This window comes from Nocardia sp. CY41 (assembly GCF_009829325.1).
Lineage (GTDB): Bacteria > Actinomycetota > Actinomycetes > Mycobacteriales > Mycobacteriaceae > Nocardia.
On record NZ_VUOS01000007.1, the window covers coordinates 1 to 105,553 of the forward strand.

Here is a 105,553-nt window from a genome sequence, read left to right on the forward strand (position 1 = left end):
CTTTCAACCCGTCGAGGCCCTCGTCCTCGTAGCGGCGTTTCCAGCGATAGAAGACGTTGCGGCTGATGCCGTAGTAGCGGCATGTCGCAGCGACATTGCCGCTGACCTCCTCGGCATGCCGGAGAACTGAGGTTCACCCCGAGTAGTGGACACCGAGTTAGCAGGATCGAAGATTCTGCTGGTAAGGATGTCCACTATGCCTCCTCGCAAGCGTCGGTCGTTCACGGCCGAGTACAAGGTCGAGGCTGCCCATCGGGTGATCGATTCCGATCGCTCGATCGCCGAGGTCGCGCGTGAGCTCGGTATCCCCGAGACCGTGTTGAGTACCCGGGTCAAGGACGAGCGGCGTAGGATCGCCGCGGCCGAGGTCCACGGCGAGAAACCTCTGGATTCGGCTGAGCGGGCGGAGTTGCTGCGATTGCGCAGGCAGTTGTCCGAACTGGAGAAGGACAACGCGTTCTTGGTAGAAGCTTCGGCGTACTTTGCCGCGATGCAGAAGAACCGACCCGGTTCGATCTGATGGCCGAGTACGCCGGCCCCGATGACATCGCCGAGACCGCTGGCACCGACAAGCCCGAGGGGCAACGATTCTCGATCCGACGCATGGCGCGACTGCTGAAGGTGTCCACCTCGGGTTACTACGCGCATGTGAAGCGCAAGGCAGCAACGGTTTTGACGCCTCGGCAGCAGCGCCGTAGCAGCGCCGTGCCGATCTGACGGTGCAGATCCTGGACGTGCACGCCGAATCCGAGGGCACCTACGGTTCTCCGCGGATCACCGCCGAGTTGCGTGAACGCGGCGAGACGGTCAATGCCAAGACCGTGGCGGCGATCATGGCCGAGATCGGGATCGAAGGCATCAGTCCACGCACCTTCAAGGTGAGAACGACCGTGGTCGATCCGGCGGCGTCGTTCCCGCCGGATCTGGTGCGCCGTGACTTCGACCAGGGGCGCTTGGATGCGGTCTGGACGACCGATTTCACGTATCTGACCTGCGGTGAAGGCGACATGTACTTGTGTGCGATCCGGGACGGGCATTCCCGCCGTGTGCTCGCCCACGTCATAGCCGATCACATCGGTTCCGATGTGGTGTGCCAGGCGATCGAGCAGGCCGTAGCAGTGCGTGGGCGTCCGGTGGCCGGGACCGTGGCCTGTCCCCGGTGAATGAGACCATCTGGAACTAGAGTCCCGTTGGCCCCGGTGAGGGGCTGGAAGGGGACACTGAGGACCATGGCTGGACGGAAACGGCATTCCGCGGAAGAGATCGTGCGGAAGCTGCGTCGTGCCGACGAGTTGGCCGCCGCGGGTGCTTCGGGTGAGGAAATCGCTGCTGACCTGCGAGTATCGGCTGCCACGTTGTATAACTGGCGGCGCCAGTACGGTGGGATGGACACCGACGCCGCCAAAGAGCTCAAGGAACTGCGCGAGCAGAACGCCAGGCTCAAGCGGCTGCTGGCCGATGCCGAGCTGGAGAAGGACGCGTTGCGGGAGATCGCTCGGGGAAACTTCTAGGCCCGGCGGCCAAGCGGCGGGCGGTGGGCATGCTTGTGCAGGTCAAGGGCATGTCGGAGCGGTTCGCTTGCAAGGTCGTCGGGGTCCATCGGTCCACCTTCCGGCGACTGCCACTCGATCAAACCCCGGACGATCCCGACGCCGGTGCCAGGGCCTGGCTGCGCGAATACGCTCGAAAGAACCCTTGTCACGGGTTCCGTCGGGCGTGGGCGGCGTTGCGGTTCGACGAGGGGCATCGGGTCAACCGCAAACGGGTGCATCGGTTGTGGAAGCAGGAGGGCTTGCAGGTGCGGGCGCATCACCGACGCAAACGCCTCGGGTCCTCGTCGGTGCCGACGGTCGCCGCGGATGCGGCGAAGACGGTGTGGGCGTTGGACTTCCAGTTCGACTCCATGTCGATGGGCGGGCGGTGAAGATCGCGTCGATGGTCGATGAACACACCCGCGAGTCGCTGCTGCATCTGGTGGAACGCTCCATCACCGGCGAGAAACTCGTCGCCGAACTCGCCCGGGTGTTCGCCACCCGGGGTGTGCCGATGGTGCTGCGGTGCGACAACGGCCCAGAAATGATATCCACAGCGCTGCAACGCTTTTGCACCAACAGGATTGGGATCACCTACATTCCGCCCGGCACGCCGTGGAACAACGGCTACATCGAGTCGTTCAACCGCCGGTTGCGCACCGAGTGCCTCAACCGCAACCACTGGACCTGGCTGCTCGAGGCCCGCGTGGTCATCGGTGACTTCAAGACCGACCATAGCCTGCGGCACCGGCATTCAGCGCTGGGGTATCGGACACCGGCCGAGTACGCTGCAGCCTGCACCCACACCCACCATCCGGTGGGCTGTGGGATCGATTGAAACCGACGAAACAACCCGGGCACTACTTCCGGGTGGTCGCGTTATCGGGGACTGGCCAACCGTGCTGCACTCCGATCGCGGGGGCGAGTTCACTGCGGGATTGACGGTGCAAGCCTGCCACCGTCACGGTTGAAACGGTCGATGGGCGGCACCGGGATCTGTTGGGACAACAGCCCCGCCGAATCATTCTGGTCGACCTACAAACACGAATCGTATTACCGGCACGTCTACGCTACGAAGGTTGAACTTGTTGCCTCGGTTGACAATTGGATCCGAAGATACAACCATGATCGGCGGCACTTCGCCCTCGGGATGCTCGACCCCGTACGCTACGAGCACTCCCTGGCAGACGCAGCCAAGGCTGCTTGAAACCCTGTCCACCATTCGAGGTGAACCTCAAACGGCCAAACGCCGATTCGCACGCCTGGCCAGGTCCTTCTCACTCCAAACTCGTTCGGCCATAAGGACCCCTCTTCATATCAGGAGCCCAAACTGTCAACAACCTCTGTCAGTTTTAGACCTAGCCGGGCCGGTGCCCGGCTCAGGCAGTGACGCCGAGCCGCGCCGCAAGCGCCCGCGATTCGCGCTCGTTCAGCCGACCGCCGTGCGTGACCAGTTCGGCCACCAGCCCACCAGCGACCGCTCCAACGGATGGCACCTCATCGACTCTTCGCTTACGGCGGTGCCGGTGCGCAGCGCTCCGAGCGTGCCGAGCGAATCTCGCTGTTGCGCGTATGCGCGGGACAGCTCGAGCCACAGCCGCGACCGTCGGTCCACCGATGGCACCGCATCGGGGTCTACGGCGCTTGCTGCGTCCAAGGCCCTGCTGGACTTGCGTAGGTCGACCTGCACCGACACCGCGCTGATTTCGGTGTTCGCAACGCCGAACAAGGTCCAGGAGTGCGCCGATCCAGCGGGCAGTGCGCGCGCCATCCCCATGGCCTGATCTATGCCGCGTAGCGCGTCACCTTCGCGGCCGATGCGGGCGGCTGTGATCGCACCGTGCAGTTGGCAGGTGCCCCAGAGCGCTTGTGCGTCCTGGTCGCCGTCCAGGTACGGTTCCAGTAGTGCCACAGCACCGGACGCAAGATGGTAGGCGTCTTCCTCGCGGCCCGTCGAGCGCCAGACGTTGCCGAGTACCCAGGATGCCGACGCGAGCGTTACCGGGTCGTCGGCGACCTCGGCGGCCGACATGCACCGATCGGCAGCGAGCCACAACAGCGGCGCGTCGGGCGACCCAGGCAAGGACTTGTTCGCACAGCGCATAGGCACCCGACAGTGCAGCGGCGGCGGCGCGGCGTTCCTGTCCGTCGAGAGTGCGCAGCGCGCGGCGGCCATCGCGGATCAGTTCGGGCAGCATCGCGCCCGCGTCGGCGCGCGGTGTCGCCGAGGTGTGCCACAACCGCCAGGCGCGGTCGACCCGCGCGGCGAGTTCGGCGGGGTCGATCGGCGACGGTGCCGGGGCGAGGTCGACGCCCTCTATCGCTTCGCGGATGGCTGGCACGACGGGATGCCCGGCGCGGCGCGAGATGCCGACCAGCAACTCATGGTCGCCAGTTATCTCGGTGAGGTCCCGCACGCCGAGCGCCTGCCCGATCCGTAGCAACATGTCCAGCCCCGGCGGGTTCTGGAGACGGCCTTTCTCGACGTCACGTAGCCAGGTCCTCGGACCGGCCGACCAGACCGGCGACAACGGCGCGGGTGCGGCCGGTGCGTGTGCGGATGTTCTGGATGCGCTCGCCGATCGCGCGTGCGGCGAGTTCGTCAGGGGTCGGCATAGCGGCCTGCCTTCTTCGCGGGGTGGGTCCGCTTCGCGGGTACCCCCGGCCCGTCGGCAGGGGGGAGATGTCCTCCGCGAAGAGGTAACCCCAGGATAGGGCCGCTGGTGGGACGCCACCACGTCACGAGTAGGGGGAATCTCCCTACGTTGCAGAGTGGTTCGCGCCCACCGGCGTGGTCGATACGCGGCGCGCACGATTCACTTACGCCCCGCCGCTGGGCGATCGAGTCCCCGGCGGCGGGTGACCGCAGGTGACACAGGGACAGGGGCACCCGATGCGCAACCGGCCGACCGCACTCGGATATGTAGATCAGGACGTCAGCGCTTCGCTGGCATGGGACCGGGCGCAGGTTCAGCGTCTGGCGCGCCATCTCGGCTACCTGGTGATCTGGCCCGACGTGGCATCGGTACTCCCGCTGTTCGACCAGGTACGCGCGGCCGACGTGGACGCCGTCGTGATGCCCGGCCCGGAACACCTCGGCCCGCTGGAGTTGAACCGGGTAATGGACGTGGCCGACGTGGAAACGGTGCTACCCCGCTTGTCGTTCGCGCGCTGGTCGGCAGTGCGTGCCGGGCGTTGATCGTGCTCGGGTTCGTGGTCGCGGTCGGCCTGCCGCTGGCCGTGCTGGTCTGGGCGATCGTGTGGCCCGAATCGACGGGTCGGCACGCCGAGGCCGAGCGAGAACCGGACGGCGGCGGCCCTGGTTGTGCTACTGACGATGACGGCTCGAAATCGATTGCGCCTCGAGCAGGGCGTGGAACCATGATCGCCGGCGTTGGTCCTGGTAGGGATGGCGGGGTTCGCGGGGGAGAATCGCGGCGCGGCAAGGCCATTGCGCGGCTGGGGGACTGGACTACACGGGGCGGGGCCACGGACGGTTGTGCTGTCTGCGCTCCTGCGTGCCCTCCGATCGCTTTTCATTTCATGGCGTGCATCCGCTCTGCGTGCACGCCCTTTTTCTGATCGAAAAGAAGAAGGAGAACCATGAAAATCCGCAATTTGCTATCGTCCGGACGAGGTGCCACGGTCGCGGCAGCGATGGCAGCCGTTGCCGTCGCTCTGGTCGTCCAAGCGCCCTCGGCACAGGCGGGTGAGACGGCCGAAGCTCTGTCCTGCATAGCTCACTTCAATCACGATCCGATGCAGATCAAAGGTGGTATTGGGGTCGGTGGGTTCGTGTCATGCGACGAGAAGCCCACGCGCTTCCATGTGATCCTTTCACTGGAATACCGGGCTCGAGACGGCAAATGGGTCAGTCGGGCTGCGGATAACAACAGTGACAGCCCGAACCCGTGGTACAACATCCTCGCCTACAACACCCACTGCGAGGACGGGGCCTGGAGCGACACTTAGAATCGACGTGGAATCCAGCGGCGAACAGGCCAGCGACTCTGCGGAGACGCCGCCGACCATCATCAACTGCAACCAATGAGGACCGTCATGGATGTACCGCATACGTCGAGGGGGCGCACCGTGTGGTCGGGTCGCTGGTTTCGGCTGCGTCAGCAAGTAGCCCTGCTACTGCCCGCTCCTGCGGGCTCCGGGAAGGCGTATGCGCTCAGGCGTGAGTACGGCGGGTGGGCTGGGCGGCCGGTGCGGGGCGTGCGTCGCCTGCGGTGGGTGACTCCGCCCAGGTACTACACGCGCAAGGTTCCAGCCAATGACGTGGAGGCCGCTACGGATTGGCTGTTGGAACGCCGGGGACTGTAGGCCCCGATAGACGCAAGAACCCCCTCGGATTCGACGCTGAGGGGGTTCTATTGTACTCGGGCTGAGAAACTTCCGCTTCGCTCGTGCCGACCTTCGCGGCACCGAACGGGGTGAGGCTTCCGCCCGTTCGAGCCTCGCCCGTCCCGAAGTACTCCTGAGCTAGAAAATTCGGGAAAGATCGCTGTCGGCGGCGGGGTCTCGGTGAACGGGTGGGGCGAGAGACAGCGCGATCCCTAGTGGACGACGTCGAAGAGGAATCCCTCGATCGTGACTCCTGGTGCGAAGGAGAACGCGACGCCCGTCGAGGTCGGGTTGTTCGCTTCGGTTCGACCGGCGATCCGTTCGAGCACGAAGATCAGGGAGACGCTCGACATGTTCCCGTATTCGCCGAGAACCTGCCAGCTCGTCGCCGCGGCTTCGGGCGGGAGGCCGAGCGATCGCGCGGATTCGAGCAGGATCTTCGGGCCGCCCGGGTGGATCGCCCACGCATCGATGTCGGACTGTCGCAAGTTGTTGCGTCGCAACATTTCTCCGACGACGGGAGCGACGCCGTCGTAGATGTACCTGGGCACGTTCTCCGACAGCTCGCAGGTGATGCCGTCGTGGTTGACGCCGACCGCGATGCCGTCCTCGGTGGCCTCGAACAGGTGGGTGAATTTGTCCCGGATGACGATCGTCCCTGGTTCGGCTTGCTTCGCCTCGGGATTCGCTCCGATGACGACCGCGCCGCACCCGTCGCCGAACAAGCTGTGGGTCACCGCGTCATCGATGTCTTCGACGGGGACGGCGTGCACCGAGTTGAGCTCGATGCACAGGACCATCGCCTTCTTGCCGGGGTTGGCCCGGACGAAGTCCGAGGCGGTGCGGATTCCGTTCATCGCCGCCGCGCAGCCCATGAAGTTGACCACCAGGCGAGCGACCGAACGAGGCAGGCCGAGGTCTTCGACGACCGCGACGTCGACGCCGGGCGCGATCACGCCGGTGCTCGTGGCGAACACGAGAAGTCCGAGGTCGTCGGGGTCGATACCCGCCAGTGCGCGCCGCGCCACATCGACCGCCAGCGGAACGGCATGGCGGTAGAACAAGTGCATTCGATCTTGGATCAGCGCTGATCTGCGGCTGGGCGCGGGAAGCGGAGAATCCAGCGGGTCGACCGCGAAGTGCCGGGTGTTGATCATGGTTTTGCGGAAGAGGCGTCTGATCCGGTTCTGCTGCTCCGGGTCGGTGAATCGCTCAGCTATCCAGTCCGCTGCGACGGATTGGTCGAGGGCCAGACCGGGCGCACCGGTCGCAATCGCTTCGATGACGGGCACGGTCGTCGGCGCTGTCGCCGGAATCGGGTGCTCGGCGGTGCGGGTGAGAAGCGTCCGGTCGATGGCGATTGACATAGAATCCGTTCTTCCTAGATCGTGCGATGGGGGAACGCGCACCTCCAATCCTCGAATAGCAAATGATCAGCAACTAGACACCCTAGGGGGTCTAGTTCCCACCCCCGGTGTCCGAAAGTTCCGGATCGCATGCCGCGGCGGCTACGATCACGCCGACGCTCTGAGAGGAAATGATGATCAAGTCGACGTCCTTCGCCGCTGCGCTGTCCGCGGCCGCTCTGCTCTTCCTGCCGGCCGCGCCCGCGCACGCTCAGTCCCCCCAATGCGCCAGGGCCATCGAGCTGATCAACGTCGCGATCGACACGAGCGGTGGCAGCCTGGACCAGGCGACGGCGACCGCGCTGTCCGGCAGGCTGAGCGGCCTGGCCGATCTGGCGCAGGGCGCGGAGCGGGATGCCATCACCGCTTACGCCGCCGCGCTGGTGGATGACAATGTTGCCGACCTCAACCCCTACACCGACGAGCTCAATCGCGTCTGCGCCTGACCGCGGCAACGCGCACTCCGGCGCGATGCTCGGAAACGATCGTGCCGGGTGGCTGTGCCTGCCCGGCACGTCGGAGTGATCGGTGCCGGTCCCGCTCGGTGGACGCTTCCGGGGTCCGCCCGGGTCAATTGCCGAGCGTCGTTTTTCTATGCGCTGCGCGACGATGATCGAGCTGTGTGAACGAACGCATGGGATACGCGATCGCCGGTGCCCGACGTACCCTGTCTGCGACCATGTGAGCGGGTTGGTCGACGGTCGGTTGGCTGTTACGCCCGATGCCCCGACCGTCCGAAGTCCCGGTGGTCAGGTTGATTCGGCCGAGCGCATCATGTACCGCTCATGTCCGGGTCGATTCGGCGTAACGCGGAGGCCAACCAATCGCTCTCACGGTGCTCGGGCGGCATCGCAGCCAGCCCGTATGTCGCCTCCGCGACTGCTTCGGTCGTGCGCCCCAGCAGAGCCAGCACACCTCCGCGTTGTACTGCCCCGAATCCGGTGCTCCACCAATACATCGACGCGGGGGGTTCGATGCCGTCCGCCGCTTCCGTCGCTGCGTCGGCCATGGTCAGCGCGCGCTGTGCTCCGCGCCGCTCCCCATGTGCCGCCAGCAACTCCGCTCGCCGCATTCGCCCGTAGGCGCTGACGATGGGGTGTGCGTCCCGGATCGCCAGAGCGGCGTCCGATAGGGCGACCACCTCGCTGTAATTCCCGGCGCTAACAGTCACGTAGCCGAGAAAGCCCAGGCTGTGCGCAAGCCGGTCCGGGTCTCGGGACTCCTTTGCCAGGCTTACCGCCGTGCCGACGCTACGCCGCGCGGCAACATCGGCTCCGATCGCGTGCTCGGGCCATCCCCGGTACTGCGTGACCTCCGACGCGAGAGACGTCGCCTCGGCCTTCGCTGTGCGCGCTTCGCGGGCGAATGCTTCGGTCATGGCAGCCAGGCCCCGAACTGTGGGAAGCACCGCCACAGCCCCGGCCGCATCCTCGACGCGCCGCGTAGCCGCCAACATGACTGCCACGTCGGACAGGGCGGTGGGGTCGACACTTGCCGGCGTCCGCGCCACTGCCGTGAGTCGCTCCACGTCCGCGCCCAGCACTCTTTCGTAGGCGGCGGACACTCCGGCAGGCACCGGACGCCGGCCGGTCTCGATCAACGACAAGTAAGCCTTGCTGTAGTAACTCCGCGCGGCCATCGCGCGCAGCGAGATTCCCGCCGCCTCCCGAGCGGCACGCAGGAGCGCACCCGGTTCCATAACTCCAGCCTAAGGGCATTGATGGTGCTGTGGACGCGTTGTAAACAGCGAAATCGTATGTGCCCCAGCACTGGTATCACGCCATGCTCGCGGCCGCCGCCGAGTCGGTGCCAACCAGTGCGTCCCAGGACTCATGACGATGTCGAATCAGTCGGCTCGGGTTGAGGGGTCGGCCGAAGTGATAGAGGTGTCCGACCCTCCGGCTGGGGACCGCTCGCCGGGATGACACCTCGCGGACGATGCCGGATCGGGGGCGTCAGCGATGGCGGCGTCGGTAGTCGAGGCAGGCGCGGCCGTCGGTGGGTGGGGTGGTGGACGTGATGGCTTCCGTGTAGGCGCGCAACCCTTCGGCCAATCTTCCGGCCATGTTCTCCAATTGCTCAGGGCGCAGGTGCTTTCCGAAGGCGGCGGCGTCGAGCAGCTGCCTGCGAACGGCGTTTATCTGCATCTGAGCGAACTGGATGGGCTCGAGTTCCGGCATGCTCCGGCACCCTACCTCGAGTCGAACATATTTTCGATGCGGGCGCGGTACGGCGGCCGGACGGCGTGTCAGCGGACATGTCAGGCCGGTGTCAGGCCGGTATCAGCCCGGTTGGCGACAGTGCTCGTGTGAACAACACAGCAATTGCAGCTTCCGGGCTGCGGAAGGCATACGGGGACAGAACGATCCTCGATGGCATTGATCTGACCATCGGTGCCGGGACGATTTTCGCTCTGCTCGGTCCGAACGGGGCAGGTAAGACGACGACGGTGAACGTGCTGACCACGCTACTGAAGGTGGATGGCGGCACGGCGCGCGTGGCCGGGCACGATATCGCGACCGAGCCCGACGCGGTCCGCGCGGCGATCGGGGTCACCGGCCAGTTCGCGGCGGTGGACGACCTGCTGACCGGGGAAGAGAACCTGCGGTTGATGGCGGATCTGCACCATCTGCGGGCCGACGAGAGCAAGCGGGTGATCGCCGATTTGCTGGACCGGTTCGATCTGGTCGACGCGGCGCGAAAGCAGGCGTCGTCCTATTCCGGGGGCATGCGCCGGAAACTGGATCTGGCGATGACACTGGTCACCAAACCGGAGATCATCTTCCTGGACGAGCCGACCACCGGACTGGATCCGCGCAGCCGCCGCACCATGTGGGAAATCGTGCGGGAACTGACGGCAGGCGGTGTGACGATCTTCCTCACCACCCAATACCTCGAAGAAGCCGATCAGCTCGCCGACCGGATCGCGGTGCTCGACCAGGGCCGCATCGTCGGCGAAGGCACGCCCGACGACCTCAAGCGCCGAGTACCCGGCAGCCACATCCGGCTCCGGTTCGCGGGCATCACGGAACTGGACGCGGCGGCGCGCATCCTGGCCGCCGCCACCCGCGACGACGAGGCCCTGACCCTGCGGGTCCCGGGCGACGGCGGGACGAAATCACTGCGGGACCTGCTGAATCGGCTCGCCGAGCACTCGGTGGACGCCGACGAGGTGTCCGTCCACACACCCGACCTCGATGATGTCTTCTTCGCCCTGACCGGTCACGCCACCACGGAGGCTGTCGCACAATGAGCACCATTCCCGCACCGCTGGCCGATTCGTCGATCATGCTGCGGCGCAACTTCAAGCACATCGCCCGGACGCCGGTCACGATCTTCAACGCGGCGCTGATGCCGGTGGTGATGATGTTGATCTTCGTGTACGTCTTCGGGAACGCGTTCGATGTCGGCGAACAGTACATCGATTACGCGACGCCGGGCATGATCCTGCTGGCCATCAGCTATGGATTGTCGGGCACCGCGGTCTCGGTGAGCTCCGACATGGCGAAGGGCGTCATCAACCGGTTCAAGGTCATGAGCGTCTCCCGCGGCGCGGTGCTGACCGGCCACGTCGCCGCCACCGTAGTGACCAACGTGGTGGCCATCGCGGCCGTGCTCGGTGTGGCCTTCGCGCTGGGATTCCGATCGCCCGCGACCGCGCTGCACTGGCTCGGCGCGATCGGCGTCATGGCGGCGACCTCGTTCGCGGCCGCCTGGCTCACGGTCGCGCTGGGCATGGCCGCGAAGACTCCGGAATCCGCGGGTATGACCGTGGTGCCGCTGATCATGCTGCCGTTCGTCAGCAGCGCGATCGTGCCCGCCGACCAGATGGGACCGGGTATCCGGCAGTTCGCGCAGTATCAGCCGTTCACGCCGATCATCGAAGCCTTGCGCGGGTTTCTCGGTGGCCACCCGTCCGGCGGCTACACCGCCGCCGCGCTCGCCTGGTGCGCCGGATTCGCCCTCGTCGGATACCTGTGGTCGAGAGCCACGTTCGACAAGCGCGTGTAGTCACGCGCATCGCATCCATTTACCGAAGGAGACAGCCATGCCCACATTCGAGACACCGGACCCGATCACCGTCGCCGTCGACGTGCTCTCCGGAAGCGTCACCGTGATCGCCTCGGACCGTGCCGACACCGTCGTCGAAGTCCGGCCTGCCGATGCGGCCAAACGGGGTGACGTGCGCGCCGCCGAGCAGACCCGGGTCGATTTCCGCGAAGGCACGCTGACCGTGCGAACGTCCAAGGACTGGCGCACCTATACCCCGTTCGGCGGTAACCCGTCCATCGAGGTGACCATCGAGGTGCCCACCGGCTCCCGGCTGAAGGGCACCGCCGCCGTTGGCCGGTTGCTGGGCTCGGGCGAACTCGGCGAGTGTGATCTGCGGATGTCCGCCGGGGACATCACCGTCGAGCGCCCGCGCGGCTCGGTGACCGCGAAAACCGCCAAAGGCGACATCCACATCGGCGAAGCATCCCGGGGCGTGCTCCGGCTGGAAACCTCCATGGGCGAGCTGCGGGTCGGGATCAGCCCGGGCAGCGCGGCATGGCTGGAGACCAACGCCCAGCACGGCACCGTGCAGAACCAGGTGCGACCGATCGGCCGGACGGAGGACAACGAGGACGTCGTGCGGGTCTACGCGCGCAACTCCTACGGCAACATCATCATCCGGCACGCCACCGCCGCCTAGCGCACCCAGCCGCCGGCACATTCCCAACGGCGTCGTGCACCGCAGTGTGGCCGGCTTCCGCCACGATCAAGAAAGGAGCGTCGTCTCGACCAGTTCACGCCAGCTCGCCTGCGCACCCTCCCTCGTCGCCTCGGTGAATCGTGCCTCACCGAGGCGACGTCGTGCTGTCTGCTCGATCCGGCCCACATCCGGTTGGGCACGATCGGGCAGTCCGCGCACTCGGGCACTCGCCGCGAGCAGACGCGCCGCCTGCTCGTCCTGGTCGTCGCGCAGCGCCAGATCCGCGACCCCGACGAGCACCTGGGCGACCAGGGGCGAATACCCCGTGGCGGATGCCGCCCGGAAGGCCGCGGCTCGTTGTTCGCGGGCTTCGTCGAGATCGTCCGCGAGGTAGCCGAGCAGGTCGTGTGTCACCGCTTGGATGTAACTCTGCTCCGCATCACCGCCGAGCAGGGTTGTCGCGAGGTCGATCTGCCGGTACGCCTGCTCGGTGTCGCCGCTCCACCGGGCCAGCTCCGCTTTCGTCAGGGCGAGTGTGGCCAGTGCGTTCGGCCAGGCGGACCGGTCCGCGTACCGCTGCGCCTCGGCCATGGCGGCCGCGCTCGCTTCGGCATCACCGAGCAGCCAGTACAGCTGAGCCTGCCGCGCCCGGATCAGGAAGACGTCCTCGATCGCACCGACCTCGGTGACCACCCCGATCGCCTGGTCGAGATGTTCGCACGCGCCGGCGAACGCACCGCGCATGGCGATTCGATTCGCCACCTCGGTGAGCGCGAACGAAATCCCCCAGCGCTCGCCGATCGCCCGGAACTCGGCGAGCGCCGTCTCGAGATACTCGTCCGCCTCCCGTCCCTCTTGGCCGAGCGCGATCCGTGCCTTGCCCAGTTGGAGCCGGGCCAGCGCCCGCACCCAGGGGTCGTCGTCGGTGAGCAGTGGCTCGAAGGCGGGCAGCAACGCGTCCGGACCCTCCAGCATGCGTTCCATCGCGACGACGAACCCCAGCAGGGGGTACCGGCTTTCACTGCGCCGGCTCAACCGGTATGCCTTGTGGATCCATTCCGCGACTTGCTGTTCGTCATTCGGCCCCGAGACCAGGAAATGCACGACCAGCCCGTACACCCTGGCCCGGATCTCGTCGTCCACTTCGCCGGGCAGGTCGGCGGCCGCGGTGATCAGCTCCATGCCCTCGGCCTTGTGCCCGCTGAGCCACCAGTACCAGCCCGCGGCCGCCGCCAGCCGCGTCGCCCCGGGCGCGTCGCCGGCCGTAAGGGCGCCGCGCATCGCGACAGCGATGTTGTCGTGTTCGGCCTCGAGCGTGGCCAGCCACTCCAACTGGTCGGCGCGGCGCAGGCGCGGCTCCGCGGCGTCGGCGAGTTCGGTGAAATAGGCGAGATGCGCCCGGCGCGCCTGCTCGGATTCCCCCGCTTCCACGAGCCGGTCCAGGGCGTACTGCTTGATCGTGTCGAGCATCCGGAAGCGCGGCCCGCTGGCCCCGGCGGTGAGCAGCAGCGATTTCTCGGTCAGCGCGGTCAGCAGCTCGAGCACTTCCCACTGCTCTACCGCCGCGTTCTTTCCGTCCCCTTCGGGTCCGATCCCCACGCAGACCTGCTCGGCCGCGTCCAGGCTCGCGCCGCCGGAAAACACCGCGAGCCTGCGCAGGACCATCCGTTCCGCGTCGGTGAGCAGCTCCCAGCTCCAGTCGACGACCGCGCGCAATGTCCGGTGCTGCGGGATCGCGGTACGGCTGCCGCCGGTCAGCAAACGGAAACGATCGTCGAGGCGGTTGGCGAGCTGATCGAGGGACATGGTGCGCAGCCTGGCCGCGGCCAGTTCGATCGCCAGCGGGATTCCGTCGAGCGCCCGGCAGACGCGAGCCATGGTCGACAGTGTGCGGGCATCGGCCGCGAGATCCTTGCGCACCGCGCCGGCCCGGTCCCGCAACAGCTGAACCGCCGGAGAGGACTCGATCTCGCCGGGACTCGCGTCCTCCGTGGGCAACGCCAGTGGCTCGACCTGCCATAACGCCTCACCCGTGATGCCGAGCGGTTCCCTGCTCGTCGCGAGGATCCGCAGCCGCCGGCATTCCCCGAGCACCCGGTGGGCGAATGCCGCGGCGGCCTCGATCACGTGCTCGCAGTTGTCCAGGATCAGCAGGGTTTCGCGCTCGCGGATCGCGGCGACGAGGCGGTCCATCGGTTCGGCGTTCGGCGCGCCGCCGAGCAGCGCGTCCCGGAGGCCGAGCGCGGCGAGCGCCGATTGCGCCACGTCGCCAGTCGCGCCGACCGACGCCAGTTCCACCAGCCAGGCCCCGTCCGGGAGGTCGTCGAGCATGGTGCGCGCGGTTTCCAGGGCCAGCCTGGTTTTTCCCGAGCCACCGGGCCCGGTCAGCGTGGTGAGCCGATGGTCGGCGATGAGTTCGCGTACCGCGGCGATGTCGGCGTATTTGCCCACATATCTGGTCAACTCGGCCCGCAGGTTCGTCTTCGGGTCGGTCTTCTCCGCTCGCACTTCGCCGCGTAGCAGCGCGACGTGCAGAGCGGACAGTTCGGGGGAGGGATCCACGCCCAGCGTGTCGGCGAGTGCCTCCCGTGCGCGCTGGTACGCGACCAGCGCCTCGGCGCCACGACCTGCGGCGGCGAGCGCGCGCATCAGCGCGGCGACGAGCCGTTCCCGCACCGGATGCCGGGCCACCAGTTCGGTCAGCTCGGCGACCAGCTCCGTGCCCCGGCCGAGACGGATCTCCGCTTCGTACAGATCTTCCATGGCGGCCAGGCGCAGCCCCTCGAGCCGGGTGATCACCGCGTCGAACGCCGCGCTGTCGGACAGGCCGATGTCCTGCATCGGCGCCCCGCGCCACAGGTCGAGAGCTTCGCGCAGCAGTGCGGCCCGATGCGCGTCGTCACCGCCGCGGGCCTGGTCGAGAAGCTGTTCGAAACGCACGGCGTCGACGGCGCGGGGTTGCACCGCCAGCCGGTACCCGCCCGCCTGCCCGTCCAGCGACCCATCGGGCAGCACTCTTCGCAGGCGGGAGACCAGTGCCTGCAGGGCGTTCGCCGTGTCGGCGGGCGGCTGTTCGCCCCAAATCCGATCGACCAGCGTCATTTTCGGGACCGCGCGATCGGGTTCGAGCGCGAGGGCGATCAACAGTGCCCGTAGCCGAGCGCCTGGCACCTCGATCGATCCGCCGTCATCCAGTCGGATCTCGAGCGGTCCAAGCATCCCGATCAGCACCGGACCATTCTGCCGTGGACGATCGGCGGTCGGCGTCGCCACCCGTCCCCCCGGTGACAACCGCTTCGACGGGCCCGTGTCAGTGGACGTGTCAGGCCGGTGTCAGTCCGGTATCAGCCTGGCCGGCGACAGTGTTCGGGTGAACAGTTCAGCAATCGCCTCGGACCGGCGAAAGGCGTACGCGGACAGGATGATCCTCGCGCCGCACGCGGACGCACTCGGATACGCCGCGCGTTCCCACCCGGTCGCCTGGGCGGAGGGGTAACCGATGGAACTCAGGATGGATCGGGAGCGCTGCATCGGCGCCGGTATGTGCGTGCTGACCGCCCCCGGAGTATTCGACCAGGACACCGAGGACGGCCGGTGGTGCCGCTGGACTCAACACCCGCGCCGGAGTGGGCGGCGGCCGTCCGTGCGGCCGTCCAGGTGTGCCCGTCCGGCGCGATCACCATCGTCGAGCAATCACCACGAGAGGAAAACCGATGAGCCGACCAGTTCCGATCCCGCACGGCCTTCCCCTGGAGCGCGACGCGGGTCCGTTCGACCCGCCCCGCGAGATCACTCGGCTGCGCGAGGCTCGCCCGGTCAGTCCGATGATCTTCCCCGACGGGCACGAGGGCTGGCTCGTCACCGGCTACGACGCGGTCCGCAGGCTCATGGCCGACACCCGGTTCAGTTCCCGCCAGGACATCGGCATCGTCCACGTGCCGTACGAGACGCCCGGCATGCCCGTCGCCACCGAGCCGTCCCCGCAGACGCCCGGCTTGTTCATCGCCATGGACCCGCCCGACCACACGCGGCTGCGGCGCAAGCTCATCGGCGCCTTCACCGTCAAGCGCATGAAGCAGCTCGAAGAGCACATCATCGACATCACCGAGCGGCAACTGGACGAGATGGCGCGCCTGGCCCCGCCGGTCGACCTGGTCCAGGAGTTCGCCCTGCCGGTGCCCTCGCTGGTGATCTGCGAACTGCTCGGTGTTCCCTACGCGGACCGGGCCACGTTCCAGATCAACACCGCCAAGTTCTTGGTCAAGGATCAGTCGCTCGACGAGAAGATGGCCGCGTACGGCGCTATGACCACCTACCTGGCCCAACTGGTCACGGCCAAGCGCGCCGAACCCGGCGAGGACATCCTGTCCGACCTGGCTCGCCACGAAGACCTCACCATCGAGGAGCTGACCGGCATCGCCTTCCTGCTGCTGCTCGCCGGCCACGAGACCACCGCCAACATGCTCGCACTGGGCACGTTCGCGCTCTTGGAGCATCCCGAGCAATCGGCCGAACTGCGCGCCGACCCGGGGCTGATCCCCGACGCCGTCGAGGAGCTCATGCGCTACCTGTCCGTGGCCGACATCTTCTACCGCTACGCCACGGACGACATCGAACTCGGCGGTGAAACGATCGGCAAGGGGTCGACCGTCGTCGTCTCGTTGCTGGCCGCCAACCACGACCCCCAGCGCTTCGACGACCCCGACACCCTGGATATCCATCGCAAGGCACGTGGTCATCTGTCCTTCGGCCACGGCGTCCACCAATGCCTCGGCCAGCAACTGGCCCGCATCGAGATGCGCGCCGGTTTCGCCGGACTGCTGCGCCGCTTCCCCACCCTCGAGCTCGCCATCCCCGCCGGTGAGGTGAGGCTCAGGACCGACATGAATATCTACGGCGTCCACGAATTGCCGGTCACCTGGACGGAATCCGGCGGGTAAAAGCTCTGCCCGATGTCGTCGGGCAGGTGCCGAGTGGGTTGCGAGCCGGCGAATGGGCAGGGAGACGGGCGCCTGTGCCGGACCTGGCCGCTCGGCACTGCCGCGGCGTATTCCCGGCTATCGCCGAACGGCTGTCGCGGTGGTCGGCATATCGCTGCCGCGGTGGCGGCGGCGAAAGTCTGGGATCGTACTTTTATACTCGCCGGTAACTATTCTACCTACCAATAGCCTGTGGGTAGCTGTCTACCTATTTTCAGCGATGGGGAGCTTCTGACATCGGCCTTCGCGCATAGCCGGTGATTGCTGCTTAAGAGCGGGTTGACGGAGACGAACCGCCCCGGGCAGAATCGGCCGGGTTGGAACCGGGGGTGGAGGAGTTATGCGCGTTAAAACGGATATACATTTCACCGTCGCCGCCGATCCCGGCCAGGTCTTCGATGCGGTCGCCGCGATCGAAATGCTCCCCGAATGGTCGACGTATTCGGATGCGCGCGTGGCCACCCGAGACGAATCCGGGCGGCCGCAGCGGGTTTACGTGACCGCCGAGACGCTGCTGGGCCGGTCCGACCTGCAGGTGCTCGAATACGACTGGACCGATGACCGTGTGTCCTGGCAGGTCATGGACAGCTGTGTCGGTCTCGGCGGCGGCGGGTGGTTCGAAGTGTCCGACGATCGCGCGGGATCGCAGGTGTGGTACCACACCGAGCTGCACTCCTCCCTGCTGCTGCCGGGGCTTCTCCTCAAGCGCAGCGTCCGCCGGGAGAGCGAAACCGTCGTGCAGAACTTCATCGAATTCGCCGAAGGATTCACCGCGCCCCCGCAATCGCGCGCGGTATAGCGGTCACCTATCGAACCGGTACGGGCTCACCACTGGATGTCCGCGGCCGTGTTCAACGGAGCGGCGACTTCTTCCGGCGCCAATTGCAGATCGGCGTCCCGTAGCGCTTGCGGGAAATGGAAGCGGGCGCGCTGCTCGATCTCGGTCAACGGGACTTGGAAGACGCGGAACTCGTCGAGATCGAGTGCCTCCAGCTGATCCAGGTTCTGGCTCAGCAGGAAGCCGCGGGCTTTCAGTTCGCCGTTGTCCTCGAACGCGATGACCTTCCAGAACTCGCGCGGGATCCGGACCTGCCGGAATTCCCGGTCGTCCGCGGTGAAGACCGGGCCGCCGAACGCGCTGACCTTGAGGTCGTCGACGGTGGCGTCGGCGAAGACGGCGTCTTCGAGCCGTCCCCAGAGCCCGTCGCGCATGCTCTGGTTGAAGTCGTCCATCTGCGGGGTGATGTTGGTGTAGAAGAACGAGTCCTTGTTGGCTTTCGCCGCCTCGGGCATACTGCCCCAGAGCAGATCCGCGCGGCGCGCGAGGTGGCCGCGATCGAGCCGGTTGTCGCGGTACAGCTCGTTGCCGACCTGGGCGTCCGCGTCGAGCCGCGGATCCTTGACGAAGTCGATCTTCTTCCGCGAGAGCTTCTTGATCGAGGCTCCGTCGATGTTCCAGGCCACCCAGATGGCGAAGCGGCGCGAGCGGCGCATCGCGAGGGAGAAGTGCGTGTAGTGCAGGACGTCCGCGCCGTCGAGTGCGGTCGCCACGTCGGGGCGGACCTCGGCGTCCACCTCGGGCAGCGGAATCGGCGACGCGAGGAAATGCGGATCGTATCCGGCGACGACCGCGACTTCTTCCGGGGCGGGCGGGGTCAACGTGATGCCGAGCTTCTCGAACACCGATTGCGGCAGGCAGGCCAGCGCGTGCTCGTCGGTGTCCGAGCCCGTTTCCCCGGCGAAATGCAATCCGGCCAGGACGGTGCTCGTGGTGCCGTCGGGGAGCGTGAACAACCACGCCGATCCGGAATCGCCGCCGCTGCTGATCTCGCCGTCGGATGGCGGATGGCCGGGATCCGGTCCGATCTCGAAGCCGCCGATGCTCTTGCTGCCCACGCCGCGGTAGTCGATCTTGGCGACCACGTCGACGCGCCGCACGATGCCGTGGGTGACCGCGGTGGTCCGGCCGCTCTTGATCACCTTGTCGCCCAGTTCGGGGTCACCGAGGCGGTCCGGGACGACGCCGAGCCCGCTGACTTCGCCACTGAAATGGCGGTTCTCGATAACGGCGACGGCGCAGTCGCCCGCCGCGCCGAGATGGGACCTGACGAGCTTGCCGAGCCGATTGCGGTCGATGCGATTGTCGTCGCGCGGCCCCGGCTGCACGACGTCGTCGCCGAGCCTGCCCGCCGAGGTGTGCAGGACGTGCCAATTGCTCAGTACGTACGGGGTCCCGTCGTCCCGGTCGTAGACCACGCAACCGATCGTTCCGGCTGTGCCGGAGGGGTGGGCGACGCTGATTCCGGGAACGATCGGATCCAGGCGCGTCTTGCGCTCCGGCGCCGCCGCTTCGTCGACCAGCCGGAAGGCGGGCTCGAATTTGCGCTGCAGGACATCGGTCGGCACCTCGATCCCGTCGACGGTGACGGTCTCCGGAATCGTGGACGTGCCGAGCGCTTCGAGTTCCTCCGGCTCGGACACCTTCTCGTTCACGGTGAACTGCACCGCGATCTCACCGGTCGGCTTTCCGTCGACTTGCTTGTAGCCGACGCCGATCGAGGAGATATTGGGATCTTCGAGGAAATTCTCCCCTTTGCTGCGGATGAATTTGCGCAGTGCGGCGCGAAGATCGTCTTTCCGGGTAGGCGTCCGGCGGGCGGGTGAGCTCTTTTTCGCAGGCATGGGTGACTCCGTGTTCGAGGTTCGCTGTGGTGAGACGTCGTCGTCGCACCTGCTTTCGCCATCGTCGGGTCACGGCGTCGTCCGCACACGAGTAGCGAACTACTCGAAAAAGAAGGTGTGGTAAAAGTCCGCTGTCGCCCTTACCGACGTTCGGCGAGAGCTGTCGCCGTCGCCGGAGGATGCGCCGCCGGGACGAGCACGATCAGCCAGGCGCGGTGATCGACCGGCGCCCGAAACGGCCCGCGGCGGCGTACAGCGCCTCCGCTTCGGGTGCCGCGAGGGCGATCGAGGACTCAGTACGACAGGCGCGTCATGCGGATTTCGGAGATCGACATGCCGCGTCGGCGGCGGAACAAACCGCGCAGGGTCCCGGCGTTGAGATAGCCCACCTTGGCGGCCACCGCGTCCACCGTGAGCGAAGTGGTGCGCAGCAGATGCACGGCGCGTTCCAGGCGGATGTCGTGCACGAATTCGGTGGGGGACATACCGAGTTCGGCGTGTGTGGCCCGCTGCAGGCTGCGTTCGGTGACGCCGATGGCGCGGGCGGCCTGGGCGATCCGGAAATTGTCGCCGAGGTGCGCGCGGACCCAGCGTTCGAAGGCGGCGGTGACCGAATCGCCCCGGGCGATGATCTCGGGAACGATGAACTCGCGTTGCGGTCGTCCCGCGCCGACGGCGAGGTAGCGCATGGCGCGCTCGGCCAGCGCCGGGCTCTTCGTGGCGATCAGCGACAGGGCCAGGTCCATGTGCGACAGCGCCGCGCCCGCGGTGCTGACGCCACGGCCGCGGCACAGCGTGCGGCCCTCATCGAGGTCGACCCGCGGATAACGGCGCCGGAAGCTGGGGCCGAGCCACCAGCTCGTGGTGGCGGGGGAGCCGTCCAGCACGCCCGCCTCGGCCAGGAAGAACGTTCCGGTGCACGCGCCGGCGAGATGAGCTCCCCGGTCGCGGGCCGCGATCAGCCGGTCCAGTACGGGACGGCTGGCCGGGGCGGAGACGAGGTCGACCAGCGCCGCGGCCTCCAGGACGTTCACCGCGGGCACGATCATCAGCTCGAAGTCGTCGCCGAGCTCGTCGAGCGGGATGGTCGGCACGGTGTTGCCGTGGCCCGACCGCACCGTGGCGCCGAACGACGCGCTGCGCACTCGCCACGGCTCCGGTGAGCCGGGGAGTTCGGCGCGCACGGCATTGGCGGTGTTGAAGGTCTCGAGCAGAGCGGCGTAACCGAAGTCGGCTACGCCGTCCACGACGAAGACGACGACGTCCATGTCGGAAACGGTACCGAAGATGTCGTTCACGACACTCGGTTCCGGCGCGATTCTGTCCTACCGTCATCGCCAGACGGCTCGCGACCGGCAGTACCGCCCGGCGAGCCGATCGAGCCCGCCGTACCTTGTCTGCTGGGAGTTCGCGTGACCATGATCGAAACGACCGGAACCCACCACATCCGGTTGACGGTGACCGACATCGCTCGGTCTCGTGCCTTCTACCGAGACGTACTCGGTTTCCCGATCGCCGCCGAATCCCCCGGCAGCCCGGACGATCCGGCGGTGCGCACCGATCCGATGCGGCTGTTCGGTGGCGTGGTGTTCCAGGCCAACGGCATGCTGCTGGGCCTGCGGCCGGTGGCCGACCCGACCGACCGATTCGATTCGGAACGGGTGGGTCTGGACCATCTCAGCTTCACCGTTCCCGCGCGGGACGATCTGGTGGCCGCCGCCGCTCGCCTGTCCGAGGCAGGCATCGAACACGGCGAGATCACCGAGATGGCGGATTTCGGGATCGCGATCCTGTCGTTCTCCGACCCCGACGGCATCCATCTCGAACTGACTGCGCCCCTGTGAGTTTGCGCGCGCCGACAGCGGGCATGCCGGATCCGGAATGAACGCTGTCCTGATGAAGGCTTGGACGACCGGCCGCGCGATCGGTGCGGTCGTGCCGGGGAGGTAGGCCGATGCTGGTCCAGCGTGCTCGACCGCGGAAGCTGTCCGAGAACGCGGCGTTGCCGAGTCCGAGCGCTCTGCTGTGCGCGCTGGGCGGGCAGCACGTGCAGGGCCCGGTCGGCCGGTGGGCGCGCGAGTTGACCGAACTGCACCGCCAGTGCCGCGACGACGCGCGCGACGAGGTCGAGATCCGGCGACGCCGTGCCGAGTTGGTCGACCGGATCGACACGTGGGCGACGTTGCACCTGCCGCGCGCCGCGCCGGGCGTCCGGCTGCACGACGCCAGCCTGGGCGAGGTGATCGACGGGATGGCGGCGGTCGCGGAAGAAGCGTTCTATCTGCTGATGAACGACGACCCGAGCGGCGAGCGCATGCATGCGGCCTGGACCCGGCTGGCCGAACTGGAGATCGCGTACACCGATCTGGTGCGTGCGGTCGAGGACGGCCGCCGTCGTCTCCCGGCGAAACGGACAACGGGGACGGAATGATCTTCGAACGAATCGTCGGCGGCGCGGCGGGCATCCGTGCCGCGCTGCGCAGGACGTGGCCACCGAGTCGGTCGAACGCGCTGGTCATCGTCGTCGACGGTGGTCGGGCGACCCGCGGGTTCTGGCGCGGCGGGCCTGCTCGGCGCGCCGCCGCTGGTGACGACGCGCGTGTTGTGCCGTGGTCGATCGAAGCCCGTGGACGAGAGGGCGTAGGCTTGGCGCTCCGACGGACGGCGCGACTTCTGGGAGCTGTGCATGAGCAAGGGTGAGGGGACTCCTCCCGCGACGACGCGGACCGGCACGATCAGCGTGCGGGTGCCCGCGACGTCCGAACAGCTGGCGATGTTGCGTGCCTTGGCCGAGACGGTCATGCTCATGGCCGATTTCGGCATCGATGAGGTGACCGACATCCGGCTGGCGCTCGACGAGGTGGCCAGCGCGCTGGTGCTGGACGCGGTGGACGGGGCGGAACTGGAGTGCGCCTTCGGTTTCGAGGACGACGCGGTGGACGTGCGGGTCTCCACCGTCACTGTGTCGGACACCAGCCCGGACGAGTCCGGCTTCGGCTGGCACATCGTGGCGACGCTGACGGATTCGGTCTCGGCGTCGCGCGGCGCGCACGACTCCGCCGCGGGCGGCTACCCCACTGTCGTCGACTTCCGTTGGGTGCGCGGCGGCTCGAATAATGAGTAGCGAGCCGAATCAGGTCGATGCCAAGCGCAAGTCGCGGGGCGACAGCTACGACAACATCGAGCCGCTCTTCGCCGCGCTGGCCGCGCTGGCTCCCGACGATCCGCGCCGCGAGGCAGTGCGCGCCGAGTTGATCGAGCGCTGTCTCCCGCTGGCCGAACACATCGCCCGCAAGTTCAGCGGGCGCGGCGAGAGCTTCGAGGACCTGCTGCAGATCGCCCGGGTGGGTATGCTCGCCGCCGTCGACCGTTTCGATCCGGGACACGGCGCGACCTTCCTCTCGTTCGCCGTGCCGACGATCATGGGCGAAGTGCGCAGGCATTTCCGCGATTACGCGTGGTCGGTGCGAGTGCCACGGCGGCTCAAGGAGATTCAGTCCACCATCGGCCCGACCGTGGAGATCCTCTCGCAACGGCTCGGCCGGATGCCGCGGGCGCGGGAGATCGCCGAGGAACTGGGCGCGGACCTCAACGAGGTGACCCAGGCGCTCATCGCCCGCAACGCCTACCAGACCTCTTCCATCGACGCCGCCTCCGACACCGACGACGCGGAATCCGGCGGTCCCTCGCTGCTGGACTCGCTGGGCGCCGAGGACCCGGACTTCAGCACCGTGGAGAACTATCTGGCGGTGAAGCCGCTGCTGGCCGCGCTGCCCGAACGTGAGAAGCAGGTGCTGGTGATGCGCTTCTTCGACTCGATGTCCCAGGAGCAGATCGCCCAGCGGATCGGCTGTTCGCAGATGCAGGTCTCGCGGATTCTGTCGAAGACCTTGAAATCGCTGCGCGAGCAGGCCCTGCGGGACTGAGCCGCGGGCCGGGGTTCACTCGGCGGTCAGCTCGTCGTGGTACTCGCGCATCGCCTGGACGACCGCGACCAGGACGCGGTGCGCGCCGCGTAGGTCCGCGTCGGCCAGATCGGCCATCGCGGCGCGGGTCCGTCGCCCGAGCGGTGTGAAGAAGCCGCGTGCCACGTCCATGCCGTGCTCGTCGTAGTGCAGGATGACCCGCCTGCGATCGGCCGGGTCGGCGGCGCGGCGCAGGTGGCCTGATTCGATCATGCGCTCGACCAGATAGGTCACCGCGGACGACGAGATCCCCATCAGTTTGCCGAGGCCGCCCGCGGTCAGCGGCGCACCCTCCAACTCGGCGGTCGCGACGTGCATCAGTGCGCGGAAATCGTTGGCGCGCAGGTCGTTGGTGCGCGCGAATACCTGCCCGATCTGCTCGGAGATCGCGGTGAGGGCGCGGATGTCGGCGGCGATGTCGGTTTCCAGTCCGTCACGCTCCGGCCCGTCGGCGTTCGGCTCCTCGGTCAACGGCGCATCCTTTTCCACACGGGGGATCAGCGTAGTTCAGCAGGTGTCTCAATTGCTTAATATTTCAATTTCTGAGAGAGTTGCGGTGTGAGCGCTTGGGATCGCTATGCGTCGGTGGTGACCGCCCGGACCTCGTGGGTGCTGCTGCTGGTCCTCGCCGCGGCCTCGATAGGCCTGATCGGTGCGGTGGGTGAGAACGAGTCCGCCGGGCAGGCCCCGACCGCGCTGCCGTCTTCGGCGGAGTCGGCGAGGGTCGAACAGGCGCTGGAAGAGTTCCCCGACGCGGGGACGGCCGCGGCCATCGTCGTCGTCACGCGCGCCGATGGCGGCGACCTGACCGACGACGACCGGAACGCCACCGCCGAAGCTGTGGCCCGTGCGGCGGGCCGAGCGCCGGGGCCGGGCGACCTGATCGCGGCGCCGGACCGGAAGGCGGCGATCGGGCAGGTGCCCGTGAACGCCGATCTGAGCGGATTCGCGCTCACCGACCGCATCGGAGACATCCGCGCCGCCGCGCGCGACGGCTTGCCCGCCGCACTCGTCCTGCAGGTCACCGGCGGCCCGGCCTTCGGGGCCGACATCGCCGACTCGTTCTCCGGCGCCAATGTCACGCTGCTCGCGGTGACCGCGGTGGTCGTCGCGGTGCTGCTGATCGCGACGTACCGGTCCCCGGTGCTGTGGCTGGTGCCGCTCGCGGTGGTCGGCGCGGCCGACCGGGTGGCCACCAGTGCCGGAACCGCGCTGGCGCGCGTGACCGAACTCAGCTTCGACGGATCCACCTCCGGCGTCACGAGCGTGCTCGTGTTCGGCGCGGGCACCAACTACGCGCTGCTGCTGGTGTCGCGCTACCGCGACGAACTGCACCGGGAACCGGACCACCGCGCGGCGTTGCGGCAGGCGGTGCGGCGCGCCGGCCCCGCGATCCTGGCCAGCAACGTGACGGTGGTTGCCGCGCTGCTCGTGTTGCTGCTCGCCTCGGTGCCGAGCACGCGCAGCCTGGGGGTGATGGCCGCGCTCGGCTTGCTGGTGGCGGTGGTGTTCGTCCTGCTCGCGCTGCCCGCCGCGCTCGCGTTGTGCGGGCGCAAGGTGTTCTGGCCCTTCGTGCCGCAGGCCGACGACCGTGACACGGCCGACGAGGGGATCTGGCACGCGATCGCCGCGCGGGTGGTGCGCAGGCCCGCCCTGGTGGCGGGAAGCGCGATCGCGGTGCTGGCGGTCTGCGCGACCGGCTTGTTGACGACGCAGGTCGGGCTGTCGCAGACCGAGCAGTTCCGGGTCCGCGCGGAATCGGTGGAGGGATTCGACGCTCTGGCTCAGCATTTCCCGTCCGGCGCTTCCGATCCCGCGATCATCCTCGCACGCAGCGAGGCGGCGGCGGGCGTCGAGGAGGCGTTCCGGCGCACCGAGGGTGTGGTGCTGACCTCGCGGACGGGCACCTCGCCGACCGGGCTGACCCGGTGGTCGGTGGTGATCGACGCACCGCCCTCCTCCGCGCGCGCCTTCGACACCATCGAGGCGCTGCGGGCGGCGGTCGCGCCGGTGCCGGGAGCCGACGCGATGGTGGGCGGGACCGATGCCCAGGCGCTGGACGTCCAGACCGCCGCGAGCCGGGACCGCAAGGTGGTCATCCCGCTCATCCTCGTCGTCGTGCTGGTAGTGCTGCTCGCACTGCTGCGCGCGGTGCCCGCCGCGCTGCTGCTGGTGGCGGTCACGGTGTTGAGCGCGCTGGCCGCGCTGGGGCTGGGCAGCTGGATGAGCGAGCACGTCTTCGGCTTCCCTGCGCTGGACATCAGCGTGCCGCTGTTCGCCTTCCTGTTCCTCGTCGCACTCGGCGTGGACTACACGATCTTCCTCGTCACCAGGGCTCGCGAGGAGACGCCGCGGCACGGCACCACGCACGGCATGGCGCGGGCGGTCTCGGTGACCGGCGCGGTGATCACCAGCGCGGGCATCGTGCTGGCGGCGGTGTTCTGCGTGCTCGGCGTGCTTCCGCTGATCACCCTCACCCAGGTCGGCATCGTGGTCGGCCTCGGCATCCTGCTCGACACCTTCGTGGTGCGCACGGTGGTGATCCCGGCGCTGTTCAGCCTGATCGGGCGCGGGATCTGGTGGCCGAGCGAACTGCGGCTGGTCGAGGAGGACGGCGCTGCTCCGGGCGCGGATCAGTCGGTCGGCGACCAGCCGGGGCCGCGGAACAAGTAGCCGCCCTTGGCGCGCCAGGAGGTCGCGCCGCGCAGGTCGCGCCAGATCGAGATCCACTCGTGGGTGGCGACCCTGGCCGGGTTGAACGTCGCGATGTTCTTGGTGAGCCCGTAGCGGACGCGTTCGGTCTCCGGCTCGAACGTGCCGAACAGCCGATCCCAGACGATCAGGATGCCGCCGTAGTTCTTGTCCAGGTAACGATCGTTGGAGCCGTGGTGCACCCGGTGATGGGAGGGCGTGTTGAACACGAATTCCACCGGTCGCCAGAGTGTCCCCACCCGTTCGGTGTGGATGAAGAACTGGTAGAGCAGGCTTACGGACTGCTGCAGCAGGATCATCCAGGGCGGGAAGCCTGCCAGTGCCAACGGCAGCCAGTAGGGCAGCGAGCTGAACGGGGTCCACGGTTGGCGCAGGGCCGTGGAGAGGTTGTAGAACTCGCTGGAATGGTGCACCACGTGGCTGGCCCAGAACACGCGCACGGTGTGGTGGGTGCGGTGATACCAGTAATAGGCGATCTCGTCGGCGAAGAACAGCGCGATCCAGGTGAGCGGCTGGTCGGCCGGGAGATGGACCGGCGCGGCCAGATACGCCGCGGCGTACACCGCGACGACGACGAGTTTCCAGCCGAGGTTCACCACCACATTGCCCAGCCCCATGAGCACGCTGGTGCGGGCGTCACGGAACTGGTAGCCGAGCTGGTCGTCGTCGGGCAGCAAGTGGAAGGAGGCGGCTTCCAGTGCCAGGCAGAGCACGAAAACCGGTATGGCATGGGCGATCAGGTCGAACAAAGGTCAATCTTCCGGTACTGCTTGGGCATCGACCAGGCGGGTGAGCAGGGCATAGGCGGTGTCGTAGGCCGCGGCGGCGTCGCGGCGGGCGATGCACGCCGCCAGGGTGCGGTGCGCGCCCGGATCGATGTACTCCTTGTTCAGGCCCAGTTCGGCGATGACCTCCATGCCGATCCCGAAATAGCCTGCGACCAGCGTGTTCAACGCCAGCCGGTAGGCGAGGTTGCCCGAGCCGTCGAGAATGGCCACCCAAAAGGCCAAGTCGGCCTCCACCACGGCGCCGAACGGCGCGGTCGCGTCCGGATAGGCCGCGGCGGCGCGCCGCACCGCCGCCAGTTGCTCGGCGTCGGCGTGCTCGGCGCACAACCGGGCCGCGTCGGCGGCGACGGACCTCCGCATCACCGCGATGTCGCGCAGAATCCGTTGCGCAGGTACCGCGCCCGAACGAGTGACCGCGGTCAGGATGTCCAAGCCCGCGTGTGAGCGCCAGTCGAGCACCCGGGTCTTGCCGCCCGGCGTGACGCGCACCAGCCCGCTCTGTTGCACCCGCTTGAGCGCCTCGCGCACGGCGTGGCGGTTCACCTGGAACATCTCGGCCAGTTCTCGCTCCGAGGGGAGCGTCGCCTCGGGGGCGATCCGTCCGCTCAGGATCGCGTCGATGATCTGGCCGAAGACGACATCGGAGACGGCGGTGCGGGCGACCGCGGCGAATTCCATGCGACCGAGTGTGACGCACCGAGGTCAACAGGTCAACTGGTTGGACCAGTTGGTCGCAAGAAGCGGCGGATGACCGCTCGGTGCGGCCATCCGCCCTGCTCGAGCCGTCGCTACGGCCGTGGGGGACGCTTACGTCGGGTGGCGCCCGCTTTCATGTAGTCCACGACCGCGCCCGCCGGACGGTGGTCAGTGCCGGAAGGCGTCCTTGACCTTCTCGCCGGCGTCCTTCAGGTCGGACTTGACCTTGTCGGTGCGGCCCTCGTCGCGCTTCCCCCGGTCGCCCGCGGCCTCGCCGAACTTCTCTTTGGCCTGTCCGGCGACCTTTTCGGCCTTGTTCTTCGCCTTGTCGACTGTGCTCATGTCACAACCTCCTTGTGAAGAGACCGGCCGACCATCTTCAGCCGGTCTTCTACGCGATAGCCCGTTATCGGGAGGCCAAACGTCCCGCATTTCCGAACAAAGCAGAAGACCCGGCCGAAACCGGGTCTTCGCGAAATTCGTGCGTATCGAAAACGACGAGTTCACGCGGTGTCTTCCACCGCGGAACCCACCGGGAAAGCGGATTACGAGGCAGGAACCGTGGGCGGCGTGAGAAGGCCCTGAAGCACACCGACACCCGCGCCGACAGCCGCGCCGACGGCGATGGCAGGGGAGGCCACGAACCCGTAACCGATGGCGGCACCGAGAGCCATGACGGCCACCGTCCCGGTCGGGAACATCGGCAGGCCCGCGATGGCGCCGCAGACCGCGCCGATGACGGCTCCGATGGAGGCGACCGGCGAGGCCACCATACTGCCCACCGAGGCGCCGATGGCGGTGGAACCGAGGAGGTCGGCGGCGATCCGGTCGGAGCGCGAGGGCTCGAAGCCCGCCGAATCCAAGGTCTGCGCGAGACTCGCTTCCGGACCCGCGATCGCGTCGTTGAAGATCTTGCCCTGCTCGGGCGTCAGGAAGTCCGGCCTGCCGATCACCACCGAACCCACGCGCAGCGTGCCGGGCGGCGCCTCGATCGGCGCGACCCCGGGAGCCGGGGCGGCGGGGTTGGGCAGATGCAGCCGCTGCGGGACGATGGGGGCGAGCACGTTCGAGTCCGGCATCGGCCGGTTGGTGCTCAAGTCGTTGCGGCCTGCGGAGACCGGAGGCGGCGCGACCTCGGGCGGAACGATGTCGTCCACGGGATCGGCCGCCGGAGCGAGGACGCCGACGGCGGGCGTCGGGGCGAACGGGATCTGGACGGAGATCTCCGGCAGCAGCGGGTCGGCGGTGGCGGTCGCGGCGCCGACCACGGACAACGGGATGGCGCTCGCGACGACCAGAGTGGCGGCGCGGCGTAAGAAGGGGTGTGCTGGAGTTTCGGGTACCGCTATGTCCATGGACTTACCCACCTCATTCTGAAGAGGACATATACCTACCTTTCTAGTTCGGTTCAAAAAGCCTTACGGATGCGCGAAACTTCGATTTCTTTTCCGATTGTGAGGAACCGCGCGCGTGCCAGTCGAATCCACGCCGCAGGGGCGAATAGTCGTGCGCCGGTGGGTAACCGATGACCACCGTCGGCGCGTCCCTATTTGCCAACGGAAATCATGGAAAACCGCTTCGAAACGGGTTGTCGCTCTGCTGGGCCGCGCTCGATCCGGATCGCGGACAGGCAAAACGCCCCGGGGCACACCGCCCCGGGGCGCGCAGCGTCAGGAAGCCGCCGCGAAACCCGCGCGCAGATCGGCGAGGATGTCGTCGATGCCTTCGATGCCGACGGCGAGCCGGACCAGGCCGGGCGTGACGCCCGCGGCCAGTTGCTCTTCCGGTGTCAGCTGCGAATGGGTGGTGGATGCCGGGTGGATCACCAGCGAGCGCACGTCGCCGATGTTGGCGACATGACTGTGCAGCCGCAGCGCCTCGACGAACCGCTTGCCCGCGTCCACGCCACCGGCCAGCTCGAAGCCGATCACCGCGCCGGTGCCCTTCGGCGCGAGGGCGCGGCCCCGCTCGTACCACGGCGAGGACGGCAGGCCCGCGTAGGACACCGAGGTGACTTCCGAACGCGTGGTGAGGAATTCGGCCACCGCCTGCGCGTTCTGCACATGCCGCTCGACCCGCAGGCTCAGCGTCTCCAGGCCCTGGCTGATCAGGAACGCGTTGAACGGCGAGACCGCAGAGCCGAGATCGCGCAGCAGTTGCACGCGCGCCTTGAGCGCGTAGGCGGGCGCGCCGAGTTCGGCGTACACGACACCGTGGTAGCTCGGGTCGGGTTCGGTGAAGCCAGGGAACCGGCCGCCGGTCCAGTCGAACTTGCCGCCGTCCACGATCACGCCCGCGATGGCCGCGCCGTGTCCGCCGAGGTACTTGGTGGCCGAGTGCACGACGATGTCGGCGCCGTGGGCCAGCGGCTGGATCAGGTACGGCGTGGCGACGGTGTTGTCCACGATCAGCGGAACACCGTGGTCGTGCGCGACGCCCGCGATCCCCGGGATGTCGAGGATGTGGTTCTGCGGGTTGGAGACCGTTTCACCGTAGAGCGCCTTGGTGTTCGGGCGGATGGCCGCCTTCCACTGCTCGAGGTCGTCGGGGTCCTCGACGAAGGAGACCTCGATGCCGAGCTTGGGCAGCGAGTAGTGGAAGAGGTTGTAGGTGCCGCCGTAGAGCCGGGGGCTGGAGACGATGTGGTCGCCGGCGCCTGCGATGTTGAGGATCGCGAAGGTCTCCGCGGCCTGCCCGGAGGCGAGCAGCAGAGCGGCGACGCCGCCTTCCAGCGCGGCGATGCGCTGCTCCACCGCGTCCTGGGTCGGGTTCATGATCCGGGTGTAGATGTTGCCGGGCTCGGCCAGACCGAACAGCGCCGCCGCGTGCGCGGTGTCGCGGAAGGTGTAGGAGGTGGTCTGGTAGATCGGCAGCGCGCGGGCGTTGGTGGTGCCGTCCGGAATCTGTCCGACGTGGATCTGCTTCGTCTCGAAGCTCCAGTCCTGGGACAGGTCGGGTTCGGTCATCGGGGTGGTCCTCCTTGGGCGATGGGTCGATCGGGTTGCGACGGCGGCTATTCGGTGATCAGGGTGGTCTCGACCGGAGTACGCCCGGTGGTGAGATCGAGCACGGGGCAGTGCGCGTCGACGGCCTGCTGCAATTCGGCATAGCGCTGTTCGGTGTCGGGTCCGCCGATGCGAACGGTCACCCGCACCGCCTGGAAACCGGCGCGGACGTTGTCATCCAAGCCGAAGAACCCGCGCACGTCGAGATCGCCCTCGGCGCTCACCGACAATTCGTCGACGGTGATGCCGAGGCGCTGGGCCCAGAACCGATAGGTCACCACCTGACAGGCGATGAGCGACGCCAGGTACACCTCGACCGGGTTGGGCGCGGTGTCCGCGCCGCCGAGCGCGGGCGGCTCGTCCACGCGCACGGTGTGCCTGCCGAGGGTGATCGCGCTGCCCACCGCCCCCTCCGGGGTGCCGGAGGCACGGAACACCACCAGTGCGTTCGCCGGGTCGTCCGCGACGGCGCGGGCCGTCGCGTCGGCGATGTCGTCGAGCGGGGCGCCCACATCAGTTGTCATGTCCACTGACGCTAGGAACCCGGGCGGGCGACGGCGATAGTTACATTCGGACTGAGTGCAACGATGGCGCGCGGCTTCTCGTGCGCCGCGGTCAGTCCGCGGGCTCCGGCTCGCTGTCCGGTTCCGGCGGCGGCGCGGTGGCCGCATCGATCTGCTCGCCGACATATCGCAGGACGACCGCGACCATCGCGACCACGGGGACGGCCAGGAACGCGCCGACGATCCCGTACAGCGAGCCGCCCGCGGTGACCGCCAGCAGCACGATGACCGCGTGCAGTTGCATGCTGCGGCTCTGCAACACCGGTTGCAGCACATTGCCCTCGAGCTGCTGCACGGCGATGACGATGCCGAGCACGATCAGCGCGGTCACGAAGCCCTTGCCCACCAGAGCGACCAGCACCGCGAGCGCACCCGCGACGAACGCGCCGACCATCGGGACGAACCCGCCGAGGAAGGTGATCACCGCCAGGACCAGCGCCAGCGGAACCCCGAGGATGACCAGGCCCGCGCCGATGCACACCGCGTCGACGAGGCTGACCAGCGCCTGGGTGCGGATGAACCCGCCGAGCACGACCCAGACCCGGTTGAGCACCTCCTCGAGGTGCCTGCCGCTGCGGCTGCCGGAGACGCTGTGCAACCACGGCAGAAAACGCGGGCCGTCCTTGACGAAGAAGAAGGTCAACACGAGCACCAGGAACAGGGTGACCAGCACCGACGTCGCGGTGGTGACGCCGCTGAACACTCCGGTCGCGATCTGCTCCGAACTGGACTGCAGCTTGGAGACGATCGCGTCCACGGCCGAATCCAATTGCTCGTCACGGATTCTCAGCGGCGGACCCTGCAACCAGTCGCGCACCTGGTTGACGCCCGCGCTGGACTTGTCGGCCAGTTCCGGGGCCTGGTCCACGACCGAGGGCACGATCAGCGCGATGATACCGGCCAGCACACCGATGAATCCGAGCACCGCGAGCGCGGCGGCCGCGGCGGGCGGCAGCCCGCGGGCGGTGAGCCAGCGCACGGGCGGCCACAGCACGGTGGCGACGACGATCGCCAGCGCCACCGGCAGGATCACCACCCACAGCCGGGCGACCAGGAATCCGAGCACCCACGCGCCCGCCGCGATCGCGACGATGCACACCGCCCACTTGGCCAGCCAGACCAGGCCCGCACCGATGATGTCGCCGCGATCCCGCGGTGCTGGCTTGTCCGGTCCGTGGCTTTTGCTACGTTCGCTCACGGGCCCAGTCTGGCACGAGGACGCCCGATCGATCAGAGCTCGCGGCGGTCCGCGCGAGCGCGCGCACGCCGGGAACGCGCGCTGTTTGACCGTGCGGCCCCGGGTCATCACCTCAGCAAGTCATCGGAAGGATGGTTGCCGTGCGGTGTGTGGTGTTCGGCGCGACCGGCTACATCGGCGGACGACTGGTGCCCGAACTGCTGCGCGCCGGTCACACGGTGCGCGTGCTGGCTCGCACCCCGGGCAAGCTCGCCGAGGCGCCGTGGCGCGATCGCGTCGAGGTGCTGGCCGGCGACGTGACCTCCGCCGCCGACGTGCGCGCCGCACTGACCGGGCAGGACGTGCTGTACTACCTGGTCCACTCCTTGACGCGGGCCGACTTCGACACCGTGGACCGGGAAGCCGCCACGTTGGTCGCGGCCGAGGCGGCGGACGCCGGGCTGACCAGAATCGTCTACTTGGGCGGCATCGTCCCGGATGCCCAGCGACTGTCGCGGCACCTGGCCTCGCGCGCCGAGGTCGGCGACATCCTCGGGGCGGGCGCGGTGCCCGTGCTGGTGCTGCGGGCCGCGGTGATCATCGGTTCCGGCTCGGCCAGTTTCGAGATGCTGCGCTACCTGACCGAGCGGCTGCCGATGATGGTCACTCCGCGCTGGGTGCACAACCGAATCCAGCCGATCGCGGTGCGTGACGTGCTGTATTACCTGACCGAGGCGGCCTCGCTGCCCGACGGCGCGGGCGGCGCCTTCGATATCGGCGGTCCGGACGTGCTGACCTATGCGCAGATGATGCGCGGCTACGCCGAAGTGGCGCAGCTGCCGCGTCGGCTGATCGTGCCGGTGCCGGTGCTGACGCCGTGGTTGTCGGCGCAATGGGTGAATCTGGTGACGCCGGTGCCGCGTTCGATCGCCGTGCCGCTGATGGAATCGCTGATCAACGACGTGGTCTGTCACGACCACGCGATCGCCGACCTCATCCCGGACCCGCCGGGCGGACCGACCGGTTACCGCCGGGCGGTGACGCTGGCGCTGCAGAAGATTCGCGACCTGGACGTGCCGACCAGGTGGTCGGACGCCCATCCGCCGGGCGCGCCGTCGGATCCGCTGCCCACCGACCCGGAGTGGTCGGGCGGCTCGCTGTACCGGGATGTGCGGGAACGGCACACCGACGCCGACCCCGCGACGCTGTGGCGGGTGATCGAGGCGATCGGGGGTGAGCACGGCTGGTATTCGTTCCCGCTGGCCTGGTCGCTGCGCGGCTGGATAGACCGGCTGGCGGGGGGCGTCGGTCTCGGCCGCGGGCGGCGTGACCCGCACCGGTTGCACGAGGGCGAGGCGCTGGATTGGTGGCGGGTGGAGCGGTTGGAGCGGCCTCGGATGCTGCGGTTGCGCGCGGAGATGCGGGTGCCGGGCCGGGCCTGGCTGGAGCTCGCGGTCGAGCCGGACGGCCCCGGCGCCACCTATCGGCAATGCGCGTTGTTCGAGCCGCACGGGCTGGCCGGGCACCTGTACTGGAAGTCGATCGCGCCGTTCCACGCCGCTATCTTCGGCGGGATGGCGCGCAACATCACCGGCGCCGCGGAAGCGGTCCGCGCGCGCTGACGCGGTCCGGTCGCCCGCGCTTCGGCTATCCGGCTCGCATCCTCGGACGATATCGCGCGGCGAACGTTCCGCATCCGACCGGCGCCCGACTTACGCTGATCCCGGTGGCGGTTTCGGAGCGACGACGGCTGGGAGTCTCGGTGGGCGCGGCATTGGTCAAAGGTCAGAACGCGGCGTTGGACGTGCCGCGCGTGCTGGTGTCGGTGCGCGCCGAGGCCGCGGTGGACGTGTCGGCACTGTTGGTGACCGAGGCCGGTCGCGTGCGATCGGACGCGGACTTCGTGTTCTTCAACCAGCCCAGCGCTCCCGGTGTGTCGCTGGAACGAGGAACGCCCGGCGCACTGTCGGTTTCGCTCGCCGACCTGCCCGCGGACATCGCGCAACTGCGGGCCGTGCTGACCCTCGACGATCCGGCCGAGACCTTCGGCCGGAGCGCGCCTCCCGTCGCCACGGTGGCCGATGCGGCCGGAAATGTGCTGTACGAGTACCGCATCGAGGGTTTGGGCAGCGAAACCGTGGTGATCGCGCTGGAGCTGTACCGCCGCCAGGGCGGATGGAAGGTGCGCGCGGTCGGGCAAGGTTATGCGGGCGGATTCGCCGCACTGGTCACCGATCACGGCGTGAGCGTGGACGAGGAGCCGTCCCCGGCGGTCGCGTCCGTGCAACCAGCCGCGCCGGACCCGTCCGCGCGGGTGGTCCCGGACGTCTTCACCGTTCCCGGCGAGGCGAAGCTCTCCTTCGACAAGCGCGCGACGCTGGATCTGCGCAAGCGCGAGGTCGCGAAAGTCCTCATCGGCAAGGACGCTTTCGGCATCCGCGCCCGCGTCGTCCTGGTCGTCGACAAGACGGGCAGCATGCAGCGGCAGTATCGCGACCATGTGGTGCATCGCGTCGTGCAGCGCATGATCCCCGTGGCCACGCAACTCGACGACGACGGGACTCTGGAGGCGTACCTCTACGCCGTCTCCTTCGCCAAGCTGCCCGACATCGCCGTCGAGCACGGCGACGAGTGGGCTCGCACCTATCTGCATCTCGGCGGAACCCACGGGGGCATCGACTACGACCGGCTCGGTGGCCGCAACGACGAGCTGCCGGTCATGCGCGACATCATCGGCTCGTTGCGCCCGGACGGCCGCCCCACCCTTGTGCTGTTCTTCACCGACGGCGGCTTCGCCAAGAAGCGCGAGATCGCGGCACTCATGCGCGAAGCCGCGCTGCTGCCTGCCTTCTGGCAGTTCGTCGGCCTCGGCCGGGCCAACTACGGTCTGCTGCGGAGCCTGGACGAGCTGTCCGGCCGTGCGGTGGACAACGCGGGGTTCTTCGCACTCGACGACATCGATCAGGTCGACGACGCGCAGCTCTACGCCCGATTGCTCGGCGAGTTCCCCGACTGGTTGCGCGCCGCGCGGAACGCGGGCATCCTGCGCTGACCCGCGTGTCGGGGCTCGCGCGAAGCCACCTTGCCCACGGAGAATCCCGTCTGTCATAGCGAAATGCTATGACGAGTGATGTCCGCTGCGGATCAGCCGATGACGGCGTTCATGATGGTGCCGGCGCTGGTGGCGATCACCCCGCCGATCATGGCTCCGGCCACCATCTTCGGCGACTCGAGCCCGCCGCCGGTCCACTTCTCCCAGGCGAAGCGGCCACCGGCGTAGATGATGCCGCAGATGCCCGACAGGAGTACGAACCACGTCAGGTAGCGGACCAGTTGGAGGAACTTGTCGGAGATCGGCGGTGCTTCTGGAGTGGGATTGCCGATCTGCGCCAAGGTGTCGTAAGCGGCGGCCAGGATCATCGTCGTTCGCTCATTCTGGATTCGGGACAGGGGCAAGTGATTCGCTGAGAAGATCGTATCCGTTCGCTCGCCGCGATGCAGTCACCTCCGTGCAGCGCAGGGAAGTTCGTGTTTCCGGTGTGCTCGCCGGGGTAGCCCGATCCCGGGTCCGCCCGCCCGTGCCGCCGTGGGCGGCGGAGGTTCCGCGTAGTGCGCCCACCATGGCGCGCTCCGTGCCCGTATCCTGGTCCGTGGCCGAATTCATCGGTGGTCGAACAGCTTTCGTAAAGGCGCTGGTCGGCGGCAGAGTTGTATTCGAGCGTAGAGGGAGTAGACGGTGAGCATCATTCTGGCGTCGGTCGGCGATTCGTTCACGACGTTGGCGCAGATCGGCAATCCGACCCCGGAGGCGCCGCCCCTGGCGGACAAGCTCTTACAGTTCGTGCGGTACCTCACCTGGTTCGCGCTCGCGTCGGGCATCGTCAGCATCATCTACGCGGGCGGCAGATTCGCCTGGGAGAAGTGGAGCGGCGGCGGCTTGCAGTCGCCGAAGATGATCGCGGGCGCGATGCTCGGCGGGGTGGTCGCCACCAGCGCGGGCACCATCATGAACACCGTTCTGGAGTTCTGACCGCGGCGCGATCCTCCGGCGTGTCGTCGCCGCGACCGTGTGCATGCCGTGAAACGCTCGCCGAGCTCGGGAGCCCGGAATCCCGGCCGTCGTGCCGGGCCGTCTCGGCTTCCCGGGCGACCGCTCACGGTCCTCGTCTCGAGATCGCCCCGCTGACCTGCTGTTATGCTCTGATGTCCGGTTATCCTCCGGCGCGCATCGCGCGGTGCCCGATAGGATCGGAAGCGGAGCAGGATCATGGACGAGAGGACCGAGGGCGAGCTCACGATGTCGCGGCGCACGGCGCTCGGCATCGCGGCGACATCGGTGGCCGCGTTCGGCTGGGCGGCGTGCGGACGCTCCGGCGACGACAGCTCCGTCCCCCATGACGCCGTTACGATCGCCAAAGATGCCTACGTATTCGGCTATCCGCTGGTGCTGATGGACGTCACCCGCATCGCGGCGGAGGCGTCCACGCCGGTCAACCGGTTCGAGCACGCGGACGCGTTGCCCACTCCGGCGCAGCGAGAAGTGGTGCGGCTGGACCGGGACACGTTGCGTTCGACCGCGTGGCTCGATCTGGCGAACGAGCCGATGGTGCTGAGCGTCCCCGCCATGGACCGGGGGCGGTTCTGGCTGGCGCAGGTGCTGGACGCCTGGACGAACAACGTGCACAACCCCAGTGGTCGTCGTCCGCAGGCGCAATCGGCGTCGCCGCCGTACGCCTACGCGGTGACCGGCCCGGGGTGGTCGGGGGCATTGCCCGAGGGATTGACGCCCTTGCCGATGCCCACTCCCACGGCGTGGCTGATCGTGCGAATCCAGGTCGACGGCGAGACCGATCTGCCGGCCGTGCGCGCTATCCAGCAGCGGTTGCGACTGGTCCCGCTGAGTGCGTGGGTGGCGGGCGCCGAGCCGCCTGCGCCCGCCGCTCCACCCTGGCAGGCGGGTGTGCAGCCACCGCCGGAATGGGTGGCGGAGATGGACCCGAAGGTGTTTTTCGATCGGATGTGCGCGTTGCTGGCGGTGAACCCGCCCGCACGCGAGGACGAGCCCGCCATGCGGCGCTTCGCGACGATCGGGATCCGGCCGGGCGGCGCGGTCGAAGGTCTCTCGGAGGACGAGCTCGCGGCCGCGGTGGGCACCGCCCAGCAGCAGATCCCGGTGTATCTGGGCGCGCGGACAGTCAACGAGAACGGCTGGCTCGTCGACCCGGACGTCGGCCGGTACGGCGTCAACTACCTGCTGCGCGCCGCCATCGCCCGGGTGGCTCTCGGCGCCAGCCTGGCCGAGAACGCCTTCTATCCGACGCTGTTCGCATCGACCGCCACCGGCGACGGCGCCGGCCGATTCCGGCTGCACTTCGCGCCGGGCGAGCTGCCGCCCGTCGACAATTTCTGGTCGCTGACCGCTTACGACGCCGACAACTACCTGGTGCCCAATCCCGCGGAGATCTACACGGTCGGCCATCCGGATCCGGTGCTGCTCAACCCCGACGGCTCGTTGGACATCGCGTTGCAGTTCGGCGACCCCGGCCCGGCCGTGCCTGCCGGAAACTGGCTGCCGATCCCGGAGTCCGGGCAATTCTCGCTGACCCTGCGCATGTACGCGCCGAAGGCCGAGCCCATCCAGGGGCGTTGGCGTCCGCCGCCGCTGCTGCCGGTGCTGTGATCCCGTGCTCCGCCTCGCCGCGGCCTGCTGGTGCGGGTGCGGTGGCCGAAAAGTAAACGGGTTTTACTAAACACTGTTCACGAGGGCATGTTCTGTGGTTGCATCTCTGTTGACCGTGTTCGCACATCGTCGGCGGGTCTGCGCCCAGACCGCCGGAGGAGTTAGCCGTGACCGTGACCACGCCGTCGATCCCGACGGGATTCGACTTCACCGACCCCGACCTGCTCGCCAGCCGCCTGCCCATCGAGGAGTTCGCCGAGTTGCGCCGCACCGCCCCGGTGTGGTGGTGCGCCCAGCCCGATCGGGCCAGCGGCTTCGACGACGGTGGGTATTGGGTCGTCTCCAAGCTCGCGCACATCAAGGAGATTTCGAAGAATCCCGAGGTGTTCTCCTCGCACGAGAACACCGCGATCATCCGGTTCAACGAGGAGACCACGCGCGAGCAGATCGACATGCTCGGCGACATGCTGCTGCTCAACCTCGACCCGCCCAAGCACACCAAGACCAGGCGGATCATCTCCAAGGGCTTCACTCCGCGCGCGGTGGAGAGCCTGCGCGCCGCGCTGACCGAACGCGCCGCGCGGATCGTGCACGAGGCCAAGAAGTCCGGCAGCGGCGACTTCGTCGAACAGGTCGCCTGTGAACTGCCGCTGCAGGCGATCGCCGAGCTGCTCGGCATCCCGCAGGAGGACCGCAAGAAGATCTTCGACTGGTCCAACCAGATGATCTCCTACGACGACCCGGAATTCGAGGGCGACCATCACGCCGCCACCGCCGAGGTGATGGGCTATGCCTGGAACATGGCCGAGCAGCGGCGCGCCTGCCCCGCCGAGGACATCGTCACCCAGCTGGTCAACGCCGACATCGACGGCGAGCACCTCGGCTCGGACGAGTTCGCGTTCTTCGTCATCCTGCTGTCGGTCGCGGGCAACGAGACCACGCGCAACTCGATCACCCACGGCATGAAGGCATTCGTCGACCACCCCGAGCAGTGGGAGATCTACCGGCAGCAGCGCCCGCGCACCGCGCCCGACGAGATCGTCCGGTGGGCCACCCCGGTCACCGCGTTCCAGCGCACCGCGACCCAGGACACCGTGCTCGGCGGCCAGGAGATCGAGAAGGGCCAGCGGCTCGGGTTGTTCTACAGCTCGGCCAATTTCGACGAGGAAGCGTTCGAGAATCCGTTCACCTTCGACGTGCTGCGCGATCCGAACCCGCACGTGGGTTTCGGCGGCACCGGCACGCACTACTGCGTGGGCGCGAACCTGGCCCGGTTGCAGATCGATCTGATGTTCAACGCCATCGCCGACGTGATGCCCAACCTGCGGCAGGTGTCCGATCCGGTGCGGCTGCGGTCGGGCTGGCTGAACGGGATCAAGCGCTGGGAAGTCGAATACGCTTGAATCGATCGGTGCAACAGTCCAGACCACGAGGCCGCGCGCCGGTGGTGACCGACACCGACATCCGGCGGGTGGCCAGCGCGCTGCTGGTGGAGCGCGGGCCCGAGGCGGTCACGCTGCGCGCCATCGCGCGGGAACTCGGTGTCACCGCGCCCGCGCTGTACCGGTACTACGACTCGCTGGAAGACCTGCTGGAGCGGCTGCGGCTGGACTTCTGCGCCGACCTGGCCGAGGACCTGACCGCCGAGCTGGCCACGCTGCCCGACGACGGCGCCGCGCAGTTCTTCGCCATCTGCCGTGGCTTCCGGCGCTGGGCGCTGACGCACACCAGGGAGTTCACCCTGGTGTTCGCCTCGCCCGGCGCCGGGCAGGCCCGCGCGCTGCGCCGTTTCGACGAGCCCTTCGGCCGGGTGTTCCTGGCCGCGGCGGGCAGGCTGCTGGCGAACTACGACATCGTCACGCCCCCGACCGACGTCATCCCGCCGGAGCTGCGCGACGATCTGGTGCACTTCCAGACCGAACTGCTGGCCGCGCTGTCGGAGTCGAGCCAGAAGTTCCCGGCCGAGAAGCTGGATCTCGGGGTTACCTACCTGATGATTCAGATCTGGGCACGGCTCTACGGCCACGTCACGCTCGAGGTGTTCGGGAACTACCCGATCCCGCTGGACAACCCGGAGATCCTGTTCGACGCGATGTTGGCCGACCTGGGCCGAACCGCCGGCCTGCTCGCCGAATGAGACCCGCTATATGCGGGCGCCCTTGGCCCGGTTGCACGCGCGGCACAGGATCTGCAGGTTCGCCGCGCTGGTCGCACCGCCGCGGCTGAGCGGGATGATGTGGTCGAACTCCAGGTAGTGCCCGTCGCCGCATTCGACGCACCGACCGCCGTCGCGCTGCCACACCTGCGCCTTCACCTCCTGCGGGATGCTGCGGGTGTCGCGCTGGCCCGGGGTGAGGACGAGGCGTTTCGCCACCCGCAGCGCGCCTTCCAGCGCGGCGGAGACATAGTCCGGGTCGTCGACCGCGAAGGTCGCGCCACCGCGCGCGGAGGTGGCCGCGACCACCACCGCCCTCTGTTCGGCGTGCACGGAGACCACCCGGGACCACGGCATCTCGATACCGGTGTCGGCGCCGACGAAACGCAGCTTCTTGTTGCTGCCGATCAGTCTGCCCTCGGTGAATTTCGGGCCGCGCGCGAGTTGACGCACGTGCGTCGCGGGCAGGTCCAGGTGGACTTGCTCCTCGGGGTCCAGGTGCAGGCCGGGCGTGCGGACCACGGGCAGGTCGCCCGTGCGCAGCCGGTAGAGGGTGTTGCCGCGATGCATTCGTCTGCGCAGGTCCTCGATCAGCGGCCCGCCGAGCCCGAGCTCGGTGACCGCCTGATCGAACAATTCGAGTTCCGCGTCCCTGACCTCGCCGTCGGCGAAGGCGAAGGTGACCAGCCGCTCCACGTAGCTCAGCGCCGCGTCGCGCAACGCGGCGCGTCCGGCTTCGGCGTCGACGCGCTGATACCGCAACGACGCCCACAGCGCCGCCCACTCGGGACCGCGCGGACCGTGGCCGGTGAGCACCCGCCACGCGCGCGAGTGCCAGTGGGTGAGGTACTCCTCGATCTCCTGCGCACACCGCTGGCAGGGCGCGAACCCGCCGAAGAGCTTGCGGCGCAGCATGTTTCCGCAGCGACCGCAGTGGCGTCCGCCGGGCGGCGGCCGCAGATACCTGTCCTCGGTCCATTCCGTGCCATCCCACCAGCGCATGACCTGCGGGTTTTCCGGATCCGGGTGCCAGGCCGCGTATTCGGGGTGCGCAGGAGCAGCGAGCGGTGGGGTGCTGCGGCTGTGCCGTTCGAGGTCTACCGGACGGCCGGTCCGCGGCCGCGGCAGGGGAGAGGTGTCCGCGCGATCGAGCACTTCGGTGCGTGGCGAGGTGGGGGTGTCCGGCCGCCCCGGCAGTGCTCCGGTCTCGGCGCTGTGGTGTGCGGACACATCCTCGGTGACGTCCGACTGGTCGGTCCGGGAATCGCCGTTCCGGGAGCCCTGCCCGAACGATCCGTGTGTGAAGCGTCGCGCGCCGGGGGCGTACCGGTCGGCGGAAGCCGGTTCCGCCCCGGCCGCAGAGGTCGGAAGGCGCTCTTGCGCGGTCGAAGTCGCGATCGACCGGCGTACCCGGAACGGGTTGGTGGGATGGCTGGTGCGGGCGGGCGCCGAGGAATCTTCCACCTGGACGCCGAACTCGGTGACCAACCCCGCCAGTCCGCCGGCCCACCCTTGGCCGACGGCGCGGAACCGCCACCGCCCGTCGCGGCGGTAGAACTCGCCGAACATCAGCGCCGCGACGGCGTCCGCGTCGTCGATTTCGAAGCTCACGAGCACCCCGTCGACCGAGTGCACGGCCACGGTCAAGCCGTGGACAGCGCCGAAAGTGCCTTCCTCCACCGAGCCCGCGACGACGATCCGGTCGATGTCCGCTTCGGTGCGCGGAAGCGAGACGCTCAACCGCGCGGTGCCCGGCACGGGCTCCTGATCGAGCGTCACCGCCTGCGAGACGTGCCGAGGCGCGTTGTAGAACACCAGGTCCCGGTCCGATCGCACCGTTCCCGAGGCGTCCAGCAGCAAGGCGTGCGCGTCCACAGCGTGCTCCGATCGCCATGAAACAACCACGGCTAGAAGGGATGTCGGTACTGCTGCGTTCGCGCCCTTGCTGAGTTTCATGGTGCTCGAACTATGCCACGACCCTCCGACACGCCGAACGCGCGAGGGGACCTCCTTCGGCGGGGCGTGCGGCACAGTTGTCCCCATGACGAACCCGAAACGCCCGGGTCGTAAGCCGCCGACCCCCAAGTTGCCGGGCGGGCGCGTGCCCGGCCCCGCCGACGTCCTGGCCGCCGCCCAAGCGGCGGTCGAGGCGGCGCAGACGGCCGCGGGCCAAGCGCTGGAAGCCGCCCAGCTGACCGCGACGTCGGCGTTCGACACGGCGGTGCGGTTGCCGCCCGCTTCCGCTCAACTGGTCGCGCAACTGCCCGGACTGATCGAGAACCTCACGACCGCGATCGATCGGCTCAACTCCACCATCGATCGGCTCGACCGCACCCTGGCCCTCGCCGATCCCGCCTTCGCGGCCTACGACCGGCTGCTACCCCGGCTGGAGGCGATGATCTCCCTCGGCGAGGACGTGCTCGGTCGTTTGGCCAAGGTGCCCGGCGTCGCCCTGCTCGGCAAACTGACCGGCCTGAGCGCACCGGAACCACCCGCCGAGGAACCGCCCCGGCGAAAGCCCACCAGACGGCGCAAATGAGCAGGACCGGCGCTCGGGTTCAGCGGTGTGCGTGGTCGGCGGCCGCGCGCAGCGTGGCGGCCGCCTTGAGCAGGACCTCGTGATACTCGTCGGCGGCGTCCGAATCGAGCACGATGGCACCGCCCGCGCCGATCCGCCAGCGTCCGCCGTAGCGCACGGCGGTGCGGATCACGATGTTCAGGTCCGCGGTGCCGCCGAGGCCCAGGAAACCGATCGTGCCCGAGTACACCCCGCGCGCTTCGGTTTCCAGCGCATCGATGATTTCCATCGTGCGCAGCTTCGGCGCGCCGGTCATCGAGCCGCCGGGAAAACAGGCGCGCAGGCACTCCACCACGCCGACCTCCGGCCGCAGCCTGCCGCGCACCGTCGATACCAGTTGATGCACGGTCGCGTACTGCTCGGTGACCATCAGCTTCGGGACGTACACACTGCCGATCTCGCAGACCCGGCCGAGATCGTTGCGCAGCAGATCGACGATCATCAGGTTCTCCGCTCTGGTCTTCGGGCTGTCGGCCAGCTCACGGCGCAGGCGCTCGTCCTGTTCCGGCGTCGCACCGCGCGGCGCGGTCCCTTTGATCGGTTTGCTCTCCACGATGCGGCGGCGATCGACCTTCAGGAAGCGCTCCGGCGACGAGCAGGCGATGTCGAGGTCGTCGAAGCGCAGGTAGGCGGCGTACGGGGCGGGGTTGCACCGGCGCAGTGTGCGGTAGAACTCCAGGCCGTCGGCCGCGGCGGCGGGGATCGTGGCGCTATCGGTCAGGTTGATCTCGTAGGACTCCCCGGCATGCAGGCGCTCCTGGCAGAGCGCGATGTCGGCGAGATAGCGCTCCCGGCCGCGGGTGAGCAGCGGCGCGACGGCGTCGCCGTCCGGCGGCAGCTCGAGCGGCGGCGGGTTCGTCCAGGTCGGCAGGGTGTCCAGGGTTTCGCGGGTGTCGCGCAGCCAGTCGGCGGCGGCTCGCGCGGTCTCCCCGTCGTCGCTCAACGCCAGCAGGTGCGTGCGCCCGCCGACGTGGTCGACCACCACCATGCGGTCGGCGAAGATCCACTGGGCGTCGGGCGTCGGGGCGCGATGGACCGCTGCGCCGCCGCAATCGGCCTTGACCTCGTAGCCGAGATAGCCCACGTAGCCACCGGCGAAATCGAAGGGAAGATCGGGCAGTTCGAGCCGGCGCGCGCGCAACTCGGCGGCCAGGAAATCGAGAATGCCGCCGGGTGCGGTACGCCGATGCCCGTCCGACGACTCCACGGTCACCTCGCCGTCGCCAACCCGGTAGCGCAGCACTTCGGCCAGTGGACCGCTCGCGTCGCCCAGGAAGGAGAACCGGTCGGCTCCGGGTTCGACATGCTCGCTGTCCAGCCAGAACGCCGTCGGGGAGTTGGCGTACAACTGCACGAACGCGCTCTCGGTGTCGATCGGCCGCTCCAGGACGGCGCGCTGGAGCCGGAAGGTCCGCGGCACAAGTGAATCGAGCCGGGCCGGACCGGTGCGTACGGATGAGGACGCCCGACCGGCGGGGCGCTCGAGTTCCACCGCCGCGGCGGGGAACTGCTCGGCCGCGAGCGGCGCGGGCGCGGCCGCGGCGGGAGGCGGGGGGCCCTCGGCCGCCGGTTCCGCCGCGGCCGCAGGCCCGCGGGCGATCGACGGCCTCGGCATCGGTGACGCGGGCGCACTTCGGTGCGCGGCGACGAGTTTCGCGAAGTTGCGCAGCAGAGCCGCACCGTACTCACTGGCGATCGATTCCGGATGGAACTGCACGCCCCACTGCGGGCGGCTGCGATGCCGCACGCCCATCACGACGCCGTCGCCGGACCGCGCGGTGACCTCCAGGTCGTCCGGCAGCGGCCGCAGCGCGCACAGCGAGTGGTAGCGCACCGCCGTGAAGCCCTGCGGGATTCCGGCGAACAGGTCCCGATCGTCGTGCTCGATGCGATCCAGATACCCGTGCCTGGCGGCAGGCGCCTCGGCGACCGTGCCGCCCGCCGCGACCACGATGCCCTGATGACCGAGGCACACGCCGAGCAACGGCAGATCGGTCTCGCGGATCACCGCCGCGGAGATGCCCATGTCGCGCGCCACCGACGGCCGTCCTGGCCCGGGTGAGACGACGATGCTGTCGAAGCGTTCCAGACCGAGTTCGGCGACCGTGCGCGCCTCGTCGTTGCGCACGACCGTCGGCTCGACGCCGTTCACCTCGCTGATCAGCTGGTACAGGTTGTAGGTGAACGAGTCGTAGTTGTCGATCAACAGCGTGTGCATGGTGCCCGAAACCCTACGCCGCGCCGGTCGGAGCAAACTGTTGTCGTCTGCCTTCAGTTTGGTTCGGGGGGTGGTGCACAATGTGGGACATGTCTGTTGCGCAACCGGTCGATGTGGATCCCGCGGTCGTCGACTTCGCCGTCGTCGGAAAGTGGATGGATGAGCAGGGTCTGTCCGGGGGTGAGTTCGAGGACGTGATCGCGCTGGGCGGTGGAACGCAGAACATCATGCTGCGCTTCACGCGCGGCGGCCGGACGTACGTGCTGCGCCGCGGCCCGAAGCATCTGCGCGCCAAGAGCAACGACGTGATCCGGCGGGAGGCGCGACTGCTCGGCGCGCTGGGCGGCACCGAGGTCCGCGCGCCCCGGGTGATCGCCGCCTGCGCCGACGAGTCGGTGCTCGGCGCGGTCTTCTATCTGATGGAGCCGATCCACGGTTTCAACCCGCAGAACGAACTGCCCGAACTGCACGCGGGCGATCCGGAGATTCGCAGGCAGATGGGTCTGTCCGCGGTCGAGGCCATCGCGCGGCTCGGCGCATTGGACTACCAGGCGCTCGGCTTGGCCGACTACGGCAAGCCGGAAGGTTTCCTGGAGCGTCAGGTGCCGCGCTGGCTGGGTGAACTGGAGTCGTATTCGACCAACGAGGGCTACCCCGGCCCGGAGATCCCCGGTGTCGCGGCGGTGGGCGAGTGGCTGGACCGCAACCGCCCCGCCCAGTGGACGCCGGGCATCCTGCACGGCGACTGCCATCTGGCGAACATCATGTTCTCCTTCGACGGCCCGCAGGTCGCGGCGATGGTCGACTGGGAGATGTCCACCATCGGCGACCCGCTGCTCGACCTCGGCTGGCAGATCGCCACCCGCCCTGAGCCCGGCACCACCGGCGCTGCGCTGGTGGGCAAGCTCGGCGCGGTCGGCGGGCTGCCGACCGCCGAGGAGATGATCGCGCACTACGGGCAGTTCTCCGATCGCGACCTGAGCGCGATGTCCTGGTACACCGTGCTGGCCTGCTTCAAGCTCGGCATCGTGCTGGAGGGCACGCATGCCCGCGCGTTCGCGGGCAAGCATCCCAAGCAGGTCGGCGACTTCCTGCACGCCATCACGCTGGAACTCTTCGACCGGGCGCAGCGGCTGATGGAGTGAACTGTCGGGATGTGCCCGATAGTTGACCGAATATCGGTGGAAGGCGCTGTCCGGCCACGCCTAGGTTGAGCGCATGCCGATCGTTCCCGATGTCAAGGACTGGACCTGGGTGCTGAGCCGCCCCTGTCCCGAATGCGGTTTCGACGCCGCCGCGACCACCTACGAAGCCGTGCCCGCCCTGATCCGGGAGACGGCCGTCCGCTTCGCCGCGGTGCTCCGCCGCCCCGGCGTGCGCGTCCGGCCGGACCAATCGACCTGGTCGGCTCTGGAATACGGGGCGCACGTGCGCGACGTGTGCCGTATGTCCGACACTCGCCTCGGCCTGATGCTGGCCGGTGACCCCGAGGGCGAGCCGCCGCGCTTCCAGAATTGGGATCAGGACGCGACCGCCGAAGCCGACCGCTACAACGAGCAGGATCCGGCCCGGGTGGCCCAGGAGTTCGCCGAGGCCGCGGAGCGGGCGGCGCGGTCTGCGCGGTGCGCGCAGTGACGGGGCGGAGTTCACCGTGGAGTCGTTCGCCCGGTACATCCTGCACGATCTGGTGCACCACGTGCACGACGTGCGTGGCTGAAACACTCGCGGAACTGTAACGCGTTCGGCATAAAGGTCACGCTCTACCGACGAATTTTCCTACCAGCACTAGAACGCGTTACATTTTTCTCGTACTGTGGGTGCAGTCACATATAAGCACGTGCATGCGAGAGGGTCGACAGGAATGAAGACGAAGGGCGCGATCCTGTGGGGGATCGACCAGCCGTGGTCGGTGGAGGAGATCGAGGTCGGTGACCCGGTCGCGGGCGAGGTGCAGATCCGGATGGAGACCGCCGGCATGTGCCACTCCGACCACCACATCGTGACCGGCGCGACCCCGATGCCGTCCTTCCCCGTCATGGGCGGGCACGAGGGCGCGGGCGTCATCACCAAGCTCGGCCCGAACTGCCCGGCCGACCTACAGGTCGGCGACCACGTGATCCTGTCGTTCATCCCCGCCTGCGGCCGCTGTCCGGCCTGCGTGGCAGGACACATGGCGCTGTGCGACCTGGGCGCGGGCCTGCTGATGGGCCAGGCGATCAGCGACGGCACCTACCGCATCCAGGCCCGCGGCGAGAACGTCATCCCGATGTGCCTGCTGGGCACCTTCGCGCCGTACATGACGGTGCACCACACCTCCGTGGTGAAGATCGATCCGAGCATCCCGTTCGAGGTGGCCTGCCTGGTCGGCTGCGGCGTCCCCACCGGCTTCGGCTCCTCCACCCACGTGGCCCAGGTGGCCCCCGGCGAGACCGTGGTGATCGCGGGCATCGGCGGCGTCGGCATGAGCGCGTTGCAGGGCGCGGTGCTGTCGGGCGCCTCGAAAGTGGTGGCGATCGACCCGAACCCGTGGAAGCGCGAGCAGGCGCAGAAGTTCGGCGCCACGCACACCTACGAGAGCATGGCCGCCGCGATCATGCCGCTGATGGAGGCCACCGAGGGCCGGATGGCCGAGAAGGTCATCCTGACCATGGGCGAGATGCACGGCGAGTACATCGAGGAGGGCCTGATCCTCACCTCGAAGGCGGGCACCCTGGTGGTCACCTCGATGGGCCGGATGGACGAGAACGACGTCAAACTGAACAGCTTCCTGCTGTCGATGCTGCAGAAGACGGTCAAGGGCTGCATCTTCGGCGGCGGCAACGCCCGTCAGGACGCACCGCGCCTGCTGTCGCTGTACAAGGCGGGTCAGCTGAACCTGGACGACATGGTCACCCGCAGCTACTCCCTCGAGGAGATCAACCAGGGCTACCAGGACATGCTGGACGGCAAGAACATCCGCGGGATCATCAAGTACACCGAAGCCGACTGGTAGAGCGCCTCACCGCCGCTCGGCGAGCGCGGTGGCGATCCGTGCGATCAGCTCGTACGGCACCGGTTCGCCGAGCCGGAAACGCAGGGTTCCCTTGCCCGCCCGGTACGGCTCGAGTTCGCGTTCCAGCGCGGGATCGCCGTCCGGGATCGGGTAGAGGCTGACGTGCTGCTTCCAGCCCGCGAAGTGCACGACGTTGCGGCCGTGCAGGCGGAAGGTGGGGATGTCGTAGCTGATCGCCTCGGTGGCATCCGGCAGGGCGGCCCGGATCGCGCGCCGAATCGCGTCCAGGATCTCCCGCACGTCCGCGGGGAAGGCGGCGAGGTAGGCGTCGACGGTGGCCGGTCGGTCTGCCACGAGGTCCCTCGATTCCACGGTCGGTGACTGTCGGCCCGGGCTTCGCCAGTGTAGGCAGGAGGGGGAATCGTGCGAGGTCCGGCGCGCCGCCGGAGCTCAGATCCGGCAGCGCAGCAGGGCTGAACGCAGGTTCCGGCTGCGGACGTCGTCGAGGACCGCGAGGCCCAGCCGGTTCATCGTGTAACCGAAGCCCAGACCCGTTGCCGGATCGGCGAACCCGAACGAGCCGCCGAGTCCCGTGGTGCCGTAGGCGCGCTGGTCGGAGCCGAAGCGGAAGGTTCCGCGCGATTTGCGGAAGCCGAGGTGATAGCGGCTCTTGGTGTGCAGCACCAGGTCTTCGGCGGGGACGTCGTCGGCGGTCACGGCCGCGGCGAGCCGGTCGAGCAGTGCGTCGTCGATCGGGAGCGCGCCGGTGCGACCGGCGGCCGCGCCGTAGACCTTCGCCAGCGCGCGAGCGTTGCCCACTCCGTTGGACCCCGGCAGCTCCACTTCGAGGAACTCGCGCCGGGTCGCCCGTGCCGGAGCCCCGCAGCGCGGGTTGGTCAGCGCGGCGTAGGACAATCCGCGTTTGGCGTAGATCTCCGCACCGATCCGCAGCGGCAGATCGCGCTCGTAGCGCACGACGTCCAGACCGCGGGTGGCCGACATCGCGGCGATGCGGTCCATGCTCTGCTCGGCCGGCAGGCCGATGAAGAAGTCCACTCCGAGCGGAGCGGCGATGTCCTCGGCGAAGATCCGGCCGAGCGTGCGGCGGTCCGGATCGACGCGGCGCAGCAGCTCGCCCTGGTACAGACCGAGAGTGATCGCGTGATAGCCGTGCCTGGTCCCGGGCCGCCAAGCCGGTTTCTGCGCGGCGAGAATGGGTGCGAGGCCGTCCAGGTCGGCGATCTGGGACAGGCGGACGATCTCGCTCAGGCCGGACAGCCCGGCCTGGTGGTCGATCAGCTGGCGCACGGTGATCGCGTCCTTGCCGTGGGCGGCGAATTCCGGCCAGTACTTCGCCACCGGCTGCTCGTACTCGAGCAGACCCTTGGCTACCGCCGTGGCCACGGTGAACGCCGCCATGCCTTTGGTCGAGGAGAACACCGGCACGATCGTGTCCTGCTCCCACGGCAGCGTGCGCCGGCGATCGCGGAAGCCGGCCCACAGATCCACCACGGGGCGGTCCCCGGCGTAGACCGCGACGGCGGCGCCGATCTCGCCGTGGTGCTCGAAGTTGCGGCGGAAGGCGTCGGCGACCGGTTCGAAACCGGATGCTACGTCGCCGTGAACAGTGGGCTTTTCACTCATGGCGAGTCGATCGTAGCCACCCGGTTCTCGTAGGCTCGAGGGGTGCGTTCACTCGAGCAGATTCGGGAATGGCCGGTCCGGCACGCGGCGGCCGCGGTGGTCACCGCCGGCGGCGACGTCGCGAGCGAAGGGGATGCCGAGCGGGTGTTCCCGCTCGCGTCGGTGACCAAGCCTCTCGTCGCGTACGCCGTGCTCGTCGCAGTGGAGGAGGGCGCGGTCGAACTCGATCAGCCCGCGGGCCCGCCCGGCGCCACGGTGCGGCATCTGCTGGCGCACGCGTCCGGGCTCGCGTTCGACACCACAGACGTCCAGGCTTCACCCGCGGCCCGGCGGATCTACTCCAGCGCGGGTTTCGAAGCGCTCGCCGAATTCCTCACCGCGCAGACCGGGATCGCGTTCGACGAGTACCTGCGCGATGCGGTGTTCGAGCCGCTGGGCATGACCGCTTCGGTGCTGGCCGGCCCGGCGGGGCACGCGGCGCGGTCCACCGCGGCGGATCTGGCCCGCTTCGCCGCCGAATTGCTGAATCCCGAGTTGATCTCGGCGCAGACGCACGCCGAGGCCACCTCCGTGCAGTTCCCGGGCCTGAACGGCGTGCTGCCCGGCTTCGGTTCGCAGCGTCCCAACGACTGGGGACTGGGCTTCGAGATTCGCGACGGCAAGTCACCGCACTGGACCGGTGGCACGAATTCGCCACAAACCTATGGACATTTCGGCCAATCCGGGACATTTTTATGGGTTGACCCGAGAACGGGGTTGGCGTGTCTCGCCTTGAGCGACGAGAATTTCGGCGACTGGGCGCGGGCGGCCTGGCCACCGCTGAGCGACGCCGTGATCGCGGAGGCGACAGCCGCGCGCAACACGGTCGTGAAGTAACACGTGTAACTTCGGGCACTCCAGTACACTCAGGCAACGCCAGTTCGACGAATCGTTGGGGAAGACGTTCCTCGTCGAAGCTGGAGGTGTTGGTGGTGCGCGCATCGAGTCAGTTCGCGGACGCGACGGCGGGTGTGGTCTACATCCACTCGTCGCCTGCCGCGCTGTGCCCGCATGTCGAGTGGGCACTCACCTCGGCCCTCGGTGCCCCGGCGAAACTGCGCTGGACCGCCCAACCGGCCGACGGTCAACTGCGCGCCACCAGTGAGTGGATCGGCCCGGTCGGCACCGCCTCGAAGATCGCTCAATCGTTGCGCTCCTGGCCGGTTCTGCGCTTCGAGGTGACCGAGGATCCCAGCGACGGCGTGGACGGCGAGCGCTACAGCTTCGTCCCCGGCCTCGGTCTGTGGCACGGCTCCACGAGCGCCAACGGTGACGTCATGATCGGCGAGATGCGCCTGCGCGCCATGCTGCAAGCGACCCGCGAACTCGGCAAGTACTCCGCCTACGACCTGGCCGCCGAAATCGACCGCGCCTTGGGCACGGCCTGGGACGAGGACCTCGAGATCTACCGCTACGGAACGGAATCCGGAGCCGAGGTCACCTGGCTGCGCCGGGACGTGGGGTAGGGGCTCGCGGCTCCGGTAGCCAATGGAATTGGCGGCTGCCCGGGATCCGCCGACAGACGTAGGGTCGTCACACGGTCGGGGCCGAGAGCGAGGAGTCGACCATGAAGCATGCCGGTATGCGCATCATCACCGCCGCGACGATTTCCCTGACGGCCGCGACCGCCGTCCCCGCGGCGGCAGCCGCCGAAATCACCGCCGAACCAGTCGCGGTGGTAGAAGTGCCCCCGGGCATCGTCGACGCGGTCCGAGGCGCGATCGCGAGTGTCCTGTTCTTCGGCATCGTCGGCCTGTGCGTGGCGCGAATTCTTCCGCCCGACCAATGCCATCTGTTCTGAGAGGGCAAAGCCGGCAAGGGCAGTAGGGCACGTCGTTCCTTCGTGTGGAGAGTGTGGATCCACTCAGTGCGCAGCGACGCCGACTCGGTCGCACAAAGCTCGAACGTCGTCACGCATCCCGGAGGGCGGTCGTTTCCGGAGCCCGTGCAGCATGTCGCGCGCGTAGCCGTTGTATCGGATCGTCTCGGGTGCTGTGCGTGCGGACTTGTCGAGCATCGCGAAGGCGGCGACGAATTCGTCACGCTGGTAGTGGGCGCGCGCGACCTCGATGAAGTGGCGGCTTCGGCGTGGGACCGAAGTTATCCGGTCGGCGTCCAACGCCTGGGCCGCGCGTAGCCCTTCACCTGTTCGTCGCAATTCGACTCCGAGTGTCGTAGCGTGCGCTTGCATCACCGGGATCGAGAAGGATGTCTGGACGTGCCGGTAGGTGGGACCGAGCCGCTGTGCGATCCGGTCGGCCGACTCCCAATATGCCCATGCTTCGCCATAACGGCCCCGGCGTGCATGGACGTAGGCGATCTCGGCCTGAAGAGCTCCTGCTATACCGTGCCAGTCGGCCGGTGTGTTCTCCCGATCCAGGTAGGGTTCCAGCTGTGCGATGGCGGTGCGCGCCAAGGCGATTCCTTCTTCCCAGCGGCCGGAGTCCCGCAGCGCCTGAACCATCGACCACGCGCCGCTCGCGATCAGGTACGGGTCGTCGGCCTCGTAACCTTCGTGCAGAGCGCGATCGGCGACGAGCCAGACGAGTTCCGGAGCGGGCTGGTACGCCACGAAGAAATCCGCGAGCTGGTACACCCCGGCCAGAACACGCCGAGCCGCCCGGCGACCATCGCCGCGAAGGCGCGCGGCATTCTGTGCGTCCCTGATCAGTCCGGGCAGTAGCGCACCGAGTTGCGTCCTGTGGTCGGGACTCGCATGGCGCACATGCCAGGCCTGTGCGAGCCGCAGACCCAAGTGTTCGGTGTCCACCGAGTCCTCCGCAGTCGCCAGACGATAGTCCGTCAGCGCAGATTGCACATCGGTCAAGGCCGCGTGGCGTTCCCCCGCGAATACCGCCACCGGAACCGCGTGCCCGTCTCCGGTCAACTCGGCCAGATCGTCCAGTTCCAGTGCGCGGGCGATCCGCAGCAACATCGGCAGGCGCGGACTCTGCAACCGACCGTTCTCCACGGCCTTCAACCACTCGGCGGATCGGCCGACCAAGCCCGCGAGAACTGGGCGTGACATTCCTGCCCGCTCGCGGTGCCGTCGAATCCGAGCGCCCACCGGGACGTCGTCATCCGGGCTGTACACGGCTGTGCCCCTCTCGCCGCTGTTCGATAGATCAAGCGTAGCCCGATGATCTCCGCCGCAGCGGGAAGAATCGACGTCGGCCGGAGTGTATCGGGTACGAACCCTACCCGGCGAGGCCCCGAGCACTGCCTAGCGTGCTCCGCAGCCCATCGCCAGGTCGACGCCGCTTCACGTGTCCCGGCGACTGGTGCTTGCCCACAAGTCGAGCAGGGGAGCGCAGGGATGAACGTGGAGAAGCGTTGTGGGACAGACCTGTTGGGGCCGAGTGCGTTGGGTTTCATCCGGCGTGCAGTCTCTGGCGGGAACGAGGAGCGTGACAAGTGGACGATTCAGGAAATCGCCGCCACACGTGCGTATTTCGTGGCAGAGCTCGTTGTGTGCGACACGGCGGCGAGGACAGCGGCACTACTGGCGGTCGAGCATATCCGGGTGGTGGATGCGGCCGCGGTGATCGTTCCGGGGCTGGTGCATGTGGAGCCGTTCGTCCGTGCGGTGACGGAACTATGCGACCTGATCACCCCTGAGCAGACGTATCCGCGTGGGTATCGGTGGCCGTCGCTGCTGCCCATGGACCACCCGTACCGGAGGCTGCCGTGACCGGATGGCAGTGGCTGGTGGTCGCGGTCGGCGCGGTCGTGCTCGCTTCGCTGATCGGCGTCGTGCTGCGGCCGGTTCGGGTGCCGGAGGGGCGCAGCGTCGGCGAGATCACCCGGCGAGTAGAGCAGGAGCGCGGCGATATGGACACAGCTCTGTGGCCGATGGGTTTTCCGCATGACCCACCGGACTACGCGATGGGTGTGGGTGAGGCGCAGATGACCATGCAGCGGCATCGCGCCTGTCGCGTGGGGGAGTGTCCGCGTAAGACGGCGGCGTGGCGGGTGCTGGTGGAGGCCGGGCGGATCAAGCCGGATGCCGGGCGGCAACGGTGATCGCCGGGGGCTCACCCGCCCAGGTGGCCGAGTACCGCGAACATCGTCACCGAGAGGTGGTAGTCGCCTTTCGCGATGCCCGCCTCCATGGTGGCGAGGAGGTCGCGCCCTTCCTCCTCGGTGATCGCACCGCCGGTGCTCGCGGACGCGATCATCTGCATGAACAGGGGACGGGCGGTTTCCGGATTCCAGATCACCGCTTCCGATCCCATGTCGTCGATGGTGCAGCCCGCCGCGGTGAGCAGGCCGCGCAGGAGGCGGCCGGATGCGGGGTTGGGGGTGGTCGCCAGCATCGCCTTCGTCAAGCGGGCGACCACCTCGGGGTCGCCGGGGTGGGTGATAACGGTGTGCCAGTCGCTGTCGATGAGCAGCACGCGACCGCCCGGTCGCAGGACTCGGGTGATCTCGGCGGTGGCGGCCGCCGGGTCGTCGAGGTGCTGGTAGACCCGCTCGCAGCGCACGGCGTCGAAGTAATCGTCCGGGAAGGGCAACTGATAGGCGGTGCCTTCGACGAAGCGGGCCCGGCAGTCCGCGCTCTCCGCGCGCCCACGAGCGATGGCGATCATCGCGGGGTTCGGGTCGACGCCCACCGCGTCGCCATCGGGGCCGACCCGGCCGGCCAGCTCGATCACCTCGGTACCCGTGCCCGCTCCGATATCCAGTGCGCGCTCGCCCGGCTGGACGTTCAGGACTTCGTGCCCCCAAGCCCGCATACGCCGAATCCCCGGCAGTGCTGCTTGCAGATCGAGGATGCCGACGAGCGCGGCCATCGGGTCGTCGGTGCCGGGCCGCGACGCATCCGGAATCGCGTTTTCGTGAAAGGACGGGATGGACGGCGCGGACTCGCTCGGCATATCACGACAGTAACCGCGCACCGCTACTGACGACAGCGCCCCGGTCCTGGTCGACTTCGGTTACGCGGCGGCCGGCGATCGTCGTCGACCTCGACGACAGGCTGCGCGAAGCCGCCGAACGCGGCCGGCTCGGCGAGGTCGACGGCCTCCAGATCACCCTCGACGCAGCGAACCAGAAGCTCATCCAGATGCGGAAGATCCGCTCGTAGGCCCGCCAAGTCGACCTCCCAGCACCCGCGCTGCCATAGATCACCGTCCGGCGCGCGCTCGACACGGTCCGGCCCACGGATTCGACCAACGTCATGACCGAAATCCGCTAGCAGTGCCCGGCGCCCCGGACGCAAGAATGAAACGTTATGCGCTCAACCACCCTGACCGTCATAGTGACGATGGCGGCAGTCCTGCTGACAGGATGCTCTATACCGACACGAGGCCCCGACCAAGCCGAGCGTGACAACTGGTCACGCGTGATCGAAACTGCCATCCAGGCTCTTCCCGGGGTGATCGATGCGTCACATCTGTTCGATTACGAGGGCAAGTCCCGCACGTACCATTCCAGGCTCGAAGTGCAGCTCGAGGATGGCGCCACACCGGACGAGGCCGCGTCTGTGGTGCGTGCCATGGGCGTCCAGCAGCTTCCGCCGCACTACCAAGGCGACCAGACCGAGGTCTACATCGACCGAAGGACGGACTCTTATTATGCGAATTGGCGGTTCGGTCGGGACGTGAGCAGGGAAGCCGACACGGCACACACCTGGGTGAGAGTCTCGGCCCCCGGCGCACAGGTGGGCTGGAGGTCAATCGGCATCGACACGATGAGGAACGATATCGGCGTTGCCGCGGGCTCCGAGGCCGAACCCCACCGTGCCACCGCGGCGATGCGCCGAATCATCCAGGACTTCCCTGAACTGGCATTCAGCTACTGGACGGTGTCCACCGTTCATGAGGAGAGCGGGTTCAAGAATCACTCGAGCCTGGAACCCGGGTGGCTCAACACGGACCGCCCATTCCGCTTCCCGTACAACCGACCCCGCTTCCCGTCCAACGGTGAACTCGAGATGTGGGAGTGGTTCCTGACCGATCAACCCACCCCGTTCTTCGTCGAGATTTCCGTATACGACCCGCCCGGCAGAGCGGGCCGCACCCTGGACGTCGCGATATACCCTCCTGTCGGTCAGCAATTCACCGCCGCGCAGGCAACACAACTCGCCGAACGGCATCTTCCCTACTTGGCCCAGCCCGGTGCCGTGGTCGACTACACGATCGAAACGCGCAACGGCCCGGTTTTCAAGGTCTTCGTCGGCGGTTGCCAGAAACCCTGGCGCGATGTCTTACCGGAGTCGCAGCCCTACGCGCGTCAGTACGAACGCTGCTAGGCCGTGTCTCAGTAGCGGTTTGTGTGTCGTCACCGGCTGGCTGAACACACTCGATTCGGCATCAGCGAGGATTCGGAGGCCGTACCGGAGGAACTCGCGAGTGGCGATCCGCTGGTCCCAGGCTACCTGCCGTCGGATTTGTCAGCCGGTGCGATTGGTCGGGAGAAATCGTAGTCAGCTCGTCCAGCTGTAGGCATCGGTGATCGAGCGGCCCGGTAGCGCGCTGGGGAGCAGCGGTAGCGCGGTGTCGCGCAGCGCTGTCAGTGCCGGTGACGTCCAGTGCGCCGGAGCGCCGACCCGGCGTGAGAGCCGGGCGATCGTCTGGGTGCGCGGCTTGCGGAGGCGGTCGTATCGCGCCAGTCCCGCCTCTACTCCGAGGGTGTCCACGGTCGTGGCCAGGATCTGCCGAGTTTCGGTAGCGGAATATTCGCCGGGGATCGCGGCGGCGCCGCCAGGTCACGCGATCGTGGGTAGACCCGCGTGCCGTGTGGGAAGCCGCCCTGACACCGTTTGTCGCGGATTTCGACGGGTAACACCTGGTCGGCTCGCGGTTTCGATGATTGGTTCGGCGCGGAGAGTTTCCTGTCTCGGCAGCGTCGACCGGCCCGACTGCAGAGGGAGCGTCCAGATGACCGATTCCGGCTCCGCGGATCTCAAGCGGCGGCATCGCGCGATGTGGGCACTGGGCGACTACTCGTCCATCGCCACCGAAGTCATCCCGGAACTGGGCCTGCGCCTGGTCGAGGCCGCCCGCATCGGCCCTGGTCAGCGGGTGCTGGATGTCGCGGCCGGATCCGGCAACGCCGCCATCCCGGCCGCGGAGGCCGGCGCGGAGGTCGTGGCGAGCGATCTCACGCCGGAGTTGTTCGAAGCAGGCAGGCGAATCGCCGCCGCGCGGGGCGTCCAGTTGCAGTGGCAGGAAGCCGACGCCGAGGCGTTGCCCTACGCCGACGCCGAATTCGACGCCGTGATCTCCTGTGTCGGCGTCATGTTCGCACCCTTCCACCAAGCGGCCGCGGACGAACTGGTGCGTGTGGCCAAACCGGGCGGCACGATCGGGCTGATCAACTGGACGCCCACCGGCTTCATCGGGCAGATGTTCGCCACGATGAAACCGTTCGCTCCGCCGCCTCCGCCCGGCGCGCAGCCGCCCCCACTGTGGGGCGACGAGGCGCACGTGCGGTCGCTGTTGGGCGATCGCGTCGCCGATCTGGAGTTACGCCGCGAGAACGCGGTCATCGACCGTTTCGCCGACGGCGCCGAGTTCCGGGACTTCTTCAAGTCCTACTACGGACCGACGGTCGCGGTGTACAAGGCCAATGCGGAGGAACCCGACCGGATCGCGCAATTGGACGAGGCACTCGCCGAACTCGCCACCCGGTACGACCGCGGTAACGGGCGGATGGAGTGGGAGTACCTGTTGGTTACCGCACGCCGGTCGGGCTGATCGGTCGGGCCCGGCGCTATTCGTGCGCCGTTCGCTTCGGAACGCAGAAACCGCCGCCGTTCAGACGCCGGGGCGGGCCGGACGATGGCGCGTCGGATCGAACTGTTCGAAGTAGGACTCGCCCACGGCGAACATTCCGCGTTGCGGCAGCCAGAACTCACCCAATCTCGCTTGTTCGGCGAGTGGTCCCGGAGGGCCGATGTCGATTCCGTCGATCCGGGCAGTGCTCTTCTCGACGGTCCACAGCATCCGCGGATTGGCCAAGAACCATTGCCCGTTCGGGGAAGTACCGCTGAGCTGGACCCGCCCGACGCCGAGCGCCGGACCCGCCACCCGCGACATGAGCGACAAAACGGCAGGACGTCGCCACAAAGCGGCAGGCATCATCCGGCTCATACTCGTCATCGCCTTCGTCGCCGCCGATCGGCCCAGTTCGAGATCCCACACGATCTTGTCGCCGACCCGCACCGTGAATGCGGACGGTCCCGTCCAGTCGACCGAAATGTTTTCGACCCGTGCGTCTTCGAGCGCTGATCCGAAGTAGCGGGCGCAGCTGGTCGCCGGGGAGACACTGCTGTAGATCACCCATTCGGCGTCGGGGTCGCGATGCCACACCGCGTCGTATCCGGCACCGACCGAGCTGGCAGGGAAATGCCGCAGTGCCAGGTAGTGGCCGCTGGCGAAGGGCAATCCCATCACCCCGTAGCCGGAAAATCGTTCCTCGTCCGTACCCGGGGGGAGCGCTTTGTCCATTGCGGCGATCGAGCGCGGGCTGTCGGTCATCGCAGCCTCCTCGAGGAGTGGGCTCGTGCCGATTATTTTACGTCCGCCGCAGAGTTTCGTGTCTGCCGCAGCGGCCGGGCCGCTGGTCGTGGTCGCCGGTGGGAACCCAGTACCGCCGTGCCGGACCGAGCGGGGTGTCCACGATCCGCTCGAGGACGCCGCCGCGGTGCTCGATGGTTTTCGCGGAGGCGACGTTGTCGGCCGCGCAGACGATCAGCACCCGGTCCATGCCCAGCTTCTCCGCTTCGCCGAGCATCCGGCTCAGGGCCCAGGTGGCCAGGCCGCGTCGGCGCGCGGACGGTCGGATGCCGTAGCCGATGTGACCGGCCCACCGCACGAAGTCGTCGAACCCGTGCCGCAGAGCGATCCCGCCCAGCACCCGGTCGTCCTCCACGATCCATCGGTAGGTGCACCGCGCCCGGCCGGTCTCGGCCCACGCCTGACTCGATTCGTCGGCCAGCCGGGCCACCCAGGCCGCGAAACCGGTCGGCGAACGCACTTCGTCGTACGGCCGCAGTCCGAAGCCGTCCTCGTGCGGGCCGGGACCCCACTCGTCGTGTGCCTCGAGCCAGGCCGTATGCAGACGTGTCGTCGGAGCGATCAACGTGGGCATATCGCGACGATACCGAGCCGACTGCCCCTGATCACGGCAACAGATGCGCGGAACGAGCCGCTGGAAACGCCGCCGCCCGGCGCGCCTGTCCCGACTGGTCGCCGGCCTTTGGAAGTATCCGATCGTGCCGGATTGGGTGGAGGTGATCCTCGATCGTGAGTCGCTGCACGCCGGCGACGACGCGGTTTCGCACGGTCAGCGCTGGATGTTCCCGGCCGTCTCCACGATCTACGACTTGGTGATCTGGATCGCTGGGCGATATGTGCCGAGGCTGCCAGGGGTGCACCACTGGGAGTTGTTCGTGGATTCGGACAACACCCACGAGGGCTGGATTCCGAGAGGAAGCACGGGTTGGCCGCACCGGGGTTGCCCCCTCGGCGTCCTGTACACGCATACCCACGATGTGGGGCCTGTCGAGGAGCTGAAAGACAAAGTCTCGCTGTACCTTCCAGGACATTGGCAACTGGGCGGGCTCGCCCGCTCCGCGCGCCTCGAAGTGACGGCTGGGCATACCTACGGGAATCCCGCCGAACCGCTGGAAATCGGCACGATCTACGCCGACTCGTCCTTCGAGGGCGGCAGGCCCATCCGGGTGGACTGAGAGTGCTGTCGGAAGGTGGCGGCGGACCGGCCGCGCTGCGGAGCACCGGGAATCGCGCTGTCGGCTTCCGGCCGCCATCGGTCCTCCTCAGCGTGGGGTCAGCACCAAGACCGGGATCTCGCGAGTGGTTTTGCGCTGGTACTCGGCGTAGGGCGGGTATACGGCGACGGCGCGCTCCCACCACAGCGCCTTCTCCGCACCGAAGACTTCGCGAGCGGTGTAGTCGTTGCAAACGGTGGCGTCCTGCAATTCGACATGGGGGTCGGCGAGGATGTTGTAGTACCAGACCGGGTGGGTGGGTGCTCCGGCCAGTGACGCGACCGCGGCGTATTCGCCGTTGTGCTCGATCCGCATCAAGGGTGTCTTGCGGAGCTTGCCGGTCTTTCTGCCGATGGTGGTCAGGAGAACCACGGGCATGCCCATGACCGTCGTGCCTTCCGTACCACCGGACCTCATGATCAGTTCGGCCTGGTCGGCGGCCCATCCCGCGGTGCCGCGTCGGTATTCTCCGTGCAATGGCATGGCTCGGCCCTTACCGGTCGAGCGGGGTGGGGTCGGTGTCCGCACTGCGCAGCGGTGACACTCCGACGGGAGTGTTCTGCGCCGCCGCCAACCACCACCGGCCATCACGTTCGACCAGCACGTACATCGCCATCTCGGAGAACCCGTCGGGATCGGTCGCTTGCCTGCGAATTTGGGTCACCACCACATCGGGCGTGGGCGCCATGGCGGCGACCACCTCGAATCGTGAGGGAGGGGCCACCTCGGCCGCCATCAGGCGGTGATGCAGCGCGTTCAGCTCGGCCCAACCGGTCACGCTGGCCCCGAAAGGGCTCCCCCACAGGACATCGGCCGCGAAGGCGGAGTCGTACCCGTCGGCGTCGCCCGCGGCGCCGGCTCGCTGTAATCCCGCGGCGAATTCGGTCGCCACCCGGCGGGCTGTGCCCACGCGCTCGGAGTCGCCCACTGTGGGTCGAGTAGACATTTTCGGTCCTATCGTAGAGTTCGGGCTAATTCGAGTACAACGTACTCGATATAGCCCCCGCAATTCAAGTACGATGTACGCGAGAAAGAGGAGGTCCATGTCGAGCCAGGACAACACGACGATCTGGATGCGCCCGGAGGAGTTGGAACGCTCGGGGCGTGGGCGTCGTCCTGGTTACAGCCGTGTCCAGATCACGCAGGCGGCGGTGCGGGTCGCCGACGGGGAGGGTATGGACGCGGTGACCATGCGGCGAATCGCCACGGAACTCGGCACCGGGGCGATGTCGCTGTACCGGTACGTCGCCGGTAGAGAAGACTTGATCGACCTCATGATCGATGCGGTGGTGGGCGAGATCGCCCTCCCCGCCCAGCCGAGTGGCGACTGGCGCACGGACTTGTCGCTCGTCGCCGAGCAGATACGCGCGGTGGGCCTACGTCATCCCTGGCAGATCGCTCTGGCCAACCGGCGTCCGACTCTGGGGCCGCACTCTTTGCGCGTGCAGGAGTTCGCCATGTCCGCACTCGACGGTTTCGGGCTGGACATCGACGAAATCGCCAGTTTGGTCGGGATGTTGAGCGACTACACCCACAGCGCCGTCCATCGGGAGATCGGCTGGCTGGAACAGGCGCGGCGCACCGGCATGGACATGGCCCAATGGATGAGCGGCTACGTCGGACCGTACGTCGCCCAGGTCGTCGCCTCCGGGCAGTACCCGATGTTCACCCGCTCGATCCAGCAGGCGCGCGTGCCGCATCTGCTACCGGAGGAACGATTCCGGTACGGGCTATCCCATGTACTCAACGGCATCGCCGCCGGTCTCCCCGCCGACAGCAGGCAAGGCCACCCGCCCAACGGGCCGATACCCGATTGCGCAGACTGACCGCCATGCGACCCTCTCCCTGCACCGGCGGCGGGCGCGATCAGCTTTCGCGAGGTCCACGTAGGACGTGGCCACCTGCTCCGAACCGCTGTAGCGGACAGTGGTCCGGGGCCCATCCCCAATCCGTTGTGGATGACGGTCGATGCCTCGATCCGCACGTCGTTGATCACGCGACGAAAAAATCGTGATGAACCAGGGCCAGGGGAGTGCAACCCTGATCGGTGTGGCAGGTACGGCGCGTCTACCCGATCTTCTGTGGTGGGCGCAGAGGGGATCGAACCCCCGACCGCTGGTGTGTAAAACCAGTGCTCTACCGCTGAGCTATACGCCCGTGCCGTTACCGGCGGCTTATGAATCTAGCGCGGCGAGCGCTTTCTCCCAAGCCGCCTGGTCACGGGGTTCTCCGGGGCCGTTCATCTCGGCGAAGCGGATGTAGCCCTCGCGGTCGACGACGAACGTGCCGCGATTGGGGTAGCCGGACTTCTCGTTGAAGACGCCGTAGGCCTGGGCCACCGCGCCGTGCGGCCAGAAGTCCGACAGCAGCGGGAAGGTGTAGCCCTGTTCGGCGGCCCAGATCTTGTGCGTGGGCGGCGGGCCGACCGAGATCGCGAGGATCTCCGCGTTGTCGTTCTGGAACTTGGGCAGCTCGTCGCGGACCTTGCACAGCTCGCCCTGGCAGATGCCGGTGAAGGCGAGCGGGTAGAACACGATCAGGACGTTCTTCTTCCCCCGGTAGTCCGACAGCGAGACTTCCTGGTTGTTCTGGTCCTTCAACGTGAAATCCGGCGCGACAGTGCCAACCTCGAGCGGCATAGCGAATCCTCCATCGTGTCGGGTCTCCACCGGGCGGGCGTGCGACACCACCCTGGTGGAAACCATAGCGCGGTGACTCAGCGCTGCTTCGAGGGCGCCTTGGGCTGCACGAGCCTGCTACCGGTCCACGAACCGAGGCTGATCGCCGAGGTCTGGGTCAGACCCGCGGTCGGCGCCGACTCGGCGATCTCGCTCGGCTCGACGTGGCCGGGCTGTCCGGTCTTGGGGGTGAGTACCCAGACGAAGCCATCGTCGGCGAGCGGGCCGATGGCGTCCATCAGGGCGTCGACCAGATCACCGTCCCCGTCCCGCCACCACAGCAGCACGACGTCGATCACCTCGTCGGAGTCCTCGTCGACGAGTTCACCGCCGATCGCTTCCTCGACATCGGCCCTCAGGTCGTCGTCGACGTCCTCGTCCCAGCCCAATTCCTGGACAACCAAGCCGTGTGAGATGCCAAGCTTCTGAGCGTAGTTCTGCGCGTCCGCCGCGGCGACCACGGTGGCGTCCTCCTCAACTCCCGACAGTAGATAGTTGCAAGCGAACATGGTTATGGGCTTCAGCGCAAGCCGATCCGGCGAAATAGCTACCGAATGTCGCGTTGCGATGGTGTGTCAAGGGCTTTCTCAGCGTTTCGGACACGAGTCGCGTACGGCGTTGCGCGCGTCGTTGACCCGCTTGCTGGCGTCGTTGAGCGCCGCGACCGGGGCGGTGTAGGTCATCTTGCGCGTCTCGGCGGCCAGCGAGCGGGCCGCGTTCACGTATTCGGTGAACAAGCCGGCCAGGTCCCCGGGCAGCGCCTCCTTGGCGGAGTTCACGCCGCTCTCCACCTTGTTCGCGGCGTCATCGAGGGTCTGCGCCGCCGAGTCGCGCTTGGCGACGTAGTCCGGGGCGTTCGAGTCGTGCGCGTCGACGAATTCGTTGTACTTGCTTACGCCTGCTCCGGTGATGGTGGGGAACTGACCGCAATTGTCGGAGATCGCCTTGGCCTGGGCCGCGGCGCGCCGGGAAGAGGTCGCGGCCGCCGACGAGGACGCCGCCTCGGTCTTGTACGCCGCCAGATCGCTCGCGTTCGGACCCGCCACGCCGTCCACCCGGTTGGCGCACCCCGCGACGACCAGTCCGACAGCGACGGCGCCGGTGGCGCACACCATTCCGAACCCGCGTGGGTTCAGCAGCTTCATCGTCCTCCCGCTCCTCAGGGCTGCCACGCTCAATGCTCACCTTGCCTGTCGAACGGTACTGGATTTCCGGCTGACATGATGATTTGGGACGCGCCATCGGCAAGGATGGATGGTGCGCCCGAACCTTTCGTAAACGGGCGGTCCGCCAACCAGCGAACCCGCCCGGGGATACCGACGCCATCAGCATGTCCACCCCTGTACGAGGAGCAGATTTGACCGACCTGATCCACTCTTCCGCACCGGCGAAATCCGCCGGTACCAGCTCCGCTCCCGCGCCCGCCGCGAGCCGCGATCCGAACGGGTCGCAGGCGCCGCAGCCGGCCGGACGGGTGCGGGTGATCCGCGAAGGGGTGGCGTCCTACCTACCGGACATCGACCCGGAGGAAACCAGCGAATGGCTCGAGTCGTTCGATGAGATGCTCGACCGGGAGGGTCCCGGCCGTGCGCGTTACCTCATGCTCCGTCTGCTGGAGCGGGCCGGTGAACGTCGGGTCGCCATCCCGTCTTTGACCTCCACCGACTACGTCAACACCATCCCCACCGAGAACGAGCCGTGGTTCCCCGGCGACGAGGAGGTGGAGCGGCGCTTCCGCGCCTGGATTCGCTGGAACGCCGCGATCATGGTGCATCGCGCCCAGCGCCCCGGCATCGGCGTCGGCGGCCACATCTCGACCTACGCGTCGTCGGCGGCGCTCTACGAGGTCGGCTTCAACCACTTCTTCCGCGGCAAGGACCACCCGGGCGGCGGCGACTCGATCTTCATCCAGGGCCACGCCTCGCCGGGCATCTACGCCCGCGCGTTCCTGGAAGGCAGGCTGTCGACCGATCAGCTCGACGGGTTCCGCCAGGAGTACAGCAACGGCGGCCCCGGCCACGGGCTGCCGTCCTACCCGCATCCTCGGCTGCTGAACAACTTCTGGGAGTTCCCCACGGTGTCCATGGGCCTGGGCCCGATGAACGCCATCTACCAGGCGCGGTTCAACCACTACCTGCACGACCGGGGAATCAAGGACACCTCCGACCAGCACGTGTGGGCGTTCCTCGGCGACGGCGAGATGGACGAACCGGAGTCGCGCGGTCTCGCGCACGTCGCGGCGATGGAGGGTCTGGACAACCTGACCTTCGTCGTCAACTGCAACCTGCAGCGCCTGGACGGTCCGGTGCGCGGCAACGGCAAGATCATCCAGGAACTGGAGTCGTTCTTCCGCGGCGCGGGCTGGAACGTCATCAAGGTGATCTGGGGCCGGGAGTGGGACGCGCTGCTGGGCGCCGACCGCGACGGCGCGCTGGTGAACCTGATGAACAGCACTCCCGACGGTGACTACCAGACCTACAAGGCCAACGACGGCGCGTACGTCCGCGACCACTTCTTCGGCCGCGATCCGCGGACCAAAGCGCTGGTGCAGGATCTGTCCGATCAGGAGATCTGGAACCTCAAGCGCGGCGGTCACGACTACCGCAAGGTGTACGCCGCCTACGCGGCCGCGATGGCGCACAAGGGCCAGCCCACGGTGATCCTGGCCAAGACCATCAAGGGCTACACCCTCGGCAAGCACTTCGAGGGCCGCAACGCGACGCATCAGATGAAGAAGCTGACCCTGCAGGACCTCAAGGACTTCCGCGACCTGCAGCGCATCCCGATCAGCGACGCCGAGCTGGAGAAGGATCCGTACCTGCCGCCGTACTACCACCCCGGCATGGAGGCTCGCGAGGTCCAGTACATGCTGGACCGGCGCAAGGCGCTCGGCGGGTTCCTGCCCGAGCGGCGCGCCGCGGCCAAGCCGCTGAAGCTGCCCGGCGACGAGGCCTACCGCTCGGTGCGCAAGGGATCGGGCAAGCAGAACGTCGCCACCACGATGGCCCTGGTGCGGCTGATGAAGGAGCTGCTGCGGGACAAGGAGATCGGCAAGCGGATCGTCCCGATCATCCCCGACGAGGCCAGGACCTTCGGCATGGACTCGTGGTTCCCTTCGTTGAAGATCTACAACCGCAACGGACAGTTGTACACATCCGTCGACGCGGAATTGATGCTTGCCTACAAAGAGAGCGCGGTCGGGCAGATCCTGCACGAGGGCATCAACGAGGCGGGGTCGACGGCCTCGTTCACCGCGGCGGGCACCTCCTACGCCACGCACGGCGAGCCGATGATCCCGCTGTACATCTTCTACTCGATGTTCGGCTTCCAGCGCACCGGCGACGGATTGTGGGCAGCCGCCGATCAGTTGGCCCGCGGCTTCGTGCTCGGGGCGACCGCGGGCCGCACCACGCTGACCGGTGAGGGTCTCCAGCACAACGACGGGCATTCACTGCTGCTCGCCTCGACCAACCCGGCCGTGGTGACCTACGACCCGGCATTCGCGTTCGAGATCGCCCACATCGTGCGCGACGGCTTGCGGCGGATGTACGGCGGCGGCGCCGCGCCGCGGGGCTCCGCGCCGCTGCCCGGCACCCATCCGCACGGCAGCGCGGGTGAGTTCGGCGGCGAGGACGTCTTCTACTACATCACCCTCTACAACGAGCCGTACCCGCAGCCGGCCGAGCCGGAGGACCTCGACGTCGCCGGTCTGCTCAAGGGCATCTACTTGTACAAGCGCGGGGGCGAGGGCGCGGTGCGCGCCCAGATCCTGGTCTCCGGCGTCACCGTGCCGGACGGCTTGCGCGCGCAGGCGCTGCTGGCGCAGGAGTGGGGCGTGCAGGCGGACGTGTGGTCGGTGACCTCGTGGGGCGAGCTTCGCAAGGAGGCGCTCGACAAGGAGATCGCCGCCCTGCGCGCTCCGGGCGCCGATCCGGGCCTTCCGTACGTCACCGAGGCGCTGTCGCGGGCCGAGGGCCCGTACGTGGCCGCGACCGACTGGATGCGCGCGGTACCGGATCAGGTGCGCAAGTGGGTACCCGGCGATTTCACCACGCTCGGTACGGACGGTTTCGGCTTCTCCGACACCCGCCCGGCCGCGCGACGGGTATTCAACGTCGACGCGCAGTCCATCGTGGTCGCCGCGCTGGCCGGTCTCGGCCGGACGGGCAAGATCGACCCCGCGAAGGCCGTGGAAGCGGCGGCGAAGTACCGGATCGCCGACGTGGACGCCGCGCCGAAGGCAGCGGTGAGTTCGGACGAAGACCTCGCGTAGCGGAATATTGGATGGTGGACCGTAAACCGCCGCGGCCGCGACGGATCTCCGAGGGCTCTTCCGAGCACGAGGTGTATCTGCCGACGGGCGCGCTCTCCCCGAACCGGCAGACTCGCGACCCCCTCCCGGACACGCTGCTCAAACGCGTGAAGCAGTTCTCCGGCCGCCTCTCCACCGAGGCGGTGGGGTCGATGCAGGATCGGTTGCCGTTCTTCGCCGATCTGGACGCCGCGCAGCGGGCCGGCGTGCAGATGCTGGTGCAGACCGCGGTGGTGAACTTCCTGGAATGGCTGCAGGACCCGGACAGCGACATCCGGTTCAGCCTGGACGCCTTCCAGGTGATCCCGCAGGATCTGGCGCGGCGGTTGACGCTGCGCCAGACGGTGGACATGGTCCGCGTCGCCATGGAGTTCTTCGAGCAGTGGCTGCCCGCGCTGGCGCGTAACGACCGGCAGCTGGTCGCTTTGACCGAGGCGGTGTTGCGATACGGGCGCGAGCTCGGCTTCGCCGCCGCCTCGGTGTACGCCAGCGCCGCCGAGTCGCGCGGCGCGTGGGACACCCGGCTGGAAGCGCTCGTCGTCGACGCCGTGGTGCGCGGCGACACCGGGCCGGACATGCTCTCCCGGGCCGCGACGCTGAACTGGGACGCCACCGCGCCGGCGACGGTGCTGGTGGGCACCCCGCCCGGCGAGCAGGGCGTGTCGTCGGTGGGCGCGGTGCATTCCATCGCGGCGCGGCACGGGCGGGCCGCTCTCGCGGTCGTCCAGGGCACCAGGCTGGTGATGGTGGTCTCGGGGCACCTGGGGGAGACCGCTCAGATCTCCCCGTTCCTGGCCGACCTGCTCGCCGAGGTGTTCTCCGACGGGCCGGTGGTGATCGGGCCGACCACCCGCACGCTGGGCGCGGCCCACGCGAGTGCGGTGGAGGCGCTGGCCGGAATGGAAGCCGTGGTGGGCTGGCGCGGGGCGCCGCGACCGGTGCACGCGGCGGAATTGCTCCCGGAACGCGCGTTGTTGGGTGATCGAGCTGCGATCGACGCGCTGAACGAGTACCTTGTCCTACCGTTGGCCGCAGCGGGGTCGTCGCTGGCGGACACGCTCGATGCCTACCTGGATTGCGGCGGTGCGGTCGAGACGTGTGCGCGTCAGCTGTACGTCCATCCAAATACGGTTCGGTATCGGCTCAAGCGAATCGCCGAGATCACCGGCCGGGATCCGATGAATCCGCGCGACGCGTACGTGCTCCGGATCGCCGCCACAGTGGGTCGTTTGACACGAACCCGTAACGAATCGTCAACTTCCGCCCCAGAGGTCACTTCGGTGGCCTTCGGCACCGAGGGCCTGTAACGCATTCGTGGAATCGGTCGATTCGGACAGCCCACGTGGTCTTTTGTGGAACCCCCACAAAAGCGCTTCCGAAGCTTCATCCGCGTCGACATCTCGTGCGGCCCGCCTCACAGTGTTTTCTTAGAGGCGTGATCGCGTTGTTCGCCCCTGGACAGGGCTCTCAGACACCCGGCATGCTCGCGCCTTGGCTCGACCTTCCCGGCGCGAACGAGCGCCTGACGCTGTGGTCCAAGGCCTCCGGCCTGGACCTGGTCCGTCTCGGCACCACCGCGACGGCCGAGGAGATCACCGACACCGCTGTCACCCAGCCCTTGGTGGTCGCCGCGGCGCTGCTCGCGTTCGCGGAGATCTCGCCCGACGAGCTTCCCGCCGCTACCATCGTGGCCGGGCACTCGGTCGGTGAACTCGCCGCCGCCGCGGTCGCCGGAGTCATCTCCGCCGACGACGCGGTCCGGCTGGCCGCCATCCGCGGAGCGGAGATGGCCAAGGCGTGTGCACTGGAGCCGACCGGAATGTCCGCGGTGCTCGGCGGCGACGAGGCTGCCGTGCTCGAACGGCTCACCGAACTCGACCTCGTGCCGGCCAACCGCAACGCGGTGGGCCAGATCGTGGCCGCGGGTCGGTTGGACGCTCTCGCCGAGCTCGCCGCGAACCCCCCCGAGAAGGCCAGGGTTCGGGCGCTGCCCGTCGCGGGCGCGTTCCACACGGCGTTCATGGCCCCGGCGCAGGATGCTGTGACCGAGGCCATAACGAAGATCACGCCGAACGAGCCGACCAGGACCTTGCTCTCGAATTTCGACGGCAAGCCGGTCGCGTCCGGACAGGACGCGATCGATAAGCTCGCCGCGCAGGTCACCCGGCCCGTGCGCTGGGACCTGTGCACCGAGACCGTCCGGCAAGCCGGCGTCTCGGCAGTGGCGGAACTGCCGCCGGCGGGCACCCTCGTCGGCATCGCCAAGCGGGAGCTGAAGGGCACGCCCACGCTGGCCCTGAAGACCCCGCAAGACCTCCCCGCGTTGGCTGAGCTGACCGTATCCGGCTAGCTTTCCTCCGCGACCATGCATTCGGATGCGAGGTCGTGACCGAGAGGCGGTAACTATTACCGCGCTCGATCCGAAAAAAACCAGTAGAGCCCTACAAAGTATCAAGAAGGGAGCCACGAAGTGGCCGCTCTGACCCAGGAACAAATCGTCGAGGAACTCGGCAAGATCATCGAAGAGGTGACCGGCATCGAGCCCTCCGAGGTGACGATCGAGAAGTCCTTCGTCGATGACCTGGACATCGACTCGCTGTCCATGGTCGAGATCGCGGTTCAGACCGAGGACAAGTACGGCGTCAAGATCCCCGACGAGGATCTGGCCAGCCTGAAGACGGTCGGCGACGCCGTCAACTACATCCAGAAGCTCGAAGCCGAGAACGCTGAGGCGGCGGCCGAGCTCAAGGCCAAGTTCGACAACGCCGAGTAGGGCCGAAACTGTGACCACTCCTTCCACCTTGAACGGGAACTTCCCCAACGTCGTCGTAACCAGCCTTGCGGCGACCACGTCGATCGCGGGTGACGTCGATGCGACGTGGAAGGGACTCCTCAACGGCGAGAGCGGCATCGACGTTCTCGAGGATTCCTTCGTCGAGGAATACGACCTTCCGGTCCGCATCGGCGGTCACCTGAAGGTCCGGCCCGACACTCTGCTGTCTCGTGTCGAATGCAGGCGCATGGCCTACGTCGAGCAGCTCGCGACCGTGCTCGGTCGCGAGGTCTGGCGGAACGCGGGCAGCCCGGAAGTCGACCCGGAGCGGCTGGGTGTGGCCATCGGCACCGGATTGGGCGGCGGCGACGCCCTCATCGATTCGGTGGACAAGCTGAAGAACGGCGGCTATCGCAAGATCTCGCCGTTGGCTGTGCAGATGGTCATGCCGAACGGCCCGTCGGCCGTTGTCGGCCTCGAACTGAAGGCCAGGGCAGGAGTGGTCACTCCGGTCTCGGCGTGCTCGTCGGGCTCCGAGGCCATCGCCAATGCCTGGCGCATGATCGTCATGGGTGACGCCGACATCGTCGTCACCGGTGGCGTCGAAGGCTTCATCGACGCGGTGCCGATCGCGGCGTTCACCATGATGCGCGCCATGAGCACTCGCAACGACGATCCGAAGGGCGCGTCGCGTCCCTTCGACAAGGATCGCGACGGCTTCGTCTTCGGCGAGGCGGGCGCTCTGATGGTCATCGAGACCGAGGAGCACGCGAAGGCTCGTGGTGCGACCATCCACGCGCGCCTGCTCGGCGCCGGCATCACCTCCGACGGCTTCCACCTCGTCGCCCCCGATCCCACGGGTGACGGCGCGGCGCGGGCGATGACCAGGGCGATGCAGTCCGCGGGTCTGACCAAGAAGGACATCACGCACATCAACGCGCACGCGACCGCGACGCCGATCGGCGACACCGCCGAGGCGAACGCGATCACCAAAGCCGTGGGCACCCACGCCTCGGTGTACGCGCCCAAGTCGGCACTCGGTCACTCGATCGGCGCCGTCGGCGCCCTGGAGTCCGTGCTGACCGTGCTCAGCATCCGTGACGGCATCGTGCCGCCGACGCTGAACCTGGAGAACCAGGACCCGGAGATCGACCTCGACGTGGTGAAGGGCGAAGCCCGCCGCCAGGAGATCGAGTACGCGATCAACAACTCCTTCGGATTCGGTGGGCACAACGTGGCGCTCGCCTTCGGTCGGGCGTAGCCGCGCGATCGACTGCACAACGATCCCGGCGGGGCCGGCCATCTGTAGTGGCTCGGCCCCGCCGTGTTTCGACATACGCAGCCGCGGCAGCGGCGCATCATTGAGGTGAGGAGACCTCGCGATGACAATCATCGCTCCCGCGTTGCACCAGGAGACGGCGACCGACCCGCGCGATCCGCTCGGTCGACTCCAGCGCTTCTTCGATCCGGGCACCATTCTTCCGCTCCACCCGCGTGACAAGTCCGGCGTGCTCGCCGCCATCGGCGAGGTGGACGGCGTCCGCACCGTGGCCTACTGCTCGGACGCGACCGTCATGGGCGGCGCGATGGGCGTGGAGGGCTGCAAGCACATCGTCGACGCCATCGACACCGCCATCGACTCCGGGGTCCCCGTGGTCGGCCTGTGGCACTCCGGCGGCGCTCGCCTGGCCGAGGGCGTCGAGGCGTTGCACGCGGTCGGCCAGGTCTTCGAGGCCATGGTCCGCGCGTCCGGCCTGGTCCCGCAGATCTCCGTGGTGCTCGGCTTCGCCGCCGGTGGCGCCGCCTACGGTCCGGCGCTGACCGACATCGTCATCATGGCTCCCGAAGGCCGCGTCTTCGTGACCGGTCCGGACGTGGTGCGCAGCGTGACCGGCGAGCAGGTGGACATGGCCACTCTGGGCGGCCCCGAGACACACGGCAAGAAGTCCGGCGTCACCCACATCGTCGCCGACGACGAAGCCGACGCGCTGCACCGCGCGCGCAGGCTGGTGTCGATGTTCGCCGAGCAGGGCGAGTTCGACCTCGTCGCGGCCGAGCACGGCGACGTGGACCTGAAGGCGCTGCTGCCGGAATCGGCCAAGCGCGCCTACGACGTGAAGCCGATCATCCACGAGCTGCTCGACAACGTCGACGGTGAGTCGTCGTTCGAGGAGTTGCAGGGGCTGTACGCCCGCAGCATCGTCACCGGTCTCGGCCGTCTCGGCGGCCGCACCGTCGGCGTGCTGGCGAACAACCCGATCCGCCTCGGCGGCTGCTTGAACTCCGAGAGCGCGGAGAAGGCCGCGCGTTTCGTGCGGCTGTGCGACGCGTTCGGCATTCCGCTGATCGTGGTCACCGACGTGCCGGGTTACCTGCCCGGCGTCGGCCAGGAATGGGAAGGCGTCGTGCGGCGCGGCGCGAAACTGCTGCACGCGTTCGCCGAGGCGCGCGTTCCGCGGGTCACGCTGGTCACCCGCAAGATCTACGGTGGCGCCTACATCGCGATGAACGCCCGCTCGCTCGGTGCGACGGCGGTCTACGCGTGGCCCGGTTCCGAGGTGGCCGTCATGGGCGCCAAGGCCGCGGTCGGCATCCTGCACAAGAAGGCCCTCGCGGCCGCGCCGGAGGAGGAGCGCGAGGCGCTGCACGAGCGCCTCACCGCCGAGCACGAGCGCATCGCGGGCGGTGTGGAGCGTGCCATCGCGATCGGTGTCGTCGACCAGGTCATCGACCCGGCGAAGACCCGCAGCATCATCGCCGCGGCGCTCGCCGCGGCTCCGGCTCGCGCCAGCCACCACAAGAACATTCCGCTCTGATCAACGCATCGAAGCGGGCCCCGGCAGTGCCGGGGCCCGCTTCGCGTTGTCGGACTCCGCGCGATGGCGCGTGCCGGCGGTGCGCGCCGACTCGGTGGTTCGGTGCGATGTACTCGTCCGGGCGGGCGGCGGTCGTGAGGTTTCACGGGGCGGGGGCGGCTCGGTGGTCGGTAGCATCGGAAGGTGCGCTACGAAGAACTGGCCGATGTGCCGTGCTCGATCACGCGCCCACTCGTGATCTTCGGTGACCGCTGGACGTTGCTGGTCCTCAAGTCGTGCTTCTCCGGCATCCGGCGGTTCAACGCTTTCCAGAGCGCATTGGGCATCTCGCGCAGCAGGTTGCAGGATCGATTGGACCGGTTGATCGACAACGGCATCCTCGTCAAACAGAAGGCTGCCGTGGGTGCGCACGAGGAGTACCGCCTCACCCCGAAGGGCCACGACATCTATCCGATCCTGCTGGCCATCCGCGATTGGGGCGACACCTACATGGCGCCCGAAGGGCCGCCGGTGCGCTACGGCCACCGCGATTGCGCGGGCGAGGCGCATGTCCGGCTCGAATGCGACTCGTGCGGAACGGAACTCACCGCGCGCGAGGTCATCCCGGAGCCGGGGCCGGGCTTGCTGGCCGGCGTCGGCTCCGAGCCGACCGCGGAGAGCACGGCCGCCCGGCGGTATCAGTCGGCGAACCAGGTGGCCACATCGTCGGCATCGGCTCGGGCGGTGCGGAATCCGTTGACCGGGTGATCGACGTCCGGGTATCCGAATGAGATCCCGGCGACGACCTTGCGATGCTCCGGGATGCCGAAATATTCCCGGATGAAAGGGGAGTAGGAGGCCAGTGCGGCCTGCGGCGCCGCGCCGAGACCGAGGCTCTGCGCGCCCAGAAGGAAACTGCCGATGTAGAGCCCGCAGTCCACCGCCCCGTAGATGCCCAGATCCGCTTCGCTGGTCACGATCGCCACATGCGGCGCGTCGAAGAGTTCGAAATTCCGCACGGCCTGCCGCATGGTCTTCTCGTGGTCGCCTTTGACGATGCCGACGCTGTCGTACAGTTGCTTCCCGCACTCGCGCCTGCGCTCCCGGTACACGCCGGTGTAGTGCGCGGGGAAGTCGAAATCCGGTGCGGGGACCGCGGTCGCGATGTGTTCGATGAGGTTCTTGCGGAAACGATCTGTTCCGGCGCCTTCCGTCACCACGACCTGCCAGGGCTGGGTGTTGCACCACGACGGCGTCCGCTGAGCCAGCCGCAGCAACGCGCGGATCATGTCGCGCTCGACCGGCTCGGAGCGGAACTGCCTGCAGGTCCACCGCTCGTCGAGCACGCGCGTCAGCGCCGCGAAGTCGTCGGTCGTCACGGTCATCCCCCGCCTCCTTTGGGAGTCTTATTTCGAGACCGAACGCTAGCATCGAAGCCCTCGGCGCGAAAGGCGAGCAGCGGGTGGTGCCGGGCGAGTCGATCGCGACGCGCGCGATCGCGCGTTCCAGTTGCCGCGTTGCGGCGATCGGCGCGGCCGCAGCAGGCAGAATCCCGATATGGCGTCCGAAGCCCCCGCCGCGCGGGACCGCAAGCGGCACGGCAGGCATTACACACCGCCCGTGCTGGCCCGGTTCCTGGCGCAACGGCTGCTGCGCCAGGTCGAGCCGTCGGACGCCGGCGTTCTGCGCGTGCTCGATCCGGCCTGCGGCGACGGCGAGTTGCTGTTTGCCGTGCATCGCGAGGCCGCCACCCGGTTTCCCGGTGTCCGCTTGGTGCTGATCGGCTACGACCTGGACGCCCGCGCGCTGGCGGTCGCGCGCGAGCGTGCCCGTGCGGCGGGGATCGCCGCGCACTGGCGCAGAGCCGATTTCCTCGCCGTCGAGGCGCGACTGCAGGACGGCTCGTTCGACGCCGTGATCACCAACCCGCCGTATGTGCGCACCCAGCAGCTGGGCGGATCGACCGCGCAGCTGCTGAGCAAGCGGTTCGATCTGCGCGGGCGGATCGACCTGACCCACCCGTTCGTCGCGACGCTGCCCCGCCTGCTGACCGCGGGAGGTGTGCTCGGCCTGTTGTGCGCCAACCGATTCCTCACCACGAAGGCCGGTGCGAACATCCGGCGGTTGCTGCTGACCGACCTGTCTCCCGTCGAGCTGTACGACCTGGGTGACACCAAGCTGTTCACCGCCGCCGTCCTCCCCGCGATCACCATCGCGCGCCGCTGCGCGCACGACGACGGCTGCCGATACGTCTCCGTCTACGAGGTCGGCGACGCGGAACCCGGTGCCGCAACGTTGTTCGAGGCGCTGGTCGGCCAGGACGGCTCGATCGTCGCGTACAACGGCCGGACGTTCGTGGTCGAGGTCGGCACGCTCGTGACGGAATGCAGGCCCGTCGCCGCCTCGGGCGGCGGTAGGGACCGCGGCGACAGTGCGTTCGGCGCGGCGACGCGCGACGGGCCGCCGGAGCTCACCACCGAGCGAGCGACTCGCCGCGGCGGGACGCGTGAGCCGGAGGCCGCGTGGCGGATGTCGCACGACGCGATCGACGCGTGGCTGGCGCGGATAGCGACGGCGACCTGGCGCAGTTTCGGCGACCTCGCGCGCATCCGGGTCGGCATCAAGACGACCGCCGACCGGGTGTTCATCTCCGACCGCTGGGCGCAGACCGACCCGTGCCCGGAGCCCGAACTGCTGCTCGATCTGATCACGCACCACGACCTTGCGCCGTGGCGGGCTACGCGCGCCCGCGACGTGCGTGTGCTCTACCCCTATGACCTGGCCAGTTCGCGGCGCACGCCGATCGATCTGGACGATTACCCCGGCGCCGCCGCGTATCTGCGGTCGCATCAGGAGACGCTGGCCGGGCGCCGCTATGTCGCCGAGAGCGGTCGCGCCTGGTACGAGATCTGGGTTCCGCAGCGTCCGCATCTGTGGCGTGAGCCGAAACTGGTCTTCCCCGATATCAGCGACCGCCCGCGCTTCGCGCTGGACAGTTCGGGCGCGGTGGTCAACGGCGACTGCTATTGGATCTCGCTGCCCGATCTGGCCGGTGCGCCCGCGGAGGCGACGCGCCTGGCATATCTGCTGATGGGTGTGGCCAATTCCGCGCTGGGGTTGCGGTTCTACGACGTGGTCTGCGGCAACCGGTTGTACTCGGGCCGACGGCGTTGGATCACCCAGTACGTATCGCGGCTGCCGGTGCCGGACCCGGCGGCCGCCCGGTCGGCGGACGTGATCGACCTGGTGCGGGAGTTCGCCGAGGGCCGGACGCCGGATGCGGCGGCGCGCGCCGAACTGAACGAGCGGGTGGCCGCCGCCTTCGGCGTCGGTTTACGCGCTGACCCGGACGCCGACCATCGGCAACAGGGTGCGGCGGGCGAACTCCCGCGCGGCGTCGCGATCGCTGACCGGGATCAGGCCGTCGGGCGTCAGGGCCAGCGACAGCGCCAGCCGGGCCATGATCTCGGCGACCAGATCGGCGTCGAAGTCGTGCGTGCCACCGGCATTCCGTAACTCGCGCAGCTTTTCGGCCAGATAGTCGCGGCCGACGGCGAGGATCGGCCCCGCCTCGGTGGTCAGCCGGGGCAGGATCAGGTCGGGCTCGGTGCGCAGGAGCCTGCGCAGCAGCTCGTTGCCCGCGATGGCGCCGATGAACGCCACGAAGATCTCGACCAGCTGATCGTCGTTGCCGGAGACGGTGTGCACCTGCTTCTCGATCGAGGCGACGAAGCGCTGCGCCTCCCGGACGCTGACCGCCTCGACCAGATCGTTCTTCGATTCGTAGCGCCGGTACAGCGTGGCCGGGCTGATGCCGGCGCGGCGGGCGATCTCGCCCATGCTGGTCCGCTTGATGCCGAAATCCAGGAAGGCCGAGAGCGCGCTTTCCAGGAGCTTTTCGCCGTCGGCGACCGGCTTCTCGAGGATGCGCTGCAGCATGGGCGAGATGGTTGGCATCGGATCTCCAGTGGGTTCGGCGCGGTGGCCGGGCCGTGGCCGGTGGGCGCGGCCTCGCGACGGGTGCGGACGGGAACGTCCATTATTTCATTGGGTGGGCGCAGCGTGACCTGGCATTGCCCGACCTCGCGATCCGGTCGAGCAGGTCGCGCGTCCAGATCCGACTGGCTAGCCTGTGGATGACGTCCGGCCGCTCCTCGGCCGGTGCGGAAAGGGGTTGAGCGGTGGGGTATTTCGCGGATCGCGTAGTGGCGGTCACCGGCGCGGGCGCGGGTATCGGCCGGGAATTGGCGGTGGCATTGGCCGGTGCGGGGGCGTGGTTGGCACTGTCGGACAAATCGGCGGAGGCCGTCGCCGAGACCGCGCGGTTGTGCGCCGCCGTGGGCCGGGAGCCCGACGTGAGCACGGTGGACGTCACCGACCGCGCGGCCGTGTTCGCGTACGCGGAGCGCACCGTCGCGCGGTACGGGCGGGTCGAGGCGCTGTTCAACAACGCGGGAATCCTGCACGTCGGCGGCGTGCTGGAGTCGCCGTTCAGCGATTTCGAAGAGGTCATGGCCGTCGACTTCTGGGGCGTGGTCAACGCGACCAAGGCGTTCCTGCCGCATCTGCTGTCCGCCGATCGCGCGCACGTGGTGAACATGTCCTCGGCCTTCGGGCTGGTGGCCGTGGCGCGGCACGCGCCGTACAACGCGGCGAAGTTCGCCGTGCGGGGCTTCACCGATTCACTGCGCCAGGACATGCGGGCGGCGGGCGGCTCGGTGCGGGTCACCGGGGTCTATCCCGGCGGTGTGCTCACCGGGATCGCCCGGTCGGCCAGCCTCGCGCCGGGGGTCGACGCGGGGCAGGTGGTGCGCCGATTCGAAGGGCACGTGGCGCGGACCAGCCCGGCCGCCGCGGCGCGGACCATTCTGCGCGGCGCCGCGCGCGGCGAGGCGAAGGTTCTGGTCGGACTGGACGCCGTCGTTGTGGACCTGGTCACACGGATCGCCGGGTCCTGCCACGAGAAGGTGCTGGACATGGTATTCCGTTCCTGAGACCGCACGCAGGGTTCCGCGGTCAGGGACGGAATTATCGAAATGACAACTGGTAGAACATATCTCACGTTATGGGGGTTGGTCGACGCTCCGCGCCGCGCCGGTGACGGCGCGCGGGGGCTTTCGCGGTGACGAAATGGATCCTGCTCGAGTGTTTTTCGGGTGCTCCGGGGCGAGTGATCGCGGTGGGGTCGGCGCCGAAATCGTTCGTACCGCTGACCAACATCGTGCGCAATCCGGCGTCGCTGGCCGACGCCGAGACCGCGATGCGGCAGGCGTGCGCCACCGGCGTGCCGGTCGCGTGGGTCTCGGGCGACGGGCGGCGCACGGTGCGGGCCGAGCCGCTGCTGATCGCGCCGCGCAAGACGCATGCCGTGCGACTGTGGGTGGGTCCGCGGCAGGAGGTGGTCGCGGCGGCCGACCCGATGGGCGCCTGGCACTTCGATCTGACGACCAATCGTTCGGTGCGCAGCATCGACCTGCTGGACCTGTACGGCGTCGCGCCGCAGGATCGGGCCGCCGAGCTGGCCATCGCGGGCGCGTTCACCCGGCTGGTCACCAACCGCGACGAGAGCGAGGCGCTGGCCAAGATCGTCAACTCCGCGCCGGGCACCGAGCATCAGGCGGTCTGGACCATCCGGCGTGACGACGGCGCTCTGCGGGCCGGGCATTTCGCCTGCCGGATCGTGACCGAGCTCGATGACGCGGGCGAACGTCACGTGCTGCTGCGCGGCGTGACGCAGGACATCGGCGCGGCCACCGCCGTCTCCGCCGCCCCGCCGCCGACGATTCTGGAGTACGCGGTGCTGGAAGCCGCCACCGAACCAGGTGAGTACCGCGCGATCGTCAACCTGCGCACGTTGCGGCTGATCCGGTGGATCGGGCCGCCGATGCCGGAGATCGCCTGGGAGGACCTGCCAGGGCAGCCGAGGCCGCAGATCCATCCGGACGACCTGGCGACCGCGAAGACCATGTCACGGGACCTGGCCCGGCATCGCACGGAAGGGGCGGTGCGCCTGCGGCGACTGGACGGTGGTTGGCAACCGGTACGGATACGTGCCGCGTTGATGGCGCTGGATCAGCACACCACGGCCGGACTCGCCACGGTCACCGCGGCGTAACCGACCGCGGTGACCGTAGCGTCGAAGTCATTGGCGCGGCAGATCCAGCTCGGCCATTTCCTTCTCGATCGCATTCGCGGCGAAATTCACACCGCGGGAACGCAACTCATGAACCCGGCGTTGGAGTGCCTCCACTCCACCGGGCTGGGCCGCGATGTCGGCGACGCTGATCCGGCCCTTGGGCCCGTGCACACCCGACTGCACGTACGACACCGTGATACCTCCTGCCTGCACGCTCACCCACCCACCGACCCGGGTGGGTTCCCCACTGCGCTACAAGTCGCACGACAACCGTGTCGACAGGAGAGCCCGGGTCGCCGGGCACGCTGGCTGAATGCTATCAGCGAACCGTACTGGACCCTCGAGCGATGTGTCGTGTTTCACACCTCATTCGCCGTGCGATGTTGAGCCGTATTTGCTAGGTAGACAGACGCATTCAGGCGAATGCGATCTTGCTCCTCGGCGCGCAGCTCCCGGCGCACCTTGCCCGGCACGCCCGCCACGAGTGAGCCGGGCGGAATCTGCGCGCCTTCCGGGATCAGCGCGTTGGCCGCGATCAGGCTGCCCGGCCCGACGACGGCTCCGTTGAGGATGGTGGCGCCCATGCCGACCAGCACGTCGTCGCCGATCGTGCACCCGTGCAGGATCGCGTTGTGTCCCACCGAGACCCCCGTGCCGACGGTGAGCGGGAAACCCGGATCGGCGTGCAGTACGCATCCGTCCTGGATATTGCTGCGCGCGCCGACCTCGATCGTCTCCAGGTCGCCGCGCAGCACGGCGCTGTACCAGACGCTGACCTCGGCGCCGAGCCGCACCCGGCCGATCACGGTGGCGTTCGGCGCGATCCACGCGCTGTCCTCGATCTCCGGCGCATGTTCGCCCAGCTGAATCCGCATGGTCACGAACTTAGCCGCCCCCGCTGTCCGGTCCGCCCACGGCCCGCGCCCGCGGGATCTCCGGTCAGTTCTGCCCTTGGAAGCTGGCGCGGTGTGCGGCCGGGCTGGTGCCGAGGATGCGGTGGAAGTGGTGGCGCAGGCTCATCGCCGTGCCGAAGCCGGTGTCGACCGCGATGCGTTCCACCGTGTCGGTGGTGGATTCCAGCAGCAGCCGCGCCCGATCGGTGCGCTGGAGCAGCAGCCACTGCTGGGGGCTGGTGCCGGTGCGATCGCGGAACCGGCGGGTGAAGGTGCGCCGCGACATCAGCGCGACGCGGGCCCAGCCGTCCAGGTCGACCGAATCGCCGAGATGCGTCCGTGCCCAGACCATCGCCCGCTCGATCGGATCGTCGTCGGCGGCCTCGGGCACCGCGACGGGAATGTACTGCGCCTGTGAGCCGCTGCGGTGTGGAGCGGTGACCAACGCCCTGGCCAGTTCGGTGGCCGCTTTGCTGCCGAGATCCCGGCGGACCAAGTGCAGGCAGCAGTCCAGCGCCGCGGCCACGCCTGCCGAGGTCACGACGTCGCCCAGATCCGACCACAGCGTGTCGGCGCGGACCCGGACCGCGGGGAACGCGCGGGCCAGTTCGGCGGCGGAGGCCCAGTGTGTGGTGACTTCCCGGCCGTCGGCCAGCCCGCTCGCGGCCACCGCCCACGACCCGAGGCACAGGCCGACGATCCGGGCGCCGCCCGCGTGGGCGGTTCGCAGGGCGCCGCGCAGGTCGGCGGGCAACGGTTCGCCGGAACGCCAGCTCGGAATCACGACGGTGTCGGCGCGGGTCAGCGTCTCCAGGCCGTGCTGGACGTGGATGTCGAAACCCGCTGGTGTGCTCAGGCTTCCGGGCTGTCGGGCGCACACGTCCACGCGATAGGGCGCGGGCCCCTCGACGCCGACCCGGCCGAAGACGAGGCTGGGGACGGAAAGATGAAACGGGCTGATCCCGTCGAACGCCAACACGGCCACGGTGTGCATGGCCCGATCTTAACGGTAAGCGGCTCGCGGGCCACTGTTGTCACCGCTGCCTGCGGGACAAGATCAACGACATGAGCGACACGATCGAACGCACCGGCCTGGAAATCCTGCACATCGGCGGACCGACCCTGCGGTTCCGCTACGCGGGCCGCACCTGGCTGACCGACCCCACCTTCGACGAGCCGGGCGACTACCCGGGGCCCGTCACGCTAGATATGTGTCAATAGCGGGGTATATTTCCTGCGTGACCGAACGTGTACGTGCGGCGAAGAGGGCTCGCCTCGAGACCGCTGCTCAGCTGCGCGCTGTCATCTACGCGCGAGTGTCGAAGCCTGGCGAGAAGTCGGTCAAGGACCAGGAGAAGGTGGGGCGTCGCGACCTTGCCAGCATAGGCGTGGTAGTCGTGGCCGTGTTCAGCGACAAGCTTTCCGCCAGCCGCTACCGCAGGGTTCAGGAGCGGCCTGGCTTCATTGAGACGAAGGACTTCATCAGCGCTGGCAAGGCGGAGATGCTGTGGACGTTCGCGAACAACCGTGCCGCAAGGGACCTCGACGACTACGTTCCACTGAGGCGCCTGTGCATCGAGACAGGAACGCTGTGGCGGTACGGCAACCGCACCTACGACCTGTCCAAGGCGGCCGACCGGCGAGCGGCGAACGCTGACGCGCTGCGCGCCGAGGAGCAGTCCGACGACATCAGCGAAAACGTCAACCGCGGCGTGCAGGAGGCGCTCGAGGAAGGCAAGCCACACGGCAAGCTGCCTGCGGGATATCGGATCATCCGCGACGAAGAGACGGGTAAGGCGATCAACCGTGAGCCGATCCCGGCACAGGCGGAGATCATTCGGCTCGCCGCTCAGCGTGTGCTCGATCACGAGTCGCTGAGGTCTGTCAGCGCTGATCTCGCGCCGCGATGGGCAGCAGCCAAGGGAAAGGGGACATTCGACGCCCGATCCCTACGGCGGTTGCTGATCAACCCCACGTATGCGGGGATGCGCACCTACTACGGCAAGATATCGGGCCCCGGAACCTGGGAGCCCATCATCACGCCGGACCAGCACAAGCGGCTGCGTAGCGCACTGATGCACCCGCAGCGCGTTACGTCACGGAGTACGGAACCTGTTCATCTGCTGAGCTTCATCGCTCGATGCGGTGTCTGCCAGACGCACATGCAGGCTAAGACGCCCTCGCCGGGCGGGCCGAAGACCAAGCCGTATTACTGCTGCCCGCAGTGGCATTTGAGCCGTGCGATCGAGCGTGTCGACGGGCATGTGGAGGAGCTGTTGATGCAGCTGTTCGAACGGCCGGACACGCTGGCGTTGTTCGCTGCGTCCGCCACGAAGGACGAGATTTCGGTCGAAGACGAGCTGGCGACGATCGTCCAGCTGCGCGCCGACATCGAGGCGTACGTCAAAGACGCGGCGCGGACCCGGATGTCGGCTACGGCGGTCTCTACGTACGTCGAGGAGTTGGAGCGACAGATCCGCGAAGCGCAAGGTCGTATCGACGCAGTGGCCGCAGCGGCAGACCCCCTGGTCGCCGAGAGTGTCGGGCCGAACGCGCGCAGTGTCTGGGCGCGGCGGGATCTTCGCGAGAAGCGTGATGTCATAAGGCGATCGATCGCAGTCAGGATTAACCGTGTCGGCAGTCGGGGCGTGCACAGTGAGATTGGGGTAGAGGTGCGCCCGCTGTTCGCTGCCCCATGAGATGCATGGCGTTACTCACGACACGGTAACAATTCGGATTTTCCGGATTATTTGCTGCTGCAGCACAATCAGTAAACTGCGCATGACATCTGTATGAATCCCTTTTGGCTGAATAGCGTCATATCGTGGCCATTGCTAGCGCTAGGTGTAGCCATCTCCATGCGATGGTGGGGAAAACCCCCATGTGTGCTGGAAGTTAACTCATGATCTCTCTTGTTATCGCATGAAAATGCTTGAGGGATTGACCTTGAAACCTATAGGCGTCACGACCAGCGCTCACTATGATCTGATGCACAGTTGACAAGTGAACGATCAGGGCGGGGCCTGGTAGCTGAGGGGTGACGACGTGAACGCGGATGAGGCAGGCTCGTTATCGGGGGGAACCCTATGACCAGCATGGAACCTGAGCTAGGTTCGGCCCCGGAGGATCTCGCTCGGCTGATCGGTATCGAGATTTCCCCGCCGTGCGGAACAGTTGCCGTTCAAGGCGACTGGGCGATCGTCGGCTCGGTCGTCGTGCACGTGCACGGGAGGCCGGTGGAAGCTGTGCCAAGGGAAGGTGTCCACGATGACGAGAAGCAATTTCTCTTGATGATGGCGACGCGGGTCTGCTGCAGGGGACGGGCCGCGCTGTCTGGCTGGAGGTACAACTCCGAAGTCGGCTGGGCGACTGATGTGAGAGTCCACCGCAACTACGAGGACCGGTTCCGCCGCCGGAGTTCTTCCATGTGCTCGTCCGAGGGCGGCACTGTGTTGGCGATGGCCGGATTTACCGAGCCGTCCTGCAGGTAGATCGCGTCACGCTGCTTCTGCGCCTCGGCGGTGCGCCGAGCTGATGCCATGAACGCTTCCGGGGTCATCCCGAACGCATGAGCGAGCCTGTCGAGCTGCTCCATGTCAATCGCGACGAGCCCTCGCTCCATCCTGCTCAGAGTCGGCCGAGGGATGCCGGCCAGATCAGCGAGCTTCTTTTGGTCGAGCTTCTTCGCCGCGCGCTGTACGCGCACTTCGGTAGCGACCATCAGAGTTAGTTCTCCGACGCCGCGAGGGTTCGTAGCCACCCGTTGAGAGTAGGACAGGGTGTGCCAAATGGAAAAGAGGCGACTTCCAGCGGCGGTAAGGGTGTCCTAGCAGCAACACAACGCAACATTGCGCGCAGCACCCTTGCGAATGTGCCAAATGAGCGTATCGTGATTCATATGGCACATCAGCCCGGCTGGTCTCAGCGAGTAGCGACCGGCCTCCGAAGCGCAATCGCAGCGTCCGGCCTATCGGTCCGATCGCTCTCTGAGATCACCGGGATTCCTCTCTCGACGCTCAACAGGCGCGTGCGGGGCTTAGCCCCTTGGGACACGGCGCAAATCGAGGCTGTCGCTGAAGCCATTCAGTGCGACCCAAAGGATCTCATACCTTCGGACGACTCGGAAGCGGAGGCGTCGTGAGCAAACCTCGTCCCGCCGTCGACCCCGCTATGCAGGCGTGGATCGACGAGCAGATGAAGCACTTCCCCCAGGGCTCGATGGCTCCGGCCGTTCAGATGCTGGTCGCCTTCGAGCGTTCCGACTGCGATCGGGCCGCTGCCGCACAGAAGGGAGCGGCGGCATGAGCGCCGACCTGATGCCGTTCACCAACGGCGAGTTTCAGTTGGAAATCCGCCCCCACGAAACCGACGGGTTCCGCGTGCTCGCGCCGAGCCTGGCGCGATCCCTGGGGTTTCGGGAGGCGTACGACCTGTTGCGCTCGATCCCACTGGGGGAGAAGGGGTCCGATCTGGTCCGGACCCCTGGCGGCGAGCAGCAGGTGGGTTACTTGACGGAGGCCGGGTTCTATCGCGCCCTCGGCCAGCGGCAGGCGGCTCGCATCGCCGACGAGTCCATCCGGGCTTCGGTCGAACGGTTCCAGTCGTGGGTCTACGGCGAAGTCCTCCCCGCGATCCGCAAGACCGGTTCGTACTCGACCGCCCCCGCGCTGACCGATGACGAGCTGATCCACCGTGCGCTCGAAGTCTCCACCCGCCGCGTCGCTGAACTGACCGCGAAGACTGAGCAGCTGGAGGCGAAGGTCGAGGCCGACGCCCCGAAGGTCGAAGCCTACGAGCAGTTCATGGAAGCCGACGGCACCTACCTCGTCGGCACCGTGGCCCGCATGTTGGGCACCTCGCAGAACAAGCTGTTCGCCGAGCTGCGCGAACGGGGCGTGTTCATCGCGAAGGGGTCGATGAAGAACACCCCGTACCAGCGGTTCATGCAGCACTTCGTGGTGAAGGCTACGCATTTCGAGCGGTCGGACGGTAGCGAGGGTGTGTCGTACACGACGCGGGTTCGGCCGTCGGGTGTGGATTTCATCCGCCGCCGCCTGAACATGCAGGTGGTGGCGTCATGACCGACCTGACTCACCGCGTCACCCTCGACGAGTACATGGTCGTCCTTCAGCAGCGCGCCGACGAGTGGCTGGCTGGGCAGAAGAGCCCGAACCTCCGCTTCCCTCCGCTGCTGGAGTGGTTCGTCCTCGACGGCGACGAAGCGATGGTGGATCTGCCTGAGCCGGAGCAGAAGCCGGACAAGCCGAAGCCGCAGCCTCGGCGCTACCGCCCCGCGTCGTACTGGCGCGAGCGGATCGCTGCACTCGAAGCCCAGATGGCGCCATTGACGGAGCCGCTGATCAACGACCGCGCGGCGGCCGGTGGCGTGGCCCTCGGCGTCAAGCGCACTCGGCGTATCCAGGCTCGGGAGGACTCCCGGTTGCAGCGGTACGTCGAGTTGCGGAACCAGCTGGAGCACGCGCAGTCCATGCTGCGCCGCGCCGAATCTCGGGAAGCGGGTGCGGCATGAGCAGCGGCCAGAAGCCCCGCGTCCGTACCTTCTTCCCCCGCATGAAGGTGCGTCGCCCGCACCGCCCCCGTCAGCCGTTGACCGTCTTCTGGGACGAGAAACTCCAGCCGGTCTGGTTTACGCGCGACAAGGACGTGGCTCGGAAGGCCGTGGGCGTCTACTTCGGCAACTACGGCGGTGCCATCACCCTGACCGGGCTCAAGGGCGGTGCCCTGTGACCGCCTTCGTCATCGTCTGCATCGGTTCCATCCTCGCCACTCCTGTCCTGGTGTCGGTGGATCACGCTGTGCGCGCCGCTACTCGGGGGAGGCGGAAGTGAGCAACCCGTGGGTCCTGACCGCGATCAACGTTGCCGCGTTCGCTTTCGTCTTCGCCTTCGCGTGGTGGTGGGGCAAGCGGCAGTCAAACTCCCTCGGCGCGGTAACCCCCCCGCCTGCTGCCGAGGTTGGGCGTCCCGGCGGTGCGGACGCGGCTGGCCCCTCGGCCGCGCCCCGCCGGGACACGCCCGAAGGCGATGGAGTCAGCACGCACGCTCCGGTCGAGTGGGAGACGGCCAGCCGATGGCGGGATGCGCTTCTGTTGATCGCTGACAACCCGTGCTCGAACGGCGATCCGGCAGTGGCCTGCCCTGATGAGTTCGGCGACGACCGGAAGCGGTGGTGCAGCTACTGCATCGCCGCCGATGCCCTGAATCCCTCGGATTCCTCACCACAGCCTGACCCGCTGCGTAGTGAGGCTGCACCCTCGGCGTCACGTGACGTCAACCCCGGCGCCGAGGGTGCCTCCCACGTCCCTTGAACAAGGACATGGCCGCCGAGGTGACATCTCGACGGCCATTCAATCCAACACAACGAGAAGAAAGTCTACCGCAATGGTCAAGCACTCCGCCGCCTACGAGGCGTATGTGACCCAACTCCTGGCCACCCCACCCGATTCCGCTGATCACCGCATGGCCGAGGTTGTCGCCGCGATGCGTGACGACGACGCCCTGCTGACGTTGCTGTTCGAGATCTACACCGAGGACCCGGTGAACACGCGGGAGTTCGCTCTCGCCGCGCACCTGCTGTCCCTGCTGTTCGGGTCGGCGGTGACGGCATGACCGAACTGAAGCTCGAACGCCGCAGCCAGCGCGACGAGGGCATCGTCTCTGCCGGTGTCGCGATCACCCCGCCCCTCGATGAGGACTACTGGGCCTACCGCGTCCGTCTGAGCGATACCCAGGCCATCCTCGGCTTCCCGAAGTTCTTCACCATCGGCATCGGCTTCGCCGTCGAGGAGGACTGGAACACCAACCTGCCCTACACGTCCGATGCTGCGGACATCTTCCTGCACATCCGGCACAACAAGGGCGACGACTCGATCGCCGACTCTGATGTGGTTGACGCGATTCGCATGGTGCAGGAAGCGATCCGCGCCGATCTTGAGGCGGTGAAGTCGTGACCCCGCTGGAGTACACGGACTGGACGAACCAGATCCTCCGCTACGTCGGTGGCCTACTGGTTGCCCCGGAGTCCTCGACGTCGTTCGAGATCGGCCGCACCTTCGCTCTCCTGGCCGACGCTGACCGTCCCCGCTACGTGGAGATGTTGATGCGGGAGAACCGTCCGGGGACGCGGGAGTACGAGATCGGCTGGGATCTGCGGGCCCTGCTGATCGGCTGGCCGGAAGCGGGTGTCGCATGAGCCGCCTGCACAACCCGTTCCGCCGCCGCGAGTCGGAGCTGGAGACCACACAGCCCATGTCGCTGGCCGAGTTCCAGCGCGTGATCGTGCCCGACGGCCACGACTGGCCGGAGTGGCACTACGCCGACGCCAAGCCCGATTGGGAAGACCGAAACGACGAGGGGGAGACCCGATGAGCCTGAACGACACTGCTCGGATTGCCGAGCTGGAGCATGAGGTCGCCCGCCTCCGTGCCGCAGGGAAGGACGTCGGCGAGTACATCAAGGCGCTCAACCAGACCGCCCTCGACGCCACCGGCATGCACGACGTGATCAACGAGAAAGGCGACGGGGACTGGCAGGCCGTGTGGGAGAACGTCGCCGACCTGGGTGAGCGCCTGCGCCAGGCGGAGAAGCGGATTGCGTTCCTGCGCCGCGAGTACCGCGACCTGCACGTCCGGTGCGAGGAGTTGGTTGGCGAACGCAACGAATTGCGCGCCCGTGTCGCTGAGCTGGAAGCGCAGGTGCAGCGATGACCGCGCGCGAGATACCGGCGCACACGGTTCGCTTCGAGATCGGCCCATTCGGGGTGTCGGCGGTGTTCAACTGCTACGCCCGCGTCGGGGAGCCGTTCTGCCGCTTGACCTGCCCCACGGCCATGGGCTGCGAGTCCACTGCCGAGTGCCGCGAATCCGGGCACGAGCCGGTCGATTACGGCCGCTGCATGTTCGTGGAGTGGATGGATGCCGATGACGGTATCGATGCGTTCTCCGGTGACCGGACGGCACTGCGCGGCGGGCACATCGTCCCCGAGTGGCAGGGCGACCACTGGACGTGGAACTACGCCACGGCCACGGGGCGCATCCCTGATACCGCCGGGGAGGTGCCCAATGTCAGCGCGTGAGCCCTGGTTCCACCCCTACGAGGCAGCCGCCGAGCGGGCCAAGATCGCCGACACCGAGGAAGTCGACATGCACGAGTTGGCCTTCGCCATGGAGGCCGCTGGCTGGTTCGGTGCCCGCCGCTCCCTTCCGCTGCTCGACACCGCCATCGAAGCCCTGGAGGAGTGGTGACGATGCGTGAGAAGTGGTTCGAGCGGGTCGAGTCCACCCAGGAGCGCACGGGTTTCCAGATGCGGGTGATCCCCCACGCCCCCAGCTGCCTGTGCTCCCACTGCCACGCCGAGAAGTTCGAGCGAGCCGCGGAGGAGGAGTTGTGATCGCGTTCTGGCATGACCTGCTCGCCTACGCATGGGAGTTGATCGCCGCGGGGTTCATCGCCGGCATCCTGGCGTGCATCTGGCTCGGGCAGGGCAGGGACTACTCCGGCGCCCCCGCCGAGGACGACGGCGAAGAGGTGCCCTACGACCCCGACCGGTACAGGGATTGGCAGTACGCCGACGAAGTGGAGGCGTACTGATGGCCCGCAAACCCCTGCTTTCGGACGACGCTGTCCGCGAGATACAGCGTCTGCACGCCGACCGGTATCCCGTCGCCGAGATCGCCCGGAAGTACGACCGCAGCCTGGACGCGATCTACAACCTCCTGCGCGGCAAGTCCTACCGGGACGTGACCGCCTCCAGCCACGGCACGCGGACTTGTGCGTGTGCCGACTGCGCTACCGACCGCCGGCGGGACGAGAACGTCCGCCGCGGCGACCTCATCGCAGCTGTGGCGGTGTGCGTCCGCTGCGGGGAGGACTTCACCACCAAGGCCACGGCGATGCTCGCTCGCCCCGGCTACATGGTCTGCCCGTCATGCCGAGAGGAGAGGCCGTGACCGACACCAATCAGCTAATTGTGAACTTCCGCGGCGGTGTCGGGGAGCTGAAGCCCGACAACCCGGAGGAGCAGGCGAAAGCGCGGCGCACCGCAGCCCACTACGCCGAGAACGCCGACGAGTTGCGGACGTTCCTGGACATGCTCGGCCTGCGCGATCACCCCGTGAAGAAGCAGAAGCGGCCGAAGCATGTGCCCGGAAACCTGATCCGAAACCCCGGCATCTGCCGCAAGTGTGGGGTGCAGATGGTGTCGCGTGAGTCGGCGCAGCCCGGTGACGTCCGCTACGGGGGACTCGGCCTGTGCGTTCGCGACTACGCCCAGCACCGCCGCGCCGCGCTCAAGGAGGCGCGGTGAGCGACAACGAATGGCGGAAGAAGGCGTCCTGCCGCGCGTACTCCTCCGAGCTGTGGTTCCCGGAGCGCAGCAACAAGGCCAAGACCGCGGTGGACATCTGCCACGCCTGCCCGGTGCGGCGGGACTGCGCGGAGGACGCGATCAAGCGTGACGAACGCTGGGCCATCGTCGCCGGTTTCCGGTGCGGCGAGAAAAAGGAACGCGACGCACTGAAGGCATGGCTGGACGGCGATGTCGCCCAGGCGCCGAAGCCGCGCCACTACGTGCGCTCCCGCAGCGCTTGCGAACGCATCCCGGCCGGGCCGGCGAGCGAGCACCTGAAGGCGCTGGCCGAGGTGATGCGCTACGACGAACTGATCGCCATCACGGGGCTTACGGCTGGGGTTGTGAGCGGCCTGCTGTATGGGCGCCGCGGGAAGCCGCGGCAGACGATCCGCAAGGAGGACGCCGAGAAGGTGTTCTCGGTGCAGCTCGAGGTGAGCGCATGAAGCGCTACGGCCCGTATGTCGACTACGACAAGCTCGCCGACGGCGCAATCGCCCTGTGCGAGCAGGTGCGTGATGTCGAGCCCGCTGTGACGTTCGCCGAACTCGCCGACCGGTGTGTACGGGATCCGCAGCGGATGGCGCAGTTGCTGATGTGCCTGGCGGTGTGGGTCGACATCGACGGTCCGGCGTCCGCGTTGACCGCCCGTGCTGAAGCGGTCGCCCGCGGGCGCGTTCGGAGGTCGGCATGAGCATCCGCACCTGGAAGGACGGCCTGTCCCGCTTGGACATCGAGCAGGACCCGTCCGGCCGGATCCGCTTCGGCCTGCACGGAATCAATCAGGCGGGCGAGGTCATCGAGTACGGCTTCGTCGCGTCCTTCTCCGCGTCCGCGCGTGAGGAGATCGCCCAATTCATCAAGGAGGGCATGTGAGTACCCACGACTGCCCGTTCTGCCGTGGCGCTGGCTGCGTCCACTGCGGTGGCGGGGAGGTGGACGACCGTGAGCTTTGATCAGCCGCCCACCACCCCGGACCTGTACTACGACCTGCCCGAGGCGATCTACCACGCCGACACCGAAAGCCTGTCGAGTTCTGGCGCCCGAACACTGCTTCGTCCCGGCGGGCCCGAGCTGTTCAAGTACCAGCGTGAGAACGGCAGCGGACGCTCCGAGCACTACGACTTCGGACTCGCCGCCCATGCCCTGCTGCTCGGAACCGGCGCGGAGGTCGTCGAGATCGAGGCCAGGGACTGGAAGACGAAGGCGGCGCAGGAGGAACGGAAGGCCGCCTACGCCGAGGGGAAGGTTCCGCTGCTGTCGGCGACCCTGCGCCAGGTCGAGGAGATGGTCGCCACGGCGCGCCGGCATCCGGTCGTGTCCGAACTCCTGGTCGGCGGGAAGCCGGAGGTGTCCGCCTACGCCCTCGACGAGGAGACGTGGACGATGCTGCGCGCCCGCTTCGACTACCTGCGGGAGGAGTCCCCGCAGGAGTACCTGTTCGTGGACTACAAGACGACGTCCGCGGACGCGGCGCCCGCGGTGTTCGCGTCGTCGTCGGCGAAGTTCCGCTACCCGATCCAGGACGCCTTCTACCGCATCGTTCTGCGGCTGCTCGGCTACCAAGTCTCCCGGTCGCTGTGGATCGCGCAGGAGAAGGAACCGCCGTACCGGCTCACGGTGAACGAGCACCAGCCGGGCGACCTCGCGCTCGCCGAGCAGCTCGTGCGCAAGGCCATCGACATCTACGCCGAATGCGTCGCGGCCGACCACTGGCCGGGCTACGGCACCGACATCAACCCGATCACCATGCCCGCATGGGCGATCCGCGAATGGGAGGCCCTGCTCGCATGAATCCGATCGTCATGCCCGACGTCGAAACGACTGTCGGGATCGACTTGAGAGCGCAGCTCGAGACCCTGGCGAAGCTGCGTGAGAAGTTCGAGAAGCACCAGATCGGCCTGCTTCCCAAGCCGTACTCGAAGGATGCACAGAAGGGGAAGTGCGGGGTCTGCAAGGGCTTCCACGGCCTGCCCGCGATGCACGTCGACTACGTCGGCCACGCCGCGGTCACCGACCGCCTGCTCGATGTGGACCCGCTGTGGAACTGGGAGCCGGTCGGCGTCGACCAGAACGGCCTTCCGGTCCTCGACAACAACGGCGGCCTGTGGATTCGCCTGACCATCGCCGGCCTGACTCGACTCGGGTACGGAGATGCCCAGGGCAAGCGCGGCGGCGACGCCGTGAAGGAAGCCATCGGAGACGCGATCCGTAACGCCGCCATGCGCTTCGGTGTCGCCCTGGATCTGTGGCACAAGGGCGATCTGCACATCGAGTCCGAGGAGCAAGCCGAGGCGCCGGTGGACGAGGACCCGATTCTGCGGGCCCGCCGCGACCTGAACGCCGCCATCTCCGCGCGCGGAATCAGCCCCAACAAGGCGAAGGCGCGCTTCGCGAAGAACGGCCACGGCCAGTTGGGCGCGTCGACCGATGTCAAAGCCATCCGCGCCCTGGTTGAGCACTACCGCAACGGGGGTGAGGAATGACCGCCGTACAGCCCGGACAGCCCACATTTCAGGCTGCCCAGGAATGGCCTGCTGTAGATGTGCGGTGGCATGACGACCGCAACTTCGAGCGCCTGGTGAACGCCGACCTCCGTGACCCCAAGGGCATCGGACCGCAGTACGCGATCCTGCGTCGCAAGGAAAACCGGGTCCGCTGGTTGCAGATGCTCGTCAGCATTCAGCAGTCGATCATCCAGCAGAACGCCCTCGCCAACGCCACCCTGAAGTCGCATCCCGATCGTCCTGCGCCGGGGGAACTCACTCCGCAGTCTTACCTCGACGCCAAGCGGGAGGTGGAGGAGCGCAAACGACCGCGGGAACGCGCGCTGCGCGCGGTGAACGAACGCCTCGGTGAGGCTCGCCGCCTGATCGGCTCCGACCCGTTGGCGAACTCGACGGCCGGCCGCGTGGTGGCCCACCTCGCGGAGGTGGACCTGCTGCTGCGGGAGGGGAACGTCGACGACGCGCGGCGCAAGGTGCGGTCGTTGATGTGGAACCTCGGTTCGGGCGGCGCGGAGGTGGAGTCGTGATCGAGGACCCGTTCAACCTGATCGAGATCGAGCAGGGCTTGCGCGAACTGGAATCCAGCGGTGGACAGGCGGCCCTGGATTTGAAGCGCTGGCGCGACGACCTCGCCCTGAAACGGAAGCAGCTGCGGGACGCGAAGACCAAGGCCACGTTCAACGCCCCGGACGGCACGGTCCAGATGAAGAACGCTTACGTCGACCAGGAGACTACCGACCTGCAACTGGAGTACGACCTCGCTGACAACCAGGCCAGGTACGGAGCCGACATGGTCGACGAGCGCAGGTCGACCCGTTCGTCATTGCAGACCAGGGCGAAGCTGGCCGTCGAGGCGATGAAGCTGGCCGGATACGGCGGTGGCGCATGACCGTCCATCCATCCGCCAAGAACCTGGCCGCGGACATGGTGCGCCGGTTGGCGAAGCACCAGCCCCGAACCAAGCGCCCGAAGAACCCCGGCGAGAGCTGGACCCGGGAGTTGCTCGCCGCCCGTTCCGGTGGCCTGTGTGAGCGCTGCGGTATAGCCCCCGCACAGTCGGTACACCATCGCTGGAAGAGGGGGCAGGGAGGGCCGTGGTCGGCCTCCAACTGCGTCGCGCTTTGTGGGGACGGTGTTCGCGGATGCCATGGGTTCGCTGAGCACAACCCGAACGCCGCAGAACCCGAAGGGCTGCATCTGCGTCCGTGGATGACTCCCGCCGAGTGCCGGTTCCTGTACCGCGGCCGGTGGGTGCTGCTCACGGATGACGGACGCGTCGATCCGATCGGGGGTGAGGCATGAAACCCATCCTGTTGGACACCTTCTGCAAGGCTGGCGGCGCAGCAGTGGGGTATGCCGCGGCGGGGTTCGAAGTCGTTGGTGTGGACATCGAGCCGCAACCGAACTACCCGTTCACCTTCTATCAGGGCGACGCCCTGGAGTTCATCAGAGACCGCGGCCACGAGTTCGACGCCATCCACGCCTCCCCTCCCTGCCAGGGGTATTCGGCGATGAAGGACATGCCCGACGCCCGTGAGCATCCGAAGCTGATCGGCGAAGTCCGTGACCTCCTGAAAGAACTCGGTCGGCCGTACGTGATCGAGAACGTCGTCGGCGCCCGCGCACACATGATCGACCCCGTACTGCTGTGCGGGACCATGTTCGGCCTCGGCGACGCCGGCTTCGAACTTCAACGTCACCGCCTCTTCGAGACCAGCTTCCCCGTTCTGCCCCCCTCGGGGTGCAAGCACGAGCTTCCCGTGATCGGGGTGTACGGCGGGCATGTGCGGTGCCGGTCGACGAAGTTCTGGCGCAACGGCGGCCGCGACTTCCCTGGCTACGACAAGAAGCAGCTGGCCATGACCGTCATGGGCGTCACGCATCGCATGACCATGAACGAGCTTTCCGAGGCCATCCCTCCCCAATACGCGGAGTACGTGGGTCGCCAGCTGCTCGCAACACTCAACCCCGCCCTGATCACCGAGAGGTCCAGCGATGACCAGTGACCGCGACCAGCTCGCCGACGATATCGAGGCTCGGGTGATCACCGAACCAACCGAACTCGACGCGCTGCCGATCATGAGCCTGGTCCTCGCCTATGGGGTCGCCCACCAGGCAGTACCCGCAGAACGCGGCGACGCCCCCGTGTGGCTCAAGCCAACCGGAGTGCGCGCGCAGACCAGCGTCGAGCTTCTGGCCGACACCCGTGGCGCTGGCGTCACTGTCCTCTACGCCCCGAATGGGGGTGAACAGTGATCGACTGGATCGACCTGTTCTCCGGCGGCGGCGGTTCGAGCGTGGGGATCCGCCGCGCCGGCCAACAGGTGAAGGCGTGCGCCAACCACTGGCCCGTCGCGGTGGCGACTCACCAGAAGAACCACCCGGACGTCGAGCACTTCACAGCGAACCTGTCGGAGACCGACTTCCGCACCTTCCCCCGCACGACCGCCCTGTGGGCTTCCCCGTCGTGCGTGTGGCACGCCCGCTCCGGCGGCCGCAAGCAGCCTCCCGCGGAGGTGGAGCGGCTGCGGCAGGACGCGGGCGCGATCGACCGGGCCACCGCGTTCGCGGTGATCGCCGCCGCGGAAGTTCACCAGTACGAGGCGATCGTGGTGGAGAACGTCGAGGAGTTCACCCGCTGGAGCTTGTTCCGGTGGTGGCTGGACGGTCTCGCTGCCCTCGGGTACCGGCATCAGACCGTGGTGTTGGATGCCGCGGCGGTACCGGGTGCGGTGGCTCAGGTGCGGCGCCGCTGGTTCGGGGTGTTCACCCGCGACGGGGGCGTAGACCTGTCACTGCCCGCGGTGCAAACCCCTCCCGCTACGTCGATCCTCGACCCAGATCCGGGCCGGCCAGTCACGCGGCGGCTGTATGTGTCCCCGCAGATCGAGCAGATCACCGAACCGGGTGTGCCGCATCTGGTGATGTACCGACGCAACGCCAAACCCCGACGGGCGGACCGGCATCCGCTCGCCACGGTGACCGCAGGCGGGAACCATCACGCGGTCGCCACCGTCACCGCCGAGGGCGTGTTCCACCGGATGCTCACCAACACCGAGCGCGCACGGGCGCAGGGATTCCCGGACTCCTATCAGTGGGTGGGGAACCGAGCGGAGGTCCTCAAGCAGGTGGGCAATGCCGTGGCTGTCCCGGTCGCCGAGTTCCTCGCTCGCCGGATCGCCGCGCATCTCGAAGGCTCCACCGTCCCGTCCGAGTGCGGTGATCAGTACGCGCTGGCCATCAACCCGGAAGGAGAGGAGGGGTGAGCACCGACCTGAAGGCGATCATGGACCGCGACGAACGCCGCCGGCGGATGCTGAACGACCCCGACCTGACCGGCGACCTGCTACTGCTCACCCTTGCCCTGGACGAGTTCCTCGTCTCTCGCAACGAGCAGGGACGCAAGAAGTTGCGGAACTGGGCATGGGAAGTCGCGCACCTGACGCACGGAAACAGCGACTACCACCTGCGGTACTGGACCAAGAAGGTCATCGCCGATGACCTCCCGCGGTATGAGCCGATCAAACCGAAGGGGCGCGGCTGCGTGGCGCCGATGGTGCGACGAGAAGGCGCGTGCGGCAACGCCGGTACGACCAGCCGGGTCGACCGCGATCCGTTGACGGGTGACTCCAGGTGGGTGCACTACTGCGCCCGGCATAAGCACCTAGCCGGACCCGTAGAGGCACGGATCCGGGAATGGGTCGAGAACGGGAAGCCGTCCCCTCCAGCGAACACGGGCGGCGTCCTGCGCCGCTACTTCGACGCGGACTGGGACACGGTCTACCGGTGGGCTTCTGGTCGGGAACCGATGGAGGGCGGGCGTGAAGCGACACCGCCGCGGCCGAAGCTGCGCCTGATCACCGGCGGCGCAGAGCAATTGGGCGGGGATTCATGATGCGGGGAGGTCTCGGGGATGCGGAAGGCAGGCGTCATGGCCTCGGTGGAGGACACGCTCGTGGATATCTCGGATCCGATTCCGGTGGACCGGTTCGAATGGGAGCGCATCATCCGCCGGGTCCGGATGTCCAAGGGCACCAAGTATGTCGCGGTGATGCTGGCTACGTACGCGGACCGGGACGGAACCAGGGTGCGGCCGGGTGTGGATCGGCTGGCGTTGGTGATGTGCGTGTCGGAGCCGACGGTGAAGCGCGGCATGTCGGAGTTGCGGGCGATGGGGCTCATTCAGCGGGTGAAGCAGGGCAACCGGCACGCGAAGAAGGCGGACGAGTACCGGTTGACGATGCCGTTGAATCTGCTCGATCTGCCGATGCTCGGGCCGGACGAGGACGGAATGTCTGGGGATCACTCATGATCCGTGGACTTATCGCTGACGCACCGAGTCTGGAGATCACCCATGATCCCCAGAAAGTTATCCACAGGCAATGTCTAGGGATCACTGGTGTGCCCCAGACATTGGCGCCCGCAGAAAGTCTGGGGATCATTTTGAAGAAGTCTGGGGATCATTTTGGGCGAGTCTGGGGATCATGGGTGATCCCCCACCATTCCTACCAACCACAACCATTCCAAGAGACGTGGCTGGTTTGGGAACGGAACTCACGACCGCGCGCGAGCCGACCGCATCCAATTCCCCCATCGATGGCAGCGGTGAAGCGATGAGCCCGGACCGCTACGGCGAACCCACCGACCGCCCTTGCCGGGATGCCCGATGCCGCCGCGGATGGATCGGCGCCGACGACGAAGGCCGGCCCATTCCGTGCCTCGCCTGCAAACCGCATCTGGCGAAGACGACCACCACCAACGACTGCGCCGAGTCGATCCCGTCGACCAAGGCGCAAGCAGCAATCGACAGAGAGGCCCGCAGATGAGCGCGAAGCCCTTGCGGATCATCCGGGTACCGCAAACCCCTCCCGGTCCGTCTACGGCCCATCTGGAGCCCGAAAACCCCTATCCCACTCCGACCGCCTGCCCGAGGTGTGGGGCGTGGGTTGCGGATGAGGAGCTGCACGCCGAGTTCCACGGCAACTTCGCCTCGATGGGGCGGTGGATGCGGCGGGCGGCCGACCTGCTGCGGCAGGTGATCCGGGAAGACCTTCCCGCCTATGACGAACTTGTTCCCAGGGATGGGGACATCAAGCAAGGAGACAACCAGTGACCGAGACCCGAACCTGCGCCGGCTGCGGCCGCACCGGCACTCGGCAGTTCACCCGCGTGAGCAACCCGGAGACCGGCGCGGTGGAGTGGCGGTGCCTTTCGTGGGCGGCGTGCCGGGATCGTGCCGCGGCCCGCGATGAGTCTGAGGGCGGTGAGGCGCTGTGAGTCCTCAAAACGTCCGGAGACACCAGACCCCCACCGTTCGGCCCGCCACGGGCAAGCCAGACGGCCGCATGGGCGGTCCCGTCCCGCACTCCCAGCACCCCGCAGGGTGGTACCGCACCATGGACCGCGGGTTCGCCGTCGACCACTTCGGGTTCCCCGCCCTCCCACGCCGCGGAGAACGTCACACCGCCCCCGACGGCAGCGTGTGGGAGTTCGACCTCACCGGCACCGACTGGTGGGAGCTGGCCGAGTACTCGTCTGCCGAGTGGCTTCTGGATCGCTTGTCGCACGCCTTGAAGCGGGCCGGGGATGCCGAGTCCACGTTTCAGTTCAACCTCCGCTACTGGCGGCCCGTCGCCGAGCGGCTCCTCGAAGAGTTCGACATCACCGAAAGGCCCAGCGAATGAGCGCAACCAGCAAGCCTTCCTGGGCTTGGTCGTCTGTCGATGATCCGGACCCGCACTACCCGAAATGCGACCGGTGCGAAGCGTTCGCCCGATGGGCGGTAGCCCGCGCCGAAGGAACTTTCGACATACGCGGCGACCTTGAGTTCATCACCCGATGGTTCGCCTGCGGCACACACCTCAACCGAATCCTCACCGACGAAGAGTGGCAGCTCGACGTGGTGCACGTGTACGACCTGACCAAACCACCGGAGCGGGCATGACCGACAACAGATCGAATGACCGCGAGACCCTCCGGCTAATCGACCGTGCCCTGTGGGTCGACCACGGTGACGGCAACCTCGACGCCCTCACCTTCGAACTGCCGATCTGGGCGGACGAGTGGGCGGAACGCATCGTGGCAGCCGTCAACGGGCGCCCGGTGATCACCACCGACGAGGAGCTGGACGAACTACCGGACGGCACGGTGATCCTGGACGCCAACGAGGAATTCCACCGCCTGAACCCCTACGGCTTGAGCGAATCTCGGACCTGGTTCCCGGCGTGGCTGACCGGTAACGCGTACGCGACCGACTTCGGGCAGGACCCGGAACTGCCAGCCGTCGTCCTGTGGGAGCCCGAGCAGGAGGCCGGCGAATGAGCACCCGAGACCAGCTCGCCCGCGTCATCTCCGATCATCAGCTCACCGGCCGCATCAGCATCGGCTGCAGGGGCTGCCCCGGGTTGGAGTTCATGCACGAGGGTGACCACGCCGAGCATGTGGCGGACATGATCACCGAACAGTTCCTGGTCGTCCCCCAGAGCGACGTGATCGGCCTGGAGTACGGGTATCGACGCGGAGATAGCGCCCCGGTCCTGCCTGCGTGGGACGCCGACGGAGCAGTGCGAAAGGCGGTCGCCGAGGTCCGGAACGGCTACCGCAATGCGGCGGCGCTGGAGCGAACCACGTTGTCGTGGTCGGTTATCCCAATCCCCGAGGGCGGAGAGACCCGATGACCAACGATGAGACCTGTCCGGTCTGTGGACATTCTTGGGATGAGCACGACGGGATGGGCGATTGCCACCACCTGGACGCCCGGACCTTGACCGGTCTGTGTCGTTGCAGCGATCGGCGGGTGCAGCCGTGACTGAACCGAACTTCGAGCTGTCCTTCCTCGAGACCTCCGCACGTGAGGCGGACGCGGAGGGCCGAACCCTGGTCATCGACCCGGGGTATGTGTTCGAGGCGCTGGAGAAGCTCGCCGAAGCACGGAAGGCGATCGACGAGATGCAGACCGCGCACGAATCCCAGCTGACCCGCATGGCCAAGGAGCGGGCGCGACTCCAGCGGAAGGTAGACCGGTTGGAGGCTGCGCAGCGTCCCCCACTCGGGTACGTCGTCGTCTCCCGCAACCCCGACACCGGGCAGATGCAAACCCATGGTCGCGTCCACGAGAAGCGTGAGGACGCCGAGGGGTGGCTGCAATGGGTGGAGCAGTACGCCGTAGCTCGCTGGCGCGGCGAGGTCAGGGAGGTGCGGTGACCCAGTTCGGTTCCGTCGTCGGCTTGGATCTGTCGCTCACCTCCACCGGCATCGCCGTGTACCCCGAAAGCAGGCCCGCCCCCTGGGTCGGCACCATCGGATCGGTCGGCAAGAAGGGCGACCCCTGGGCAGCGCGTTACCGCCGTCTCGGCGACCTGGCCGGGCGCATCATCACCGCCGTGCCCGAGGGCGCGCTCGTCGTGATGGAGGCACCGTCGTACGGGTCGGCCACCGGCTCCCAGCACGATCGTTCTGGGCTGTGGTGGATGGTGTTCGATCTGCTCGCCGGAACCACACGGACGGTGCTCCCGGTTGAGCCGACTGTCCGCGCGAAATACGCCACGGGCAAGGGCAACGCGAGCAAGGACGCCGTGTTGGCCGCCGCGGTGCGCCGCTACCCGAACATCGCGATCGACGGCAACGACACGGCCGACGCGGTGGTGCTGATGGCAATCGGCTGCCGCCTGTTGGGTGAGCCGATCGACGACCCCATGCCCGCGGTGAACCTGGCCGCGCTGGCGAAACTCCCGAGCCTCGAGGAGGCGGCGTGACCGTCTTTGACCGCATCCGTGCCCGCATCAAAGCCGACGAGGAGATCGACGACCAGCTCCCGTGTGATGAGACTCTGGAGGGTGCCCGCGCGGAGATCGTCGGGGAGATCCTGAAGATCGCCGAACACTGGCGGGACAAGGCCGAGGATTGGGGGCCGGAGGAGTCGTTCACGGCGTTGCGGGACATCGTGTGTCAGCAGATCCTGGAGTTGCTGGATGGAGAGCTGTGGACGTGAAATGTGCTCTCACCTGGTAAAATTGAGCGTGGCCGGGGGCTTCCAGACACCCCGGCCACTGACCGAATCGCGAGAGGATTCGACCATGACCAATGCTACCGAGACCCGGAGCTTCCATATCGGGGACATCCTGAGTGTGACCTCAGGGAAGCTCGTCTCGCCCCGCCACGTCGACGGCATCTACGACCTGCTCGGCTGGATGACCGGCGAGAAGCCCATGACCCACCAGCTTCCCCGTCTGTCCCGTGAATGCGCGCCGTCCCTGTGTGAGCAGTTCCCCGACCTCGCCGCCCTGGAGGTGCCGAAAGGGTTGAACTCGGAGGAAAAGGTGCTGTTCTGGCTCGGCGCACAGGAACCGGAATACGGCACCCGCCGAGAGGTCGCGCCACTGCGCCCGGGGGAGCACACCTCCATCGACCCGATCACGGAGATGCGGATGAACCACCCGCACGTGCAGATCCTCCCCGCCGTGTCCCTGGACGGGATGTCGGACATCAGGGAGGCTGCCGCCCGGACGGCCGAGGCGTTGAAGCGAGTGATTGAGTCCGCGCGGGACGACGAGGAAGGATCTCAGGCATGACGTACAAGGCGACATGCCCGGTGTGTGGCCTGCACTCGTCGAATCTCTTCTACACGGGCGTGTGCACGAACCGGTGCGGTGTCCCGCCCGAGCCCAAGACGGTCCGCCTGGAGATCGCCATCGGCGGCGAGCTTGTGGAGGCTGGTATGCCGCCGCTGATCTCCGCGATGAAGGAAATCGCTACCGCTGCCATCGGTGCCGGCATGTCTGCATCCCTCCTGGTTGATGACGAGGAGGTTCGATCGTGACCGCCGACCCCCTGTCCCGTCTCCGGGCTGGACTCGCCGAGGACGAGCGGATAGCGCGAGCGGCGTGCGACTCGGCCCGGGCTGACACCGACGGTGACGCTGGAGAGTGGTTTGTCGACGGGGAAGACGTCGGCAGCGCTGGAGTGACGTGCGGTTTCCCGCAACGCTCCATCTACGACACGGGTACCGGCCTGCATGGGATCGTTTGCTACAACGAGGGCTATCCGCATGTGGAGCAGGCGCGCCACATCGCCCGCCAAGACCCGAAGGCCACACTGGACCGGGTGGAGGCGATACGGAAGGTGATCGCCGACTACGAGCGCAGGCTGCCGTCCTCCGATGATCCCGCATTGGAGGACGCGGAGTACCGCGCATCATGGATGGGGTATCGGGTCGCTGGCGAACTGTTCCTGCGTGCCCTGGCCTCCATCTACCCCGAGCCCACCGACGAGACGGAGAACCCGTGAGCGCACTGGAGAAGATCACACGGGCCGAGCTGTGGCGCGCATGGGACCCGGATGATGAGTGGCGGCAGGTCGGGGAATGGGAGAGCCAGCCGCCGCTGAGCGAACTGCGCGAGGGCCTGGCCGTGACGGTGGACTACCCCACTGGTCGCCGGATCTCGTTCCGGGTCGTCGGCGGCGCGATGGAGCAGGAATGGGAACACCCCGCCCCCCTGGGGTCCAAGTCGATCATCGAGGCCCTGTCGCGCATCGCCGCCGAGGACGGAGGATCAACCCCATGACCCCACCACGCGAAGGCGACACCTTCACCCACAACGGCGAAACCTACGTCTGGGGCCGTCCTGTGGGCCCTGCCGACTTCGGTATGGTCCCGACCCCACCGCCCGGCCTGGCCGAGTCGTGGGGGACCGCAGAGGCGGCGTGGGACGTCTCTCTCGGCGACTCGAGTTCGTCCCCCTGATCCGCTACTCTTCTCCGTGGAGACAACCAGTCCGCATCGCTGCCGCACTGGCAAGGCCACCTCGAAACCGGGGTGGCCTTGGTCATTTCCGGGGGCTCGAGTTTGTCGGCGGCCACGGCTATCGTGGGAGACGCATTGTCCAGATGCATCGCGACCCCAGCTGGCGCACCCCCTAAGCCCACCTTTCCCGAGGTGGCTTAGTTGCGTTCAGGGGCGAGCTACATCACCCCTGACCGGGCGGTTCGGCGACTCGAGTTCGACAGCGAAGATCGATAGAATGGCAACCGGTACGCAACCCCTTGCTGTGGAGGTCTTGCATGTCGGAGCTGGAGCACGAATGCCGCCAAGGCCGGCGATGCAAAGCGCGCGTGCGGGACAGCGAAGGGCAATTCCGCGGCAACGGAGTAGAGCGACCGGACGCGCTCTGTCGGCCGTGCGAAGAATCCGCGTTCGAAGCCATCAGATGTCTGGACGACGACTACGGGGAGTTGGCGGCCGCGCGCGGCGAGCAGAACTCGACGGTGTCTGGCCCGAAGGTATCTGGCAGTTCGGAACTCCCCGTGCCAATCTCCCTCGCTGTGGACACGCTGATGACCGAGATCAGCGAAGAAGCGGCACGCTGGGCCCGGCGCCTTCCAGGCGACGACCCCTACCAGGTTGCTGACTGCCTCACGAAGATCTGCGCGAACCTCGGCACGATCGTCGATATGCCGCCTCGGCAGTTCACGATCTGGTCACCGCATCCGGACGGCGGCGACGGAATGACGACCACCGTCTTCGACGGAGTGGACGGGGTTCTGCGACTATCCAGACTCCACTACCGCGCCCAACAGGTGCTCGGCATCGTCGAGACCACAACATTCCTCCCGGACCCATGCCCGCACTGCGCCCGCAAGGCCCTCGCCGCCTCGAAGGATCAAGAGCGGGTCACCTGCAAGGGTTGCCGGATCGTATGGGACAAGAGCCATTTCGCGTTGCTGAGCAACGTGCTCGACTTCGAACGGAAGGTCGCGAAGGTATGAAGAACGACCTATGGCCTTTCCCTGCCGACACCGCGCTCGAGCGTGCCCGCCGGATCGCGCACTCCTACCGTCACGCCCTAATGTCCGTAGCCCCCGAGCTGTGCCGCCAGTTGGACGACAAGGCCGTCGAACTGGGGCAGGGCTGGGTACGACCGTTCGAAACCGACCTGGTCGACCTGGACGAGGCGCTTACCGCGGAGGCGATCGGCGAGATCCTGTCGGTGTCAGCACGTACCGTACGGCTGTGGGGATACCGCGGCCACATCGAACGACTCGGCGAGGAAGGACGGCCGCTGTACCGGTTCTCGGACGTGCTGGATTACCTCGCACGGACACGCCAGAAGCGCTCCGCGTGACTTGGCGAGGTCTCGTGATACCTTGATGGCACGCGCAGCATGCGCATTTCCCGGATGGATGTTCCGGAACTCCCGAAATTCGATCCGTTTGGAGTTCCCATGCAGAACATCACCATCGGCCGCTACAAGCCCGGCCAGTGCACCGCGACCCGCATCCACCACGACGACGACGGCAACGAAGTCTCCCGCGAGGAATTCGACCCGCATGCAGGTTGGATCGAGGGCATCCGCGACGACGGCACCAGCTGGATCATGTTCATGGACGCCAACGGATCACCGCAGTGCTTCTGGCCGCAGCGCGAGCCGGACGGCGCGGTTGTCGGCGACGCCATCGAACTGACGTAGCCCCCCATTCCCCGCAGCGCGCACGCCCGATCGACCCGCGGGGCGGCAGCACCCAGAACCCACAGCCTGAGAGCTGCCGCGCGCTGCGGCCCCTTCTCTGCGAAGTATTCGGCATTTCCGAACAGTTCGCCGGGTGACCTGCGGATTCCTTTTTCATCGGTAACCGACAAGGAGCCTCCTGTGGACCTGTACGCCGTTATCGACGCGATCCTCGCTCCACTGGCCGAGGACATCCGGCGGGCCTACGAGCACTTCGCCCGGCAGCGCTGATGGCCGACGCCGAACAACCGTGGTTGGGTTCCTGACACGAAAGGTGGGTCCTGATGCTCGATCTGACCGTGTTGTCCGCCCTGGTTCGCCTGTTCTGCCATCCCGCTCCCGCGAAGACGTTGGAGCTTGCGTACACGGCACCGATCGCGGTGTGGCCGCTGTGAGCGACTGGGACGACGAGGACGACCTCAAGCCCGGCTTCTGGGACCGCCTGTCCTCGCTGAGACGCCGGACCAAGCGCCGCGCAGGCCGCGCACTCAGGGCGATACGGCTGTCCCGCTGGGCCGACGCCCTGGACCCGCCCCTGACGCCGTGGTGGTTCCGCCGCCCTCTGGGCTACCCCGAGGCATTCGCGGACCCCGACGAGCCCGCAGAGGACTACACAGGGCTCTACGACCACTTCGAGGACGTCCTGATCTCCCAGATGCGTTTCGTGGACAACATGAAGCGCGACAAGCTCACCCGCGAGGTGTTCACCAACCCTGACCCGGATATGGCGGGCCGGTGCGTGGAGGAGCTTCGTTGGATGAACGCCGAGGGGCGTCGGTGAAGTACTGGCTGGCCCGCTATCTCCGCCGCTGGGCCGACCACCTCGTCCCTCCCGCACCGCCTATCGCGCACATGGAGGCGGTGAAGGTGCCCAACAGCTAAGCCCTCGTGTTCTACGACCGAATGACTGGGGAGATGTTCGGGTGTTGTGGGCATACCGCTCCGAAGCCACGAGAAGAGGCCAACTGATGCCGGAACTGCCCAAGCTCGTCACGCTCGACCTGGCGAAGAAGAAGCTGTTCATCGATGGTGTCGAGTTCCCGTGGCACATCAGCGAAGAGGGCCCGACGCTGCACACCCGCACCGGCCAGCATGATCTCCGCAGGGTCACCCTGACCTTCTACGCGGAGGACGCCGAGGTGATCCCCGCTAACTCCCAGGGGAGTGCGGAGAAACCGCAGGTGGCACTCCTGAAGGAGAGCAACTGATGGACTTCTCTATCGTGCTCAGCCTGAGCGCCCTCGCGGTGGCGACAGCCTCTTTGTGGTACATCCGCCACCTGGTACGCGAGTCTGCGGCTATCGCGAAAGAGGCGTCTGGATACGCCGATCGCGCGGAGGCGGCGGCGGACCGGGCCGCGAAGGCTCGGGACCTCTCGATGACCTACGTCGTCAACAATCACGCCATGAGCCCCGCAGAGGCCGCGGCAGCCGTCCAGCGCGAGGCACGGCGCGGGAGCCTCCGCGGCGGGTTCGGTCGTTGATCCTCGACGCCTGGGACGCCCTCGTCCTGCGCTTCACCCGCTTCCTGATCCGCAAGTTCGGTGTCGACCTCTACCGCTCGTAAGTGGCTGGACTACCGCCACCTGGCCCTGGGTTGGCTGTGGATCGTCCTGGCCGTCCCGTCGGTGTTGTGGTGGAAGGACTCCATCATCTGGGTAATCCTGCTCAGCCTGTACGCCAATGCTGAAAGTAGCTTCGCCGCGCACCAGGCGAAGTCCAACCGCACTCAGGAGACAAAGGGTTGACGATCATCGCGGCTATCGCCATAAACGATGGCGTACTCATGGCTTGTGACACCCGAGCCGACTACAACGGCACCGCCATCTACAAGGCGGAGGGCAAGATCGGCACCCTCACCACCCCACGCGGCGAGAAGGTTCTGATCGCCGCCTCGGGTAACTCGGCGATCTTGCCGACGCTCCTGCGGCACCTGAAGATCGGGGACACTCCCAACCCGGAGAGCGTGGTCGGTGCTGACGAGTGGGCCAATGCCGTCGCTGAAGCCGCCACAGGCGTCCTCGCAGACGCTAACCCACCCCTACTGAACACTGCGGACTCCGACAACGCAGCAGCGTTCGACGGGACGGCGCTCCTGGCGTGGCGGCAGCACCTGTGGATCTTACACACCCACGGCGTGATCCGACCCGCCGATGATGTCGCCGTGATCGGATGCGGTTCCGAGATCGGTCTGGGCAGCCTGCATACCTCTCGACAGCTCGGCCTGGACCCGCGGGCCGGTCTGGAGCTGGCCGTGCGTCTGGCCGCCACCTACAACTCGGGATGCGGTGTGGATGGCCGAGGCCCGCTCGTGCACACCACCCTCTGACCGGACTTCTTCCATCACCGGCTCGATCCGGCGCAACAAAATCTACGGCCGCATGCCCGGCCTGACAGGAGAAATGACCATGGCCGCCCTGCTGCCCCTGCTCTGGACCATCATCAGCTACAACGACTTCATGCTGCCCCGCCTCCTGTGGGGTGTGGTGAGCAGCGGCTCGGCGAGCTGATGCGCCAGATCACCCCCGCCGATCTCGGCCTCACCGAGGAGCCGAAGCCGGTGGACCTCCACACCTACCTCGATGACCGCCTGCGCATCATCAACGAACTCACCGAGCTGGCCGGCAAGTTCCACGACCGCGGCGACTTCCAGTGCAGCGCTGAGATGATGGCCATCCTCGACAGCCGCCTCGATCTGTGAGCGATCCGATGCGAACGCTGGCCGACTGGACCGCCGCCTTCCATGCGAACGTCGTCGAGCCAGCCCCAATGATCGTCCCGACGTGGATGTGGGATGGCCTCGAGCGGCAGGGCGACGCTCTGTTCTTCCGCCTGCGTGACAGCGGGAAGATCGTTCGGAACCAGTCGCGATGATGACAGCGGAGCAGTTTACGGCGTGGAGCATGTGCCCCTCCTGCAAGCTGGTCGACTGTCACAGCCTTCGCCAGCCACGGTCATATGATCCGCATGATCCGTTGCAGGTCGCGTTCGACAAGATCG

The 105,553-nt window shown here is 67.7% G+C and carries 141 protein-coding genes, 1 tRNA gene and 4 pseudogenes; 107 read left to right on the plus strand and 39 right to left on the minus strand.

What is annotated here, in order from left to right; genetic code table 11:
• A pseudogene (locus GVY64_RS39070) lies at positions 1 to 115 on the minus strand (helix-turn-helix domain-containing protein); the annotation flags it as partial.
• An 81-nt stretch (positions 116 to 196) separates the two neighbouring features.
• Between GVY64_RS39070 and GVY64_RS08650 the strand changes: the two are divergent.
• The 5 genes and pseudogenes from GVY64_RS08650 (at position 197) to GVY64_RS08670 (ending at position 2,739) form a co-directional block, all read left to right on the plus strand.
• Positions 197 to 520: a transposase gene (locus GVY64_RS08650; protein WP_159840085.1), complete on the plus strand. Its 324-nt coding sequence runs from the start codon at positions 197 to 199 to the stop codon at positions 518 to 520.
• Positions 520 to 717, plus strand: a complete 198-nt coding sequence (locus GVY64_RS08655) for a hypothetical protein (protein WP_159840086.1) — start codon at positions 520 to 522, stop codon at positions 715 to 717. Before GVY64_RS08650 ends, GVY64_RS08655 begins: the two co-directional genes overlap by 1 nt.
• A 2-nt stretch (positions 718 to 719) precedes the next feature.
• On the plus strand, positions 720 to 1,163 hold the full coding sequence (locus GVY64_RS08660) for an IS3 family transposase (RefSeq protein WP_159840087.1): 444 nt from the start codon (positions 720 to 722) through the stop codon (positions 1,161 to 1,163).
• 66 nt (positions 1,164 to 1,229) lie between these two features.
• A pseudogene (locus GVY64_RS08665) lies at positions 1,230 to 2,370 on the plus strand (IS3 family transposase).
• Positions 2,371 to 2,511: 141 nt separating this feature from the next.
• Positions 2,512 to 2,739 carry an integrase core domain-containing protein gene (locus GVY64_RS08670; protein ID WP_159840088.1) on the plus strand — a complete coding sequence of 76 codons (228 nt, stop codon included), beginning with the start codon at positions 2,512 to 2,514 and terminating at the stop codon, positions 2,737 to 2,739.
• Between the two features lie 222 nt (positions 2,740 to 2,961).
• On the opposite strand, the gene GVY64_RS37205 is transcribed toward GVY64_RS08670, so the two are convergent.
• Entirely contained in the window at positions 2,962 to 3,564 is a 603-nt protein-coding gene (locus tag GVY64_RS37205; protein WP_201297954.1) for a hypothetical protein, read from the minus strand.
• Between GVY64_RS37205 and GVY64_RS37210 the strand changes: the two genes are divergently transcribed.
• Positions 3,563 to 3,973 carry a hypothetical protein gene (locus tag GVY64_RS37210; RefSeq protein WP_201297955.1) on the plus strand — a complete coding sequence of 137 codons (411 nt, stop codon included), beginning with the start codon at positions 3,563 to 3,565 and terminating at the stop codon, positions 3,971 to 3,973. The genes GVY64_RS37205 and GVY64_RS37210 overlap by 2 nt on opposite strands.
• 46 nt (positions 3,974 to 4,019) lie before the next feature.
• Here GVY64_RS37210 and GVY64_RS38670 read toward each other — a convergent pair whose 3' ends face one another.
• Positions 4,020 to 4,148, minus strand: coding sequence for a hypothetical protein (locus tag GVY64_RS38670; protein ID WP_268895608.1), 129 nt, complete (start codon positions 4,146 to 4,148; stop codon positions 4,020 to 4,022).
• A 253-nt stretch (positions 4,149 to 4,401) separates the two neighbouring features.
• On the opposite strand from GVY64_RS38670, the gene GVY64_RS08680 reads away from it, so the two are divergent.
• Together GVY64_RS08680 and GVY64_RS08685 are read left to right on the plus strand one after the other, a co-directional pair.
• Positions 4,402 to 4,731 (plus strand): hypothetical protein, encoded by a 330-nt coding sequence (locus GVY64_RS08680; protein ID WP_328820893.1) that lies wholly within the window; start codon positions 4,402 to 4,404, stop codon positions 4,729 to 4,731.
• A 404-nt stretch (positions 4,732 to 5,135) separates the two neighbouring features.
• Positions 5,136 to 5,504 carry a hypothetical protein gene (locus GVY64_RS08685; protein ID WP_159840089.1) on the plus strand — a complete coding sequence of 123 codons (369 nt, stop codon included), beginning with the start codon at positions 5,136 to 5,138 and terminating at the stop codon, positions 5,502 to 5,504.
• Positions 5,505 to 6,094: 590 nt separating this feature from the next.
• On the opposite strand, the gene GVY64_RS08690 is transcribed toward GVY64_RS08685, so the two are convergent.
• Entirely contained in the window at positions 6,095 to 7,249 is a 1,155-nt protein-coding gene (locus GVY64_RS08690) for a 3-oxoacyl-[acyl-carrier-protein] synthase III C-terminal domain-containing protein (RefSeq protein WP_159840347.1), read from the minus strand.
• 170 nt (positions 7,250 to 7,419) lie between these two features.
• Here GVY64_RS08690 and GVY64_RS08695 point away from each other — a divergent pair, with 170 nt between their 5' ends.
• A complete protein-coding gene (locus tag GVY64_RS08695; protein ID WP_159840090.1) occupies positions 7,420 to 7,734 on the plus strand; it encodes a hypothetical protein in 315 nt (104 codons plus the stop codon).
• 326 nt (positions 7,735 to 8,060) lie between these two features.
• On the opposite strand, the gene GVY64_RS08700 is transcribed toward GVY64_RS08695, so the two are convergent.
• Both GVY64_RS08700 and GVY64_RS08705 read right to left on the minus strand, forming a co-directional pair.
• A complete protein-coding gene (locus GVY64_RS08700) occupies positions 8,061 to 8,987 on the minus strand; it encodes a helix-turn-helix domain-containing protein (RefSeq protein WP_159840091.1) in 927 nt (308 codons plus the stop codon).
• A 256-nt stretch (positions 8,988 to 9,243) separates the two neighbouring features.
• Complete coding sequence (locus tag GVY64_RS08705; protein WP_159840092.1) at positions 9,244 to 9,468, minus strand: DUF6374 family protein; 225 nt, start codon at positions 9,466 to 9,468, stop codon at positions 9,244 to 9,246.
• Positions 9,469 to 9,545: 77 nt separating this feature from the next.
• Between GVY64_RS08705 and GVY64_RS08710 the strand changes: the two genes are divergently transcribed.
• From GVY64_RS08710 to GVY64_RS08720, 3 genes are read left to right on the plus strand one after another with little or no spacing between them, the layout of a single operon-like run.
• On the plus strand, positions 9,546 to 10,541 hold the full coding sequence (locus tag GVY64_RS08710; RefSeq protein ID WP_159840093.1) for an ATP-binding cassette domain-containing protein: 996 nt from the start codon (positions 9,546 to 9,548) through the stop codon (positions 10,539 to 10,541).
• On the plus strand, positions 10,538 to 11,299 hold the full coding sequence (locus GVY64_RS08715) for an ABC transporter permease (protein WP_159840094.1): 762 nt from the start codon (positions 10,538 to 10,540) through the stop codon (positions 11,297 to 11,299). The genes GVY64_RS08710 and GVY64_RS08715 overlap by 4 nt, the downstream gene beginning before the upstream one ends.
• A 37-nt stretch (positions 11,300 to 11,336) precedes the next feature.
• Positions 11,337 to 11,981, plus strand: coding sequence for a DUF4097 family beta strand repeat-containing protein (locus GVY64_RS08720; RefSeq protein ID WP_159840095.1), 645 nt, complete (start codon positions 11,337 to 11,339; stop codon positions 11,979 to 11,981).
• 66 nt (positions 11,982 to 12,047) lie between these two features.
• Here the strand turns inward: GVY64_RS08720 and GVY64_RS08725 are convergent, their stop codons facing one another.
• The gene (locus GVY64_RS08725; RefSeq protein ID WP_159840096.1) at positions 12,048 to 15,212 is read right to left on the minus strand and encodes a BTAD domain-containing putative transcriptional regulator; all 3,165 of its coding nucleotides are present in this window, start codon (positions 15,210 to 15,212) and stop codon (positions 12,048 to 12,050) included.
• A gap of 139 nt (positions 15,213 to 15,351) precedes the next feature.
• On the opposite strand from GVY64_RS08725, the gene GVY64_RS38675 reads away from it, so the two are divergent.
• The 3 genes from GVY64_RS38675 (at position 15,352) to GVY64_RS08735 (ending at position 17,759) form a co-directional block, all read left to right on the plus strand.
• Positions 15,352 to 15,477 carry a hypothetical protein gene (locus GVY64_RS38675; protein WP_268895609.1) on the plus strand — a complete coding sequence of 42 codons (126 nt, stop codon included), beginning with the start codon at positions 15,352 to 15,354 and terminating at the stop codon, positions 15,475 to 15,477.
• A 217-nt stretch (positions 15,478 to 15,694) separates the two neighbouring features.
• Positions 15,695 to 16,921, plus strand: coding sequence for a cytochrome P450 (locus GVY64_RS08730; RefSeq protein WP_159840097.1), 1,227 nt, complete (start codon positions 15,695 to 15,697; stop codon positions 16,919 to 16,921).
• A gap of 379 nt (positions 16,922 to 17,300) precedes the next feature.
• On the plus strand, positions 17,301 to 17,759 hold the full coding sequence (locus tag GVY64_RS08735; RefSeq protein ID WP_159840098.1) for an SRPBCC family protein: 459 nt from the start codon (positions 17,301 to 17,303) through the stop codon (positions 17,757 to 17,759).
• A gap of 26 nt (positions 17,760 to 17,785) precedes the next feature.
• Here the strand turns inward: GVY64_RS08735 and GVY64_RS08740 are convergent, their stop codons facing one another.
• A complete protein-coding gene (locus GVY64_RS08740) occupies positions 17,786 to 19,642 on the minus strand; it encodes a DNA/RNA non-specific endonuclease (protein WP_159840099.1) in 1,857 nt (618 codons plus the stop codon).
• 293 nt (positions 19,643 to 19,935) lie between these two features.
• A complete protein-coding gene (locus tag GVY64_RS08745) occupies positions 19,936 to 20,910 on the minus strand; it encodes a GlxA family transcriptional regulator (RefSeq protein WP_159840100.1) in 975 nt (324 codons plus the stop codon).
• Between the two features lie 150 nt (positions 20,911 to 21,060).
• Here GVY64_RS08745 and GVY64_RS08750 point away from each other — a divergent pair, with 150 nt between their 5' ends.
• The 4 genes from GVY64_RS08750 to GVY64_RS08765 all read left to right on the plus strand — a co-directional run bounded on the left by GVY64_RS08750 (position 21,061) and on the right by GVY64_RS08765 (position 23,568).
• Positions 21,061 to 21,486: a VOC family protein gene (locus tag GVY64_RS08750; protein WP_159840348.1), complete on the plus strand. Its 426-nt coding sequence runs from the start codon at positions 21,061 to 21,063 to the stop codon at positions 21,484 to 21,486.
• Positions 21,487 to 21,596: 110 nt separating this feature from the next.
• Entirely contained in the window at positions 21,597 to 22,073 is a 477-nt protein-coding gene (locus tag GVY64_RS08755) for a hypothetical protein (RefSeq protein WP_159840101.1), read from the plus strand.
• Positions 22,074 to 22,328: 255 nt separating this feature from the next.
• On the plus strand, positions 22,329 to 22,766 hold the full coding sequence (locus GVY64_RS08760; RefSeq protein WP_159840102.1) for an ATP-binding protein: 438 nt from the start codon (positions 22,329 to 22,331) through the stop codon (positions 22,764 to 22,766).
• Positions 22,759 to 23,568, plus strand: a complete 810-nt coding sequence (locus GVY64_RS08765) for an RNA polymerase sigma factor SigF (protein WP_159840103.1) — start codon at positions 22,759 to 22,761, stop codon at positions 23,566 to 23,568. The genes GVY64_RS08760 and GVY64_RS08765 overlap by 8 nt, the downstream gene beginning before the upstream one ends.
• A gap of 15 nt (positions 23,569 to 23,583) precedes the next feature.
• On the opposite strand, the gene GVY64_RS08770 is transcribed toward GVY64_RS08765, so the two are convergent.
• Positions 23,584 to 24,078 (minus strand): MarR family winged helix-turn-helix transcriptional regulator, encoded by a 495-nt coding sequence (locus tag GVY64_RS08770; protein ID WP_159840104.1) that lies wholly within the window; start codon positions 24,076 to 24,078, stop codon positions 23,584 to 23,586.
• 87 nt (positions 24,079 to 24,165) lie between these two features.
• Between GVY64_RS08770 and GVY64_RS08775 the strand changes: the two genes are divergently transcribed.
• On the plus strand, positions 24,166 to 26,280 hold the full coding sequence (locus GVY64_RS08775) for an MMPL family transporter (protein WP_236566710.1): 2,115 nt from the start codon (positions 24,166 to 24,168) through the stop codon (positions 26,278 to 26,280).
• Here GVY64_RS08775 and GVY64_RS08780 read toward each other — a convergent pair.
• From GVY64_RS08780 to GVY64_RS08810, 7 genes are all read right to left on the minus strand, one after another.
• Positions 26,241 to 27,068, minus strand: a complete 828-nt coding sequence (locus GVY64_RS08780; protein ID WP_159840105.1) for a sterol desaturase family protein — start codon at positions 27,066 to 27,068, stop codon at positions 26,241 to 26,243. The genes GVY64_RS08775 and GVY64_RS08780 overlap by 40 nt on opposite strands.
• A gap of 3 nt (positions 27,069 to 27,071) precedes the next feature.
• Complete coding sequence (locus GVY64_RS08785) at positions 27,072 to 27,785, minus strand: FadR/GntR family transcriptional regulator (protein WP_159840106.1); 714 nt, start codon at positions 27,783 to 27,785, stop codon at positions 27,072 to 27,074.
• A 186-nt stretch (positions 27,786 to 27,971) separates the two neighbouring features.
• Complete coding sequence (locus tag GVY64_RS08790) at positions 27,972 to 28,145, minus strand: CsbD family protein (protein ID WP_159840107.1); 174 nt, start codon at positions 28,143 to 28,145, stop codon at positions 27,972 to 27,974.
• Positions 28,146 to 28,348: 203 nt separating this feature from the next.
• Positions 28,349 to 29,158, minus strand: coding sequence for a hypothetical protein (locus GVY64_RS08795; RefSeq protein WP_159840108.1), 810 nt, complete (start codon positions 29,156 to 29,158; stop codon positions 28,349 to 28,351).
• Between the two features lie 315 nt (positions 29,159 to 29,473).
• Positions 29,474 to 30,769 carry a bifunctional o-acetylhomoserine/o-acetylserine sulfhydrylase gene (locus tag GVY64_RS08800; RefSeq protein ID WP_159840109.1) on the minus strand — a complete coding sequence of 432 codons (1,296 nt, stop codon included), beginning with the start codon at positions 30,767 to 30,769 and terminating at the stop codon, positions 29,474 to 29,476.
• 47 nt (positions 30,770 to 30,816) lie between these two features.
• On the minus strand, positions 30,817 to 31,332 hold the full coding sequence (locus GVY64_RS08805; RefSeq protein ID WP_159840110.1) for an OsmC family protein: 516 nt from the start codon (positions 31,330 to 31,332) through the stop codon (positions 30,817 to 30,819).
• A gap of 91 nt (positions 31,333 to 31,423) precedes the next feature.
• A complete protein-coding gene (locus tag GVY64_RS08810; RefSeq protein ID WP_236566711.1) occupies positions 31,424 to 32,569 on the minus strand; it encodes an AI-2E family transporter in 1,146 nt (381 codons plus the stop codon).
• A gap of 131 nt (positions 32,570 to 32,700) precedes the next feature.
• Here GVY64_RS08810 and GVY64_RS08815 point away from each other — a divergent pair, with 131 nt between their 5' ends.
• Together GVY64_RS08815 and GVY64_RS08820 are read left to right on the plus strand one after the other, a co-directional pair.
• Positions 32,701 to 34,170, plus strand: coding sequence for an SDR family oxidoreductase (locus tag GVY64_RS08815; RefSeq protein ID WP_159840112.1), 1,470 nt, complete (start codon positions 32,701 to 32,703; stop codon positions 34,168 to 34,170).
• 104 nt (positions 34,171 to 34,274) lie between these two features.
• A complete protein-coding gene (locus GVY64_RS08820; protein WP_236566712.1) occupies positions 34,275 to 35,600 on the plus strand; it encodes a vWA domain-containing protein in 1,326 nt (441 codons plus the stop codon).
• Between the two features lie 92 nt (positions 35,601 to 35,692).
• Here GVY64_RS08820 and GVY64_RS08825 read toward each other — a convergent pair whose 3' ends face one another.
• A complete protein-coding gene (locus GVY64_RS08825) occupies positions 35,693 to 35,968 on the minus strand; it encodes a hypothetical protein (RefSeq protein WP_039796837.1) in 276 nt (91 codons plus the stop codon).
• A 316-nt stretch (positions 35,969 to 36,284) separates the two neighbouring features.
• Between GVY64_RS08825 and GVY64_RS08830 the strand changes: the two genes are divergently transcribed.
• From GVY64_RS08830 to GVY64_RS08845, 4 genes are all read left to right on the plus strand, one after another.
• A complete protein-coding gene (locus tag GVY64_RS08830; protein WP_040865713.1) occupies positions 36,285 to 36,578 on the plus strand; it encodes a hypothetical protein in 294 nt (97 codons plus the stop codon).
• A gap of 237 nt (positions 36,579 to 36,815) precedes the next feature.
• On the plus strand, positions 36,816 to 38,228 hold the full coding sequence (locus GVY64_RS08835) for a DUF1254 domain-containing protein (RefSeq protein ID WP_159840113.1): 1,413 nt from the start codon (positions 36,816 to 36,818) through the stop codon (positions 38,226 to 38,228).
• Positions 38,229 to 38,401: 173 nt separating this feature from the next.
• On the plus strand, positions 38,402 to 39,631 hold the full coding sequence (locus GVY64_RS08840) for a cytochrome P450 (protein ID WP_159840351.1): 1,230 nt from the start codon (positions 38,402 to 38,404) through the stop codon (positions 39,629 to 39,631).
• Positions 39,632 to 39,639: 8 nt separating this feature from the next.
• The gene (locus GVY64_RS08845; protein ID WP_236566713.1) at positions 39,640 to 40,365 is read left to right on the plus strand and encodes a TetR/AcrR family transcriptional regulator; all 726 of its coding nucleotides are present in this window, start codon (positions 39,640 to 39,642) and stop codon (positions 40,363 to 40,365) included.
• Positions 40,366 to 40,371: 6 nt separating this feature from the next.
• Here the strand turns inward: GVY64_RS08845 and GVY64_RS08850 are convergent, their stop codons facing one another.
• The gene (locus tag GVY64_RS08850; RefSeq protein WP_159840114.1) at positions 40,372 to 42,339 is read right to left on the minus strand and encodes a TerD family protein; all 1,968 of its coding nucleotides are present in this window, start codon (positions 42,337 to 42,339) and stop codon (positions 40,372 to 40,374) included.
• 85 nt (positions 42,340 to 42,424) lie between these two features.
• Here GVY64_RS08850 and GVY64_RS08855 point away from each other — a divergent pair, with 85 nt between their 5' ends.
• Positions 42,425 to 42,922 (plus strand): hypothetical protein, encoded by a 498-nt coding sequence (locus GVY64_RS08855; protein WP_201297956.1) that lies wholly within the window; start codon positions 42,425 to 42,427, stop codon positions 42,920 to 42,922.
• A 19-nt stretch (positions 42,923 to 42,941) separates the two neighbouring features.
• Here the strand turns inward: GVY64_RS08855 and pabB are convergent, their stop codons facing one another.
• Positions 42,942 to 45,179, minus strand: a complete 2,238-nt coding sequence (gene pabB, locus GVY64_RS08860) for an aminodeoxychorismate synthase component I (protein WP_159840115.1) — start codon at positions 45,177 to 45,179, stop codon at positions 42,942 to 42,944.
• 89 nt (positions 45,180 to 45,268) lie between these two features.
• Here pabB and GVY64_RS08865 point away from each other — a divergent pair, with 89 nt between their 5' ends.
• The 3 genes and pseudogenes from GVY64_RS08865 (at position 45,269) to GVY64_RS08875 (ending at position 48,171) form a co-directional block, all read left to right on the plus strand.
• Entirely contained in the window at positions 45,269 to 46,324 is a 1,056-nt protein-coding gene (locus GVY64_RS08865) for a phosphotransferase family protein (protein ID WP_442939551.1), read from the plus strand.
• A gap of 73 nt (positions 46,325 to 46,397) precedes the next feature.
• A pseudogene (locus GVY64_RS08870) lies at positions 46,398 to 46,896 on the plus strand (DinB family protein).
• 144 nt (positions 46,897 to 47,040) lie between these two features.
• Complete coding sequence (locus GVY64_RS08875) at positions 47,041 to 48,171, plus strand: NDMA-dependent alcohol dehydrogenase (protein ID WP_159840117.1); 1,131 nt, start codon at positions 47,041 to 47,043, stop codon at positions 48,169 to 48,171.
• A gap of 6 nt (positions 48,172 to 48,177) precedes the next feature.
• Here the strand turns inward: GVY64_RS08875 and GVY64_RS08880 are convergent, their stop codons facing one another.
• Together GVY64_RS08880 and GVY64_RS08885 are read right to left on the minus strand one after the other, a co-directional pair.
• On the minus strand, positions 48,178 to 48,525 hold the full coding sequence (locus GVY64_RS08880; RefSeq protein WP_159840118.1) for an iron chaperone: 348 nt from the start codon (positions 48,523 to 48,525) through the stop codon (positions 48,178 to 48,180).
• A 96-nt stretch (positions 48,526 to 48,621) separates the two neighbouring features.
• Positions 48,622 to 49,815 (minus strand): serine hydrolase domain-containing protein, encoded by a 1,194-nt coding sequence (locus GVY64_RS08885; protein ID WP_159840119.1) that lies wholly within the window; start codon positions 49,813 to 49,815, stop codon positions 48,622 to 48,624.
• A 42-nt stretch (positions 49,816 to 49,857) separates the two neighbouring features.
• Here GVY64_RS08885 and GVY64_RS08890 point away from each other — a divergent pair, with 42 nt between their 5' ends.
• From GVY64_RS08890 to GVY64_RS08900, 3 genes are all read left to right on the plus strand, one after another.
• Positions 49,858 to 50,691 carry a serine hydrolase domain-containing protein gene (locus GVY64_RS08890; protein ID WP_159840120.1) on the plus strand — a complete coding sequence of 278 codons (834 nt, stop codon included), beginning with the start codon at positions 49,858 to 49,860 and terminating at the stop codon, positions 50,689 to 50,691.
• 95 nt (positions 50,692 to 50,786) lie between these two features.
• Complete coding sequence (locus GVY64_RS08895) at positions 50,787 to 51,320, plus strand: DUF3145 domain-containing protein (protein WP_039796858.1); 534 nt, start codon at positions 50,787 to 50,789, stop codon at positions 51,318 to 51,320.
• A 101-nt stretch (positions 51,321 to 51,421) separates the two neighbouring features.
• Complete coding sequence (locus tag GVY64_RS08900) at positions 51,422 to 51,655, plus strand: hypothetical protein (protein WP_159840121.1); 234 nt, start codon at positions 51,422 to 51,424, stop codon at positions 51,653 to 51,655.
• A gap of 63 nt (positions 51,656 to 51,718) precedes the next feature.
• On the opposite strand, the gene GVY64_RS08905 is transcribed toward GVY64_RS08900, so the two are convergent.
• A complete protein-coding gene (locus GVY64_RS08905; RefSeq protein WP_268895610.1) occupies positions 51,719 to 52,948 on the minus strand; it encodes a helix-turn-helix domain-containing protein in 1,230 nt (409 codons plus the stop codon).
• A gap of 222 nt (positions 52,949 to 53,170) precedes the next feature.
• Here GVY64_RS08905 and GVY64_RS37710 point away from each other — a divergent pair, with 222 nt between their 5' ends.
• Positions 53,171 to 53,545 carry a hypothetical protein gene (locus GVY64_RS37710; protein ID WP_236566714.1) on the plus strand — a complete coding sequence of 125 codons (375 nt, stop codon included), beginning with the start codon at positions 53,171 to 53,173 and terminating at the stop codon, positions 53,543 to 53,545.
• Complete coding sequence (locus tag GVY64_RS08915) at positions 53,542 to 53,877, plus strand: hypothetical protein (protein WP_159840123.1); 336 nt, start codon at positions 53,542 to 53,544, stop codon at positions 53,875 to 53,877. Before GVY64_RS37710 ends, GVY64_RS08915 begins: the two co-directional genes overlap by 4 nt.
• 11 nt (positions 53,878 to 53,888) lie before the next feature.
• Here the strand turns inward: GVY64_RS08915 and GVY64_RS08920 are convergent, their stop codons facing one another.
• Positions 53,889 to 54,731, minus strand: a complete 843-nt coding sequence (locus tag GVY64_RS08920) for a methyltransferase domain-containing protein (RefSeq protein WP_236566715.1) — start codon at positions 54,729 to 54,731, stop codon at positions 53,889 to 53,891.
• Positions 54,732 to 55,087: 356 nt separating this feature from the next.
• Here GVY64_RS08920 and GVY64_RS08925 point away from each other — a divergent pair, with 356 nt between their 5' ends.
• Positions 55,088 to 56,107 (plus strand): hypothetical protein, encoded by a 1,020-nt coding sequence (locus GVY64_RS08925; protein WP_159840124.1) that lies wholly within the window; start codon positions 55,088 to 55,090, stop codon positions 56,105 to 56,107.
• 174 nt (positions 56,108 to 56,281) lie between these two features.
• On the opposite strand, the gene GVY64_RS08930 is transcribed toward GVY64_RS08925, so the two are convergent.
• On the minus strand, positions 56,282 to 56,494 hold the full coding sequence (locus tag GVY64_RS08930; RefSeq protein ID WP_201297957.1) for a hypothetical protein: 213 nt from the start codon (positions 56,492 to 56,494) through the stop codon (positions 56,282 to 56,284).
• 241 nt (positions 56,495 to 56,735) lie between these two features.
• On the opposite strand from GVY64_RS08930, the gene GVY64_RS08935 reads away from it, so the two are divergent.
• Positions 56,736 to 57,554, plus strand: a complete 819-nt coding sequence (locus tag GVY64_RS08935; RefSeq protein WP_159840125.1) for a class I SAM-dependent methyltransferase — start codon at positions 56,736 to 56,738, stop codon at positions 57,552 to 57,554.
• 60 nt (positions 57,555 to 57,614) lie between these two features.
• Here the strand turns inward: GVY64_RS08935 and GVY64_RS08940 are convergent, their stop codons facing one another.
• Positions 57,615 to 58,337: a hypothetical protein gene (locus GVY64_RS08940; protein ID WP_236566716.1), complete on the minus strand. Its 723-nt coding sequence runs from the start codon at positions 58,335 to 58,337 to the stop codon at positions 57,615 to 57,617.
• A gap of 37 nt (positions 58,338 to 58,374) precedes the next feature.
• Complete coding sequence (locus GVY64_RS08945) at positions 58,375 to 58,950, minus strand: GNAT family N-acetyltransferase (RefSeq protein WP_159840126.1); 576 nt, start codon at positions 58,948 to 58,950, stop codon at positions 58,375 to 58,377.
• Positions 58,951 to 59,074: 124 nt separating this feature from the next.
• On the opposite strand from GVY64_RS08945, the gene GVY64_RS08950 reads away from it, so the two are divergent.
• Positions 59,075 to 59,551, plus strand: a complete 477-nt coding sequence (locus GVY64_RS08950) for a hypothetical protein (RefSeq protein WP_159840127.1) — start codon at positions 59,075 to 59,077, stop codon at positions 59,549 to 59,551.
• A gap of 87 nt (positions 59,552 to 59,638) precedes the next feature.
• Here GVY64_RS08950 and GVY64_RS08955 read toward each other — a convergent pair whose 3' ends face one another.
• Together GVY64_RS08955 and GVY64_RS08960 are read right to left on the minus strand one after the other, a co-directional pair.
• Positions 59,639 to 60,073: a nitroreductase family deazaflavin-dependent oxidoreductase gene (locus GVY64_RS08955; RefSeq protein WP_159840128.1), complete on the minus strand. Its 435-nt coding sequence runs from the start codon at positions 60,071 to 60,073 to the stop codon at positions 59,639 to 59,641.
• Positions 60,074 to 60,083: 10 nt separating this feature from the next.
• Positions 60,084 to 60,536, minus strand: coding sequence for an SgcJ/EcaC family oxidoreductase (locus tag GVY64_RS08960; protein WP_159840129.1), 453 nt, complete (start codon positions 60,534 to 60,536; stop codon positions 60,084 to 60,086).
• A gap of 97 nt (positions 60,537 to 60,633) precedes the next feature.
• Between GVY64_RS08960 and GVY64_RS08965 the strand changes: the two genes are divergently transcribed.
• Entirely contained in the window at positions 60,634 to 61,416 is a 783-nt protein-coding gene (locus GVY64_RS08965; RefSeq protein WP_159840130.1) for a TetR/AcrR family transcriptional regulator, read from the plus strand.
• Between the two features lie 256 nt (positions 61,417 to 61,672).
• Here GVY64_RS08965 and GVY64_RS08970 read toward each other — a convergent pair.
• The 4 genes from GVY64_RS08970 to GVY64_RS08985 all read right to left on the minus strand — a co-directional run bounded on the left by GVY64_RS08970 (position 61,673) and on the right by GVY64_RS08985 (position 63,413).
• A tRNA-Val gene (locus GVY64_RS08970) sits at positions 61,673 to 61,747 on the minus strand.
• 17 nt (positions 61,748 to 61,764) lie between these two features.
• Positions 61,765 to 62,229 (minus strand): peroxiredoxin, encoded by a 465-nt coding sequence (locus GVY64_RS08975; protein ID WP_067800944.1) that lies wholly within the window; start codon positions 62,227 to 62,229, stop codon positions 61,765 to 61,767.
• Between the two features lie 77 nt (positions 62,230 to 62,306).
• Positions 62,307 to 62,729, minus strand: coding sequence for a DUF3052 domain-containing protein (locus GVY64_RS08980; protein WP_159840357.1), 423 nt, complete (start codon positions 62,727 to 62,729; stop codon positions 62,307 to 62,309).
• A gap of 126 nt (positions 62,730 to 62,855) precedes the next feature.
• Positions 62,856 to 63,413, minus strand: a complete 558-nt coding sequence (locus tag GVY64_RS08985; protein ID WP_159840131.1) for a hypothetical protein — start codon at positions 63,411 to 63,413, stop codon at positions 62,856 to 62,858.
• 212 nt (positions 63,414 to 63,625) lie between these two features.
• Between GVY64_RS08985 and aceE the strand changes: the two genes are divergently transcribed.
• The 7 genes from aceE to GVY64_RS09020 all read left to right on the plus strand — a co-directional run bounded on the left by aceE (position 63,626) and on the right by GVY64_RS09020 (position 72,916).
• A complete protein-coding gene (gene aceE / locus GVY64_RS08990; RefSeq protein ID WP_442939552.1) occupies positions 63,626 to 66,541 on the plus strand; it encodes a pyruvate dehydrogenase (acetyl-transferring), homodimeric type in 2,916 nt (971 codons plus the stop codon).
• 11 nt (positions 66,542 to 66,552) lie between these two features.
• Complete coding sequence (locus tag GVY64_RS08995; RefSeq protein WP_236566717.1) at positions 66,553 to 67,887, plus strand: PucR family transcriptional regulator; 1,335 nt, start codon at positions 66,553 to 66,555, stop codon at positions 67,885 to 67,887.
• 128 nt (positions 67,888 to 68,015) lie between these two features.
• The gene (locus GVY64_RS09000) at positions 68,016 to 68,930 is read left to right on the plus strand and encodes an ACP S-malonyltransferase (protein ID WP_159840132.1); all 915 of its coding nucleotides are present in this window, start codon (positions 68,016 to 68,018) and stop codon (positions 68,928 to 68,930) included.
• Between the two features lie 120 nt (positions 68,931 to 69,050).
• Positions 69,051 to 69,353: a meromycolate extension acyl carrier protein AcpM gene (gene acpM, locus GVY64_RS09005; RefSeq protein ID WP_039796877.1), complete on the plus strand. Its 303-nt coding sequence runs from the start codon at positions 69,051 to 69,053 to the stop codon at positions 69,351 to 69,353.
• A gap of 10 nt (positions 69,354 to 69,363) precedes the next feature.
• Entirely contained in the window at positions 69,364 to 70,614 is a 1,251-nt protein-coding gene (locus GVY64_RS09010; RefSeq protein WP_159840133.1) for a KasA/KasB family beta-ketoacyl-ACP synthase, read from the plus strand.
• A 121-nt stretch (positions 70,615 to 70,735) separates the two neighbouring features.
• Complete coding sequence (locus tag GVY64_RS09015) at positions 70,736 to 72,169, plus strand: acyl-CoA carboxylase subunit beta (protein WP_159840134.1); 1,434 nt, start codon at positions 70,736 to 70,738, stop codon at positions 72,167 to 72,169.
• 183 nt (positions 72,170 to 72,352) lie between these two features.
• Entirely contained in the window at positions 72,353 to 72,916 is a 564-nt protein-coding gene (locus GVY64_RS09020) for a winged helix-turn-helix transcriptional regulator (protein ID WP_159840135.1), read from the plus strand.
• Here GVY64_RS09020 and GVY64_RS09025 read toward each other — a convergent pair.
• Entirely contained in the window at positions 72,847 to 73,533 is a 687-nt protein-coding gene (locus GVY64_RS09025) for a nitroreductase (protein WP_159840136.1), read from the minus strand. The genes GVY64_RS09020 and GVY64_RS09025 overlap by 70 nt on opposite strands.
• Positions 73,534 to 73,705: 172 nt before the next feature.
• On the opposite strand from GVY64_RS09025, the gene GVY64_RS37715 reads away from it, so the two are divergent.
• Positions 73,706 to 75,664 carry an Eco57I restriction-modification methylase domain-containing protein gene (locus GVY64_RS37715; RefSeq protein WP_159840137.1) on the plus strand — a complete coding sequence of 653 codons (1,959 nt, stop codon included), beginning with the start codon at positions 73,706 to 73,708 and terminating at the stop codon, positions 75,662 to 75,664.
• Here the strand turns inward: GVY64_RS37715 and GVY64_RS37720 are convergent.
• Positions 75,587 to 76,105: pseudogene (locus GVY64_RS37720) on the minus strand (TetR/AcrR family transcriptional regulator); the annotation flags it as partial. The gene GVY64_RS37715 and the pseudogene GVY64_RS37720 sit on opposite strands and share 78 nt — an antisense overlap.
• A 224-nt stretch (positions 76,106 to 76,329) precedes the next feature.
• On the opposite strand from GVY64_RS37720, the gene GVY64_RS09040 reads away from it, so the two are divergent.
• Both GVY64_RS09040 and GVY64_RS09045 read left to right on the plus strand, forming a co-directional pair.
• Positions 76,330 to 77,142, plus strand: a complete 813-nt coding sequence (locus GVY64_RS09040; RefSeq protein ID WP_159840139.1) for an SDR family NAD(P)-dependent oxidoreductase — start codon at positions 76,330 to 76,332, stop codon at positions 77,140 to 77,142.
• A gap of 128 nt (positions 77,143 to 77,270) precedes the next feature.
• Positions 77,271 to 78,263 carry a GAF domain-containing protein gene (locus GVY64_RS09045; RefSeq protein ID WP_159840140.1) on the plus strand — a complete coding sequence of 331 codons (993 nt, stop codon included), beginning with the start codon at positions 77,271 to 77,273 and terminating at the stop codon, positions 78,261 to 78,263.
• Between the two features lie 27 nt (positions 78,264 to 78,290).
• Here the strand turns inward: GVY64_RS09045 and GVY64_RS09050 are convergent, their stop codons facing one another.
• From GVY64_RS09050 to GVY64_RS09060, 3 genes are all read right to left on the minus strand, one after another.
• A complete protein-coding gene (locus GVY64_RS09050; RefSeq protein WP_159840141.1) occupies positions 78,291 to 78,476 on the minus strand; it encodes a hypothetical protein in 186 nt (61 codons plus the stop codon).
• A 167-nt stretch (positions 78,477 to 78,643) separates the two neighbouring features.
• Positions 78,644 to 79,159, minus strand: a complete 516-nt coding sequence (locus tag GVY64_RS09055; protein ID WP_159840142.1) for a gamma carbonic anhydrase family protein — start codon at positions 79,157 to 79,159, stop codon at positions 78,644 to 78,646.
• Positions 79,160 to 79,223: 64 nt separating this feature from the next.
• Positions 79,224 to 80,171, minus strand: a complete 948-nt coding sequence (locus GVY64_RS09060) for a GlxA family transcriptional regulator (RefSeq protein ID WP_159840143.1) — start codon at positions 80,169 to 80,171, stop codon at positions 79,224 to 79,226.
• A gap of 71 nt (positions 80,172 to 80,242) precedes the next feature.
• Here GVY64_RS09060 and GVY64_RS09065 point away from each other — a divergent pair, with 71 nt between their 5' ends.
• Both GVY64_RS09065 and GVY64_RS09070 read left to right on the plus strand, forming a co-directional pair.
• Positions 80,243 to 80,398 (plus strand): hypothetical protein, encoded by a 156-nt coding sequence (locus GVY64_RS09065; RefSeq protein WP_236566718.1) that lies wholly within the window; start codon positions 80,243 to 80,245, stop codon positions 80,396 to 80,398.
• A gap of 17 nt (positions 80,399 to 80,415) precedes the next feature.
• The gene (locus GVY64_RS09070) at positions 80,416 to 81,876 is read left to right on the plus strand and encodes a recombinase family protein (protein ID WP_159840144.1); all 1,461 of its coding nucleotides are present in this window, start codon (positions 80,416 to 80,418) and stop codon (positions 81,874 to 81,876) included.
• A gap of 692 nt (positions 81,877 to 82,568) precedes the next feature.
• Here GVY64_RS09070 and GVY64_RS09075 read toward each other — a convergent pair.
• Positions 82,569 to 82,898, minus strand: coding sequence for a helix-turn-helix domain-containing protein (locus tag GVY64_RS09075; protein WP_159840145.1), 330 nt, complete (start codon positions 82,896 to 82,898; stop codon positions 82,569 to 82,571).
• 177 nt (positions 82,899 to 83,075) lie between these two features.
• Here GVY64_RS09075 and GVY64_RS39075 point away from each other — a divergent pair, with 177 nt between their 5' ends.
• The 56 genes from GVY64_RS39075 (at position 83,076) to GVY64_RS09350 (ending at position 105,427) form a co-directional block, all read left to right on the plus strand.
• Complete coding sequence (locus GVY64_RS39075) at positions 83,076 to 83,318, plus strand: helix-turn-helix domain-containing protein (protein ID WP_159840146.1); 243 nt, start codon at positions 83,076 to 83,078, stop codon at positions 83,316 to 83,318.
• Positions 83,315 to 83,482 (plus strand): hypothetical protein, encoded by a 168-nt coding sequence (locus GVY64_RS09085; protein WP_159840147.1) that lies wholly within the window; start codon positions 83,315 to 83,317, stop codon positions 83,480 to 83,482. Before GVY64_RS39075 ends, GVY64_RS09085 begins: the two co-directional genes overlap by 4 nt.
• Positions 83,479 to 84,258, plus strand: a complete 780-nt coding sequence (locus tag GVY64_RS09090; RefSeq protein WP_159840148.1) for a phage antirepressor — start codon at positions 83,479 to 83,481, stop codon at positions 84,256 to 84,258. The genes GVY64_RS09085 and GVY64_RS09090 overlap by 4 nt, the downstream gene beginning before the upstream one ends.
• A complete protein-coding gene (locus GVY64_RS09095) occupies positions 84,255 to 84,707 on the plus strand; it encodes a hypothetical protein (RefSeq protein ID WP_159840149.1) in 453 nt (150 codons plus the stop codon). Before GVY64_RS09090 ends, GVY64_RS09095 begins: the two co-directional genes overlap by 4 nt.
• The gene (locus tag GVY64_RS09100) at positions 84,704 to 84,925 is read left to right on the plus strand and encodes a hypothetical protein (RefSeq protein WP_159840150.1); all 222 of its coding nucleotides are present in this window, start codon (positions 84,704 to 84,706) and stop codon (positions 84,923 to 84,925) included. The genes GVY64_RS09095 and GVY64_RS09100 overlap by 4 nt, the downstream gene beginning before the upstream one ends.
• Positions 84,926 to 85,022: 97 nt before the next feature.
• Positions 85,023 to 85,505: a hypothetical protein gene (locus GVY64_RS09105; RefSeq protein ID WP_159840151.1), complete on the plus strand. Its 483-nt coding sequence runs from the start codon at positions 85,023 to 85,025 to the stop codon at positions 85,503 to 85,505.
• Between the two features lie 73 nt (positions 85,506 to 85,578).
• Positions 85,579 to 85,806: a hypothetical protein gene (locus GVY64_RS09110; protein WP_159840152.1), complete on the plus strand. Its 228-nt coding sequence runs from the start codon at positions 85,579 to 85,581 to the stop codon at positions 85,804 to 85,806.
• Positions 85,803 to 86,147 (plus strand): hypothetical protein, encoded by a 345-nt coding sequence (locus GVY64_RS09115; RefSeq protein WP_159840153.1) that lies wholly within the window; start codon positions 85,803 to 85,805, stop codon positions 86,145 to 86,147. The genes GVY64_RS09110 and GVY64_RS09115 overlap by 4 nt, the downstream gene beginning before the upstream one ends.
• Entirely contained in the window at positions 86,144 to 86,389 is a 246-nt protein-coding gene (locus GVY64_RS09120; protein ID WP_159840154.1) for a hypothetical protein, read from the plus strand. The genes GVY64_RS09115 and GVY64_RS09120 overlap by 4 nt, the downstream gene beginning before the upstream one ends.
• The gene (locus tag GVY64_RS09125; protein WP_159840155.1) at positions 86,386 to 86,565 is read left to right on the plus strand and encodes a hypothetical protein; all 180 of its coding nucleotides are present in this window, start codon (positions 86,386 to 86,388) and stop codon (positions 86,563 to 86,565) included. Before GVY64_RS09120 ends, GVY64_RS09125 begins: the two co-directional genes overlap by 4 nt.
• Positions 86,562 to 86,903: a hypothetical protein gene (locus GVY64_RS09130; protein ID WP_159840156.1), complete on the plus strand. Its 342-nt coding sequence runs from the start codon at positions 86,562 to 86,564 to the stop codon at positions 86,901 to 86,903. Before GVY64_RS09125 ends, GVY64_RS09130 begins: the two co-directional genes overlap by 4 nt.
• Positions 86,900 to 87,271 (plus strand): hypothetical protein, encoded by a 372-nt coding sequence (locus GVY64_RS09135; RefSeq protein WP_159840157.1) that lies wholly within the window; start codon positions 86,900 to 86,902, stop codon positions 87,269 to 87,271. The genes GVY64_RS09130 and GVY64_RS09135 overlap by 4 nt, the downstream gene beginning before the upstream one ends.
• Positions 87,258 to 87,440, plus strand: a complete 183-nt coding sequence (locus tag GVY64_RS09140) for a hypothetical protein (RefSeq protein ID WP_159840158.1) — start codon at positions 87,258 to 87,260, stop codon at positions 87,438 to 87,440. The genes GVY64_RS09135 and GVY64_RS09140 overlap by 14 nt, the downstream gene beginning before the upstream one ends.
• A 2-nt stretch (positions 87,441 to 87,442) precedes the next feature.
• On the plus strand, positions 87,443 to 87,586 hold the full coding sequence (locus tag GVY64_RS09145; RefSeq protein ID WP_159840159.1) for a hypothetical protein: 144 nt from the start codon (positions 87,443 to 87,445) through the stop codon (positions 87,584 to 87,586).
• Entirely contained in the window at positions 87,583 to 87,786 is a 204-nt protein-coding gene (locus GVY64_RS09150) for a hypothetical protein (protein WP_159840160.1), read from the plus strand. Before GVY64_RS09145 ends, GVY64_RS09150 begins: the two co-directional genes overlap by 4 nt.
• On the plus strand, positions 87,786 to 88,145 hold the full coding sequence (locus tag GVY64_RS09155; protein WP_159840161.1) for a hypothetical protein: 360 nt from the start codon (positions 87,786 to 87,788) through the stop codon (positions 88,143 to 88,145). Before GVY64_RS09150 ends, GVY64_RS09155 begins: the two co-directional genes overlap by 1 nt.
• Positions 88,142 to 88,501, plus strand: a complete 360-nt coding sequence (locus tag GVY64_RS09160) for a hypothetical protein (protein WP_159840162.1) — start codon at positions 88,142 to 88,144, stop codon at positions 88,499 to 88,501. Before GVY64_RS09155 ends, GVY64_RS09160 begins: the two co-directional genes overlap by 4 nt.
• Complete coding sequence (locus GVY64_RS09165; RefSeq protein ID WP_159840163.1) at positions 88,498 to 88,989, plus strand: WhiB family transcriptional regulator; 492 nt, start codon at positions 88,498 to 88,500, stop codon at positions 88,987 to 88,989. Before GVY64_RS09160 ends, GVY64_RS09165 begins: the two co-directional genes overlap by 4 nt.
• Positions 88,986 to 89,237, plus strand: a complete 252-nt coding sequence (locus tag GVY64_RS09170) for a hypothetical protein (protein WP_159840164.1) — start codon at positions 88,986 to 88,988, stop codon at positions 89,235 to 89,237. Before GVY64_RS09165 ends, GVY64_RS09170 begins: the two co-directional genes overlap by 4 nt.
• Positions 89,234 to 89,419: a hypothetical protein gene (locus GVY64_RS09175; protein ID WP_159840165.1), complete on the plus strand. Its 186-nt coding sequence runs from the start codon at positions 89,234 to 89,236 to the stop codon at positions 89,417 to 89,419. The genes GVY64_RS09170 and GVY64_RS09175 overlap by 4 nt, the downstream gene beginning before the upstream one ends.
• Before the next feature lie 69 nt (positions 89,420 to 89,488).
• Positions 89,489 to 90,337, plus strand: a complete 849-nt coding sequence (locus tag GVY64_RS09180; protein WP_159840166.1) for a PD-(D/E)XK nuclease-like domain-containing protein — start codon at positions 89,489 to 89,491, stop codon at positions 90,335 to 90,337.
• Positions 90,334 to 91,029 carry a hypothetical protein gene (locus GVY64_RS09185; RefSeq protein WP_236566719.1) on the plus strand — a complete coding sequence of 232 codons (696 nt, stop codon included), beginning with the start codon at positions 90,334 to 90,336 and terminating at the stop codon, positions 91,027 to 91,029. Before GVY64_RS09180 ends, GVY64_RS09185 begins: the two co-directional genes overlap by 4 nt.
• A complete protein-coding gene (locus GVY64_RS09190; protein WP_159840167.1) occupies positions 91,026 to 91,577 on the plus strand; it encodes a hypothetical protein in 552 nt (183 codons plus the stop codon). The genes GVY64_RS09185 and GVY64_RS09190 overlap by 4 nt, the downstream gene beginning before the upstream one ends.
• Positions 91,574 to 91,939, plus strand: a complete 366-nt coding sequence (locus GVY64_RS09195) for a hypothetical protein (RefSeq protein ID WP_159840168.1) — start codon at positions 91,574 to 91,576, stop codon at positions 91,937 to 91,939. Before GVY64_RS09190 ends, GVY64_RS09195 begins: the two co-directional genes overlap by 4 nt.
• 424 nt (positions 91,940 to 92,363) lie before the next feature.
• The gene (locus GVY64_RS09200; protein WP_201297958.1) at positions 92,364 to 93,056 is read left to right on the plus strand and encodes a DNA cytosine methyltransferase; all 693 of its coding nucleotides are present in this window, start codon (positions 92,364 to 92,366) and stop codon (positions 93,054 to 93,056) included.
• Positions 93,046 to 93,306 (plus strand): hypothetical protein, encoded by a 261-nt coding sequence (locus GVY64_RS09205; RefSeq protein ID WP_159840170.1) that lies wholly within the window; start codon positions 93,046 to 93,048, stop codon positions 93,304 to 93,306. The genes GVY64_RS09200 and GVY64_RS09205 overlap by 11 nt, the downstream gene beginning before the upstream one ends.
• Positions 93,303 to 94,316 carry a DNA cytosine methyltransferase gene (locus GVY64_RS09210; protein WP_159840171.1) on the plus strand — a complete coding sequence of 338 codons (1,014 nt, stop codon included), beginning with the start codon at positions 93,303 to 93,305 and terminating at the stop codon, positions 94,314 to 94,316. Before GVY64_RS09205 ends, GVY64_RS09210 begins: the two co-directional genes overlap by 4 nt.
• Positions 94,313 to 94,945 carry a hypothetical protein gene (locus GVY64_RS09215; protein WP_159840172.1) on the plus strand — a complete coding sequence of 211 codons (633 nt, stop codon included), beginning with the start codon at positions 94,313 to 94,315 and terminating at the stop codon, positions 94,943 to 94,945. Before GVY64_RS09210 ends, GVY64_RS09215 begins: the two co-directional genes overlap by 4 nt.
• Before the next feature lie 18 nt (positions 94,946 to 94,963).
• Positions 94,964 to 95,362, plus strand: coding sequence for a hypothetical protein (locus tag GVY64_RS09220; protein ID WP_159840173.1), 399 nt, complete (start codon positions 94,964 to 94,966; stop codon positions 95,360 to 95,362).
• Between the two features lie 172 nt (positions 95,363 to 95,534).
• A complete protein-coding gene (locus GVY64_RS09225) occupies positions 95,535 to 95,876 on the plus strand; it encodes a hypothetical protein (RefSeq protein WP_159840174.1) in 342 nt (113 codons plus the stop codon).
• A complete protein-coding gene (locus GVY64_RS09230) occupies positions 95,873 to 96,163 on the plus strand; it encodes a hypothetical protein (protein ID WP_159840175.1) in 291 nt (96 codons plus the stop codon). The genes GVY64_RS09225 and GVY64_RS09230 overlap by 4 nt, the downstream gene beginning before the upstream one ends.
• Positions 96,160 to 96,327 carry a hypothetical protein gene (locus GVY64_RS09235; protein WP_159840176.1) on the plus strand — a complete coding sequence of 56 codons (168 nt, stop codon included), beginning with the start codon at positions 96,160 to 96,162 and terminating at the stop codon, positions 96,325 to 96,327. Before GVY64_RS09230 ends, GVY64_RS09235 begins: the two co-directional genes overlap by 4 nt.
• Positions 96,328 to 96,446: 119 nt before the next feature.
• On the plus strand, positions 96,447 to 96,734 hold the full coding sequence (locus GVY64_RS09240) for a hypothetical protein (protein ID WP_159840177.1): 288 nt from the start codon (positions 96,447 to 96,449) through the stop codon (positions 96,732 to 96,734).
• Positions 96,731 to 96,994, plus strand: a complete 264-nt coding sequence (locus GVY64_RS09245; protein WP_159840178.1) for a hypothetical protein — start codon at positions 96,731 to 96,733, stop codon at positions 96,992 to 96,994. The genes GVY64_RS09240 and GVY64_RS09245 overlap by 4 nt, the downstream gene beginning before the upstream one ends.
• Positions 96,991 to 97,371, plus strand: a complete 381-nt coding sequence (locus GVY64_RS09250; protein WP_159840179.1) for a hypothetical protein — start codon at positions 96,991 to 96,993, stop codon at positions 97,369 to 97,371. Before GVY64_RS09245 ends, GVY64_RS09250 begins: the two co-directional genes overlap by 4 nt.
• The gene (locus GVY64_RS09255) at positions 97,368 to 97,727 is read left to right on the plus strand and encodes a hypothetical protein (RefSeq protein ID WP_159840180.1); all 360 of its coding nucleotides are present in this window, start codon (positions 97,368 to 97,370) and stop codon (positions 97,725 to 97,727) included. Before GVY64_RS09250 ends, GVY64_RS09255 begins: the two co-directional genes overlap by 4 nt.
• Before the next feature lie 127 nt (positions 97,728 to 97,854).
• Positions 97,855 to 98,253, plus strand: a complete 399-nt coding sequence (locus GVY64_RS09260) for a hypothetical protein (RefSeq protein WP_159840181.1) — start codon at positions 97,855 to 97,857, stop codon at positions 98,251 to 98,253.
• Positions 98,250 to 98,804: a hypothetical protein gene (locus tag GVY64_RS09265; protein ID WP_159840182.1), complete on the plus strand. Its 555-nt coding sequence runs from the start codon at positions 98,250 to 98,252 to the stop codon at positions 98,802 to 98,804. Before GVY64_RS09260 ends, GVY64_RS09265 begins: the two co-directional genes overlap by 4 nt.
• Entirely contained in the window at positions 98,801 to 99,040 is a 240-nt protein-coding gene (locus GVY64_RS09270) for a hypothetical protein (protein WP_159840183.1), read from the plus strand. Before GVY64_RS09265 ends, GVY64_RS09270 begins: the two co-directional genes overlap by 4 nt.
• A gap of 85 nt (positions 99,041 to 99,125) precedes the next feature.
• Positions 99,126 to 99,620, plus strand: coding sequence for a DUF7736 domain-containing protein (locus GVY64_RS09275; protein WP_159840184.1), 495 nt, complete (start codon positions 99,126 to 99,128; stop codon positions 99,618 to 99,620).
• Positions 99,617 to 99,868 (plus strand): hypothetical protein, encoded by a 252-nt coding sequence (locus GVY64_RS09280; protein WP_159840185.1) that lies wholly within the window; start codon positions 99,617 to 99,619, stop codon positions 99,866 to 99,868. The genes GVY64_RS09275 and GVY64_RS09280 overlap by 4 nt, the downstream gene beginning before the upstream one ends.
• Entirely contained in the window at positions 99,865 to 100,335 is a 471-nt protein-coding gene (locus GVY64_RS09285) for a DUF6221 family protein (RefSeq protein ID WP_159840186.1), read from the plus strand. The genes GVY64_RS09280 and GVY64_RS09285 overlap by 4 nt, the downstream gene beginning before the upstream one ends.
• On the plus strand, positions 100,332 to 100,613 hold the full coding sequence (locus tag GVY64_RS09290) for a hypothetical protein (RefSeq protein ID WP_159840187.1): 282 nt from the start codon (positions 100,332 to 100,334) through the stop codon (positions 100,611 to 100,613). Before GVY64_RS09285 ends, GVY64_RS09290 begins: the two co-directional genes overlap by 4 nt.
• Entirely contained in the window at positions 100,610 to 100,792 is a 183-nt protein-coding gene (locus GVY64_RS09295) for a hypothetical protein (protein ID WP_159840188.1), read from the plus strand. Before GVY64_RS09290 ends, GVY64_RS09295 begins: the two co-directional genes overlap by 4 nt.
• Before the next feature lie 317 nt (positions 100,793 to 101,109).
• Positions 101,110 to 101,814 carry a hypothetical protein gene (locus GVY64_RS09300; protein WP_159840189.1) on the plus strand — a complete coding sequence of 235 codons (705 nt, stop codon included), beginning with the start codon at positions 101,110 to 101,112 and terminating at the stop codon, positions 101,812 to 101,814.
• Positions 101,811 to 102,170: a hypothetical protein gene (locus tag GVY64_RS09305; RefSeq protein WP_159840190.1), complete on the plus strand. Its 360-nt coding sequence runs from the start codon at positions 101,811 to 101,813 to the stop codon at positions 102,168 to 102,170. The genes GVY64_RS09300 and GVY64_RS09305 overlap by 4 nt, the downstream gene beginning before the upstream one ends.
• Before the next feature lie 99 nt (positions 102,171 to 102,269).
• On the plus strand, positions 102,270 to 102,515 hold the full coding sequence (locus GVY64_RS09310; protein WP_159840191.1) for a hypothetical protein: 246 nt from the start codon (positions 102,270 to 102,272) through the stop codon (positions 102,513 to 102,515).
• Positions 102,516 to 102,945: 430 nt separating this feature from the next.
• Positions 102,946 to 103,335, plus strand: a complete 390-nt coding sequence (locus GVY64_RS09315) for a hypothetical protein (protein ID WP_159840192.1) — start codon at positions 102,946 to 102,948, stop codon at positions 103,333 to 103,335.
• Positions 103,308 to 103,436, plus strand: coding sequence for a hypothetical protein (locus GVY64_RS38680; protein ID WP_268895612.1), 129 nt, complete (start codon positions 103,308 to 103,310; stop codon positions 103,434 to 103,436). The genes GVY64_RS09315 and GVY64_RS38680 overlap by 28 nt, the downstream gene beginning before the upstream one ends.
• A gap of 86 nt (positions 103,437 to 103,522) precedes the next feature.
• Complete coding sequence (locus tag GVY64_RS09320) at positions 103,523 to 103,762, plus strand: hypothetical protein (protein ID WP_159840193.1); 240 nt, start codon at positions 103,523 to 103,525, stop codon at positions 103,760 to 103,762.
• Positions 103,762 to 104,037 (plus strand): hypothetical protein, encoded by a 276-nt coding sequence (locus GVY64_RS09325; RefSeq protein ID WP_159840194.1) that lies wholly within the window; start codon positions 103,762 to 103,764, stop codon positions 104,035 to 104,037. Before GVY64_RS09320 ends, GVY64_RS09325 begins: the two co-directional genes overlap by 1 nt.
• A gap of 60 nt (positions 104,038 to 104,097) precedes the next feature.
• Positions 104,098 to 104,301 carry a hypothetical protein gene (locus GVY64_RS09330; protein WP_159840195.1) on the plus strand — a complete coding sequence of 68 codons (204 nt, stop codon included), beginning with the start codon at positions 104,098 to 104,100 and terminating at the stop codon, positions 104,299 to 104,301.
• On the plus strand, positions 104,298 to 104,882 hold the full coding sequence (locus tag GVY64_RS09335) for a hypothetical protein (protein ID WP_159840196.1): 585 nt from the start codon (positions 104,298 to 104,300) through the stop codon (positions 104,880 to 104,882). The genes GVY64_RS09330 and GVY64_RS09335 overlap by 4 nt, the downstream gene beginning before the upstream one ends.
• Positions 104,848 to 105,063, plus strand: a complete 216-nt coding sequence (locus tag GVY64_RS09340) for a hypothetical protein (protein ID WP_159840197.1) — start codon at positions 104,848 to 104,850, stop codon at positions 105,061 to 105,063. Before GVY64_RS09335 ends, GVY64_RS09340 begins: the two co-directional genes overlap by 35 nt.
• Complete coding sequence (locus GVY64_RS09345; RefSeq protein WP_159840198.1) at positions 105,063 to 105,254, plus strand: hypothetical protein; 192 nt, start codon at positions 105,063 to 105,065, stop codon at positions 105,252 to 105,254. The genes GVY64_RS09340 and GVY64_RS09345 overlap by 1 nt, the downstream gene beginning before the upstream one ends.
• Positions 105,251 to 105,427: a hypothetical protein gene (locus tag GVY64_RS09350; protein WP_159840199.1), complete on the plus strand. Its 177-nt coding sequence runs from the start codon at positions 105,251 to 105,253 to the stop codon at positions 105,425 to 105,427. The genes GVY64_RS09345 and GVY64_RS09350 overlap by 4 nt, the downstream gene beginning before the upstream one ends.
• Positions 105,428 to 105,553 lie beyond the last annotated feature (126 nt).

Coding starts and splice junctions, on each gene's coding strand:
- GVY64_RS08765 (WP_159840103.1), top strand. CDS start 22,759: ATGAGTAGCGAGCCGAATCAGGTCGATGCCAAGCGCAAGTCGCGGGGC.
- GVY64_RS08865 (WP_442939551.1), top strand. CDS start 45,269: ATGTCTGTTGCGCAACCGGTCGATGTGGATCCCGCGGTCGTCGACTTC.
- GVY64_RS08920 (WP_236566715.1), bottom strand. CDS start 54,731: ATGCCGAGCGAGTCCGCGCCGTCCATCCCGTCCTTTCACGAAAACGCG.
- GVY64_RS08685 (WP_159840089.1), top strand. CDS start 5,136: ATGAAAATCCGCAATTTGCTATCGTCCGGACGAGGTGCCACGGTCGCG.
- GVY64_RS37205 (WP_201297954.1), bottom strand. CDS start 3,564: ATGTCGGCCGCCGAGGTCGCCGACGACCCGGTAACGCTCGCGTCGGCA.
- GVY64_RS09130 (WP_159840156.1), top strand. CDS start 86,562: ATGAGCCTGAACGACACTGCTCGGATTGCCGAGCTGGAGCATGAGGTC.
- GVY64_RS09305 (WP_159840190.1), top strand. CDS start 101,811: ATGAAGAACGACCTATGGCCTTTCCCTGCCGACACCGCGCTCGAGCGT.
- GVY64_RS09280 (WP_159840185.1), top strand. CDS start 99,617: ATGACGTACAAGGCGACATGCCCGGTGTGTGGCCTGCACTCGTCGAAT.
- GVY64_RS37210 (WP_201297955.1), top strand. CDS start 3,563: ATGCACCGATCGGCAGCGAGCCACAACAGCGGCGCGTCGGGCGACCCA.
- GVY64_RS08900 (WP_159840121.1), top strand. CDS start 51,422: ATGAAGCATGCCGGTATGCGCATCATCACCGCCGCGACGATTTCCCTG.
- GVY64_RS09310 (WP_159840191.1), top strand. CDS start 102,270: ATGCAGAACATCACCATCGGCCGCTACAAGCCCGGCCAGTGCACCGCG.
- GVY64_RS08705 (WP_159840092.1), bottom strand. CDS start 9,468: ATGCCGGAACTCGAGCCCATCCAGTTCGCTCAGATGCAGATAAACGCC.
- GVY64_RS08795 (WP_159840108.1), bottom strand. CDS start 29,158: ATGGACATAGCGGTACCCGAAACTCCAGCACACCCCTTCTTACGCCGC.
- GVY64_RS09090 (WP_159840148.1), top strand. CDS start 83,479: ATGAGCGCCGACCTGATGCCGTTCACCAACGGCGAGTTTCAGTTGGAA.
- GVY64_RS08735 (WP_159840098.1), top strand. CDS start 17,301: ATGCGCGTTAAAACGGATATACATTTCACCGTCGCCGCCGATCCCGGC.
- GVY64_RS08730 (WP_159840097.1), top strand. CDS start 15,695: ATGAGCCGACCAGTTCCGATCCCGCACGGCCTTCCCCTGGAGCGCGAC.
- GVY64_RS08985 (WP_159840131.1), bottom strand. CDS start 63,413: ATGAAGCTGCTGAACCCACGCGGGTTCGGAATGGTGTGCGCCACCGGC.
- GVY64_RS08670 (WP_159840088.1), top strand. CDS start 2,512: ATGGGCGGCACCGGGATCTGTTGGGACAACAGCCCCGCCGAATCATTC.
- GVY64_RS08825 (WP_039796837.1), bottom strand. CDS start 35,968: ATGATCCTGGCCGCCGCTTACGACACCTTGGCGCAGATCGGCAATCCC.
- GVY64_RS09220 (WP_159840173.1), top strand. CDS start 94,964: ATGCGGAAGGCAGGCGTCATGGCCTCGGTGGAGGACACGCTCGTGGAT.
- GVY64_RS08975 (WP_067800944.1), bottom strand. CDS start 62,229: ATGCCGCTCGAGGTTGGCACTGTCGCGCCGGATTTCACGTTGAAGGAC.
- GVY64_RS09025 (WP_159840136.1), bottom strand. CDS start 73,533: ATGACCGTGACGACCGACGACTTCGCGGCGCTGACGCGCGTGCTCGAC.
- GVY64_RS37710 (WP_236566714.1), top strand. CDS start 53,171: ATGAACGTGGAGAAGCGTTGTGGGACAGACCTGTTGGGGCCGAGTGCG.
- GVY64_RS09095 (WP_159840149.1), top strand. CDS start 84,255: ATGACCGACCTGACTCACCGCGTCACCCTCGACGAGTACATGGTCGTC.
- GVY64_RS08945 (WP_159840126.1), bottom strand. CDS start 58,950: ATGCCCACGTTGATCGCTCCGACGACACGTCTGCATACGGCCTGGCTC.
- GVY64_RS08815 (WP_159840112.1), top strand. CDS start 32,701: ATGGTTGCCGTGCGGTGTGTGGTGTTCGGCGCGACCGGCTACATCGGC.
- GVY64_RS08720 (WP_159840095.1), top strand. CDS start 11,337: ATGCCCACATTCGAGACACCGGACCCGATCACCGTCGCCGTCGACGTG.
- GVY64_RS08875 (WP_159840117.1), top strand. CDS start 47,041: ATGAAGACGAAGGGCGCGATCCTGTGGGGGATCGACCAGCCGTGGTCG.
- GVY64_RS08760 (WP_159840102.1), top strand. CDS start 22,329: ATGAGCAAGGGTGAGGGGACTCCTCCCGCGACGACGCGGACCGGCACG.
- GVY64_RS09140 (WP_159840158.1), top strand. CDS start 87,258: ATGTCAGCGCGTGAGCCCTGGTTCCACCCCTACGAGGCAGCCGCCGAG.
- GVY64_RS08790 (WP_159840107.1), bottom strand. CDS start 28,145: ATGAGCACAGTCGACAAGGCGAAGAACAAGGCCGAAAAGGTCGCCGGA.
- GVY64_RS09125 (WP_159840155.1), top strand. CDS start 86,386: ATGAGCCGCCTGCACAACCCGTTCCGCCGCCGCGAGTCGGAGCTGGAG.
- GVY64_RS08960 (WP_159840129.1), bottom strand. CDS start 60,536: ATGTCTACTCGACCCACAGTGGGCGACTCCGAGCGCGTGGGCACAGCC.
- GVY64_RS08805 (WP_159840110.1), bottom strand. CDS start 31,332: ATGACAACTGATGTGGGCGCCCCGCTCGACGACATCGCCGACGCGACG.
- GVY64_RS08965 (WP_159840130.1), top strand. CDS start 60,634: ATGTCGAGCCAGGACAACACGACGATCTGGATGCGCCCGGAGGAGTTG.
- GVY64_RS08925 (WP_159840124.1), top strand. CDS start 55,088: ATGCGCTCAACCACCCTGACCGTCATAGTGACGATGGCGGCAGTCCTG.
- GVY64_RS09055 (WP_159840142.1), bottom strand. CDS start 79,159: ATGCGGATTCAGCTGGGCGAACATGCGCCGGAGATCGAGGACAGCGCG.
- GVY64_RS09015 (WP_159840134.1), top strand. CDS start 70,736: ATGACAATCATCGCTCCCGCGTTGCACCAGGAGACGGCGACCGACCCG.
- pabB (WP_159840115.1), bottom strand. CDS start 45,179: ATGCACACGCTGTTGATCGACAACTACGACTCGTTCACCTACAACCTG.
- GVY64_RS08755 (WP_159840101.1), top strand. CDS start 21,597: ATGCTGGTCCAGCGTGCTCGACCGCGGAAGCTGTCCGAGAACGCGGCG.
- GVY64_RS08940 (WP_236566716.1), bottom strand. CDS start 58,337: ATGACCGACAGCCCGCGCTCGATCGCCGCAATGGACAAAGCGCTCCCC.
- GVY64_RS09100 (WP_159840150.1), top strand. CDS start 84,704: ATGAGCAGCGGCCAGAAGCCCCGCGTCCGTACCTTCTTCCCCCGCATG.
- GVY64_RS08650 (WP_159840085.1), top strand. CDS start 197: ATGCCTCCTCGCAAGCGTCGGTCGTTCACGGCCGAGTACAAGGTCGAG.
- GVY64_RS09320 (WP_159840193.1), top strand. CDS start 103,523: ATGCCGGAACTGCCCAAGCTCGTCACGCTCGACCTGGCGAAGAAGAAG.
- GVY64_RS09295 (WP_159840188.1), top strand. CDS start 100,610: ATGACCCCACCACGCGAAGGCGACACCTTCACCCACAACGGCGAAACC.
- GVY64_RS09250 (WP_159840179.1), top strand. CDS start 96,991: ATGACCGACAACAGATCGAATGACCGCGAGACCCTCCGGCTAATCGAC.
- GVY64_RS09170 (WP_159840164.1), top strand. CDS start 88,986: ATGAAGCGCTACGGCCCGTATGTCGACTACGACAAGCTCGCCGACGGC.
- GVY64_RS08655 (WP_159840086.1), top strand. CDS start 520: ATGGCCGAGTACGCCGGCCCCGATGACATCGCCGAGACCGCTGGCACC.
- GVY64_RS08715 (WP_159840094.1), top strand. CDS start 10,538: ATGAGCACCATTCCCGCACCGCTGGCCGATTCGTCGATCATGCTGCGG.
- GVY64_RS08700 (WP_159840091.1), bottom strand. CDS start 8,987: ATGGAACCGGGTGCGCTCCTGCGTGCCGCTCGGGAGGCGGCGGGAATC.
- GVY64_RS09255 (WP_159840180.1), top strand. CDS start 97,368: ATGAGCACCCGAGACCAGCTCGCCCGCGTCATCTCCGATCATCAGCTC.
- GVY64_RS08955 (WP_159840128.1), bottom strand. CDS start 60,073: ATGCCATTGCACGGAGAATACCGACGCGGCACCGCGGGATGGGCCGCC.
- GVY64_RS08835 (WP_159840113.1), top strand. CDS start 36,816: ATGGACGAGAGGACCGAGGGCGAGCTCACGATGTCGCGGCGCACGGCG.
- GVY64_RS09225 (WP_159840174.1), top strand. CDS start 95,535: ATGGGTGATCCCCCACCATTCCTACCAACCACAACCATTCCAAGAGAC.
- GVY64_RS08695 (WP_159840090.1), top strand. CDS start 7,420: ATGATGATCAAGTCGACGTCCTTCGCCGCTGCGCTGTCCGCGGCCGCT.
- GVY64_RS09145 (WP_159840159.1), top strand. CDS start 87,443: ATGCGTGAGAAGTGGTTCGAGCGGGTCGAGTCCACCCAGGAGCGCACG.
- GVY64_RS09135 (WP_159840157.1), top strand. CDS start 86,900: ATGACCGCGCGCGAGATACCGGCGCACACGGTTCGCTTCGAGATCGGC.
- GVY64_RS09115 (WP_159840153.1), top strand. CDS start 85,803: ATGACCGAACTGAAGCTCGAACGCCGCAGCCAGCGCGACGAGGGCATC.
- GVY64_RS08850 (WP_159840114.1), bottom strand. CDS start 42,339: ATGAAACTCAGCAAGGGCGCGAACGCAGCAGTACCGACATCCCTTCTA.
- GVY64_RS08740 (WP_159840099.1), bottom strand. CDS start 19,642: ATGCCTGCGAAAAAGAGCTCACCCGCCCGCCGGACGCCTACCCGGAAA.
- GVY64_RS38670 (WP_268895608.1), bottom strand. CDS start 4,148: ATGCCGACCCCTGACGAACTCGCCGCACGCGCGATCGGCGAGCGCATC.
- GVY64_RS08785 (WP_159840106.1), bottom strand. CDS start 27,785: ATGGAATTCGCCGCGGTCGCCCGCACCGCCGTCTCCGATGTCGTCTTC.
- GVY64_RS09230 (WP_159840175.1), top strand. CDS start 95,873: ATGAGCGCGAAGCCCTTGCGGATCATCCGGGTACCGCAAACCCCTCCC.
- GVY64_RS09300 (WP_159840189.1), top strand. CDS start 101,110: ATGTCGGAGCTGGAGCACGAATGCCGCCAAGGCCGGCGATGCAAAGCG.
- GVY64_RS09190 (WP_159840167.1), top strand. CDS start 91,026: ATGACCGCCGTACAGCCCGGACAGCCCACATTTCAGGCTGCCCAGGAA.
- GVY64_RS09110 (WP_159840152.1), top strand. CDS start 85,579: ATGGTCAAGCACTCCGCCGCCTACGAGGCGTATGTGACCCAACTCCTG.
- GVY64_RS09275 (WP_159840184.1), top strand. CDS start 99,126: ATGACCAATGCTACCGAGACCCGGAGCTTCCATATCGGGGACATCCTG.
- GVY64_RS09175 (WP_159840165.1), top strand. CDS start 89,234: ATGAGCATCCGCACCTGGAAGGACGGCCTGTCCCGCTTGGACATCGAG.
- GVY64_RS09245 (WP_159840178.1), top strand. CDS start 96,731: ATGAGCGCAACCAGCAAGCCTTCCTGGGCTTGGTCGTCTGTCGATGAT.
- GVY64_RS08750 (WP_159840348.1), top strand. CDS start 21,061: ATGATCGAAACGACCGGAACCCACCACATCCGGTTGACGGTGACCGAC.
- GVY64_RS08800 (WP_159840109.1), bottom strand. CDS start 30,769: ATGACCGAACCCGACCTGTCCCAGGACTGGAGCTTCGAGACGAAGCAG.
- GVY64_RS08745 (WP_159840100.1), bottom strand. CDS start 20,910: ATGGACGTCGTCGTCTTCGTCGTGGACGGCGTAGCCGACTTCGGTTAC.
- GVY64_RS08935 (WP_159840125.1), top strand. CDS start 56,736: ATGACCGATTCCGGCTCCGCGGATCTCAAGCGGCGGCATCGCGCGATG.
- GVY64_RS08855 (WP_201297956.1), top strand. CDS start 42,425: ATGACGAACCCGAAACGCCCGGGTCGTAAGCCGCCGACCCCCAAGTTG.
- GVY64_RS09240 (WP_159840177.1), top strand. CDS start 96,447: ATGGACCGCGGGTTCGCCGTCGACCACTTCGGGTTCCCCGCCCTCCCA.
- GVY64_RS09075 (WP_159840145.1), bottom strand. CDS start 82,898: ATGGTCGCTACCGAAGTGCGCGTACAGCGCGCGGCGAAGAAGCTCGAC.
- GVY64_RS39075 (WP_159840146.1), top strand. CDS start 83,076: ATGGCACATCAGCCCGGCTGGTCTCAGCGAGTAGCGACCGGCCTCCGA.
- GVY64_RS09155 (WP_159840161.1), top strand. CDS start 87,786: ATGGCCCGCAAACCCCTGCTTTCGGACGACGCTGTCCGCGAGATACAG.
- GVY64_RS09345 (WP_159840198.1), top strand. CDS start 105,063: ATGCGCCAGATCACCCCCGCCGATCTCGGCCTCACCGAGGAGCCGAAG.
- GVY64_RS09060 (WP_159840143.1), bottom strand. CDS start 80,171: ATGCACACCGTGGCCGTGTTGGCGTTCGACGGGATCAGCCCGTTTCAT.
- GVY64_RS08995 (WP_236566717.1), top strand. CDS start 66,553: ATGGTGGACCGTAAACCGCCGCGGCCGCGACGGATCTCCGAGGGCTCT.
- GVY64_RS08885 (WP_159840119.1), bottom strand. CDS start 49,815: ATGAGTGAAAAGCCCACTGTTCACGGCGACGTAGCATCCGGTTTCGAA.
- GVY64_RS37715 (WP_159840137.1), top strand. CDS start 73,706: ATGGCGTCCGAAGCCCCCGCCGCGCGGGACCGCAAGCGGCACGGCAGG.
- GVY64_RS08690 (WP_159840347.1), bottom strand. CDS start 7,249: ATGTCAATCGCCATCGACCGGACGCTTCTCACCCGCACCGCCGAGCAC.
- GVY64_RS09065 (WP_236566718.1), top strand. CDS start 80,243: ATGAGCGACACGATCGAACGCACCGGCCTGGAAATCCTGCACATCGGC.
- GVY64_RS09205 (WP_159840170.1), top strand. CDS start 93,046: ATGACCAGTGACCGCGACCAGCTCGCCGACGATATCGAGGCTCGGGTG.
- GVY64_RS09185 (WP_236566719.1), top strand. CDS start 90,334: ATGAATCCGATCGTCATGCCCGACGTCGAAACGACTGTCGGGATCGAC.
- GVY64_RS09340 (WP_159840197.1), top strand. CDS start 104,848: ATGGCCGAGGCCCGCTCGTGCACACCACCCTCTGACCGGACTTCTTCC.
- GVY64_RS08710 (WP_159840093.1), top strand. CDS start 9,546: ATGTCAGGCCGGTGTCAGGCCGGTATCAGCCCGGTTGGCGACAGTGCT.
- GVY64_RS09325 (WP_159840194.1), top strand. CDS start 103,762: ATGGACTTCTCTATCGTGCTCAGCCTGAGCGCCCTCGCGGTGGCGACA.